Raw genomic sequence first — 89,018 nt, forward strand, 5'->3', positions numbered from 1 at the left:
AAATCTGCCGGCACTGCCTTCGATGGTTCGAATCCGTCTCCCTCCACCATATTCTCCTTAATTGGAAGATCGAAAAGCCAGCTCATTGAGTTGGCTTTTTTTGTTTCTGAACGCGTTATTGAAAAGCCCTGTCTTATCAAGACAGAAGTTGAAACCGCTTCTGTCTAAGTTCAACACTTCAAACTTCTATCCGTAGATCTCATAACAAGATTGAATCTCTTAAAGATCATTGAGCACTCAGTCTCTCCAGGCTTCCATGTGGCGTCCACATACCAAGTAAGCAGCGCAACCTAAGCAGTTTGTAGATACATGCTCCTCACACTCATCCGCTATTTGTTGTTTCTGCTGTAGTGATGTTTCAGGTTCTAGTATCGGCTCGAAAAATTCAGTCGTCACGATTAATACCTCTATATTGGTTAGATAGCCTCGATTGAATATCTAAATAAAATGAGTAACTTGCGTTCAGCCTAACTCACTGTTAGCACAAAGTATCACTCTAAATAATTGTCGTGATGGTACTATTTTCTAGCAACGCGAATATCTAAAGAGCCGCATCTTCTGTAAGCCGAAGGCAAACGCCCTTCTTAAAATTTACAGTTCCAAACAACCGGACACAAAAAAGCCCCTACAGATTTCTCCGTAAGGGCTTTCAATAATCAAAGTAATGTCTAGTTAACTCATTTTTAGTTAACTATCGAGATTAACCTTGAATACCAACAATTAACCACGGTGCATTTTGAGTCGTTAAATCACGCTCTAAGTGCCAGATATCAGTGATATCTTCTTCAATGCCGTCCGCTGTATCACGGTAGCGACCGCTAAACTGAAGGCTTAGCTGCGCTTTGCTACCATCATGATCTGCGCGAACGATTTCAGCATCAACGTACATTACGTCTGTGTGCTGATCACCGTCCAGCTTATTACGCTCAACTTTTAGATCTTCAAATAGGCTTGGAGACACGTACTCTTCAATCGTGTTTAGCTCGTTGTGGTTCCATGCACCTTGCAGTGTACGGTAGTGCTCACGAGAGCCATTGATGAATGCCGCTTGATCAAAGCCTGGTGGGTAGTTATGTGGAACATCGCTTTGTGCACCAAAACCGAAACCACCAGCAGCGCCTTGTGATTGAGGCTGTGCTTGTTCGAAGTTATGAACGTTTGGTTGCTGCTTAGGTTGTTCAAACTTGTTCTGACCCATTCCGCCGAATGCTGGCTGCTGGCCACGTGCATTCTGCTGATTCATTGAGCCCTGCTTCGCACCCAACATTCCACGTAGGAATTTAAACGCTAGGAACGCAATCAGACCCATGATAAGAATATCCATAAACTGGATACCTTCAAATGCGCCACCAAAGAATGCTGCTAAAAGACCACCAGCAAGTAAACCACCTAGTAGACCGCCCATAAGGACTTTCTTGCTAGAGTTAGCTGCTGTGTTCTTACCCGTTTGATCTTGTCGGATCGAATTCGTGTTTTGTTGTTTTGGTGCTGGAGCCGTTTTAAAGCTTTTGCCAAATGACTTACCACCACCAAACTTTTTCGCTTCCGCGATTGGCGTCACCGCGACTGTTACCAACAGGATCGCGACTAGTGAGAAAAATCGTTTCATTATTATCCTTTATAGGGTTCTTTATCTTTCGACACCTTAATCATACTCGTTAACAAAGAACAATGAAATATTCACGGCCTTTACACATGTATCATAATATTGCGGCTATTAATTGATTACTAAACTAGCGAAGGGATTGACGGCACTCTGGGGCAGCATTAAAATATTGAACGATGTTCATTTAATAGAAAGTACCCATGGCAAGACGAAACGATCATACTCGCGAACAATTAGTGCAATTAACCTTAAAAACGGTGACCGACTTCTTAGAAGAGCACTCTTATCACGAGTTAAGTCTACGTAAAATCGCCAATATGATTGGTTACGTTCCAAGTACCTTGGTGAATGTATTTGGTAACTACAACCTATTGCTATTACATGTGGTCGCTCAAACATTAGATGAACTGGCGTCAGAATCTGCTGCAGCGGTTGAACAATCGAGCAACCCTCAACAAGCTCTATTCAACCTTGCATACTGTTACCACGATTTTGCACAAAAACACCCTCACCGTTGGCAGCTTATCTTTGAGCACAACATGAACGGTGAAAACCTTCCTGAATGGCAATCAAACCGCATCGATAGAATGACAGGTATGCTAGAGCAACTATTAATAGCTATTGCCCCTGAACATACTAAAAGCGAAGTCGTTAAAGCTAGCCGTGTATTATGGTCTGGAGTACATGGAATTACTCTACTCAGCGTTGATGATAAATTTTTCGCCGCTGAGCCAATCGATGGTAAAGAGTTGATCAATAACCTAGTCTCAAACTACTTAACCAACTGGTAATCATCCAAGGAAAGACAATGAACAACAGCAGCCAATCTTCGCTGTTAACGCAAAAAAGGTTCCTACCCTACTTTATTACCCAATTTCTAGGAGCCTTTAACGACAACATATTCAAAAATGTCCTGTTACTGTTTGTTGCTTTCGCAAGCGTAGACACGCTGCCTATTTCTAGCAATCTATTCATTAATTTGGCCGCTGGCCTGTTTATTCTGCCCTTCTTCCTATTCTCAGCTTTAGCCGGTGTACTGGCTGATAAATACGAAAAATCGTGGTTTATCCGTAAAGTTAAGCTCCTTGAAGTGGTGATTATGTCACTGGGTGCGATCGGATTTATCTATGAAAGCTACGGAATATTACTTCTGCTTCTGTTCCTTATGGGAACACAAAGTGCTTTCTTTGGCCCTGTGAAATACGCCCTGCTTCCACAACAGTTAGAAACAAAAGAACTGGTATCTGGTAATGCTCTCGTCGAAACAGGTACATTCTTAGCGATCCTGATCGGTACTCTAGGCGCAGGCATCATTGCATCTGAAGAAGGCGCAAAGCTCATTGCCGCAGTGTGTATTGTTTCGTTCGCCGTGCTTGGCTATGCATCAAGCTGCTTTATTCCACAAGCGCCAAGTAATGCACCAGACCTGAAAGTAAAGTGGCAACCTGTAAAGCTCACCCGTGCAACACTGGCGATTGCCAAAAAAGACCGCCCAACCTTTCAAGCTCTGATGTCTATAAGCTGGTTCTGGTTCCTTGGTGCAGCTTACCTAACTCAGTTTCCCAACTTCACCAAACTGCATCTAAACGGTACTGAAAGCTCAGTCGCCTTTTTACTGGCACTGTTCTCAGTAGGCATCGCGATCGGCTCTTTAGCTTGCGATAAGTTATCTAACCACCGCATTGAAATCGGCATCGTGCCAATGGGCAGCTTAGGTATCTCGATCTTCGGTCTTTTGATGGCAATATCTATCCCGGAGTCTTTACCCAACTTTAGCTCTTTCCACCAATTCGTAACCTATTCAGAGCTGTGGCCGCTATTTGCTTACCTTCTGCTATTGGGGATCTCTGGCGGTATCTTTATTGTTCCTCTGTATTCACTGATGCAGCTACGTGCCAAGCCAGATGAGCGTGCCCAAGTGATTGCCGGGCTCAATATTTATAACTCACTGTTCATGGTGGGAAGTGCGGTTTTAGGTATTGTTTGCCTCAGTGTTCTAGAGCTTTCAATTCCACAGCTGTTTGTGTTGCTCGCGTTGGGCAACACTTTGGTGATGCTGTACCTGTTTTATCAGGTTCCTATCTACGCTTTCCGCTTCTTTACGTGGGTGGTCACTCACACCATGTACCGAGTCAGGCATAAAAACTTACATCACCTGCCAGAAAAAGGCGGTGCGTTAATTGTCTGCAATCATGTAAGTTATATGGATGCACTGCTGCTGAGTGCGGTTTGCCCTCGTCTTATCCGTTTCGTGATGGAAGAGGAATACACCAAGTTGCCGCCGATTCGACGTTTCTTGAAAAGAGCTGGGGTGATTCCAATCTCAGCAACCAACCGCAGTTCGATACGAAACGCTTTTAAAGAAGTAGAGCGAGCCCTGCATGAAGGCCACATCGTGTGTATTTTCCCAGAAGGAAAGCTAACCTCTGATGGCGAAGTGGCTGAGTTCATGCGTGGTATGGAGCTAATTATCAAACGCTCCCCTGTCCCTGTGATCCCTATGGCTCTAAAAGGATTATGGGGAAGCTACTTTAGTCGTTACAAAGGCCGTGCCTGCAAAGGGCTACCCACTCGCTTCTGGACCAAATTAGAGATAGAAGCTGGCGAACCTATTGCACCTAAAGAAGCCTCTTGTGAAACTCTTCGACAGTCGGTGTCCAATCTTCGCGGATCTCTACGCTAGCTAACCAGCCCTTTATTCATATCAGCTGAACAAGCGTTAAGTTTTCCTTAACGTTTGTTCAATTCATTTAGACTTACTTATCATTTTATTGAACGTATAGTGGTCTCATTACAATAACATCACTACAAAACAAGACTCTAAATACAATGAACCTAAAAAAGTCCGTTCCGTTTTATCTTGCTGCGCTGTTTTGCTTAACGCCTTGGGTCAGCTCACCGACAGCCCTGGTTATCGGTTTCCTACTTGCTAGTTTAGGTTTAGTCCCTGAACACTTGGAAGTCGGCAAACTCACCAAAAAGCTACTAGCTTACTCGATTGTTGGCTTGGGTTTTGGCATTCAGTTTGAAAAAGCATTAGCGGTAACAGGCGATGGTATTGGTCTCATTGTAACGACGATTATCGGTACATTAGTCATTGGTTGGTTCTTGGCTAAGAGAATGGGGCTAGACCGCACAACGGGTTACCTTATCTCTTCTGGTACCGCGATTTGTGGTGGTAGCGCGATAGCAGCAGTGGCACCCGCGATCAAAGCAGACGATGAACAGATTGGTTTGGCGTTAGCCACTGTATTCGTGTTGAACTCGGTCGCTCTATTCTTATTCCCTATGATTGGTCACGCGCTTGAACTCAGCCAACAAACATTTGGTACTTGGGCAGCTATTGCGATTCACGATACGTCTTCAGTTGTCGGCGCAGCTTCAGCGTATGGCGAAGAAGCACTGACGACAGCGACCACATTGAAGCTCGCTCGGGCACTTTGGATCATCCCAATCGCTTTAATCAGTGCGATGCTCTTCAAGAACGATCAAAAGAAGATTACGGTTCCCTACTTCATTTTCTTCTATTGCGCTGCTATCGCAGTGAGTGACTTACTGCCACAATTTGAGATGGTTTATCAAGGAATCTTTGATGTGTCTAAGCGAGCACTGGTGGTGTGTTTGTTCTTAATTGGCTGTGGTATTTCAGTTGAGAAGTTAAAAGCAGCAGGACCGAAACCATTGATGTTTGGTATTACAATGTGGGTCATGATCTCGACAGGTTCATTGGCGTGGTTAACTCTCACCTAGACCGCAAGCGAACGCTCTAGATAGTTGCTCGATTACCTAGACACTCAGATTAGCGAATGACACAACAAAAAGGCAAAGCTCAAATGGGCTTTGCCTTTATCGTTTGTGGTAAAAATATTCTTTGTTGCAACAATCACGAATCAAACAGGGGCTTATCACTCTTCTTGCTCTCTCTTTTCATTAAAACGAGTACCACAACCAACACAAATGCGGTGAGTTCAGCCAACGAGCGAGTCAACCCTGACGAAGTAACCGCTTGGCCTATCTGCAGCAAAACCGCAATGATGAGGGCAATTTTCATAATAAGACCTTATTCTATAATCCGTTATTTATATGGCTTATTATGATTGATGGTTATAAAGATAATAAATTCTGTTTTGAACTATCTAATTGCTAAATTAACTAACTGCAGGCCAAGTGAACAAAAAACCTCCGACTCAATTAGTTAGAGCGCCGGTGTTGCAACAACCACTGCGCTAATCCCGCTCTCGACACCTTAATGCCCAGTTGTTCTTGCTCTGGCATGCGGTGGTATTCGATTGGGAACTTAAATCGCTCTAGGCTTCCTTGTAACTGTTCTGCAAACCAATCTTTGGTTGGCACTTGATCACAGTCCACAATGGCAACTGGCCTAAAACCAAATTCACGGTCTTCAACGGGTACGATAAAGGCTTGCTTAACTTCCGGCAGCTGATTGAGTGCACGCTCAATTTCTTCACAATGAATATTCTCACCGCCAGAAATAAATTGATTGTCGGCTCTGCCAATAATCGACACTTGCTCGCCATCCCACAAGCCAAGATCTTTACTGTCAAACCAACCGTGCTCGTCCACCAATGGTGTTAATTTACCTTGATGGTAATAACCAGAAGCGAGGGTATTGCCTCCAATATAGATACGTTGGTTTTCAATTTTCAATTGACGATGATTAAGCAAAAAACCAGCAGTGCTGCTCGCATCTACAGGCTTTGCCGTCACCGTTGAGGCTGCTTCCGTCATCCCATAACCAAGCCAAGTCTCAATCCCCATTTGCCGAGCTTCAAGGCCAAGCGCCTCTGGAATATGGCTACCACCCAAAAGTACATGAGTTAAAGTAAGTGCTTGCTTACTCTTTAACAATCGATGTAACTGAGTAGCCACCAATGAGGCATGACTGCAACCTTCTATATCGGTTTCAAGCTGGCCAGAACCTATTTTGATGCAGCCACCCGCAGCCAGCCAACGATGAACAATTGCCAACCCTGACACATGGTACATAGGTAAACTCAGTAACCAAGTGTTACCTTGTTGATAACGAAACACCTCAAGTAGCCCAGACGCAGAACATAAGTGCTGCTCAAGTGTATGGGCGACCGCTTTGGGGTTTCCAGTAGAACCTGAAGTGAATACGATGCTCGCTAGATTTTTCGGATTGAAGTTAGAGTCTTGAGATGTCGAGAGCCGATTGTCATCACCATCGACCTTAACTTCATTTAAGCAAGGCAAGGTCACCAACTGAGCATTCAAGTCCGTAGTATCAGATTGTTCTATGCCGCTACTGCCCAAAAACCAAAGGTAGCTCTGTTGATCTGCTTGATATAAGGCATCGAGCTTTTGCTTCAGGCGTAAACGAGGCTGAGGCATCGTTAATGCACAAACCACACCCAAATTGAGTGCGGCAAGGTAAACAGGGAGCACTTCAGCTTGGTTCTTACCAACAATCGTCAGTACATCACCTTCAGATAGGCCTTGATGAGATAGCTGTTGTTGGTACTCACTAACCAACACAAACACTTGTTGCCAAGTATAAGTACGGTGAGTAGTCACTAGCGCTGGTTGAAGTGGTTTTTGCTGCGCCCACTGTACCCAGAGCGGGTGATGATTAGATTGTGGGCGCATCATAAGATAACCAAGTTATAGATTGAAACTGACTAAGCCAACCGAACAGTCGGCCTATGAAGACCAAATCAGTTGCTGCTGCTCAAGAGTCGAAACAGGAAGTTGGCAACCCGGCCATGAAACTTCCAACTGTTGCTGATACAAGCCAATCGTATCCAGCCCCGGCACTTCATTTGGCAGATATTGCTGCGACAGACGAGCAATCTGAGTCAGACCTAGGCTCGACTCAATGCTTGAACTCAATACAGGTTTAATTCCAAGTTGCTGTGCACGCTCAATGATTGCCACACAACGCTCTACAGAGCCAATGAGAGTTGGCTTGATAACTACAGCTTTAACACCAGTAAGGTCGCTAAGATCAAACTCTGGATTACGCACAGCTTCTTGCAGTGTTTCATCCCAAGCAATCGCTACGCCGTGGTCAATAGCAAATGCCAAGCTGTCTTCCGGCTTTTGGCAAGGCTCTTCAATAAAGCTGATACGCTGACGTAATGAAGGCGAAATGTACTTAATGAACTGCTTCGCTTTTTCTGGCTTCCACGCACGGTTGGCATCAAGCCTTAGAGTCAAATCCGGAATCGATTCAAGGAATAAGCTAACCAGCATGCCATCGCGAATCGCTTCGTAGAGGCCGACTTTCACTTTTGCAACCTTCTCGCCTTCCATTTCATTTAGTACAGGGATCAGTTCATCTGGATCACCTGTACACAAAGGCGCAGCCTGGTAGTTACCTTCCGTGTTGAGTTCGCCTCGTAATTCCATCATCGCCATCGAAAAACCGAAGGCAACAGAAGGATATAGATCATTAAAAGGTGTTTGAGGGTTGTTGTGACTCCAAAGCTCTAATTCATGTTGCAGTTGAATACCGGCTTGTTCAGCATCTTCTTGGCTGAAGCCTGGCAGAGGCGCAACTTCACCAAAACCTGTTTTACCGTCACACTCTAGTTGGATGACATAGCCAACGCGTTCGTTCAACTTATTGTCACGAAGAACCACTCCACTATCCATAGGTAATTGATAACGGTAGAGTTTAGCGTGACGCTGAGAATTCACTGAGTTCATAAAGTTTCCTAAAAAACGGGGAACATCAAAACAAAACGAGCCGCTATTAGCGACTCATTTTTAAGAGGAGAAAGACTATGGATTACGCGGGAACTTGTCGAAGTCCGGTCGACGTTTTTCGTTAAATGCGTTGCGGCCTTCTTGGCCTTCCTCTGTCATGTAGAACATCATTGTTGCATTACCAGCCAACTCTTGTAGACCAGCTTGGCCGTCACAGTCTGCGTTCAGTGCAGCTTTCAGGCAACGCAGTGCCATTGGGCTATGTTGAAGAACTTCACGACACCAACGAACGGTTTCTTTTTCTAGGTCAGCGACAGGAACAACGGTGTTCACTAGGCCCATATCCAATGCTTCTTGAGCATCGTAGAAACGACATAGGAACCAGATTTCGCGCGCTTTCTTCTGGCCAACAATGCGAGCCATGTAAGAAGCACCCCAACCGCCATCGAATGAACCCACTTTAGGACCCGTCTGACCGAACTGGGCGTTTTCAGCTGCAATAGTAAGGTCTGCCATCATGTGAAGTACATGACCGCCGCCTACTGCCCAACCCGAGACCGCTGCGATAACTGGTTTTGGACAAGTACGAATTTGACGTTGGAAATCAAGTACGTTCAGGTGGTGTGTACCTGAGTCATCTTGATAGCCGCCGTAGTCACCACGAATACTTTGGTCACCACCAGAACAGAATGCCTTCTCACCAAGACCCGTCAAAATGATCACGCCTACTTTCTCGTCGTAACGAGCGTCAGCCAGTGCATTAATCATCTCTTTTACGGTTTGTGGACGAAACGCATTGTGGACTTGAGGACGCGCAATCGTGATTTTCGCAATACCATCGTCAGACTTGTGGTACTGAATATCTTCATATTGACTGCTTTCATCGCTCCAGTTAACTGCCGCGTAAAGTTCTTCTTCTGTGATGCCTACTGTTTTAGCCATGGTGATTCCCATTGTTCTATTAGAGACCACGACTAACGAGTAGTCGTGACGGTGTTGCTCTGCTTTTGATAGTGCTTGATACGAGAGAACCGCTCAGTCAGATTAACGACGACTGGCGATACATTGGATTATCAGGTTAGAAAACAGCTCGGGTTGCTCAAAATGAACATTATGACCCGCGTAATCCACCTGACTATATTCAAAGCCACTATTCTCAGCTAGCTCCATGAATTTACGATCTTTTTCTCCACATACATAATGCAATAAATGCTCATGAGATTTCAATGTGGCACGTAAATCCGGTTGCTTAGCTAACGAAGTAGATAACAACATATTTGCTACGGATACACCAAGGTTACCACTACGCTTTATGACCAAAGTTTGTCTTTGCTCATGATTTAGTGAAGAAAAGACGCTTTGTTGATACCAATCGTCTAAAACATCTTCAATCGACTGCTGTGCAAAGCGAACAGCCCACTGCGTATCATGTACTAACCTTTGTGCTCTTTCTTCATCACATTCCAAGCCAAAGTTGCCACCTTCAATGATGACTTTCTCTAGATTGAGCGTCTCAAAGCAAGGGCTTGTCACCCCATACATTGCAAGCCTTCCGCCCATAGAGTACCCAATCACTACGATAGGGTAATCGGCAGGAAGATCGTTGAGCGCCAGTTGAGATGTGATGCACTGGACAATTTTCTTGCAGCAATGATCAAACCCTACTGGATCGATAAAGCGACTTTGTCCATGTCCGGGTAAATCTATGCAAAGGAGAGGAAAGTCCTCGAGGAATGGATGACATGCACTCCAATCATCCCCGCTTCCGAGTAAACCATGTAAAAAAACAAGCAAAGGTTTGTCAGAAGAATCTTGTACAGCTGGGTAATAATTGGAGTAAAGCATGTAAAGTCCTTAGGCTAATGCCTCGGTGAGCATTGAGCTGAATTGTTTCAGCAAAGTAGACGCTTGTTCGGGAGGTGTCTTAACTTCCACGATCAAGGTACCCTGACCCTGTTCGAAATGTTGTTCGATAATGGTTTGGTAGCCATTCAAGGTTTCTGGCGCAGCGTATCCAAGCTGGAATTGCGCAGCAGCGTATTCAAAACTGAAACCATGAGGCATTTGATAAAGTGACTGTTTCTGTTGCTCAGGTACCGGCAACAAATCAAAGATCGCACCACCATCATTGTTAGTCACAACAATAACCATCGGCGTTAAATTATGAGTCAGCAAAGCCAGTGAGTTGAGGTCGTAAAGCAGAGAAGTATCACCAATCAACATCAACAGAGGGTTCTGGTTAACTTTCACTACACCCGCAGCCGTTGCCACCAAGCCATCAATGCCCGATGCACCACGATTACTATAAACTTGATTCGCAGATATTGACGACAGCATATCCACCAGCCTTACCATCAAGCTGTTTCCCACAAACAACTCTCTGTCTTTAAGTCTAGACGACAAGTCAACTGCAACACTCAACTCTGTCAGTTGGTCATTATTGGATATTTGTGCGAGTGCGAGTTGCTGAACGGTATTTGCAACCTTGATTAATGGCGTCGCCCAACCCGAATATTTGCCTAACAAAGTTGGCAGGTGTTGATCGGTGATCCATAACTCGATATTAGCAACAATATGAGTTTGCGGCAGATGGTCTTGGTTTATACGGTGCGCATCAGGTGAAACGACAACATATTGAGTGCTATCGAACAAAGCCGCTTGTGACTTAACCCATTGGTTTAATCGCTTAGAAACAATACGCTCACCAAACTGAAGAATGAAATCACACTGGTTGAGTTGCTGTTTAACGGAGTCACTCTGTAACCACAGATCATAATGCTTCCAATCACTGCTCACGCCCGATTGAGGGTCACAGAAAATCGGCCAACCCAAAGCAGAAGCAAACTGCTGCGCTTTTGTCGCCGCTTTTTTATCAATCGAACCAATAATCACCGCACCTTTACGCGCTAGATAATCGCCCGGCGCTAATGGCTGTACAGTCAAATGATTGGGTAAACAAGTATTAGAATACGGGCTTGTTGACGAGATCCACCTTGCGACACTGTTAGTGTAATCAGCATACATGTCAGCACTGTTCTTTGAATAGAGCGGCTCTGGAAACGGGCAATTAATATGAATCGCACCGCCAACATTGCGTTGTTTCGCAAGCGCGCTATCAACCGATGTTAGGAGCCAATTCAAAGAAACCTGTGTGGTTGGGCTTGGTAGATTTAAAGCACTTGCAACGTGGGAAGAAAAGATACCCTGTTGTTGAATCGCTTGATTAGCGCCGCAATCCACTAAATCGATTGGTCGATCAGAAGTCAGTAGGATCAGTTTCTCTCGTGTCAAACCAGATTCAGCCGTCGCAGGAAGCAAATTCGCAACAGCGGTTCCTGATGTCACAATCACCGCAACTGGTTTATCACTTGCTTTTGCTAAGCCTAAAGCTAAAAATCCAAGACCACGCTCATCAAAGTGCGTGTGTAAGGTTAACTTGGGGTTGGCTTCAGCTTCGAGAGTTAACGGTGTTGAGCGAGATCCCGGTGCAACACAAACATGTTCAACACCACTGCGGGCTAACTCTTCTAGTAACGTGTGACACCAAACTCTATTTAATACGGCTTGGTCGTGAATCATGACGCCACACCCAGTGGTGGGTGATCAGAAATTAGGCTGAGTAAAGTAGACATCTTCTTGTTCAATTCTTGCCACTCATGTTCGGCAACCGATCCCGGCACGATCCCCGCGCCAGCAAACAGCTGTACTTGATCATTTACAATCAAGGCGCTTCGAATCGCTACGCAGAATTCAGCTCGCTGATGGCTGATATAGCCCACAGAACCTGCATACCAACCTCGGGCAAACGGTTCGTGTTCAAGAATAAAATCCATCGCTTCTTTACGCGGCAAACCCGCTACAGCAGCAGTTGGCTGTAATGCAGCAAGTAACTGCACACCATTAACACCATTATTAAGCTGAGCATGGATATTGCGCTTCAAATGCTGCACCTTACGCAAGCGCACTAAGCGGGCATCCTTTTCAACATGGACCGTTTGAGAATGAGGAGTGAGACGCTCAATGATGTCGTCAACCACATACTGGTTCTCATTGAGGTTTTTGCTGTCTTGAGAAAGCCAGTTGGCCAGTTCCATATCCTCAGTAGCGTTCTCTCCACGACCAATGGTTCCAGCAAGCGCTTCGGTATCGAGCTCAGTACCATGTCGGCTATATAAGCGCTCTGGCGTCGAGCCAATAAAGCTGTGTTTAGAGTCCAGCACCAACATAAAGTGGAAACTGTGATGATTTTGCAGATAGCTGGCTTTAAGTAATTGAGCCGCACAAATAGGCGCATCGAGTTGTAGCGTGGTTTTACGCGCTAAAACGACTTTTTTATACTCTTCGTCGCTAATGCCTTGCAGCACTTTATCGACAAGGTTGCCCCACTGCTCTCTTTCTGGAACGTGATTGATCTGTTCAATATGGGCAGACAAAGGCACCAATATCGCCGCTTCAACGGATAACTTATTTAAGGCATTGATAGAAGCAACGCGATCAGGAGACAAGTTGACGGCCAGCGACCAAGTATTGTCAAAGCGAATTAATTCAACCTGAGGAAGGAAGAAAAACGATTCCATGCAGCGACGGTTCTTTGCGGTGTGCCCGTCAAATGAGCGCCCACCCCAGATTCGTTGGTCTTCACCAAGAATCGCGTAGGCGGGTGCAGGATCTGAAAACGTATGTAACTGTCCGAGCGCAACAACCTCTTCACGAGTGTCGCGTGACTGCCAATAGAACTTAGGAAAGAGCGGTTGAGCATGAAGCCATTCAATAAATGCAAACGATGGTTTTTGCGTTAGAACTTCAACACAACGAACTTCGCTTGCTTGGGCATTTTGTACTCGCTCAATCAAAGCGGAGATAGTTTGCTGGAAATGTGACAAATCAACCTCGTTCACATCTAAATTATTATTATATTAGTTTGATACTTTAAGGAGAGCACCCACTTAGATCAAGAATGTACTGTATCTTTTCAACATTCCTGTGATTTTAAACGATCCTACCCCTTTATTCATCTTAGCCAATAACCAAGAAAGCGATTAACTAAAAGTTAGAAAACAGTGACAACAAAAAGACCAAACGTGACACTGAAATGCGACATTCATCAGATTTTTATTCTATCAAACGCTATTTTGCGGTACTTTAATAAAGTATTTAAATTAATTTCAGGAAATCGGCAATGCAAAATATCGGGATGTCGTCAAAACTCAACAGCGTATGCTACGAAATCAGGGGGCCTGTACTCAAACATGCTAAGCGCATGGAAGAAGAAGGGCATAAAATACTAAAGCTTAATATTGGTAACCCCGCCCCATTTGGTTTTGACGCCCCTGATGAAATCCTTGTTGACGTAATCCGTAATCTACCGACATCTCAAGGTTACTGCGACTCAAAAGGCATCTATTCAGCCCGCAAAGCGGTTGTTCAGCACTACCAGAAAAAAGGCCTACGCAATCTTGACGTAGAAGACGTTTACATTGGTAACGGCGCATCAGAGCTTATCGTTATGTCTATGCAGGCGCTACTGGATAATGGTGATGAAATCTTAGTTCCCGCTCCGGACTACCCACTATGGACAGCGTCTGTTGCGCTTTCTGGTGGTACACCGGTTCACTACATGTGTGATGAAGATGCTGATTGGTATCCAGATTTAGACGACATGCGCGCGAAGATCTCTCCAAAGACTCGCGGCATCGTTCTTATCAACCCGAACAACCCAACAGGTGCGGTTTACAGCCGTGATTTCCTACTACAAGTTGTCGAAATTGCCCGTGAGCACGGCCTAATCATCTTCGCTGATGAGATTTACGATAAAGTACTTTACGATGGTGCAGTGCATACCTCTGTTGCAACACTTGCTGAAGACGTATTAATGGTCACGTTCAACGGTCTATCTAAGGCTTACCGTGTATGTGGTTTCCGTGGTGGCTGGATGTTCTTAACAGGTCCTAAACACCTAGCAAAAGGTTATGTAGAAGGGCTAGAGATGCTTGCCTCGATGCGTTTGTGTGCCAACGTACCAATGCAGCACGCTATCCAAACGGCATTAGGCGGCTATCAGAGTATCAATGAGTTGATTCTTCCTGGTGGTCGACTGCTTGAGCAACGTGACCGAGCATGGGAACTGATTAACAAGATCCCTGGCGTTTCTTGTGTGAAGCCGAAAGGCGCAATGTACTTGTTCCCTAAGATCGACACCAAGATGTACAACATCAAAGACGATCAGAAATTCGTACTAGACTTCCTTAAGCAAGAGAAGGTGCTATTGGTTCAAGGTACGGGCTTCAACTGGCCGAAACCGGATCACTTCCGCATCGTGACTCTGCCGCACATTGAGGATCTAGAAATCGCGATTGGTCGCCTAGAGCGCTTCTTGCAAACTTACAGCCAAGACGATCTCGTCGACGTTAAATAAACACAATGAAAGGTGGCTACAATTTGCTGTTTTAAAAGACTTTAACTTGTATTCAATCACTTCTATGCTTAAAAGGCTCCTGTTTAGGAGCCTTTTTTGTATCCGCTGTCTCGTACAGTTTGTGGCAAACACAAGGTACGAGTGGAGCACTCTCTAGATAGGACACTTATGAAACAGAGCCATTTCTTCGCCCATCTCGCACGCATGAAGCTGATTCAACGTTGGCCCCTGATGCGATCTGTTTCAAGCGAGAACATTTCAGAACACAGCCTACAGGTCGCTTTCGTTGCCCACGCTTTGGCGCTGATCAAAAACAAGAAGTTTGATGGTCAACTTAATCCTGAGCATATTGCTCTGCTTGGCATGTACCACGACACCAGTGAGGTACTGACTGGTGATTTGCCAACGCCAGTTAAATACTACAACCCGGATATCGCACAAGAATATAAGAAGATAGAAGCCGCAGCAGAACAAAGACTGCTTTCTATGTTGCCAGAAGAGTTCCGAGACGACTTCGCCCCATTTTTAATATCTGGAACAGCGAGTAAAGAAGAGCAAAGCATCGTCAAGCAGGCCGACACCATCTGTGCTTACCTGAAATGCTTGGAAGAGCTCAGTGCGGGCAATCATGAATACGAGCAAGCCAAGCGCCGACTGGAAGAGACACTCGAACAACGCAAAAGCCCAGAAATGGACTACTTTCTCACCACATTTGCGCCAAGCTTTGAATTATCACTAGACGAGATAAGCTAGCTGGGTATAAGTTGTTTTTAATTAGCTAAATAAAATCAATTTGATAGGTGCTATTTTGAATTCTCTACTCGAACCACCCTTTGTACTCGAACAAGAATGGCAGCATCGAAATGACGATGAACATAAAATAAGACGAGATGATCACCGTAGCCCATATCAACGTGACCGAGCGCGCGTGCTTCACTCTGCTGCTTTTCGTCGCTTACAAGCGAAAACCCAGATTCATGGCACCATGGTGAATGACTTTCATCGAACACGCCTTACTCACTCTCTTGAGGCCGCTCAGCTTGGCACAGGTATCGTTGCTCAACTGAAGAAAAAGCAACCCGAGTTTCGAGATCTATTACCCTCAGACAGTTTGATTGATTCACTGTGTTTGGCTCACGACATAGGTCATCCGCCATACGGACATGGCGGCGAAGTCGCACTCAACTACATGATGCGCGGCCACGGTGGCTTTGAAGGCAACGCTCAAACGTTTCGTATTGTCACACAGCTAGAGCCTTACACTGAACATCACGGAATGAACCTATCTCGACGCACTTTGTTAGGTCTGATTAAGTACCCTTCTCTGCTTAGTGAGGTTCAAGCTAAATTGCAGTCTGAGCCCGTTAAGCATCAGCGACAACTCCGAGCCAAAGATTGGATGCCAGCAAAAGGCATCTACGATCATGATGAAGAACTGTTTAACTGGGTACTGGAGCCGCTTTCAAGCAGCGACCAACAGCTTCTAAAACAGAAAAGAAAAACGCATACCGAGCCACTTGAACACAATAAGACCAAATATAAGTCGCTTGATTGTTCGATCATGGAGCTTGCTGATGACATCGCGTATGGCGTGCACGATTTAGAAGATGCGATTGTGCTTGGGTCTGTGACCAAAGCTCAGTGGGTCGAATCGGCTTACCCTCAATTGAAAGAGATGGCCGACCCTTGGATTTGTGAACATCTAGATTCAATTACAGAGATGCTGTTCTCTGGTGAACAGTATCGTCGAAAAGATGCGATTGGTGGAATCGTCAACGCACTGTTGACCAGTATCTCTATCAAGCGAGTAGATGCTAGCTTTGAGAGTGTGCTGTTGGCTTACAATGCGGTGCTTGAACCTAGCATGGACGGCACGCTCGATAAATTGAAACACTTTGTCAGCGAGTTCGTGATTCAAGTGCCTCAGGTTCAAGTCATCGAATACAAAGGCCAGCAGATCATCATGGATATGTTTGAAGCATTCAGTGCGGATCCTGAACGCTTGTTGCCACTGCCAATCAAGAAGCAATGGCTACAGCATCAAGATGAATCAAGAAAGATGCGCGTGATAGCGGATTACATTTCATCAATGACTGATGATCTTGCGCAGAAAATGCATCAGCAACTGTTCTCGGCTCATACCGAGTTTTAACTTCTGGCTCACTCTACTCAAACGCTTTAATCTAAGTAGTTTTTCTCAAACACGCCCGCCGGCATTTGATTGATTTGAAACTGAATCATTTGGTCAAATGCCGTAAGCAACGGGCTAAAGTCGCCATCACGCTCTAACAAGCTAAGCAAATGATAGCCAGCTTCAACTGTTGAAAGGCTGTTTTCACTGGGTGCTTTGCGAATTCGATAATTACCCTTGAGATCTTTTGGTAAGTGGACCGTGTTCAACGCATGCAAGTTACTCGACACTTGCCACATCTTGAATGCTTTCTTCCACGTCCCATCCAATAAAATCACACGTAACTTCTTGCTTGGGTATGTTGCCGACTCAACAGACACAGAGTTTTCACTTGGGTATAAAATCACATGTTGGTACTGTTCATCGGCCAGCAATGCGTTGAGTTGTTCATTGTCTGAAAAGTCTTCACCGACAAACGTCACGCTGTTACTTAAAGATAACGAGAGAATACGTGCTGTTCCCATCGGACGATGCTCTTCTGATGGGTGCTGAAGAATGATAAGCTCAACATTCGATTCGAGTGGTGTAATCCACTGACAAATACAAGCTTTCAAAGCCTTGCTGCATTGGGGGCAATAACGAGACATGGATTTAATGTGTACCCTGTTTTAATTTTCACTTCACTTTTATGCGTCTTATTCCAACTTGAGCCAATACAAGCTTGGGTCGTTTGGGATAGCAATGCGATTGCCGAGGGGCAATGGTGGCGAATCCTAACAGGAAACTTTTCACATACCAACTACTCACACCTTCTGATGAATCTAGCAGGCTTGTGGATCATCAGCTATCTGTTTCAACCGAGTAAAAAACAGCTTGTTGCTGCTTTGCTTGTGATTAGTTTAGCGACTGGCGTCGCTCTGTTATTTTCGAGTATTCAGATCTATGTTGGCCTATCTGGCACTTTGCATGGGTTGTTTGGCTTATTCGCGCTCAAAGAGGCTTTAAACGGCAGGAAATCTAGTTGGCTATTAGTATTGGGATTAGTCACTAAAGTCGCTTGGGAGCAGCTGATTGGCCCTTCTAGTACGACTGGTGAACTGATTAACGCTCGTGTCGCGATTGAAGCCCACCTAGCAGGTGCACTGGCCGGGGGCTTCATAGCTATCGTTTTATACCTAACCAATAAAGAAACGGATCAAAGTTGAATTCTTTCGCGGTTCTTTTTAACTGTCGCTTCACCTATCCCTTTCACACTCGCCAAGTCATCAGCAGTTGTAAACGTACCGTTCTGCTCTCTATAGTCGACAATCTCTTGGGCTTTTTTGTCACCCACACCAACCAGTAGTGCTGATAGCTCCTCTGCTGTCGCTGTGTTGATGTTAACCGTAATCTCAATGCCATCGTAAAGCTCAGCCTTGGTTGGGCTGTCTGCAAACACGGCAGGGCTTAAAAGCATCAGAAATGAAAGAAGTAATGTTGAGTATATCGTGCGCATAAATCGGTTCCTTTGTTCAAAAAAGGTAACTTATGCATTTGCCGCGCTAGATAACACAATCACCAGACAAAAATAAAGCGGGCCACCTAAGTGACCCGCTTTGTTATACATCTTGTTTTCATCAGTTCGTTTGTTAGCTCACAAATCTGATTTATCGAATAAACCTAATTTGCAAAAACAACAACCATCGCATGTTGACTCTCGGTAGTCAGTCACCAAACAGGCTTAACTACCGAGCTAAGCTAACTCAAGCTAACCTGAGCTTACTGACCTTGACCCACTACGTAATATTCAACGTCTGCGTTTTTACGAAGTACGTTTAGTACGTTCGTCAGATCTTGTTGGTTGCCAACTCGCTCCAATTGTGCACCAATTTGAGTGCTGTAAGCTGGGTTAATTTCAGCCGTTACTTTAGAAAGCTCAACAACAACGATGTTACCGTCTTGGTCTTTAGATTGACCGAACACAGCTTGGCCTGCTTCTGGTTTCGCTAGAGCGAATACAGATGCTGCTAATGGAGAGTTACGGTCAATCGTTTCAAGCTCTGTGAACTCAAGGTTGTTGTCCGCTAGCACTGCTTCGTTACCAGCTTTAAGGTCGTTAACTAGAGAAACACCTAGCTCAACAGCTTGCTCTTCTGCTTTTACAGCAGACAATGCAGCGACAACTTGATCTTTCACTTCAGCTAGAGGAAGAACTGTCTCGTCGCGAGTCTCTTCTACACGAACAACGATCACGTGTTCAGGAGCCACTTCGATAACTTCAGAGTTTAGACCGTCTTCTTTCACTTCAGGGCTCAAGATAGCTTGCATAACTGCAGGCGTCATCAGAACTTCTGGAGCGTCAATTTGAGAGATGAAATCTGTTGTTGTGATCTTCGCATTGATAGCTTCTGCAGAATCATCAAGAGAATCTGGGAATTCAAACGCTACTTTTTCTAGCTCAGTTTGTTGCTCGTAGAACTGGTCTACAGCGTGCTGGTCTAGAAGCTCTTGCTTAATCTCTGCCGCTACTTCAGTGTAAGGCTGAGCTTGAGACGCTTTTAGTTCGTCGAGCTTGATGATGTGGTAGCCGAAATCAGATTTAACTAGACCAGTCGTGTCACCAATATTCTCAAGAGCGAAAGCCGCGTCTTCGAATGCTGGGTCCATCACATCACGTTCGATCCAACCTAGGTCACCGCCAACGTCAGCACTGCCGAAGTCGTCAGATTTCTCTTCCGCTAGCGTAGCAAAATCAGCGCCTGCATTTAGTTCGTCTAGGATAGACTGAGCTTTCGCTTCGTCATCGCCTTGAACTAAGATGTGGCTAACTTTACGTTGCTCTTCAGTTGAGTACTTGTCTAGGTGCTCTTGGTAGTACTTCTGCGCTTCTTCATCGCTTACTTCAAGCTGAGACTTAAGTGCTTCAGCAGAAAGCTCAATGTAAGATACCTTCGCTTGCTCTGGACGAGTGTAAGCTGCAGGGTTCTCTTGGTAGTACTGTTCGATCTGTTCGTCAGTTAGCTCGATGCCTTTCGCAAGGTCAGCAACAGACAGTGTCACTGTGCGAATGTCACGAGTTTGTGCGATAAGCTTGCTCTGAGTATCGATTTCACCTTGAAGAACGAATTCACTGCCTTGAAGTGCAGTCACAAGCTGGTTGCGCATTAGGTCACGACGCATGTATTCAGCGAAGCTCTCTGCGCTGAAACCTGCACGACGTAATGCCGATTGGTAAACTTCTTGGTCGAATTGACCAGCTGTTTGGAACTGAGGCATTTCTAGAATCATGGTACGGATTTGAGAATCACTGATTCGTAGGCCTAAAGACTCAGCTTGCTGCTCAAGCAGTACATCGTTGATCATGCGATCAAGTACTGATTTACGGAAAGACTCTACGTATGCAGGGTCTGCAAGCATTTGAGCGAAGTAATCGCCAAGTTGAGACTGCATGCGATTACGTTCGTTTTGGTAAGCCTGTTCGAACTCACCACGAGCAATTTCTGTGTTGCCAACTTTAGCTGCTGCGTTGTTACCGCCACCGGTGATGTAGCTGCCTACACCTGCGAATACGAATGACAGGATAATCAACCCAAGGATAATTTTTACCGCGATGCTATTCACGCCTTCGCGTAATCGATCCATCATAATTTAAGTGCTCTCCGGATATGAAGCATTGGCTTCAAAATAAAAATCTATTCACGCGATATTATCAGAAAAAGAAATGCGCATCAGTAGGATGCGCATAATTTAAATAAGTTCAATGTGCTTTGTACACATACTGTTTAAAAATGAAACATCATTTTTCAAACAGTAAACGCATTTTACAGCCTTCCCCTCGCAAAACCGAGGTTTCAGCCGTAGAAATTAGTTACATGCGTCTTTAAGTGCTTTACCCGCTTTGAAGCCAGGTACTTTAGCTTCTGCGATTTGGATCTCTTCACCAGTTTTTGGGTTACGACCTGTACGAGCAGCACGAGTACGAACACTGAAAGTACCAAAGCCAACAAGTGCAACTTGGTCGCCTGATTGTAGCGTTGTGCCAACTGCTTCGATGAATGCGTCTAGAGCGCGGCCAGCTGAAGCTTTAGAGATGTCTGCGTTTTCTGCGATTGATTCTACTAGTTGTGTTTTATTCACTGTTTTTCCCCTATGTGTCATCTGTGACTACTTCTTGATGACTGTACGTTCCATTTTGGTTTTAATTTAGCCGCAAGCCTTATTGCAAAAGGGCTGCCGCTTTGATCAATAACTTAGCGTCCAAAAAAAACGCTGACAAGCCTTTTCGGGCCTATCAGCGTAATTCTTTACTTATTTTTGCTATGCATCACTATTTTTTCACGTCAAACTCGACCCCAGACGGATCTCGTTCTAGCGCTACTTTGAGTACTTCATCAATCCACTGAACCGGGATCACCTTCAAGTCAGCGATTACGTTGTCTGGAATCTCTTCCAAATCACGCTCATTGTCTTTAGGAATCAGTACAGTTTTGATGCCGCCACGGTGTGCTGCAAGCAGTTTTTCTTTCAAGCCACCGATAGGTAAAACTTCACCACGAAGGGTAATTTCACCTGTCATACCGACCTCAGCTTTAACAGGGTTACCCGTCAAGCTAGACACTAATGCAGTACACATTGCGATACCCGCACTCGGGCCATCTTTCGGTGTAGCACCTTCTGGTACGTGAACGTGAATATCGCGTTTCTCATAGAAATCTGAGTTAATACCCAGTTTTTCTGCACGAGAACGAACCACGGTCATTGCCGCTTGAATCGATTCTTTCATCACATCACCAAGTGAACCGGTTTGCGTTAGCTTACCTTTACCCGGCATTGCTTCAGTTTCGATAGTCAGTAGATCACCACCAACTTGAGTCCAAGCTAAACCAGTCACTTGACCAATACGGTTACTTTCATCCGCTTTACCGAAGTCATGACGTTGAACGCCTAAGTACTCTTTCAGGTTATCAATATTAACCGTTACAGACTTAAGGTCGCTGTCTAGCAAGATGTTCTTCACTGCTTTACGACAGATCTTAGAGATTTCACGCTCTAGGCTACGTACACCCGCTTCACGCGTGTAGTAACGGATAATGCCGATGATTGCAGAGTCTTCAATCTCAATTTCATGAGGCTTAAGACCGTTGCGTTGAACTTGCTTGTCCAATAGGTGGCTCTTAGCGATGTTCAGCTTTTCATCTTCTGTGTAACCAGACAGGCGAATCACTTCCATACGGTCCAATAGTGGGCCAGGGATGTCCATCGAGTTAGACGTTGCAACAAACATCACATCAGATAGATCGTAATCGACTTCTAGGTAGTGATCGTTAAATGCGTTGTTTTGTTCTGGATCTAGTACTTCTAGAAGCGCTGAAGATGGGTCGCCACGCATATCAGAAGACATCTTATCGATTTCATCTAATAGGAACAGTGGGTTCTTAACGCCAACTTTAGACATCTTCTGGATTAATTTACCCGGAAGTGAACCGATGTACGTACGACGGTGACCACGAATCTCAGCTTCATCACGAACGCCACCTAGTGCCATACGTGTGTACTTACGACCCGTTGCCGCAGCAATCGAACGACCTAGCGAGGTTTTACCTACACCAGGAGGACCTACAAGACAAAGGATCGGGCCTTTTAACTTGTTGATACGGTTTTGTACTGCCAAGTATTCAAGAATACGTTCTTTAACACGCTCTAAGCCGTAGTGATCTTCGTTTAAGATCTCTTCCGCTTTCGCTAGATTCTTTTTAACTTTTGAACGCTTAGCCCAAGGAACGCCCACCATCCAATCAATGTAGCTACGTACTACTGTTGCTTCAGCAGACATTGGCGACATCATTTTCAGTTTTTGCAGTTCTTGCTCGGTTTTTTCACGAGCTTCTTGAGGCATTTTTGACTCTTCGATCTTCTTCTTCAGAGTCTCGAATTCATCAGGTGCATCGTCCATCTCGCCAAGTTCTTTCTGAATCGCTTTCATTTGCTCATTCAGGTAGTACTCGCGCTGAGATTTTTCCATCTGCTTCTTAACGCGGCCACGGATGCGTTTTTCAACTTGCAGGATGTCAATTTCTGACTCCATTTGGCCCATCAAGAACTCCAGACGTTCAGTCACATCTAAGATTTCTAGAACGTGCTGCTTGTCTACCAGCTTAAGTGGCATGTGCGCAGCAATAGTATCAGCTAGGCGAGCCGCCTCATCAATACCGTTAAGAGATGTTAGAACCTCTGGTGGAATTTTTTTGTTTAGCTTAATAAAGCCTTCGAATTGATTAATCGCACTGCGAACAACCACTTCTTGTTCTTTTTCGTCAAGTTCTGAGGTAACAACGTATTCGGCATCCGCTAAGAAGAACTCACTTTCTTTGAATTGGTGAATTTTTGCACGCTGCTGACCTTCAACAAGTACTTTGACAGTACCATCAGGGAGCTTTAGTAACTGAAGAATGGTAGCGACTGTACCTACGTTAAATAGATCGTCGATTGAAGGCTCATCAGTGTCCGCTTCTTTCTGCGCTACAAGTAGTACTTGTTTGTTAGCTTCCATTGCCGATTCAAGGCATGTAATCGATTTTTCACGACCAACAAACAATGGAATAACCATGTGTGGGTAAACCACTACATCACGTAGAGGTAGCACGGGGATTTCGATACGCTCGGAACGTTCCAAGTTCATATATTTCTCTCTTCCGCTTTAACTTATAAAGCAGTATATGGGGCTTAAACGACTGGATTCAATGGAAGAATAAAAAAAAGGAGGTAATTGCTTACCTCCTTTTTCAATTTGAGTGACTTGTCTAAAAAAGACCTACTCTGCAACAGCTGCTTGGTTATCTGAGTTGCTGTAAATCAATAGTGGTTCTGACTCACCATTAATTACCGACTCATCAATCACAACCTTGCTTACATCAGTTGAAGATGGCAGTTCGTACATAGTTTCTAGTAGAACACCCTCCAAGATAGAACGTAGACCACGAGCGCCTGTTTTACGGTTCATTGCTTTCTTAGCAATTGCACGTAGGGCGTCTTCACGGAATTCTAATTCTGTATCCTCAAGCTCAAATAATGCTGCGTACTGTTTTGTCAGTGCATTCTTTGGCTCACATAGGATTTGGATTAGCGCTTCTTCATCAAGCTCTGTCAGTGTTGTTGTCACAGGTAGACGACCAATGAATTCTGGAATCAGACCATACTTCACTAGATCTTCAGGTTCTACTTGAGTGAACAATTCACCGATAGTTTTGGTTTCGTCTTTTGAACGCACTTCTGCGCCAAAGCCGATACCTGAACCTGTTTCTACACGTTGTTCAATCACTTTATCTAGGCCTGCAAACGCACCACCACAGATAAATAGGATCTTAGACGTGTCCACTTGCAAGAACTCTTGCTGTGGATGCTTACGACCACCTTGAGGTGGAACTGAAGCAACTGTACCTTCAACAAGTTTTAGTAGAGCTTGCTGTACACCTTCACCAGACACGTCACGCGTGATTGATGGGTTTTCAGCTTTACGAGAAATCTTGTCGATTTCATCGATGTAAACAATGCCGCGTTCCGCTTTCGCTACGTCGTAATCACATTTCTGAAGCAACTTCTGGATGATGTTTTCAACATCTTCGCCCACGTAACCCGCTTCGGTTAGTGTTGTTGCATCAGCCATAGTGAAAGGAACGTCTAGGAAACGAGCCAATGTTTCAGCAAGTAGTGTTTTACCACTACCAGTAGGACCGATAAGAAGAATGTTACTCTTACCTAGCTCTACGCCTTCAGCTGTCGTGTCACCATTACGTAAACGCTTGTAGTGGTTATAAACTGCAACTGCTAGCACTTTCTTCGCGTATTCTTGACCGATTACATAGTCGTCAAGATGCTCACGAATCTCACGCGGCGTTGGCAGCGATTCCGATTCTTTCTTAGGAAGAACATCTTTAATTTCTTCACGAATAATGTCGTTACAAAGATCGACACATTCATCACAAATGTAAACAGAAGGACCTGCGATTAACTTGCGAACTTCGTGTTGGCTTTTGCCACAGAAAGAGCAGTAAAGCAGTTTACCGCTACCACCCTCTTTGCTTTTATCTGTCATTCGCTAACCTCTTAGCCTTAACTCTCTATGCTTGAGTGTATATCAATTTGAATCACTTTGCGTTAAACAATTGCCCTGCAATTATTGACCGCGGTGATTAAGAACTGAATCCACTAAGCCGTATTCTACTGCTTGATCAGCAGACATGAAGTTATCACGATCTGTATCGCGCTCAACAACTTCTAGAGGCTGACCCGTGTGCTCTGCCAATAGTTTGTTTAGCTTTTGTTTGATCGTTAGGATCTCTTGCGCGTGAATTTGAATATCAGACGCTTGGCCTTGGAAGCCGCCAAGTGGCTGGTGAATCATTACACGTGAGTTTGGAAGCACGTGACGCTTACCAGGAGTACCACCCGCTAGTAAGAATGCACCCATAGAGCAAGCTTGACCCATACATACTGTGCTCACGTTTGGCTTGATGAACTGCATTGTGTCGTAGATAGACATGCCTGCTGTTACGCTACCGCCAGGTGAGTTGATGTAAAGATAGATATCTTTGTCTGGGTTTTCTGATTCCAAGAAAAGCAGTTGAGCCACGACAAGATTTGCCATGTGGTCTTCCACTTGACCTGTTAAGAAAATGATACGTTCTTTTAATAGACGAGAATAAATATCGTAAGAACGTTCACCACGGGAAGTCTGTTCAACCACCATAGGAACTAGTGCGTCCATAATCGATGGCATTGTATTTTTTTCTTGGTAGCTCATATTCTTATGTCCCTAAAATAAATGGCCCGAATGATTAAATCATACGGACCATTGTTAGCAGAATTGTTGACCGTACGTCAACCTTCTACGTCAGATATTACTATATTAAGCAGGTTGCTGATTCATTAGCTCGTTGAAGCTAACTTCTTTATCAGAAACTTGAGCTTTAGCGATGATTGCATCAATAGCTTGCTCTTCTAGAGCAACATTGCGCATGTTGTTCATCATTTGCTCGTTTTGCTCGTAGTAAGCAATAACTTCTGTTGGATCTTCGTATGCTGTAGCCATCTCTTCGATGATAGCTTTAACTTTCTCGTCGTCAGCTTTTAGCTCTTCAGTCTTGATTACTTCACCAAGAAGAAGACCTACAACTACGCGACGTTTAGCTTGCTCTTCGAACAGCTCACGTGGAAGTTGGTCAGCAGCTTCAGTGTTGCCACCGAAACGTTGAGCAGCTTGTTGACGTAGAACACCGATTTCTTGATCGATAAGAGCAGAAGGTACGTCGATGTTGTTTTCGTTAACTAGACCGTCGATAGCTTGCTCTTTGATGCGGTTCTTAACAGCTTGCTTAAGCTCACGCTCCATGTTCTTACGAACTTCAGCTTTAAGACCTTCAACGCCGTCAGCAGCACCGAACTTAGAAACGAATTCTTCGTTTAGTTCTGGAAGTTCACGAGCTTCAACTTTGTTCAGCTTGATAGAGAACTTAGCTGCTTTACCTTTTAGGTTTTCAGCGTGGTAATCTTCTGGGAAGTTTACGTCGATTTCGAATTCCATACCTGCTGTTTTACCAACGATACCGTCTTCGAAGCCAGGGATCATGCGACCAGCGCCCATCTCTAGTGGGAAGTTCTCAGCTTTGCCGCCTTCAAACTCTTCACCGTCGATAGAACCAACGAAGTCGATAGTTGCACGAGAACCAGCGTCAGCAGCAGCTTCAACTTCAGTCCAAGTCGCTTGTTGCTTACGTAGAGTTTCGATCATCTCTTCAACGTCAGCTTCTTTAACTTCTACTGCTGGTTTCTCAACAGTGATGTTTTCTAGACCTTTCAGCTCAACTTCTGGGTAAACTTCAAAAGTTGCGTTGAATACTAGGTCAGCGCCTTCGTTGTTTTCAACTGGTGCGAAAGTTGGAGCGCCAGCTGGGTTGATTTTCTCTTTAACGATCGCTTCGATGAAGTGACGTTGCATTACTTCGCCCATCACGTCTTGACGTACTGCTTTGCCGTACATTTTAGCAACCATCTTCATCGGCACTTTGCCTTTACGGAAACCATCGAAACGACGGTTTTTCGCGATGTTGCGTAGTTCAGCTGTAACTGCATCTTCGATGTTAGCAGCAGGAACAGTAATATTAAGACGGCGCTCTAGGCCTTCTAGCGTTTCAACAGTAACTTGCATTATATAAACCTCAAAACTGGCTCAGTAATCTGAGCATATGAGCCGTAACTTAGCTTTAATTCAAAAGCCGACGTTGTTGGCTGCATCCTTGTGTAGTGCTCTATCCGAACACCTAATTTAAAATCGAGCATTGATGTCTGAATTGATTATTCAACCAAACACCAGACTAATCAGCGATATCTTCGTTCTTCACACGTCGATTAAAACGCAATAAAGCTTGTTTTCAGAAACAAGAAAGGTATCTCCGATTAGCCTCAGGACAGAAATTTTAGACGCGACATTCTAGCGATCTGTTTAATCTCTGTCGAGCCGTTCACCTCTGCATGATGATGAATGCTCTAAATTCGTCCAACTAAGTGATACAAAAACGATCAAATCATCACTTAGCACAACAGAAATGGGGACAATAGCGACTTTTTCAAGGGAATCGAGGGCTTTTTTTGCTAAAAACCTTAAAAAGAGATCTTGCTCTTGTTTTACCCCTCAGAGTCGATAACTTTTTCAACAATCCCCGTTACAAACCCTTAACCTACACCCATCTGTTCACTCTCTGCTTTCAGCAAAAACTACCGCTATTTGCTACCATAAACGAGAGAAGACAGGCTTGATTGTTTACCAAAGAAATTAGCGGAGAGCCTTCATGTTTCAAGCTTTTAGAATCCCAATACTATTAATGGTCACATACAGTTTACTGATGGTGTTTGGCGGTCATTGGGTGTGGAGCACAAGCCATGAAAGTTTGTTAAATGATCATCAATCTAAGCTAGACCGTTTTTCAGTTCATATTTCAAGTCAATTGGACAAGTTCGCGCACATTCCAGAACTGCTTTCAAAAGACAAAGAGCTGGTCGATGCCCTGCACTCTCCAAGTAACTCTGCGCAAATCGAACTCACTAATCGTTATCTAGAGCACGTAAACTCGGTGATTCAAGCATCCGACACCTACCTACTAGACAGTATCGGTACCACCATCGCAGCCAGTAATTGGAACCTAAAGCACTCGTTTGTCGGGCGTAACTTTGCCTTCCGTCCTTATTACCAACAAGCTATTCAAGGACATGAAAAGCAGTACTTCGCTTTAGGTTCAACTTCAGGAAAGAGAGGCTACTATTACTCTTACCCGGTCTCTTATGCTGCTGAAATCATTGGCGTAATTGTGGTAAAAATGGATTTATCTTCGATTGAAGCAAGCTGGCAAGGTAAACAGAGTTTTTTTGTCGCGGATGATAAAGACCAGATTATTTTTATGTCTAGCAATCCTGAATGGCTATTCAAAAGTCTTGAGCCTATCGATGATACACAACAAGCTCGCATTCGCGAAAATCAGCAATACCTCGATACCCACATTGAAAGCCTCCACTTCTCTGGAGATCTAGAGGGCGCAACTAGCAGCATTCGTTCATCTCACCCGTTAGTTAAAGAGAAGTTTTTCACCTCTTCACGCTTTCTACCAGATCCTGGATTAACGGTCAGGGTATTCTCTCCCACCCACTTGGTTTGGTGGGACTTGGTCGCCTATATGGTGGTACTGAGCTTGGTCTTTGCAATCATTTATCTGGTCATTCAACTTAATCTGCACCGTCAACACCGACGCGCCCAGATCGATAGGTTGCAGTCAGAAGCTAACCAGAAGCTAGAATTTCAAGTACTCGAAAGAACCTCTGAGCTACACGTAGAGATCAAGCAACGTATCGAAACCGAGCGGGTACTCAGACACACCCAAGACGAGCTCATCCAAGCGGCAAAACTGGCGGTATTAGGCCAGATGTCAGCAAGTATTAGTCATGAATTGAATAATCCACTCGCTGCGATTCGTAGTTATGCTGACAATGGCCGACTGTTTCTAGCCAAAGAGAAAACAGATCGTGTCGATGACAACTTATCGCGTATTTCATCGCTCACCGACCGCATGGCGAAAATTAGTCAACAGCTTCGCTCCTTTGCTAAAAAGTCGACAGCGGAAGAACTACACATATTACAGATCCTCCCCGTATTGCATTCATCTAGGGAGTTGATGAAGCCACAACTCAAGAGTGAACGAGTTAAGGTCAACGAACTCCCTGAGACCTTTGATGCTTGCGTGCTCGCCAACGCCATTCAACTGGAACAGGTGATCATTAACCTGCTGACCAACGCAATTCAGGCGATGGAACAACAAGACGACAAACTATTAGCTATTCTGTTAGAGATTAGGGAGTCCGACCATCAACAAGCCAAGACCTTGCTGATTCATGTCGATGATAACGGTCCCGGTTTCACCTCTCCTTCGAACGGAAACTTTTTTGAACCCTTCCATACCACCAAGAAAAACGGACTTGGATTAGGGCTATCGATTTCTCAGCAAATAATCAGCGGAATAAACGGCAAACTCGTTACCGGTAGAAGCCCTCAAGGTGGTGCTCGATTCAGCATAGAGTTGCCCCTTGTTGAACAAGAATAGCAAGCAAAAACTCAGCAATAACCAGAATACAAAGAAGTAAAGGAATCACTATGTGTCACGTCTATTTCATTGATGATGAATCCGATCTAAGAATGGCGATTGAACAGAGCTTCGAGCTCGCCGACATTGATGCCGAATTCTTTCCCGATGCGGAGTCTGCTCTGCTCGCGATTCAAGAAAACGGCTTACCTCACGTGATCATCACTGATATCTGTTTACCGGGTCTTTCCGGGCATGATTTGCTCAACACCGTGATGCACAAGGACAAAGAGATCCCCGTTATTATGATTACTGGTCACGGCGATATTTCAATGGCCGTTCAAGCAATCCAATACGGCGCTTACGACTTCATCGAAAAACCTTTCGCCAATGAGCGCCTAATCGAAACCACCAAACGAGCGATAGAAAAACGTCAACTCACCCTTGAGAACCTTGAATTAAAACGTTCACTTAAGGCCAGCCAAGCGCTCGGCCCAAGAATCATTGGTGACACGCAATCAATGACGGAGCTGCGGTCTATCATCACTCACGTTGCCGACACCAACGCAGATATTTTGTTATTTGGCGAAACAGGTACAGGCAAAGAGTTGGTCGCACGCTCTTTACATGAACAAAGCAGCAGACGAGAACAAAACTTCGTCGCAGTCAATTGCGGTGCGGTCCCCGAAAACCTGATTGAGAGTGAGCTGTATGGTCATGAGAAAGGTGCATTCACTGGCGCAGAAAGCAAACGAGTGGGTAAATTTGAATTTGCTCAAGGCGGAACTCTATTCTTAGATGAAATTGAGTCCATGCCGATGCAGGCACAAATTCGTTTGCTGCGTGTATTGCAGGAACGCGTCATCGAAAGGGTTGGGTCTAATGGTTTAGTCCCGCTAGACATTCGAGTAATTGCGGCAACTAAAATTGACCTAAAGAAAGCCGCTGAAGAAGGTACTTTCCGCCAAGATCTCTATTATCGACTCAATGTAGTGACCCTAGATTTACCGCCGTTAAGAAGCCGACAAGAAGATATCCCAGCCCTGTTCCATCACTTCTTGTTGGTCGCTGCCGCTCGCTATGGCAAAACTGCCCCAGCTCTTCCACAAGCCGAACTACACACCCTTTTAGCGCATGATTGGCCAGGAAATGTGCGTGAATTACGTAACACTGCAGAACGTTTTGTCCTTTTAGGTAAGCTTTCTCACCTATCAGATAACGCTAATACAACCGCCCAAGAAATGTCTTTGGCCGAGTTAGTATCAGAATTTGAAAAAAACACTTTAAAGCAAGTACTTATCGAATGTAACGGTAGTATCAAAGAGACAATGGAAAGGCTGCAGCTACCAAGAAAAACACTCTACGATAAGATGCAAAAACATCAGCTATCTAAAGAGTCATTTAAGGTGGAACCAAACTAAATTAGATTTGCGAGCAAGATCACCTATACTTATTTCAATAACAGGATGCTATGCAATAAGTATAATAAGGATATGGCTATGGGTGAGAAAACTAGAGTTCCTTCGATTAGCGACACTTTCGAGATAGATGGCATTTACTATACCGATGAACATCTCGACTTAAACACGCCGGAATTGGAAGCGAAAAGAGCACTATACGAACAGATCAATCCTCATGTTAAGCGAGGAAGACACATAAATGAGGAGGTCTAAAGACCTCCTCATTTTTTATGGATTGAATGCCATGTCAATGAAACGTTCAAGCAACTACTTGGTTATGATCTCCGGTCCCATCAAGGTGGTTGGTAACCATGTCGATACCCAAGGCACGTAAGTGACGATTATCAAGAACAGGAACATTACGCCAACCCAAGGCAGCGCCGCTTTGACCACATTCATCATCGACATCTTGGCAACCCCTGCAGTTACAAACAAGTTGAGTCCCACTGGCGGTGTTATCATCCCTATTTCCATGTTCACCACCATCATGATACCAAGGTGAATTGGGTCAATACCGAGTGCTATAGCAATTGGGAATACTAGCGGAGCAACGATGATCAGAAGGCCTGATGGCTCCATGAACTGACCACCAATCAAGAGCAGTACGTTCACCACAATCAAGAAGGTGATCGGCCCTAAGCCCGCCGATAGCATAGATTCGGTAATCATCTGAGGAATACGTTCTTCTGTCAGCACGTGCTTCAAAATCAGAGCATTAGCAATGATAAACAACAGCATGATCGTCAGCTTACCCGCATCATAGAGTGTGTCTTTAGTATCTTTATGGAAGAAGGTTTGGAACACTTTAACCAGCGCTGGCTTGGTGTTGCTCTTATCCGCAAACGGCCCCATGTCTTTATAGATAAAGTTGGCAATAAAGAAGGCATACACCGCCGCTACTGCTGCTGCTTCTGTAGGGGTAAAGATACCACCGTAGATACCACCAAGAATGATGACGATCAGTAGCAAACCCCAGCTTGCGTCTTTAGCGGCTGCGAACATCTCACCCCAACCCACAAATGGTTGCGCTGGAATCTTCTTAATGCGTGCTGCAATGTAGATAGCGATCATCAACATCACACCCGCCAACAAACCCGGGATCACGCCACCAAGGAACATACGACCTACCGATACATCGGTTGCCGCCGCGTATACCACCATTACGATCGATGGCGGGATCAAAATACCCAAAGTACCTGCATTACAGATAACCCCTGCAGCAAACTCTTTCGAATAGCCGTTTTTGATCATACCTGCGATAACGATACTACCGATCGCCACTACCGTCGCAGGTGAAGAGCCAGACAACGCTGCGAACATCATACATGCCACAACCGATGCCATCGCCAAGCCACCGCGGAACCAGCCTACCATCGCGATAGCAAAGCGGATAATTCGTTTCGCCACGCCACCAGTAGACATAAAGCTCGAGGCCAAGATAAAGAAAGGAATCGCTAACAATGTGTAGTGGCCAGCAAAGGCGTTGAACAGCGTTTGTGCGACCGATGCCAATGACGCATCTGAATGCATCAACAAAAACAAGATGCTTGATAAACCTAAGGAAATCGCAATTGGCACACCGACCAACATAAAAGCAATTACCATCAAAAATAGAAATAACATTGCCATGATTAGTCTTCCTTACCGTTAGGCTTTGTACCCGACACGTTGGTCTTGTTGTTCGTAGTCGAATCCAATACTGCTGTCGCGTCTTCGTCAGAACCCGCAAGCACATCCGCTTTCAACGCATCCAACTCTTCTTCGGCTTCATGACCTGCAATCATGCGGTCGAGTTTGCCCGTCACAACTTGGTAAGCAACTTGAATGAATCGGAACGTTAGTAATGCCATACCAATCGGCAATGCCATGTAAGGGATAAAGCGTGGTAGTTTCTCGTATCGCTCACCTTCATTCAGCCACTCAGCTAAGAACTGCAGCATCTCTGGCATTGGGATATCATCGGTTTCATACCATGCGCGATCAGTCGCGAATGGGTACCAATAATTCCATGAACCGATGAGAAGTAAGATTGAAAAGGCAAGACAGCTAGTGACGGCAATTAACGCGTACACTTTGCGTAGCTTTTCAGGGGCAAGGTTGATGATGACATCAACGCCAATGTGAAAGTGCTTTTTAACGCCGTAAGAAGCGCCAACCAGTACCATCCATGCAAACATGAATACGGTGAGTTCCAATGCCCATAAAATGTTGTCGTTGAACGCGTATCGAAAGACCACGTTCGCAAAAGTTAGTAGGGTCATTGCACCCAGAAAGAAGGCTATTAAAGACTCTTCAATTAAATCGGTGACTCTTCCGACTTTGGAAAATAAAGACTGTTCCATTTGAGACTGTTCCATAAAATGCTCCGCTTATAATTGTTTTAATAAAGGGCAGCGGTAGGGAGCCGCCACCCTATAGCGGTGTTATTGGTTTGAAGCTAATGCTGCATCGATAAGATCTGAACCGATGTCTTTTTCAAACTTCTTCCATACTGGTTGAAGTGCTGTTACCCATGCTTGACGCTGTTCAGGCGTCAACGTACGAACCTCACCACCAGCTTCGATGATGTTGTTTTTGTTCGCTAGGTTAACTTTTGAAGATTCAGCGTTACGAGTTTCAGAGACTTCTTGGACGATGGTGCCAAGCTGTGTACGTACATCTTCAGGTAGGTCTTTCCAGAAGTCGTTTGACGTTACCACTAGGTAATCCAAAATGCCGTGATTGGTTTCAGTCACGCCGTCTTGTACTTCGAAGAACTTCTTACCGTAGATGTTTGACCAAGTGTTCTCTTGACCATCGATAACCTTAGTTTGCAGGCCGCCGTATACTTCTTTGAACGACATTTTCTGAGGGTTAGCACCTAACTGCTCAAACTGAGCTACCAATACGTCTGACGCTTGAACACGGAACTTCAAACCTTCTGCATCTGCAGGGGTTAGTAGTGGCTTGTTCGCAGACATCTGCTTCATCCCATTGTGCCAGAATGCCAAACCTTGAAGACCACGACGCTTCATTGCGTTCTTCAGCTTTTCACCAGATTCTGAATTTTGGAAACGGTCAACGGCTTCTACATCTTCAAACAGGAACGGAAGGTCAAAAATGCGGTATTTCTTAGTGAACTTCTCAAATTTAGACAACGAAGGTGCCGCCATTTGAACATCACCATTTAACAGGGCTTCCAGTACCTTGTTATCATCGTAAAGCGTCGAGTTAGGGAAAACTTGCATACAAGCTTTACCATTCATTTCCGTGTTTACTCGCTCTTCAAGTAGAGAAGCAGCGATGCCTTTCGGGTGCTTATCCGTATTGGTTACATGACTGAATTTAATCACGATTTCACCTGGGTCACAGTTTGCAGCAGCATTAAAACTGGTGAGTGCCAGAGCAGATACAGACAGCAGGGTAAGAGGCTTAAACATTATTATTCTCCTTAGTAAACAAAGCAGCCCTTCAATGGGAACTGCGTGCTTTCACTAAGGCAATTAGCGTGCCATATTGACACAAACCATTAACAACCCTTTAACCATAAGGCTTCATCAGTTCTATCTGCAGTAGTCGCGAACTCGCGGTAAGAGTTAATGGGTGGAAAATGACACATAGAATATTTGCAAATGGGTGGAAGCTGACCAACGTATTAGTAATGAATAAGGCCGAATGAGGTCTGACCAAAAGCTCGATAGTCGATGATGTCTTGAAGTAATTTCGACCTATCCTGTAGAGTGCTGCACAACTTAGTCAGATTTACACTTAATAAGAGTTGATACCAATGAGTCAGATCTACCATCACCCAGTACAAATTTACTATGAAGATACCGATCACTCTGGTGTGGTTTATCACCCTAACTTTCTTAAATACTTCGAGCGCGCGCGCGAGCATGTCTTGGGTAGCGATAAGCTGGCGGAGTTGTGGAATGAGCATGGACTGGGTTTTGCGGTGTATAAAGCCAACATGACTTTCCAAGATGGGGTCGAGTTCGCTGAGATCTGCGACATCCGAACCTCTTTTGAACTCGATGGAAAATACAAAACCTTATGGCGACAAGAGGTTTGGCGTAAAAATGCCACTAAGCCTGCCGTGATTGGTGATATTGAAATGGTCTGTCTTGATAAAGATAAGCAACTGCAGCCAGTGCCTGCTGAAGTATTAAAAGCGATGCTTGGAGAGTCGAGCTAACTTCGTCTCACCAAACTAGATTAGAAGAGATGAGACGACGAAAAGGTTCTCATCTCTATCTGCATAGGTAGCAAATTTCCACCAAGAGTCACCGCAAAACGGTATTGGTCATCTAATCGGCCCAAGCAACATTGCCAATCTGTAGAAAGGGGGTCTTCAGAAGCGTCCAAATTCAACCCAACTCCGTTATATACGATGATTTCACCGTGTAATCTAATTTCATCCTGCAACTTTGGTTGAAAATTCGAAGGGTGAATTGGCAATGTTTGCTCCGTCAGATTGGAGAAATCAAACGAAAAGCTTCGCAACGATGTGGCTAGCCCCCTGCCCGTCGCTTTGATGTACGACTCCTTCAGCGCCCATAGATCGAAAAAGCGCTCTCTCTGCAGCTCTTTACTAAGTTTAAGTAAATCCGCCAATTCCTTATCTGAAAAATAGTGCTTCATGATCGAATCGATATTGGTCGAGCTTCTTGTATGTTCGATATCGACACCCAGTTGAACTCGCTTCCCTTCTCTCTGGCAAACCGCGACTAACAAATGTTCTTTGCTATGACTGATATTGAAATTTAACCCCGTCTTGAGTTGCTGTTCGGCGACTAAACTTGGCTTTCCTTTCTCACCATATTCAAACCGCCACGCTTCAGGCATTAAATCAGAATAGCTCGACAACACCTTTCTTAGGTAGTTACGAACATACAGAGCTTGAACTTGAGATGAGGGCACTCGATAACGCTCGACTTTCGCTATTTCATCGGCCGTAAGTGTCTGTTTGAGGTGTGACTTACTGCCGATATCATCACGCAAATCACTCAAAGAACATAGCCACAAATCAACCACTGGGTTTTCCAATTTACTCACGCTCACTTCTTCAAACCACTTATCAAAAAAACATCAAAACGAACAAATTTAACTCACCTATGATTTGAGATAAACATAGAGAATCTGCGCAGGAAACACCCTTCATATAGGGACTTAAAACTAACTTTTAAAATAATAACAAATTAAAACACAGATCACACTCCACCTTATGGAACAGGCATCTATTAAATGTTACTTACAAAAATCTGACATAGATCTCACTAAGTCAAAATATAGAGTATAAACACTAAAAAACCACCCATACTCATTAATTATCAATAAGTTAATTCCATTAAAAATACAAAAAACAAAAGTTCAGAAAAATCATCTGGTCTGAACAGATCATAGTGGTCTCTGGGAGCATTGTATCGACCACTCACCTCGGGTAGCCTGCTCAACCATTAAACAAAATCACACGTTTTTATTGCGGATACCTGCTTTGCATAAAGCAGTACTTTGGACAGGATTTAAATGGACATCAACCTCACATTCGAATGCCCTCTTATAGCATGAAAAACGTATTCAACCCCTGCAAGTCACTGTACTTCGCACCCCCTATTTCAGTCAGGTGGCCGATTTTCGGTAGCCTTACTCTTCAGCTGCGTTTGTCCAAATCTGTTTCAGATTTATTTTCGATTCAATTAAAAGCGCAGCCTCAAAACACGACATCGCCCTCAGTGATTTCAAGTGGAGACTCATAATGAGCCAACCCGAAAAAAATACCCCGGAATCAGTCGACGACACTCGACTTAATAAACGTCTTAAAGACATGCCTATTGCTATCGTTGGAATGGCAAGCATGTTTGCGAACTCTCGTTACTTAAACAAGTTCTGGGATTTGATCAGCGAAAAGATCGATGCAATTACCGAAGTGCCTGATACGCACTGGCGTCCAGAAGATTACTACGATTCAGATCGTACAACGCCAGACAAATCTTACTGTAAGCGCGGTGGTTTCATCCCAGAAGTTGACTTCAACCCTATGGAGTTCGGTCTTCCGCCAAATATCCTTGAACTGACTGATACGTCACAGCTGCTTTCTCTGATCGTGGCAAAAGAAGTACTTGAAGATGCGAAACTTCCTGAAGGTTACGATCGCGATAAGATCGGTATTACGCTCGGTGTGGGTGGTGGTCAGAAGATCGCTCAAAGCCTAAATGCTCGTCTTCAATACCCTGTTTTGAAAAAAGTCTTCAAGAGCAGTGGCATCAACGACGAAGACAGCGAAATGCTGATCAAAAAGTTCCAAGACCAATACATCCACTGGGAAGAGAACTCGTTCCCTGGTTCATTGGGTAACGTTATTTCAGGTCGTATTGCTAACCGCTTTGACCTTGGTGGCATTAACTGTGTAGTAGATGCTGCGTGTGCAGGTTCTCTAGCCGCAATGCGCATGGCTCTGAGTGAGCTGGTTGAAGGTCGCAGTGAAATGATGATCACAGGTGGTGTGTGTACTGATAACTCACCAACCATGTACATGAGTTTCTCGAAAACACCTGCATTTACCACTAATGAAACCATTCAACCTTTCGATATCGACTCCAAAGGCATGATGATTGGTGAAGGCATTGGCATGGTTGCTCTGAAACGTCTTGAAGATGCTGAGCGCGACGGCGACAGAATCTACTCGGTAATTAAAGGTGTCGGTTCTTCTTCGGATGGTAAGTTCAAGAGTATTTACGCGCCTCGCCCTGAAGGACAAGCAAAAGCACTAAAACGTGCTTACGATGATGCTGGTTTCGCACCGCACACGCTTGGCCTTTTAGAAGCGCACGGCACAGGTACCGCAGCAGGTGATGTGGCTGAATTTGGTGGCTTAAACTCGGTATTCAGTGAGAACAACGAAGAGAAGCAACACATTGCGTTAGGCTCTGTGAAATCTCAAATTGGTCACACCAAATCAACCGCCGGTACTGCAGGTTTAATCAAAGCTGCACTGGCACTACACCACAAAGTACTTCCGCCAACGATCAACGTGTCGAGCCCGAATCCTAAACTGGACATCGAGAACTCACCATTCTACCTAAACACACAAACGCGCCCTTGGATGCAACGTGTCGACGGCACACCGCGCCGTGCAGGTATCAGCTCATTCGGTTTTGGTGGCACTAACTTCCACGTTGTATTAGAAGAGTACACGCCAGAGCACGCTCGCGGTGACAAATACCGTCAGCGCCAAGTACCGCAAACTCTGTTGTTCAGCGCAGAATCTCGCCAAGCACTGATCGACGAGCTAAAACAGGTTTCAACTCAAGCTGCCGATGCTGCGTTCAAACTGGAAGCACTTGCTGAGCAACACTCTCTACGTGAAGTAAACGATCAGCATGCTCGTCTTGGTTTAGTCGTGACTGACCAAGCAGACCTTCAAGCGCAACTGACTCAAGCGATTTCTATGCTTGAGAGCCAAACCAAAACACATTGGCAGATGCCGAACGGTACTAGCTACCGTGAGTCAGCACTGATTGCTGAAAACGGTGCAGGTAAAGTCGCGGCACTATTTGCAGGTCAAGGTTCGCAATACCTCAACATGGGTCGCGAGCTTGCTTGTCATTACCCAGAAATGCGCCAACAGCTTGCTCAAGCGGATCAAGTATTTGGTCAGCACAAGAAGACGGCCTTATCGCAAATTCTGTTCCCAATTCCAACTTTCACACCAGAAGCAACCAAAGCTCAAGAAGCTGTGTTAACCAACACGGCCAATGCGCAAAGTGCAATTGGTACTGTGTCTATGGGTCAGTTCGACATCATGACTCAAGCTGGCTTCAAAGCAGATATGGTCGCAGGCCACAGCTTTGGTGAGCTAAGCGCGTTATGTGCATCGGGTGTTATCTCGCAAGAAGATTACTACCAGCTAGCTTTCGCTCGTGGCGATGCGATGGCAGCGACACCTGAACAAGGCGACAGCGGTACTATGTTTGCAGTCATCATAGATGCAGACAAACTTCCAGCCGTTGAAAGCTGCATCAGCCAATTTGAAGGCGTGAGTATTGCTAACTACAACGCTCCGACTCAACTGGTTATTGCAGGTCCAACTGCGACGGTTCAACAAGCAGCACAAGCGCTAACTGAACAAGGCTTCAAAGCGATTGCTCTGCCAGTTTCTGGCGCTTTCCACACACCGCTTGTTGCTCACGCTCAAAAACCATTTGCTTCTGCAATTGATAAAGCTTCATTCAGCGCTCCAACACTGCCGCTTTACTCAAATGCAACGGGCAAGCTGTACAGCAAAGACGCTAAAGCGATTAAGAAAGCATTCAAACAGCACATGCTGCAATCGGTTCGTTTCAGCGAGCAAATTGAAGCGATGTATGAAGCAGGCGCGCGTGTATTCGTTGAGTTCGGTCCGAAAAACATTCTTCAAAAGCTGGTTGAGAAAACATTGGCTGATAAGAACGAAGAGCTTTACGCAATCAGTATCAACCCAAGCCCTAAAGGCGACAGTGACCAACAGCTTCGTTTAGCTGCAGTTCAACTATGCGTGGCAGGTATTTCATTAGACAACATTGACCCTTACCAAGCTGACATTGCTGAACCTGCGAAGGCATCACCAATGAACATCAAGCTGAATGCAACCAACTACATCAGCCCTGCTACTCGTAAGAAAATGGATCAATCATTGGCTTCAGGCAACGTCACCGAAAAGACTGAGATTATTGAAGTGAAAGTTGAAGTCGAAAAAATCGTGGAAAAAGAAGTGATTAAAACAGAAATCGTTGAAGTACCTGTGGCTGCTCCTCAAACTTCAAATGTACAACAGTCAGTTGCTCCAGCACCAAGTGCACAAGTAGCAACAGGTGCTCCACAATCACAAGTGGTTCAAACTGCCCCAGCGACTAGTCAGCCAACAGCTCAAGTAACGGTAGATGAGTCTTCATTGCAGTCGTTCTTCAATGCTCAACAACAAGCAGCAGAAGTGCATCAGCAGTTCCTTGCGATTCCTCAGCAATACGGTGACACATTCAACACCCTAATGTCTGAGCAAGCGAAAATGGCAACAGCAGGCGTAGCAATTCCTGAGAACCTACAGCGTTCTATGGAAATGTTCCACCAGCACCAAGCAGAGACGCTAAAAGCTCACGCTCATTACCTAGAGATGCAAGCGCACAGCAACAACTCAGCACTTAATATGCTGACGCAAGGTTCAGTACAAACGGCACAACCAACCTTCGTTGCGTCAGTAAATGCTCAACCAGTGATTCAAGCGGCTCCAACAGCTATCGTTCAAGAACCTGTAGCTCAAGTACAAGCTGCTCCTGTACAAGCTGCGCCAGTTCAAGCTGCACCGCTTCAAAAGACAGCAGCTCAGCAAGCTCCAGTCCAGAAAGCCGTTCCTGCACCACAAGTAGCGGCTCAAGCGGCAGCGCCTGTTGCAGCTCAGCCTGTGCCAGTAAAAGCACAACCAGCTCCTGTGGCTGCACCAGTAGCAGTACAATCAGCAGATGCTGATAAAGTGATGCTAGAAGTGGTCGCTGAGAAAACGGGTTACCCAACGGAAATGCTTGATCTAGAAATGGACATGGAAGCAGACCTTGGTATCGACTCAATCAAGCGCGTAGAGATCCTTGGTACCGTTCAAGACGAAATGCCGAACCTACCTGAGCTGAACCCTGAAGATTTAGCTGAGTGTCGTACTCTTGGTGAAATCGTTACCTACATGAACAGCAAGATGCCAGCATCAGCGCCTGTGGCAGCACAGCCAAGCGCAACCGCTCCTGTTCAAGCCGCTAACGGTCTTGATGCGAAAGTCGTTCAACAAACCATGCTAGAAGTGGTTGCTGAGAAAACCGGTTACCCAACGGAAATGCTTGATCTAGAAATGGATATGGAAGCAGACCTTGGTATCGACTCAATCAAGCGTGTTGAGATTCTTGGTACGGTTCAAGATGAACTGCCTACTCTTCCGGAGCTAAACCCTGAAGACTTAGCTGAGTGTCGTACTCTTGGCGAAATCGTTGCCTACATGAACAGCAAGCTTCCAGCTTCAGCTCCTGTGTCTTCACAGGCACCAATGGTTGCTCCGGCAACATCTAGCAATGGACTAGATGCGGCTGTCGTTCAGAAAACCATGTTAGAAGTAGTCGCAGAGAAGACGGGCTACCCGACTGAAATGCTAGATCTAGCAATGGACATGGAAGCTGACCTTGGTATCGACTCAATCAAGCGTGTTGAGATTCTAGGTACGGTTCAAGACGAATTACCGACTCTTCCAGAGCTAAACCCTGAAGACTTAGCTGAATGTCGCACTCTCGGCGAAATTGTTGACTACATGAACAGCAAGCTTCCGGCTTCTGCTCCAGCATCTGCACCAGTACAAGCAGTATCAAACGGTTTAAACGCAGAACAAGTTCAAGGCACAATGCTGAGCGTAGTTGCTGATAAAACGGGCTACCCAACAGAAATGCTCGACCTAGCAATGGACATGGAAGCAGACCTTGGCATCGACTCAATCAAACGTGTTGAGATCCTTGGAACAGTTCAAGACCAGCTACCAACATTGCCAGAGCTGAACCCTGAAGACCTAGCTGAGTGTCGTACTCTGGGCGAAATCGTTGACTACATGAACAGCAAGCTAGGCGCTACTGCTACTACGAGTACAGAAGTCGCTGCAGCAACTGTAGAAAGCGCGAGCAACGACCTAAATCCTGCTCATGTTCAATCAACAATGATGGAAGTGGTTGCCGATAAAACTGGCTACCCAGCAGAAATGCTCGACCTAGCGATGGATATGGAAGCAGACCTTGGTATCGACTCAATCAAACGTGTTGAGATTTTAGGTACAGTTCAAGACCAGCTACCAACGCTGCCAGAACTAAACCCTGAAGACCTAGCTGAGTGTCGTACGCTTGGTGAAATCGTTACTTACATGCAAAGCAAGCTATCCGCTGCTGCACCCGTAGCGACTCCAAAAGCTGAATCAGTAACGCCTATCGCAGAAACAGCGACAGCGGAACTTCCTCCACACAATGAGGTGGCGCTAAAAAAGCTACCAGCGGCAGATAAACTCGTCGATTGTTTCTCAAAAGACGCTTGTGTCGTGATCACAGATGATGGTCACAACGCCGGTGTTCTAGCAGAAAAGTTGACCGCTAACGGCATTCAAGTTGCTGTAGTGCGTAGTGCTCTTTCTGCCGCGTCACCTTTAAACAGTGAAATCGCAAGCTACACACTCAACAGCGTCGATGATGCTGGTGTGACTGCAGTTATTAACGACATCGAAGCAGACCTTAAAACGTCGAACAAAGTGATTGCTGGCTTCATTCATTTACAAGCTATCGTTGATGCGAAACAAAGCAACGAGCAAGCGGTTAACTTGAATGCAGACTCCAGAGCTTCACTAACCACAGCGTTCTTATTCGCGAAGCACCTAAATGGCCAATTAAATGCCGTTTCTGGTCGTAGTGTATTCTTCACACTAAGCCGTATCGATGGTGGCTTTGGTTACCTAGATACTAAGCAATTGATGAATGCGGAACTTAACCAAGCCGCGCTGTCTGGTCTAACTAAGACACTAAGCCATGAATGGTCAAACGTGTTCTGCCGCGCATTGGATGCTGACGCTTCTATTGATGCTCGTCACCTAGCTGAAGCTATCACAGGCGAACTGTTCGATATCGATACCAACACGGTTGAAATCGGTCTTAGCCATGCTGAAAACGGTGAATCTGGTCGTGCAACATTGATTGCGGCAACACCAGGCGCTGCACAAACCAAAAACACAGGCGCTCAACTCACCAAGAGCGACAAAGTTCTCGTAACTGGTGGCGCTAAAGGCGTGACGTTTGAATGTGCACTGACGCTTGCTAAGCAATGTAAGTCTCACTTCATTCTTGCAGGTCGTAGTAAGCATATTACTTCAGCTGAGCTACCTCAGTGGGCACAAGGCAAGCAAGAGAAAGAGCTTAAACCAGCGGCTATTGCTCACCTACAAGCAACAGGTGACAAACCAACGCCAAAGAAAGTTGATACCTTGCTAAAACCGGTATTGAGCAGCCTTGAAATCAACGCAGCACTTGCCGCTTTCAACGAGATTGGCGCGAGCGCTGAATACCTAAGTCTAGATGTGTCGAACCATGAGTCTGTAGCGAAAACACTGGCGAATTTCGACGGCATCACGGGTCTTATCCACGGTGCAGGCGTACTGGCTGACAAGCACATTCAAGATAAAACACTTGATGAACTGAACATGGTTTACGGCACCAAAGTAGGCGGACTAGAAGCGGTTCTTGGTGGTCTTGATAGCAGCAAGCTAAAACTGATTGCGATGTTCTCTTCGGCGGCGGGCTTCTACGGAAACACAGGCCAAAGCGATTACTCGATGTCTAACGAGATCCTAAACAAAGCGGCTCTACAATTGTCTGCTCGCAACCCTAAAGCGAAAGTGATGAGCTTCAACTGGGGACCGTGGGACGGTGGCATGGTCAACGCAGCACTGAAACGTATGTTCACAGAGCGTGGTGTTTACGTAATTCCTCTTCAGGCTGGTGCAGAACTGTTTAGTTCTCAGCTACTGAACGAAACTGGCATTCAGCTGTTGGTTGGTACGAGCATGCAAGGTTCTGACAACAAGGAAGCTGCTGTAAAAAAGCTTAATGCGGAGTCTGTGCACCTTGCAGAGAGTCCGCTGAGTACAAGCATTACTGTGACACGTCATCTTGATCCAAAGGCATTGCCTTTCATTCAAGATCACTGCATTGCCGGTAACCCAGTGTTACCGACAGTGTGTGCCATCCAATGGATGCGTGAAGTGGCAGAGCAACTGTTAGGGCTGAACGTTAGCGTTCACAACTACAAACTGCTTAAGGGTGTGATTTTTGATACTGATGAAGTGCAAGAGCTAAAACTGGTTCTTTCTTCTGATGCTAAATCAAAAGAGCAGCTAAAAGCGGTGATCAGTTGCCAAGGGCGACCACAGTATCAAGCTCAGTTGCAAGTTGCCTCTGTGCAAGTGTCTGAAGATGCTCAACAAGCGTCAGAAAAGCGCTTTGAAGCCAACACTTCAGCACCTGTAACAACGGCACAAGCTCTATACAGTGACGGCACTCTGTTTCACGGACCAAGACTGCAAGGTATCACCTCAGTCGAACGCTTTGACGACTTAGGCTTAATGGCTCAGTGCCAATTGCCTCAGATTGAAAACAGCGACTGCGGATCATTTATTCCTAAGCAAGGTTTTGGCGATAGTCAGCCATTTGCTGAAGATTATCTGTTGCAAGCAATGCTGGTATGGGCTCGATTAAAATACGGCGCGGCAAGCCTACCGTCTGCAATCGGTGAGTTTGTTTGTTACGCACCGATGCACAATGGTGACCAAGGTTGGCTAGAGCTGAGCGTGATAAAAAGCACGGCTCGTTCACTGCAAGCTGATATCTCGCTTTACCATCAAGATGGTCGTTTAAGCGCAGTAATGAAAGGTGCCAAAGTCACCATCAGCAAGAGTTTAAATGACGCATTTTTGCCGAAGTCTAGCTCAACAGTATCGAAGAAAGAGTCTAATAAGAACGCAGAAAAGGAGCAATTGTCATAGTGACTGTTCCTACTAATAAAGCGATGCCATTGCGCATCGCTCTTTTAGCTCAGCCAGCAAACGCGGCTGAGCTTTCTGCCGACTTATCATCTTCGCTTCCAGAAATGATGACTGTTGTGGTTGATGGCAATTTTAATCAAGCACTTACTCAAGCGATTGAGGCAGTCAATCAAGGCAGTGCTGTTAAGCTTTGTTTGGATTCTCACTCACCATCATTGTTGATGTTGAGTGCGTTGACGGCTGCTCAAAACAAGATTCATCCACACGCTTATCTAGCGGGTTTTGTAGATACAACTACCGGAGATAGCGTTCAGCTTGCTCTGGATATTGCTCGCCGCCCCGCTACAGATCTAAGCCATCAACAGCAGTACTCAGCGCTCTCTGCTTCGCAGCAGTTTGATGAATTGTTGAATATGGTTAATGCGATATCGAGCCGTTCATTACCTAATCATTACTGGTTTACTGAGCCGAACAAAGCACGTGTTGCTGCATTAACTTTCAGTGACGATAGCCAAAAAGCCACCAGCCTGATATTGACTCAAGCGACCGGTTTGCAACAACCAAAGCCATTGCTATCTAGCGAGCGTTTGATGCTTGTGGTTTCTGGCAATGACCAAGCTGAATTAGTTTCTCAGTTGGCCTCACTAAGAGCTGAGCTCAAATGCGTTAGTGATTCGGCAGACCGCGAACTTGCTATCGCCACCTTAATGCATTCAAACCTAAGTCACTTCCAAAGTGTTCAGCACAATGTTGGCCGTGGTGCGAACATCGTGATTCAAGCTGCTTCAATTGATGCTGCAATACAAGAGTTCACTGCGCTAGAAAATACGTTACCAAAAGTAATGGCTGAAAATAGCCAATACAAGACTCCAGCAGGCAGTTGTTTCTCACCAAAGCCTCAAAGCAAAGGTGGCGTTGCATTTGTTTACCCTGGTGTTGGCACGGTTTATCCCGGCATGTTGCGCGAGTTTCACCACCATTTCCCACAGTTATTTTCCCGCTTAGAGCGAGAAGGTAACTTGAAAGAGATGCTGCAGGCAGAAAAAACCTACGCTGAAGACTCGCAAGAAATGTCACTCAGTGAATTGGCAATTGCCGGTGTGGGCAGTAGTTATCTGTTAACACAACTGCTATGTGATGAATTCAAAGTGCAGCCAGATTTCGCCTTGGGATACTCCAAGGGTGAAGCTTCGATGTGGGCCAGCTTAAATGTTTGGAAAAACCCACACGCGCTGATTGAGATGACTCAAACCAGTCCGATCTTCACCACTGCTATTTCGGGCGAGCTCACCGCAGTGCGTCAAGATTGGCAGCTGAGCAGCGACGAAAGCATCCAATGGAATAGCTTTGTGGTTCGCAGTGATGCACAAGCGATTGAGGCTCTATTACCTGAGTTTCCACGAGCCTATCTTGCCATTATCCAAGGTGACACCGGCGTACTGGCCGGTTGTGAAAACACTTGTCGTGCTCTACTCAAGAAACTGGGTAAACGTGGCATTGCCGCGAACCGTGTTACTGCAATGCACACCACACCAGCGTTAAGCCAGCATAACCAAGTGCGAGAGTTTTACACGCAACCACTGTTCGACGAGTTGCCAAAGCATATCCGCTTTATCAGCGCAGCAGGTCTACCGACTGGTGCACCAATCAATATCGACAGCGACAGCATCGCCCTTTCGATTGCCGACACCTTCTGTTCAACGTTAGATTTCACCGCGTTGATCCAAAGTGCGCGTCAGCAAGGTGCTCGCCTGTTTATTGAAGTGGGTGCCGATCGTCAAACCAGCACATTGATCGACAAGATCAACCGCAGCGACAACGTAGCAGACCAGTACTGCACAATCGCTTCCAATGCCAAAGGCGGTGACGATGTTGTCACGCTCATCAAGTGCATTGGTCAGCTCATTACTCATCAAATCCCACTGTCTGTCGAGCCACTTCTTCAAGGGCTAGAACAACATATCACCACCGCTAAGCAATTAAGTGGTGTGTCTCATGGCAGCGCAGTGAATCATCAAGGAGAGCTAGTATGAGTTCTCAATATCAGGCTCAGAATAAGCAGCAAGTGAAGTGCAATAAGATCGCGATTGTCGGTATTGCCAACCAATACCCGGAAGCTGATACGCCAAAAGATTTTTGGCAAAACTTGCTGAACAAAAAAGATTCTCGAACCACATTAAGCGCTGACAAGTTAGGTGCTAAGCCTGAAAGCTATCAGGGTGTGCAAGGTGAGTCAGACCGCTTTTACTGTGATAAAGGTGGCTACATCGAAAACTTCAATTTCGATGGCAATGGCTACCGCTTAACAGCCGAATCATTCAAAGGTGTTGACCAGAGTTTCCTATGGGCTTTGGATACCAGTCGTAAGGCTTTAGTCGACGCTGGCATTGATTTGAATACCGATGTTTTAGAGCGCACAGGCGTGATCATGGGTGCCCTTTCGTTCCCAACCACACGCTCAAACGACCTGTTTCTGCCGATGTATCACTCAGTGGTCGAGAAAGCACTTAAAGATAAATTGAATAATGACCAGTTTTCACTGCTACCAACCAATGAAACTGTTCAAGACCTCAACCCGATCAACGGTGCTGCAGCACACAACGCCTCTAAGTTAGTAGCTGATGCGCTAGGTTTAGGCAACGTACAACTTAGCCTAGATGCGGCATGTGCAAGCTCAGTGTATTCATTGAAGTTAGCGTGTGATTACTTGAACACGGGCAAAGCCGACATGATGTTGGCAGGCGCGGTATCCGGTGCTGACCCATTCTTTATCAACATGGGTTTTTCCATTTTCCACGCTTACCCTGACCACGGTGTGTCGGTTCCGTTTGATAGCAACAGTAAAGGCCTGTTTGCTGGCGAAGGTGCCGGTGTTTTAGTGCTAAAACGCTTAGCTGATGCAGAGCGTGATGGCGACAACATCTACGCAGTCGTCAGCGGTATTGGCTTGTCGAACGATGGCCGTGGCCAGTTCGTATTAAGTCCAAATAGCAAGGGACAAGTCCAAGCCTTTGAACGCGCTTACGAGGCTTCAAACCTATCACCAGACAGCATTGAAGTGATTGAGTGCCACGCAACCGGCACACCGTTAGGTGACAAGGTTGAGTTAACCTCAATGGAACGTTTCTTTGCTGACAAGTTGAATGGTTCTAACCCGCCATTGATTGGCTCTGCCAAGTCAAATCTCGGTCACTTACTGACGGCAGCAGGTATGCCTGGGATCATGAAGATGATCTTCGCGATGAAAGAAGGTGTGCTTCCTCCAAGTATTAATTTGGACAAGCCACTATCGTCGCCAGAAGGTTTATTTGGTTCACAGACGCTACCAACACAAGTGCAACCTTGGCCAAGTAAAGCGGGCAACCAAGAGCGCTGTGCGGGTGTTTCTGTATTTGGTTTCGGTGGTTGTAATGCTCACTTACTGCTTGAAGCGTATTCAGGTACGGGTCATGCAAACCAGACTCTAGAGTCAGCATCTCCAAGCCTACAATCGCCTAATTTAAGCATTACTGGTCTCGCGTCTCACTTCGGTTCTCTGCAAAGCATCAATGCACTAAGCACTGCGATTGAGACTAACAGCGATGCTTTCATTGCCTTGCCGAAGAAACGCTGGAAAGGCTTAGACCAACATCCAGAACTGCTGAATCAGTTTGGTTTACACGGCATTCCAAATGGCGCGTACATCGATCAATTCGACCTCGATTTCCTACGCTTCAAAGTGCCGCCTAATGAAGATGACCGTTTGATCTCTCAGCAGTTGCTACTGATGAAAGTTGCAGACGAAGCCATCAAAGATGCCAAGCTTGTAGCTGGCCAAAAGGTAGCAGTACTCGTCGCTATGGAAACAGAGCTTGAGATGCACCAATTCCGTGGACGCGTAAACCTGCATAGCCAATTGGCTGACAGCTTTACCAACATGGGGATTGAGCTGACACAAGACGAATACCAAGCGCTAGAAACCATTGCGATGGACAGTGTGATGGACGCAGCCAAGCTGAACCAGTACACCAGTTTCATCGGTAATATCATGGCTTCGCGCATCTCTTCATTGTGGGACTTTAACGGCCCTGCCTTTACGATTTCAGCCGCTGAACAGTCGGTTGCTCGTTGTATCGATGTCGCACAAAACCTAATGTCGCAAGAATCCATGGATGCAGTCGTGATTGCAGCCGTTGACCTTAGCGGCAGCGCAGAACATGTGATTCTGAAGAACAGCGTGAGCCCAGTGTCACTTGATCCTAAATTCGGACAACCGCAAGACGGCAGTTGGAATGTCGGTGAAGGCGCTGGTGCAATCGTTCTTGTTGAAGAGAGTCGAGCCACCGGAAACCAAGATACGGCTTACGGCAGCATCAATGCATTGGCCTTTGGTTCAAGCGAGCGTAGCAACGCCGTTGCTGATGAGTTACTGACTCAAGTCGGTATGAGCTCAAACGATGTTTCTCTGCTTGAGCTTAACCATGCACCTGAGTCTTTGTCACACGAGCTTGTATCTCTCAACTTAGAAGTTACCAAGACCACTCAAGCGAGCCAACGTGTTGGTCACTGCTCTGCAGCTTCTGGCATGGCAAGCCTGCTACACGGTCTCCTCAACCTGAACCTTGAGTCTCTGAATCCAAATATCAGCTCTAAGAGCGCGATTGTTGCCAACATCAGCGAAGGACAATGTTCACAGCTGCTACTAAGCCAGTCGAGTGTTGAATCTCAGTCACTTTCCGTTCGTTTAAGCAATGAACTGGCGAGCGATGCTAAACGTCAATTGGTTAAGCAAGTGACTCTTGGTGGTCGCGATATCTATCAACATATTGCCCAAACCCCAGTGACTAACTTGGCAACGATTCAGCAGAAAGCTTCTGGCAAACAAGCAGCAAAAGTGGCGTCGATTCCAACGACAGCAAACATCAAAGCAGCCCTTGCGCAAAAAGAGTTAGAGAAGAAGGCATTAGCGCAGAACGCGGTAGAGCCAGTCATCGAAACTCCTACATCAGTATCCCCTACTCTGGCGCCAACTCGCCACAGTCAGCTAACAGGTAACCACAGCAATATGACTCATGTCCTATCCGCTAAAAATGGCGCGTCTCAAATCGACGCTAAGACGGATGCAGCATTACAACCGTCTGTAACACCACATAACCAAGCTTTTGCTCAAAACCAGCAAGCGGCCCAGCAAGTACACAAAGCATTCCTGCACACTCGTGCCCAAGGCATGCAGATGGCTGATGCACTATTAAAGGCACAGTTAAACGCAATTACGTCTGGTTTAGATAGCTCAGCTGAAACATCAGCTCAACCAGCTCAAGTTCAGTCAGTGCCAGTAAACGCACTTACGACGCCAGCACCAGTAAAACCTATCCGTAAGCCATGTATCTGGGATTACGATGATCTGGTTGAATACGCTGAAGGTGATATCGCCAATGTATTTGGTCCTGACTACGCGATCATCGATAGCTACTCGCGCCGCGTTCGCTTACCAACCACTGACTACCTATTGGTATCTCGTGTAACCAAGCTCAACGCGACAGTGAACGAATACAAGCCAAGCACCATGACCACAGAATACGACATCCCAGTTGATGCGCCGTATCTTGTCGATGGTCAGATCCCTTGGGCTGTCGCGGTAGAATCTGGTCAGTGTGACCTAATGCTGATTAGCTACTTAGGCATTGATTTTGAAAACAAAGGCGAACGTGTTTACCGCCTGCTTGATTGCACATTAACTTTCCTTGGCGACTTGCCTCGTGGTGGCGATACGCTGCGTTACGATATCTCAATCAATAGCTTTGCTCGCAATGGCGATACGTTGCTGTTCTTCTTCTCGTACGAATGTTTCGTTGGCGACAAGATGATCCTGAAAATGGACAACGGTTGTGCAGGCTTCTTCACTGATGAAGAGCTAGCCGACGGCAAAGGTGTGATTCACACTGAAGACGAAATCAAAGCTCGTAAGCTTGCAACTAAGCAACGCTTCGACCCAATGTTGCACTGCCCTAAAACCCAGTTTAACCACCAAGAACTGCGTCACCTACTGACTGCAAACATCGCAGAGTGTTTTGGCCCAACTCACCAATCTGATCGCCACCAACCTTCTTTATGTTTCAGCTCAGAGAAATTCATGATGATCGAAAAGGTCAGCCGTGTTGAACCGCAAGGCGGCACATGGGGACTTGGTCTGATTGAAGGTCACAAACAGCTAGAGCCTGAGCATTGGTACTTCCCTTGTCATTTCAAAGATGACTCAGTAATGGCCGGCTCTTTGATGGCAGAAGGTTGTGGTCAACTGCTGCAATTCTTCATGATGCACCTTGGCATGCACACGCTTGTTCAAAATGGTCGTTTCCAGCCGCTTGAAAATGCGCCTCAACAAGTACGCTGTCGTGGTCAAGTTCTACCACAATCGGCAGAACTGACTTACCGCATGGAAGTGACCGAGATTGGTCTAAGCCCTCGCCCATACGCGAAAGCTAACATCGATATTTTGCTGAACGGCAAAGTGATTGTTGATTTCCAAAACTTAGGTGTAATGATCAAAGAAGACGACGAATGTACTCGTTACCTGCCTTCTTTAGAAACAGCTGTCGCAACCCCTGTTATCGAAAACTTGGGCCATACACCAGCAGTGAATCAACAAGCTTCAGCAAATGCGCCACTTATGGCTCAAATTGAAGACCTAGAAACAGCGCCAAATAAAGGCGTGATTCCTCTTCAACACGTTGAAGCGCCGGTGACTCCAGACTACCCAAATCGCACTCCAGATACGGTTCCGTTCACGCCTTACCACATGTTCGAATTCGCAACAGGCGATATCGAGAAATGTTTCGGCCCTGACTTCTCTATCTACCGTGGCATGATTCCACCACGTACTCCGTGTGGCGATCTGCAGCTAACCACTCGTGTCGTAGAGATTGATGGCAAGCGTGGCGACTTCAAGAAGCCTTCATCGTGTATCGCAGAATACGAAGTGCCAGAAAATGCATGGTACTTTGATGAAAACAGCCACCACACCTTGATGCCTTATTCGGTATTGATGGAGATTTCACTGCAGCCAAACGGCTTTATCTCTGGCTACATGGGCACCACGCTTGGCTTCCCAGGTGAAGAACTGTTTTTCCGTAACCTAGATGGCAGCGGCAAAATGCTGCGTAACGTCGACTTGCGTGGCAAAACGATCACCAACGATTCTCGTCTGCTTTCAACGGTAATGATGGGTACTAACATCGTACAGAGCTTCAGCTTCGAACTGAGTACTGACGGCGTGCCTTTCTACCAAGGTACGGCGGTATTTGGTTACTTCAAGGGCGCAGCACTGAAAGATCAACTTGGTTTGGACAACGGTAAAGTGACTCACCCTTGGCACGTTGATAACAACCGCACTCCGGATGTAAACATCAACCTACTAGATAAAACGACGCGTTACTTCAATGCACCTGTTTCTGCTACTGGTGAAGTGCAAGAGCATTACCAATTGGCTGGCGGTCGTTTGAACTTCATCGATACCGTGCAGCTCACCAGTGATGGTGGTAAAGATGGTCTTGGTTACCTATACGCTGAGCGTACGATCGACCCTAGTGATTGGTTCTTCCAGTTCCACTTCCATCAAGATCCGGTAATGCCTGGTTCTCTAGGTGTCGAAGCGATCATCGAACTGATGCAAACCTACGCGCTAAACAAAGATCTTGGCGCAGGCTTCCGCAATCCGAAATTTGGTCAAATCCAATCTGAAGTGAAATGGAAATACCGTGGTCAGATTAACCCTCTGAACAAGCAAATGTCTCTGGATGTACACATCACTGCGATTAAAGACGAAGACGGCAAACGTATCATCGTTGGCGACGCAAACCTGAGCAAAGATGGTCTGCGTATTTACGAAGTGAAAGACATCGCGATTTGTATCGAAGAAGCCCCTGCTACCGATAAAGCTCCTGGTATCAAGAAAGCATAAGCCGCCATTAGAGACAGAGAATTAGGAAAGAATTTAGTATGACAACTCAAACTACAATCAATAACGAAAAGCTATCTCCGTGGCCTTGGCAGATCGAAGAGAACACAACGCGTTTCGATAGCGCGGCAATGTCGACAATCTTGAAAGATCTAAGCCTTGCTTGTTACGTAGTGAACCACCCAGAAAAAGGTTTAGGCGTTAGCCAACAAGCAGAGATTGCATCGGGTGATTCAGCAAGCTCAGCAAACAGCCAACCTGTTAGCGCCTTTGCTCCAGCTCTTGGTACGCAAAGCCTAGGCGACGAAGATTTTCGTCGCTGTCATGGCGTTAAATACGCTTACTATGCAGGCGCAATGGCAAACGGCATTTCATCTGAAGAGTTGGTGATTGCGCTTGGTCAAGCTGGCATTCTTTGTTCATTTGGCGCGGCGGGCTTAATCCCGTCTCGTGTTGAGCAAGCGATCAACCGCATTCAAGCTGCACTACCAAACGGTCCTTACGCGTTTAACCTGATTCACAGCCCAAGCGAACCTGCGCTAGAACGCGGCAGTGTTGAGCTGTTTTTGAAGCACAAGGTAAAAACCGTTGAGGCTTCTGCCTTCTTAGGTTTAACACCGCAAATCGTTCATTACCGTGCTGCAGGTCTTAGCCGCGATGCACAAGGCAAGATACAGATTGGCAACAAGGTTATTGCTAAGGTGAGCCGTACTGAAGTCGCAAGTAAATTCATGCAGCCTGCTCCTGTAAAAATGCTGCAAGCTCTGGTTGATGAAGGCCGAATCACAGCAGAACAGATGGAACTGGCACAACTGGTTCCTATGGCTGATGACATTACTGCAGAGGCCGATTCTGGTGGTCACACCGATAATCGTCCGCTAGTAACCCTGTTACCAACGATTCTGGCACTGAAAGAGCAAATCCAAGCTCAGTACCAATTCAAAACACCGCTACGTGTCGGTTGTGGTGGTGGCGTAGGTACGCCTGACGCTGCTCTAGCAACGTTTAACATGGGTGCGGCATACATTGTTACTGGTTCAATCAACCAAGCGTGTGTTGAGGCCGGCGCGAGCGAACACACACGTAAGCTGCTTTCGACAACCGAAATGGCTGACGTGACTATGGCTCCGGCGGCAGACATGTTCGAAATGGGCGTGAAGCTGCAAGTGGTTAAGCGCGGTACCTTATTCCCAATGCGTGCGAACAAGCTGTACGAGATCTACACACGTTACGACTCGATTGAAGCGATTCCAGTTGAAGAGCGTCAAAAGCTAGAGAAGCAAGTATTCCGTTCAACACTGGATGATATTTGGGCTGGTACTGTGGCGCACTTTAACGAGCGCGACCCTAAACAGATCGAACGTGCTGAAGGCAACCCGAAACGTAAAATGGCGTTGATTTTCCGCTGGTACTTGGGTCTTTCTAGCCGTTGGTCAAACACAGGCGAACAAGGCCGTGAAATGGATTATCAAGTATGGGCAGGCCCTGCACTTGGCGCATTCAACGCATGGGCAAAAGACAGCTACCTAGATGATTACCAACAACGTAATGCAGTAGACCTAGCCAAGCACCTGATGCACGGTGCGGCTTACTTAGCACGTGTTAACCTACTGACTTCGCAAGGTATCAAGCTTGAACCAGAACTGGCACGCTGGAAGCCAACTCAAAGAATGGCGTAAGTGACTCATTAGTCAGCTAAACTAAAATTAGCTAGGCTCCAAAAACGAAAAAAGCGACCACTTAGGTCGCTTTTCTTTTGGTCATTCTTCTTAAGCTAGCTAAAAGATTAAGATTTCTGCATACGCTTTTTCAAGCGTGCCAAATCAATCGCGCTTGAGCGAACGGTCAATTTAATACACTCGTAGTCGTACTCTTCTTTTACCACACTCATGTTTGAGCGAATCTCACCAATTATGCCTTGGCCAGAATAAGGGATAGTGATCTCTTCTTCGATCATGCCTTCTTCAGCAACACCAACGATGTACTTGTGCAGTTTAGTGATATCTAACGGATCACGAGTCGACGTTAGCATCGCATCTGGGAATTCTTCGATCAGCTCTAACTGCTGTTCTTCCGTCAATCTATCGCACTTATTCAGCACCAATAGTTTTTCGCTACCTTCAACGCCCACTTGTGCCAATACGTCGTGTACCACATCAAGTTGTGCGCGGAATGAAACGTCAGAAGCATCAACGACATAAAGCAGCAATGAAGCATCATGCGCTTCTGCTAGCGTAGAGTGGAACGAAGCAACCAAATCGTGTGGCAGTTTCTTGATGAAACCTACTGTATCTGAAACCAGAATACGCGGCTGAGTAATTGGTTGAAGCGCACGAACCGTGGTGTCTAGCGTTGCGAACAGTTTATCTTCACCCACCACTTCGGTTGCGGTCATTGCACGCATCATCGAAGACTTACCGGCATTGGTGTAGCCAACTAAAGCAACAGTGAAAAGCTCCGCGCGCCTTGTGCGTCGGGTCTTCATTTCATCTTGTACGCTTACTAGCTCACGCTTAAGCGCAGCAATTTGGTCACGTACGTTACGACGGTCTAGCTCTAGTGAAGTTTCACCAGCGCCCTGACCCATCTGGCGCTCTTTGTCACCCTCAGCCGTTTCACGAAGTCGTGGCACTAAATAGTTTAGACGAGCGATATCAACTTGCAGACGAGCAGTACGAGTACGAGCGTGGCGACTGAAGATCTCAATGATGATGCCTGTACGGTCAAAAACTTCGACACCTAGGTGAGATTCGACATTACGCAGTTGAGACGGGCTCAAATCACAGTCGAATACCACAACATCAGCAGCGCCGTATTGAAAGTCGCCCGTTGGAAGATCATCAAAATCTAGCTCGTCGATTTCTGAATCAAACAGACCAGATTCATCAAGGAAGTCTTCATCTTCTGCTTCTTCAATCGAACCTTGGTAGCCGGTTAGGTGTGCAATTTCCGCAAGCTTACCAGCACCCAACACGTTTTGTCGTTGAGTTGAACTGTGGTGCTGCGATTGAGTACCGACCACTTTAAACCCTAGGGTTGTTACTAAGCGAGCAAGTTCGGCAAGAGACTCTTTTGCTTCGTCACCTTTGAAGTCCGGTGTCGTAATAGAAATAAGTAAAGCGTTACTAGCTGAGGGTTTTGCTGTTAGTTTCATGTATTCTTCTGTTTATGCACCAAAGTGCAACCTAGTATTTGATCTAAAGTTGAGTTGATCCTACGCGTTTCTACGTCAGCTTTATATAGCCACATCACACTAAATATCAGCTTTGATGATAATTAACTGTCTACTCGATGATTATTCACAATAAAAAACGACCCATCAGGTCGCTTTTTATTGCCTACAACGGCATTTGTTACACCTACTTAAACTATCAACACTGTCAAACGAATTAATTACTCACTGCAATAGGGTCAGGAGATCCATCGGGATCATTATTCACGGCTCCATCCAAAGAGAATGAGCCTCCGGTGGCTAATAGTACTCCACAAAAGTGAGGAGCCGCCATTGAGGTACCATTGTAAGAAACTGTTCCTCCTCCGGCTTTGGTCGATAACACATCAACTCCCGGTTGAGCGTAATCTACATCAGAACCATAATTGGAAAAGTAAGCGAAGTTATCACTAGTTTCACCAAATGCGGAGATAGTAAATATATTCGTGCCGTTGGTGCTAGCAGGCGTAAAACCACTGGCATCCTGGCCTGAATTACCCGCTGCAATTGAGAAAAATATCCCTTTTGCTGCCGCTGTTTTAATTGCACTATCCAAGGCTGCCGAATATCCCGAGCCTCCCAAGCTCATATTGGCACAGTCACCAGAGGCGCCATAGCGTGCAACATGATCAACACCTGCAATCACACCAGACATTGAACCACTACCACTGTTATCTAACACTCGTACGGGAATGACCTGTACACCGGGGGCAACGCCAACGACATCAAAACCGTCATCATAAGCCCCAATGGTACCTGCTACATGCGTACCGTGCCCATTACCATCATTAGTATTATTTTTCTTACCGCGAGTAAAATTTGCCCCTCGGGATTTATTTACATTTAAATCTGGGTGGTCGCTGTCAATACCCGAGTCTATCACCCAAGCAACGACGGAGGCACCACTCATATCACCAGTACCACCGTTAACTCTGGTGATCCCCCAAGGGATCTGTTGTGGGTCTCGCTCAACACTATCTCCGCCTCGATTAGGTTTGCCCCCTCGAGGTAAAGCGTGCATGACGATATCAGGCTCAATATAATCAATCTCGGGGAACTTATTTTTAAGACCTTTGAGAGCTTGCTCTGGGACCTTAAGAGAAAATCCTTTCAAGGCGTGGCTATATTGATGCCCCACCACACCGTGTCCTTTGGCAACTTCACGCGCGATATCATTCGCCCGAGATTCCGATACACTCTCTTTTAAAACAACAATATAACTGTCTCTCAAATCATGATTAACAACAGCAGATACAGGAAAGGAAAGAAGAGCAAGTAACATTGCTCCTGCAAACATTTGGACTCTCATTACAGATATCCTTCTTCCAAAAATTAATACCTCATAAAGCATAGTCGTTACTGAGCTTTTTATCATCAACATAACAATTAGTCTGTCCTGATACAAAAACACCCCATCCAACGATGAGGTGTTTGGTAAAACTAACTTGCTAGCAACACTTAGAAATCAATTCTCGCTTCTGTCTGAGCATCAAAGAATACCGCCTTTGATAAGTCAAAATGCAGTGGTGCCATTTGACCAACCGATACCTCAAATTCCGGTGACAAACGACACGCGACTTCTTGGTCATTCACTTTGACCATTGCAATAGTATCTGGCCCTGTCGGTTCCAATACCTCCAGTTGTAAGTCTAGCTTCGTGGTTGCCGACACATCATCACCTTCTTGCTCAGTAATGTGTTCAGGACGCAACCCAATCACCAACTCTTTGCCATCTTGGTCGCGCATACTCTGTGGCAAACGAATGTGGTGTTCTTGATCTGCCGTGCCAACCACCTTGATAATCGGATTCTGTTCCTCATCCAAATCCACCATGGTTTTAATGAAGTTCATTGACGGTGACCCCATAAAGCCAGCCACAAACATGTTATTTGGCTTAGTGTAGATCTCTTGTGGTGTGCCAAGTTGCTGCAGTTCACCATCTTTCATTACTGCGATGCGATCCGCTAGTGTCATTGCTTCGATCTGATCATGGGTTACATAAACAATCGTGGTGTTGAGCTTCTGGTGCAGACGTTTAATCTGATGACGCATCTCAACACGTAGCTTGGCATCCAAGTTAGAAAGCGGCTCATCAAACAGATACAGCTTCGGACGACGAGCCAGAGCGCGGCCCATCGCGACACGTTGACGCTGGCCACCAGAAAGCTGCGATGGTTTACGATCAAGTAACTGTTCGATTTGCAGCATTTCAGCAACTCGATTGACTTCAGCATCGATCTCTTCCTGAGGCATCTTACGAATCTTCAAACCGAAAGCGATATTGCCGCGTACCGTCATGTTTGGATAAAGTGCGTATGATTGGAATACCATCGCGATGTCGCGGTCTTTAGGTTCAACCTGCGCCACGTCAACACCATCAATCACAATCTCACCTGAGCTAATATTCTCTAGCCCAGCGATGGTGTTCATTAGGGTGGATTTTCCACACCCCGAAGGGCCGACAAGTATCAAAAATTCCCCCGAATCGATACTGATGTCGATGCCCTTTAACGTTTCGTTGTCCGCGTTGCGATAGGTTTTACGGATCTGTTTTAAATCTAATGTTGCCATGAGTAATTATCCTTTTACTGATCCTGCCGTTAGGCCACGAACAAAATATTTTCCTGCGAAGACGTACACCAACAGTGTTGGTAGTGCGGCGATAATCGCGGCAGCCATGTCGACGTTATATTCTTTAACGCCAGTGCTGGTGTTGACTAGGTTGTTTAATGCCACGGTGATCGGCTGAGTTTCTGAACCTGAGTAAACCACCCCGAACAAGAAATCATTCCAGATTGCGGTGAACTGCCAGATCACCGTCACCATGATGATTGGCGTTGAGATCGGTAATAAGATCTTGAAGAAGATGGTAAAGAAACCTGCACCATCAAGTTTTGCCGCTTTGATCAATTCATCAGGAATCGAAATATAGAAGTTACGGAAAAACAGAGTGGTAAACGCCATGCCATAGATAACGTGCACAATCACCAAGCCAATCGTGGTGTTCGCTAACCCCATCTTGCCAAGCATGGTTGCCATTGGCAGCAGCACTACTTGGAATGGAATGAAGCAGCCAAAGAGCAACAAGCTAAAGAACAGGTTTGAGCCTCTAAATTGCCATTTCGTTACCACATAGCCATTGAATGCACCCAACAATGTTGAAATCGCTACCGCAGGAATCACCATTTGGAACGAGTTCCAGAAGTAGCCTTTAATGCCTTCGCACTTCACACCAGTACAAGCGGTGTCCCACGCTTTATACCAAGCATCAAACACCCACTCTTTTGGCAAGCTCATCAAGTTACCCGCCTTGATATCAGGCAGAGTTTTGAATGAAGTGAGCGCCATTACGAACAATGGCATTAGATACACTAAACAGAAGAAAAGCAGTGCTGAATAGATAAACATTCGAGCAAAATTGATGTTATTCATCATGACTTTTTCTCCCTAAGTTCAGAGTAAAGGTAAGGCACTAGAATCGCTAAAATACCGGCAAGCATCATCATGGCACTGGCAGCACCAAGACCAATTTGCCCACGTGTAAATGAGTGTGCGTACATGAATAGCGCAGGAAGATCCGATGAATAACCCGGGCCACCCGCTGTCATTGCGGTCACAAGGTCAAAGCTCTTAATCGCAATGTGTGACGTGATGATCACCGCGCTGAAAACCACAGGGCGCAAGCAAGGTAGAATGATTTTGAGATAGATGGTAGGTAAGCTTGCACCGTCAATTTGAGCTGCTTTGATGATTGATGAATCGATACCACGCAGACCCGCTAAGAACATCGCCATCACGAAGCCTGAAGACTGCCACAGTGCCGCGATAACTAAGGTATACACCGACATTTCCGAGTCGACTAACCAATCAAATTTGAAGTCAGTAAATCCCCAATCTTGCATCAACTTTTCAATGCCAAGACCCGGATTAAGAATCCATTTCCACGCCGTACCTGTCACGATGAATGACAACGCCATTGGGTACAGATAGATAGTACGAATTGCCCCTTCTTGGCGGATATTCTGGTCAAGCAATACCGCTAAACCAACACCAAGCAAGATGGCAATAGCCATGAATAGAAAGCCAAACACACCGAGGTTGGTGATTGAGGTGATCCAGCGATCGTTATCCATCAGCTTTTCATATTGGGTTAACCCAACGAAGTTAAAGCTCGGCAGAAATCGAGAGTTAGTGAACGACAACGCTGCCGTCCAAAAAATGTAGCCGTAGATACACACCACGGTCACTAACGCGGTCGGCGCCAGTACAATTTTAGGTAACCAATGTTGCAACCTGTCAGCAAAACTCGGTTTCGGTGCAGGCTGGCTCCTTGTCGGTTTTGGAGTCGACTCAGTCAAAACATGCTCCATAACTTATCCTTGTTGCACAATCGAGCCAATGGCTTACCTCTCGGCACCACATCAGCATCACGCATATCAGAATTGGGAGTGAAGAGCAGATAGGCTCCCTACGAGCCTACCCACCCTGGGGGTTTGGTGTTAAACCAATTGAGATTAGATAGCCGCTTTCACTGCTTTTGCTAACTTAGCTGCCGCTTGTTTCGGATCGGCATCTTTCTCATTGAAGAAGTTGGTCACTACGTCATAGATCGCGCCTTGAGCGTAGCTTGTTGTCGCTAGGCCGTGAGCCATACTCGGAACAAGATCGCCAGATTCAGCACTCGCTTTGAAGGTTGACATTGAGTCCAACGCACATTGGTCAAACTTAGACATGTCCATATCTAGACGTACAGGGATAGAACCTTTGTTAAGGTTGAAGACTTCTTGGAAATCTTTAGTAAGAATGGTTTTCGCTAGATCTTGCTGCGCTTTTTGGTTCTCTTTATCGCTTAACTCAAAGAACGCAAAGCTATCGATGTTGAAGGTAAATTGGCCGTCAGTACCCGGAGCTGGGGCACAGATGTAATCTTTACCCGGCACTTTACCTGCCGCAGTAAACTCACCTTTCGCCCAGTCACCCATGATTTGCATCGCGGCTTCGCCATTGATAACCATTGAAGTTGCGACGTTCCAATCACGACCTGGCGAGTTGCTGTCGATGTAGTCACGCATCTTTTTGAACTTGGTGAACACTTCCACCATCTTGTCGCCCGATAATACGTCCATATCAAGATCAACGAACGCTTTGTTGTAATCTTCACTGCCTAGTACATCGAGAGCCACCGCTTCGAATACGGTTGCGTCTTGCCAAGGTTGACCACCGTGAGCCAGTGGAATGAAGCCAGCCGCTTTAATCTTGTCTGCAGCAACGAAGAACTCATCTAACGTAGTTGGAACCGTCACGCCTGATTTTTCTAAAACAACAGGGTTCGCCCATAGCCAGTTAACACGGTGAACGTTGACAGGAACCGCCACATATTCGCCGTCCCACTTCATGACTTTGGTTACCACCTCTGGCAGTAACTCATCCCATTGTTCTTGTTTAGCAGTCACATCGAGAGACGTTAGAAAACCTAAACCACCCCACTCTTGAATATCATGACCTTTAATCTGTGCCGCAGATGGAGGATTGCCCGATACTGCTCGAGTTTTCAAAACAGTCATCGCACTTTCACCGCCGCCACCAGCAACAGCAAAATCTTTCCAAGTATGGCCTTGTTCTTCAATCATCTCTTTCAGTACCGCTGCGGATTTCGCTTCGCCACCGGCAGTCCACCAGTGAAGCACTTCCACTTCACCAGCTTGAGAAAATGTTGAGGCAGCAAGAAGAGATAGAGTAAGTAGGGTTTTATTGATTTTCATTATTATCTTCCATGTTTTAGCGGACTCGACGTCCGGTTCAATAAAGAGTCTACTTATTCTGATTGATAAGATTGAAACAAAAGGTAAGCCGCATGTAACACAATTGTTACATTACACTTCTAGGCCTGTGGGGATATAGACTTTGGCTTCTAAGCCGCCTTGAGAGGAGTTGCGAATAATGAGATCTCCGCCGTGTCCGTGCAGGATATTTCGGCAGATCCCGAGGCCAAGTCCGTGTCCTTGGTCGTCGGTTGCAAGCCTAAAGTAAGGTTCAAAGACCATCTCTAGTTTGTCTTCTGGAATGCCATTACCACGGTCTTGAATAGTCACGACCACCCAAAGTTCATCACCACTAACTTCCACTACGGCAGATGAACCATATTTCACTGCGTTGTCGATTAAGTTGGTCAGTACACGCTTAATCGCCAGTGGTTTCGCGACCAATGGCTCAATGACGACCGGCTCGAACTCTACCTTTGTCTGATATTGATTATGAGATTCAATCACAGAGAGCACCATTTCATTGAGGTCAATAATGGCATTATTCTCGTGTAGGTCGGTGTCTCTTACGGCTTGTAACGCACCTTTGACCATCATTTCTAGCTCGTCCAAGTCTTTATTGAACTTATCTTTCTTTACTTCACTCTCCAACAATTCAGCCCGCAATCTAAGACGTGTTATTGGTGTCTTTAAGTCATGAGAAATAGCTGAGAAGAGGTGTTCTCTATCGGCCACATAGCGACGGATGCGCTGCTGCATGCGATTAAAAGCCCGAGTCGCTGTGACCAGTTCAGTTGCCCCTTCTTCGTTAAGCGGAGGCTGCTGAATATCCATGCTCATCTCATTAGCAGCTCTTGCTAACTTTTTAAGCGGGCGTACTTGGCGGCGAATCATTAAGTAGGTCAACACCAATAGAATGAGTGTTGAAGAGAGCAAGAAGATCACCTGTTCACGGCCAAGAATAGTGTCATCCAGTTTTACGTAAGGTGCAGGCAACAGTGCGGCAATGTACACCCATTCATGACTGGCTAATTCAATCTGCACAACCATAATAGGCGGATTAAGAGGTTCTAAGGTTAATGTGTGATGGGCCCACGATCGAGGGAGATCACTTAAGTAGATGTCGTTTTTAAGTAATCGAAGGTGCTCTGGACGAGAAAAATCGACGCGTACCGATTCCACTTTATTGAGCTTGCTACTCAACACACTTTCTATGGCTTCTATCGAGGCCGTTTTCAAGCGGGTATCGGGGATCGGTTCAACAATCAAAGCCTCTTTATTAAAAGAGACGAAGAAACGCGTCCCGCCCATATTTCGAATTTGGTCTAATACGATATGACGATATTTAACGGGCAGAGACTGGAAGAAAGTCACCGTTGAAGCAAACATGTTCGCCATACTCGATGAAGCAGAACGAATCCCTTCCAGTTCTTTGTGTTTGGATTCGCTGTACCAAATAGAGGTTGCGATACCTTGAGCAATGACCACCGCCAACAAGGTTAATAACAAGGTTCGAGCAACCAAGGAATTTGGCTTTAAACTTCTCAACCACTTCATACGGACTTCTTACTCAGTGCTCATAATGCACAGGCACAGCCAGAATGTAGCCGTTGCCGCGCATGGTTTTGATGTAGTGAGGATATTTACCACTGTCACCCAATCGACTTCTCAGGCGACTAAGCTGCACATCAATACCACGTTCAAAAGGCAGCGCTTCACGGCCTCTGGTGGCGAAAGAGATGGTATCTCGGTCTAACACTTCATTAGGGCGAGTTAGGAATAGCATTAACAGTGAGAAATCACTGCCCGACAAGTCCATCTCTTCTGAGCTTTCATTGTGGGAAATTCGATGCGCTAACGTATCGAGCGTCCAGTCACCAAAAATGATCTGCTTTGGCAGTGCATCATTGGGTTTGTCCTCCACCACTTGAACACGGCGTAACAAGGCTTTGATACGCGCCATTAACTGGCGAGGGCTAAACGGCTTAGCGATGTAGTCATCAGCACCAATTTCTAAGCCGATGATCTGGTCGGTTTCATCCGATACCGCAGTCAGCATGATGATAGGCACATTCGATTGTTTGCGGACTCGCTGACACAAGGTAAAACCGTCGTCACCGGGTAGCATCACATCGAGCAGAATCAGGTCGGGATAACCTTGCCTTTGCAGGTGGGTTTCTAATTCAACACCGTCTCCAACCGAAGAGACATCGAAACCCGATTTAGTGAGGTACTCTTCCAGCAGCTCACGGATTTCTTGATCATCATCCACCACGAGAATTCGAGTATTTGTTGGCATCGCCCAAACCTATTAAATTTACAACTTATTCACATAGTGTATAGGCTGGCCGATTATTTGATTATTGACATGTTTGTAAAGTTAGACGAACAAACAGATAAAGATCACATCTTAGTGACCTCTACCTGTACTTAGCGACTCAAAGAATCATGAGGGGGTTAAGAAGAACAGCTGATCTCCATCGCTTTGCCCCACTCAGGCGGCAAGGCAGCAAGATGTTCGTAGTCAGGATGTTCCGCATAAGGGTCTGCCAGCACCACCATAAGTGCATCAATATCGCTGCTATCACCGCGCTCAGCTTTATCTATCGCAAGCTGGGCTAGGTAGTTTCTGAGGATGTATTTCGGGTTTACTTGTCTCATCTTTTCACAGCGCTCGGCCACTGAACTCTCTTCCAATTCACAGCGTTGCAAGTAGTTATCCAACCATAGCTTTGCTGCATCTCGGTCGATAATCAAATCAATCACTTCCTGCGCAGGCAAGGTATCTAGGTTCGACAGTGTTCTAAAGAACCTTGGATAATCGACTTTGTTTTGCGACATTAACTCGAACATTGATTCAAACAAGCGGCTGTCACCTTCTTGTTTGGAAAGTAGTCCAAGCTTTCTGCGCATCAGCTGACTAAAGTAACCATTCATTTGCGGTTCGTACTGCTCAAGTGCCGCTTCTAAATCAACCCTCTCCACCAGCGGTGACAACGAGTGTGCCAATGCAGATAAGTTCCACATACCAATTCTAGGTTGTTGATTGAACGCGTAACGACCTTGGTAATCCGAATGGTTACAGATCAAACGAGGGTCATATTCATCAAGGAAAGCGAACGGGCCGTAATCGAAAGTTTGTCCGATGATCGACATGTTATCCGTATTCATCACCCCGTGAGCAAAACCATTCGCTTGCCACAACGCAATCATCTCTGCGGTACGATCAACGATTTGATTAAACATGGCTGCGTATGGCTTTTCTTCTTCAAGACACTCAGGGAAGTGCCATTCGATGACTTTATCAGCCAGTAACTTATGCTCAGCTAATTGATTGGTATAAAAAAGATGTTCAAAGTGGCCAAATCGAATGTGAGATTCTGCAGCACGCACCAGTAATGCGCCCCACTCTTGTTTCTCTCGGTAAACAGGCGTGTCGCTGGTCATCATGGCTAATGCACGTGTGGTTGGGATATTAAGCCCTGCCATTGCTTCGCTACACAGATACTCACGCACAGTTGAACGAATAACCGCACGGCCATCGCCCATGCGAGAATAGGGGGTTTTACCTGCACCTTTAAGGTGTAAGTCGAACGTTTCACCGCTTTTCGCGACAACTTGAGCTAATAACAGCCCTCTTCCATCACCTAAATCAGGGTTATAAGAGCCAAACTGATGGCCTGCGTATTTCATTGCTACTGGCGAGAATTGCTCAGGTTCAACATTGCCGGATAACGTCTCAAGCAATTCCTCTGAGGCATCCTCAAATAACGGAAAGCCGAGTTCATTCGCAAGGTTATGGTTCCATGCGAGCCATTGAACATTGTTTAGCGGTGTAGGTTGAATTGGGGTATAGAACAGTCGAGGTAATGCAGTAAATCGATTGTTAAATGAAATAGAATCCCAGACAGACATGAGAGGCACACTGTAGATAAAAGATGATTAAAGATTATCACAGTTTGATAACAACTTCAGATGAGGTTACGTGATGAACTTATGAGAGAAAATTGCTTAGCTGTTTACGAAGATAAAAAGCTAAGTGGCTAGCCTGATGAGAAAAGCCACATTTATAAGATAAAGAGTTCTGACTTTGAAAACTTTTTGAAAAGTGTATTCATAATAAAAACTGAAAATATAGAGCCAAAAAATAGGCTACATTAGAGCAAGAATACCCAGAAGAGAAAGGGTAGAGAAAATCCAAGTACGACTGATTACGCCAAAATTACTGTGTTGAATCATTTCTTGATGCTGCATATGTCTCTCCTCGAGAACGTGATGGTGTAACACCAATATATCGACTTTGTACCGATATCAGCAAGCACATTAATATTAACCTTTTATGACAACATCAAGAATATTCTGTAATCATTCATCTCTCTGACAAAACAGAAAGTTATGCTCGACTGGTCGTCGAAAGCAGTGCGCCAGCTCCAATAAAAACGCCTCCAGTGATACGATTAAAAGTCTTAGCTCGGCCTTTTGCAAACAACCAGTTTGACGACTTCGCGCCCAAGTAGGCATACACCAGTAACCAAGACAATTCCATCACCGCGAAGGTCAAAGCAAACACGGAAAACTGTGGAAGTAGAGCGATCGATGGGTCAATAAACTGAGGGAAAAGTGCGGTAAAAAACAGGATAGCTTTGGGATTACTCGCGCCAACAATAAAGCCACTTAGATAATGCTGCGCAGCACTTTCTTTAACAGATTTAGAATCGGCTTGTTGACTGGATAGATTGTCGTAATCTTGCTGGTTAGAGCGTAAAGACTTCCAGCCAAGGTAGATAAGATACGCAGCGCCTGTCCATTTAATGACATTAAACACCACTTCCGATGAGGCAATGATCACCCCTAAGCCGGTGAACGATAACGTTAAGATTCCGGTGATCGCCGTTAAGCTGCCCAGTGCAGTAAATATTGATAATTTAAAGCCCGATTGCACACCTTTGGTCATACACAATAAAGAACTTGGGCCCGGCGATGCCGTTAAAATCAGTACTGCCAACAAATAATAAATCCATGTATCAAAGCTCATCGCGAATTCTCCTTAACTCACTAAATCGGCTAAACATTAGTCACCAATATGTAATAGCTATGCATATTAGGCAACTAAATATTGAACATTATTTATTCTGCGTTGATTACTTAATCCCAAAATGGCGGCAATAAAAAACGCCATGCATTGCTGCATGGCGTTTAAATTAAAACGTTTCAAATAGAACGTCTTACCAAGTACGAAGCTAAAAACTAGCCGTTATTAACTAGTCTTTGTAGATAGAGAACTCATCAGCACAAGCAACGAGCTGTTCGCGAGTGATCATGAATACGCCGTGACCACCGTTAGAGAATTCAATCCAAGTGAATGGAATCTCAGGGTACTGATCCATCATGTGAACCATTGAGTTACCTACTTCACAGATAAGAATACCGTCGTCAGTTAGGTAGTCTGGTGCGTTAGCTAGGATACGGCGAACCAATTTCAGACCATCTGTACCCGCAGCTAAGCCAAGTTCTGGTTCATGAGTAAACTCATCCGGCAGGCTATTCATATCTTCTTCGTCCACATAAGGCGGGTTAGATACGATCAGGTTGTATTTCTCTTTTGGCAGGTCACGGAAAAGATCTGAACGGATTGGGAACACTTGTTGCTCCATGCCGTGATCTTGAACGTTCTGTTCTGCAACTTGCAGTGCGTCTGTAGAGATATCAATCGCATCTACTTCAGCATCTGGGAATGCGTGAGCACAAGCAATAGCAATACAACCACTACCCGTACACATATCCATGATGCGAGCTGGTTCTTCAGTTAACCAAGGTTGGAATTGAGCTTCGATCAGCTCACCAATTGGAGAACGAGGTACGAGAACACGCTCATCAACGAAGAACTCAAGACCACAGAACCAAGCTTTGTTGGTTAGGTAAGCCGTTGGTGTACGATCATTAATACGCTTAATTACGCGCTCAACAATACGCAGACGCTCGCTGCTCGTTAGACGAGAGTTCATCACATGCGAAGGAACATCAATCGGCAGATAAAGAGTAGGTAAGATAAGTTGTACTGCCTCATCCCACGCGTTATCAGTGCCGTGACCATAAAATAGGCCCGCTGCGTTAAAGCGGCTAACAGTCCAACGAATCACATCTTGAAGCGTGTGTAGTTCTGATACCGCTTCTTCTACAAAAATCTTATCCAAAATTGTCTCCGAAAAGCGCTACAATACTGCTAATTACGTTTCTAATTAGAATTCATAACCTGATGAGCAAAAAAGACACCGACTTCGATGACGATTTCGCCCTGTTCAACGATGCAGTAAAGGGCGTTAAAAAGTTGCAACAGGATACCATAGTCCAGCAGCCAAAAAGAAATGCCAAGCAAAAAGAAATTACTCGAACGGCAAGACAAGCCAGTGATAGCGAGTTTTATTTCTCGGATGAGTTCATTCCACACCTTAGCGAAGAGGGTCCGACACGCTATGCGCGTGATGATGTCTCGAAATATGAGGTAAAGCGCCTACGTCGCGGTGTCTACGTTCCTGATGTGTATCTCGATATGCATGGTATGACTCAACAAGAAGCCAAACGTGAACTTGGCGCTATGATTGCGCACTGCGTAAAAGAGAGCGTGGCGTGTGCCTGTGTTCAGCATGGTATCGGTAAACACATCCTTAAACAGAAAGTGCCGTTGTGGTTAGCACAACACCCTGATGTGATGGCTTTTCACCAAGCGCCATTAGAATTTGGCGGTAACGGTGCGTTGTTGGTACTGCTTTCGATTCCTGAGAAGTAATGCTGGCTTGCGAATCGCTCCATCACCAAAAACAAAAAAGGGCATCTCAAATCATTGAGATGCCCTTTTCACTTTAGTATTCCAATTGAAAGGTTGTCTTCACTTTCACTATGGATTGATGTTCCAAAGTAACTCACCTTTTTGTGTCTCAAGATTGAAGTCGATACACGCTAAGCCCGAAGTGGGAAACATAGGCGGTGCCATGCCCGTTGCAAACTCTGCTGTTAGGTAGCCCACTAGAGGTAAATGAGAAACAAATAAAATGGTCTCTAGTTTTTCTACTTCAGCCATTGCTAAGGTCAAATCAAACACATCGTCGGACATACCATAAGGCGTAATATCATCACAGGTTTCGACTTTCTTTCCAGAAAATGCCTGAGATATCTCTAACCACGTTTCTTGTGCCCTTAAATATGGACTCACCAGCACTTTATCGAATTGACTAATCCCCTGCTCATTTGCAGCTTGTGCCACTGCAAGAGAAGCCATTTTCCCGCGCTTGGTCAACGCTCGTTCTGCATCCGAATCCGCAAAATGTTCTGCTTCACCGTGGCGCATAATGAATATTTTCATGTTCAATCCTGTCTTCGTAACATGTCGAAAGTCGATATATCCCATATATCAGCGAAACGCTACTTAGGTTTGGCTCTCAATCCAGAGAAACCGCAGTCAATATAAATAATTATATCAAGTCACTTGCCAAAGAGTTCGACTTTCTTAACAATCTTGTTAAAAGAAAATAAATTACTGATAAAAATCGATAAAAGTGATTTAGAAATCGCCAAAAAGCACTTCATATCCCAAAATATGATTACAAGGTTTGCACGCCGAATCATCGGGTACATAATTTAAAAACCACCTTCTCTGGAGATGCTCCTGTGCACTTAAGCCCAAATGATGAACATCAATACCGCTACATAACCTTAAATAACGGGTTACGTGTACTGTTAGTTCAGGACCAAAATGCTCAAAAAGCAGCAGCCGCATTAGCCGTCAATGTGGGGCATTTTGATGACCCTACAGACCGAGAGGGTTTAGCTCACTACTTAGAGCATATGCTATTTTTAGGAACTGAAAAGTATCCAAAGGTCGGAGAGTTCCAAAGTTTTATCAGCCAGCATGGCGGCAGCAACAATGCTTGGACAGGAACAGAGCACACCTGCTTCTTTTTTGATGTTGAATTGAATGCGTTTGAAACCGCACTCGATCGCTTCAGCCAATTTTTTACCGCTCCGCTGTTCAACGAAGAGGCATTAGATAAAGAACGTCAAGCCGTTGATTCCGAATATAAGATGAAACTCAACGACGATTCGCGACGCTTGTACCAAGTTACCAAAGAACTGGTGAATCACAATCACCCATTCTCGAAGTTTTCTGTCGGTAATATCGATACGTTGGGCGACAGAAACGGCGAGACGATTCGACAAGAGATTTTAACTTTCCACCAGCAACAATATTCTGCAGACCTGATGACGCTGACTCTGTCTGGCAATCAATCCTTAGATGAGATGCAAGGCTGGGTTGAGGATCGCTTTAGCTCGATTACCAATCACAACCTGCAAGGCAAGAAGGTTGAAGTACCGATTATCGGCGAGTTAAGCACGGGCGTTCAAGTCCGTATTGAGCCGATTAAAGAAGTGCGAAAACTTATCTTAACCTTCCCGATGCCAAGCATGGACGAACACTACGGTGTTAAACCACTGTCATTCTTCGCACACCTATTGGGTTACGAAGGAGAAGGTAGCTTGATGATGCAACTCAAAGAGAAAGGTTGGATAACATCCCTCTCTGCGGGTGGTGGGGCGAGCGGCAGTAACTACCGTGATTTCACGGTCAGCTGCTCATTGACCATCGAAGGTTTAACCAAAACCGATAACATCATCCAAGCGATATTTCAGTACATCAAATTAGTAGAACAACAAGGCATAGAAGAGTGGCGTTACCTAGAAAAACGTGCCGTTTTAGAGTCAGCTTTCCGCTTTCAAGAGCCAGCAAAGCCGCTTGATGTCGTCAGCCACCTTGTTATCAACATGCAACACTACCAAGAACAAGATGTAGTGTATGGCGATTACAAAATGTCGCATTTCGATGACGAATTACAACGTTCTTTGCTTCCTTATTTAAACGTCGACAATATGCGTGCAACCATTGTTGCTCAAGGTTTCGAGTATGACAGAGAAGCAAAATGGTATTTTACGCCCTACTCAGTCACGCCTTTTAGCGCAGAACAAGTTCAATGCTTTACGTGCATTAACCCCGGTTGGCAGTTTGAGCTCCCAAGTAAGAACCCATTTATTTGCTACGATCTAGACCCAACTGAGCTCGAAGGTGATGCTAAATACCCACAACTTTTAGAAGAGCTCGACGGCTTTAAGCTATGGCACCTGCAAGACCAGCAATTTCGAGTACCTAAAGGTGTGGTATATGTCGCTATCGACAGCCCGCACTCAGTCGCCAGCCCGAGAAATATCGTAAAAACACGCTTGTGTGTAGAGATGTTCCTAGACTCTCTGGAAAAAGACACCTATCAGGCTGAAATCGCCGGTATGGGTTACAACATGTATACCCATCAAGGCGGGGTAACTCTCACTCTGTCTGGATTTAGCGAGAAACAGCCACAACTACTCAATATGATTCTTGAACGCTTCCAAGCACGCGACTTTAGTCCAGCACGCTTCGAAACGATTAAGCATCAATTACTCAGAAACTGGAATAACGCGTCGCAAGATCGCCCTATTTCACAGCTGTTTAATGCGATGACTGGGATACTTCAGCCAAATAATCCGCCCTATTCGGTGTTAATTGAAGCTCTGGAAACGATAGAAGTCGATGAGCTCTCTTCTTTCGTTCAAGCAATCTTAGCGGAACTGCATGTTGAGATGTTTGTGTATGGCGACTGGAAGAAAGCCGATGCACACAAAATGGCAGAAACGCTAAAAGATGCACTGCGCGTTCAAGATCAGGCTTACGAAGAGTCGCTGCGTCCGCTAATTATGCTGGGTGAAAACGGCAGCTTCCAACGTGAGGTGGTGTGCAACCAAGATGATTCGGCAATCGTTGTTTATTACCAGTGCCCGGATATCTCGCCTAAAAACATTGCGCTGTATTCACTGGCAAACCACTTAATGTCAGCCACTTTCTTCCATGAGATACGAACCAAGCAGCAGCTAGGTTACATGGTCGGCACAGGCAACATGCCGCTCAACCGACACCCAGGTATTGTGTTGTATGTACAATCACCTAATGCTGCTCCAGCAGACTTATTAACCTCGATAGACGAGTTTCTCAACGCCTTTTATATGGTGTTGTTAGAGCTTAACGACTACCAATGGCACAGCAGTAAACGCGGCCTCTGGAATCAGATTTCGACACCAGATACGACTTTGCGAGGGCGAGCTCAGCGCTTATGGGTTGCGATAGGCAATAAGGATGTTGAGTTCAACCAGAGAGAGCGCGTATTGGAAGACCTTAAGGGGTTAACTCGCTCAGACATGATGCGTTTTGTGGTTAGCCAGCTAAAACCACGCACCGCAAATCGCCTGATTATGCATGCTCACGGTAATGCTCATAATGAGGAAGAGAAGCTGTCAGCAGGTGTTGAAATTGGCTCTATTGATGAGTTTCAGTTACGCCCGAAAGATACTGAGCTAGGCTGATAAAGCTGGAATGAAAATCATAAGGTTGATGTGAAAGCATCAACCTTTTTTATTGGATGCAGCCCAAAAGCAGATCTCCTATTACGCTCCTTCGTCGCTTTAGGAGATGACGGTAGTTTTGATTGACGTGTGTTTGACCACCTTTCTAATCAACGCAATAACTTACTTTTTATCTCTCAATCATCATTCCCGAGAAGGAGGAACGACTGAGTCGGGAATCTCATTCCTTTCACACTCGTTCATAAAACAGAAAAGCCCGCATCAATTGCTTGATACGGGCTTCTTAATCAATGAGTTAGAGAGTTACTTGTAGAAAGACTCACCCAATCCAGCACGTGTCAGTAGGCCATCACATGGCGCGAAACGATCACCGTACTTCTTAGCGAAATCGTTCATCATCTCAACCAGTGACTTAATGCCGATTTGATCCATATAACGGAACGGACCACCTAGGAATGGCGGGAAACCGATACCGAAAATCGCACCGATATCACCATCACGAGGGCTGCGGATAATGCCGTCGTCTAGACAACGAACCGCTTCGTTTAGCATAGGTAACACACAGCGCATCGCGATATCGTTATCGCTCAACTTAGGATCTGGTTGCAGCTTAAGCAGCTTGTAAACTGACTTATCCACTTCCTTCTTCTTGCCTTTGTAAGTGTAGAAACCTTTACCACTCTTGCGGCCTTTACGATTGTCATTCAAAAGAATATCGAACACATCAGGACCTTGGAAACGATCGCCAAGCTCATTCACTAAAATCGGAATGATCTTCGCACCGATATCAACACCCACCTCATCTAATAAAGTGATAGGACCAACCGGGAAACCGAAGTCCAATAACGTGCTGTCGAGCTTTTCAATCGGCTCGTTCGCTAGCAGTAAATGCGCTGCTTCGTTCATGTACGGAGCAAGAATACGGTTCACATAAAAACCAGCCGTGTCTTTCACAACAATCGGCGTTTTACCTTGCTTCTTCGCTAATGCAACAACCGTAGAAATCGTCTCTTCTGACGTAGTTTCATGAGGGATAACTTCTACTAGCGGCATTTTTTCGGCTGGGCTGAAGTAGTGAAGACCGACCACGTTTTCTGGTCGCTGCGCCTTCTCCGCAATCTTATGGATCGGCAATGAAGACGTATTCGTCGCGAAAATAGTCTCTGGCTTGGCATTGGCTTCGATGTCCTCAACCATTGACTGCTTAAGGTCGAGGTCTTCAAATACCGCTTCAATCACCACATCGGTGTGATTAAAGCTCGTAAAGTCGATACCACCAGACAGTTGAAGCATCTTACTTTCAAGGCCCGCTCGGCTCAGAATGCGACGCTTACGCTGCTTATCGAACAACTTGAAGTTGTAGTTAAGCGCGTTCAGTACACCTTCATTTGATACGTCTTTAATGCGTACAGGCACTTTCGCCTTAGCAACACTGACATGGCTGATGCCTGCGCCCATAAGGCCGCCACCCAGTACACCAACACGCTTAACTGCCTTTGGATCTGCGTCTGCGCCATGTTCTTTTTTCATTTCGGTGGTTGCAAAGAAAATCGAACGAAGGGCTTTTGACTCAGAGGTCATCACTAGTTCAGAGAAACGCTTCGCTTCGTACTGAAGACCTTTTTCAAAGCCGTTCTCTAGGCCATAACGAATCACATCAAGAATCGCATCAGCTGCAGGGTAATTACCACGCGTTTTCTGATTGGTCTTCTTGGAAGCTTGCTCAAAAATCACCTTGCGACCAAGACCCGTGCGTGAAATAAGTTTCTCTTTGGTAGAAGCTTGGCTTTTAGACGCCAGACGCTTACCTTTTTTGCTACCCGTATTCTTTTCAACAAAACTTTTCGCTACTTCAAGTAAGATAGTTTCAGGCACACAAGCATCCACGACACCGAGCGATTTTGCTTTCTTAGCGCGCAGTTGTTTCCCCGTAAGAATAAGGTCGAGAGATGACAACAAACCGATAAGGCGAGGCAGACGCTGTGTACCACCAGAGCCCGGCAATAAGCCTAACTGTACTTCTGGCAGACCAAGACGAGTCTTATCTGAATCGGTACATACACGGTAATCACACGCCAGTGCAAGCTCTAAACCACCACCTAAACATGGGCCGTGAATCGCTGCGACTACTGGGTACGGTAGTTCAGAAAGCGTTTGGAACATCTCCTGCCCTTGGCGAGCCAGAGACTGTGCTTCGTCAGCCGTTTTACACGCATCAAGCATTCTTACATCAGCACCAGCGATAAAGTTATCTGGCTTAAGAGAATGAACGATTAGGCCCTTAACTCGGCTTTGCTTTTCTTTGAGTTGCTCGAAGATGGCTTTCATTTCTTCAGCAAAAGCCGCTTGCAGCGTGTTCATTTTCTCGTTTGGTACATCAATCGCTAACCAAGCAATATCTTGCTCATCGATATTGAGAGTAAATGCTGTCGCTTTCTTTTTGGTTGATTCAGTCGCAGAGGTTGAATCTGGTTGAGCGACTGTTTCTTTTTCTGTTGTTGCATCAAGAGTCGTAGACATTATTCTACCTCCAAGATCATTGCTGCACCTAAACCACCAGCCGCACAAGCTGTGTTCAATGCCAAGCCGCCACCGCGACGTTTCAGTTCACGTAATGTTTGAGTCATCATGCGCGCGCCAGTCGCTGCAAACGGATGTCCGTAAGCAATCGAGCTACCCAGCACGTTGAACTTCTCCATATCAATCTCACCGATCGCTTTGTCGCGGCCAAGATTCTTCTGTGCAAACTCATCGCTCGCGAACATTTTAACGTTAGCCAAAACTTGGGCAGCGAATGCTTCATGCATCTCGATCAGTGTAAGGTCTGACAACTCTAAACCGGTGTTCTTTAATACTTGTGAGGTCGCGTAAGTCGGGCCCATCAACATATCTGTTTCAACACCAATCGCTGAGAACGCATAACCACGAATATAACCAAGCACTTCTAAGCCTAGTTCTTTCGCTTTACCTTCGCGCATCAACATCACTGCTGCACCGCCATCAGTCAGTGGCGTAGCATTGGCTGCCGTTACACTGCCGTACTTTCTATCAAAAGCAGGACGTAGCTTGGCGTATCCTTCAACCGTTGAGTCGTGGCGAATGTTGTTGTCTTCCGCTAGATACTTTTTGTAAGGTGCCGGGAATGCCGTCATCACTTCGTCTTTAATCTTGCCTTCTTTCCATGCCTGAGAAGCCAAAGAGTGAGAACGGTGAGCAAGTGCATCTTGAGCTTCGCGAGTAATACCATGCGTCTTAGCCATTTGCTCAGCCGTTTGTCCCATGGATAAACCGGTCGAGTATTCAGCAACTGCAGGTGGTACTGGCATCAAATCTTTTACGGAAAGTGTTTTAAGAATTTTCAGCTTTTGACCCATAGTTTTCGTTTTACTCAGCGCTAATAGATTTGCCGCTAACTTTTTCGAAACACCGATAGGCAATACAGAAGAAGAGTCCGCACCGCCCGCAATACCGATATCAATCGTGCCAGCCATAATGCTTTCGGTCACGTTAACTGCCGCTTGGAAGCTGGTCGCACATGCTCGTGTGACACTGTAGGCATCGGTATTGATGTTCATGCCTGTGCCCAACACGATTTCACGCGCAATGTTCGGCGCTTCTGGCATTTGCACTACTTGGCCGAACACAACTTGTTCGATAAGCGCAGGATCGACATCCGTTCTTGCAAGCATTTCGCTCACAACCATTTTGCCTAGGTCAACCGCAGGCACTTGGCTAAATTCTGTGCTCTGACGAGCAAATGGGGTTCGTAATCCAGCGACAACGGCAACACGTTCTCCAGAACGCGTTTTGACTTCCTGTTTGCCCATGGTTTCTCCTTAAAGTTAAGAGGTCTGACCTGAAGCATTGTAAAGAAGTTGTTAATTAAATCAAACGAGCGTTTAAATAAACGTGATACGAGTATCTCACTGTTTGAAAATATAACTGCGCATTCAGGCGAACCTTTTTGGGGGAAAGGTTGTCGTAAGAGACTAAACTATTGTAAGCAAAGACTGTTATCGCTGTGTAGGGAATGGTTTTCTTGAGGCAAAAAAAAACCACACAAAGCTGTGTGGTCGGAATGTATATAAAGCAATTAACTTAGCGCCAATTGAAATAATCAGTTTCCTGATTAGGAGAAAGTAAAGTCAGCCTTCAAAAGGAAGTGTCGTCTTGCTCAACATGCTAGCCACGAATGACTAACTAGACGACAAGGTGTACTATAACGGGTTCGAGGCCTTAGATTTTGAAGTAGATCAATTTTAATGTGATTTTACGATTTCCTGCCGATCGTTAGCTCTAAAAATATAAAAACGAAGCACAACGTATAGAGGACAGCTATACGCAGAGCAATTATGGAGGCTCGTGTGTCAATAATAAAAATGTTTGGAAAGAAAACAGCCAAGCGTCCGGTCAACTCTGATATGGACAAACAAAGAAAATACGAAGCACTTGTGCGCGCCTATCATCGTGACCTCTTTCGCTACGCCTATTGGTTATGCAAAGACAAAAGCATTGCCGAAGACTTAGTTCAAGAAACTTGCCTTCGTGCATGGAAGTCACTCGATAGCCTTCAAGATGAAAAAGCCGCCAAATCTTGGCTGATTACCATCTTGAGACGCGAGAACGCTCGACGTTTTGAACGCAAACAGTTTGATCTGGTTGATATCGACGATCACGGTAACGATGCTAGTGTCAGTGATGACCCGCACCATCAGCATCAGTGGTTGCAAGCCCAGATCATGAAACTTGAAATTGATTACCGTGAACCTCTCTTCTTGCAAGTGATTGGTGGTTTTAGTGGTGATGAGATTGCCGATATTCTCGATCTCAACAAAAACACGGTGATGACACGTTTATTCAGAGCTCGAAATCAGTTGAAAGAGCTGTTGGATACAGAAGAGGCAGAGAGGGGGCAACATAATGGATGATTTGGAATTTCGTCGTCGTGTATTGTCGGAACCTAAACAACGTACACAAGATATTGTTGATGCGACCGCGAATAGCGAAGCCAATAGTAACTTCTTAGACGATGTACTAGCGCTTGATAAACAGATCCACTCTGCGATGAATGTGGATGTGCCAGACGATCTTGCTGATCGTATTCTGTTCAATCAGACCTCAAGCGAAGAAAGCAAAGTAGTAAGGCCAACGTTTGCGAGACGAGCAATGGCAATGGCCGCCTCAGTAGCATTCGTTGCAGGTTTATTAGTTGGCCAAGTGAATTGGGGAAATGCATTCGTTTCACCTGCGCAAGCTAGTTTAGTTGATACAGCGATGAAGCATGTTGTTGATGAGAAGAGCTTTGTTAGTAGCATCGATGAACAGGTTACATCGCAGCAGATCAACGCAAAAATGAACCCATTTGCTTTTCAGTTTGATGACGCTTTCCCTTACCATGTTTATTACCTAAACCACTGTGGCTTTGGTAAATCCAACGCAGTACATATGGTCTTCCAAGGCGCAAAAGGCAAAGTAACACTGTTTTTAACCGGTATTCCAACAGACAAACCTATCGATTTTGATGAAAAAGGCATGTCCGGCTCGGTAACACCCGTAGATGGCAGCAGCTTAATCCTTGTGGGTGAAAATGGTGAGGATGTTTCCAAAATCGCCGAAAAGCTGACAAAAATGATCAAACCAATGAGCTGATTCGCTCTTAAAGCCCCGTCACAAAAGGCCCAGCAATTATATTACTGATATTGCTGGGCTTTATTTATAAATAAACCACAAAACCATTCACACCACCAATACCTCTAGAGTTAAAACTCTAAAAAACAGCATTTCACACCATTTTCGTGCCAGATAGGCGTCATTTCCATAATTTTCCACTCAAAATTCCCAATGGTCGGATTTGTATATCGTATACTTGCGAATAGGATCAGCCACCATTGAGCAATTGCTCAAATTAATCGCCCTGTAGAGGCGGATATATAAAGGAATAAATGAATGACTACCAACAACACGCGTCTGTTTAAAAAGTCTCTTTTAGCAGTAACAATTACACTGGCGTCTTCGCAAGCGATGGCAGCAGGTTTCCAACTTAACGCACAATCAGCTACCGGTATCGGCCGTGCTTTCGCTGGTGATGCAGTAATCGCAGATAACGCGTCAGTAATGGCACGTAACCCTGCGGCAATGGCACTGTTTGACAAAACTGAGCTTTCTCTTGGTTTTGAAACAATCACTTCAATGATTGAAGTGAAAGATACTAGCTACAATACGCTTGGTGGCGCAATGCCAGTCGATAACGTTGATGATGTTGGTGATACTTCTGTAGCTCCAAACATTCACCTCATTGTTCCTGTTAATGAAAAGTTTGCTTGGGGTGTGAACGCTTACTCTAACTTCGGTACTAAAACTGAGTTTTCAGATGATTACCTAGCTAGTGAATATGGCGGTTTAACAGATGTAATGAGCATCAACTTCGGTCTTGCAGGCTCTTACCGTCTAAACGATCAATGGAGCTTTGGTGCTGGTCTTGACCTGATCTACGGTGAAGGCACAATGAAGCGTACTGCTGGTGTCGGCTTTGGCCCAGCCGCAGGACAAAAACTACTTGACGTAGATGGTGCAACTGGTTGGGCTGTTGGCTTTAACGTAGGTACAGTTTACGAGCTAGATGAAAACAACCGTTTTGGTCTATCTTACCGTTACAGCCCTGAGTTCACCGCGGAAGATGACAACGGTCAAGAAATCACACTGCCTCTACCAGATATGGCAGAGTTCTCTGGTTTCCACAAAATTGAAGACACTAAATTCGCTGTTCACTACTCTGTTCAATGGATTGGTTGGAGTGCATTCGACTCAATTGATTTTGAGAAGCTAGATCCTACTCAATCGACACTGGCTTACGCATTGAGCGGCGGCACAGGTGCGTACCAGAAAGATTACAAATGGCAAGATGGTTGGCACTACGCTATTGGTGGTACATACTACTTGAACACTGATTGGACGCTTCGTGCTGGTTACATGTACGACACAAGTGCACAAGATTCACTAACTTCTATCTCTGTACCAGATTCAGATCGTCAGTGGTTCTCTGCTGGTTTCACATACCACATTAATACCGATTCTAACGTAGACTTTGGTTTCACTTACCTACTAGGTGATGATACTAAAGTTGAAGAAAGCTTAGGCGCAACTTCTGTTAGCGCAACAACGCATGCTGATGCAATCCTACTAGGCCTGCAATACAGCCGCAGCTTCTAGCTTCTAGCTTCTAGCTTCTAGCTTCTAGCTTCTAGCTTCTAGCTTCTAATATAAGCTAAGTTATTAATCCCAAAGGGTCGCATTACGCGACCCTTTTTTATTGCCTAAACCACTGACCTACATCAATTTAAGCGTACAACTGTAGCCTGCAAGGTCAATATATGACTACAAGTGTACGCTCAAACTTCGCAACACAGCAGAAACATTTAGATTATTTCTCTAATAATTAAACACATTTACTCATTAAATCCCTAAAACACTGTTTTATTCGAATTTCATTTTTAAAGTAATGACTCTAAACGTAGAATCACGCCACTAAATACTTATGATTCAGCGAACATAATAATGAAAATGAATAAGACTCTTCTATCTGCTGCAGTGGCAGTTGGACTACTTTCGACTTCTACCGTCACTCACGCGGCAGGTTTTCAACTAGCAGAATACTCAGCAACAGGCCTTGGCCGCGCATACGCTGGTGAAGCTGCAATGGCTGACGGCGCAGACGCACAATGGCGTAACCCTGCCATGCTGACTTACCTAGAAGGTACTCAGGTTTCTGTTGGTGCTATCTATGTTGACCCTAACATCGATATCGACGGTACTTCTACGTCCATGATGGGACAATCTACTTCGTCAAATTCTAGCGATTTTGCGCACAGTGCAGTAATCCCAAACTTTTATGTTTCTCATAAGTACAACGACAAGTTCGCATTAGGCTTTGCTGCTGGCACTAACTACGGTATGGAAACAGACCTAGGTAAAGACTTTGGTGGCGCAAACCACGGTAACGAAGCAAGTGTTACTACGATGGAGCTAAACCTAAACGCGGCTTACCAAGTACTTGAAAGCGTATCTATTGGTGGTGGTATTCGTTACATCATGGCTGAAGGTAGCTTTGGAGCGGTATCTACAGTTAACTCTCTAGTTCCTATGCCTCAAGGTACAGCTTTAAAATACATGGAAGGTGATGACACAGCGTGGGGCTGGCAAGTTGGTACCGCTTGGCAGATCAATGAAAACAACCGCCTTGGTTTTACCTACAAGTCAGAAGTAGACCTAACGCTTGAGGGCCACGCAAATGGTGTCGCTTTTGATGCTGTTGCTGGCGCTTTAGGTACTCCTGTGAAGTCAAAATATAACGGCTCAATGCAACTTGCATTGCCAGCAACCGCCGAGCTTGCAAGCTTCCATCAACTATCAGATAAAGTCGCTGTACATGCGAGCGTTAACTGGACTAATTGGAGTAGCTTTGAAGAACTAGTAGCTGACATCCCTGAATTCGGTCCTGCTCGAACTCAAGATATCAAGCAAGAGAACTGGGAAGACAACTACCGCTTTGCGATCGGTACAACTTACCAAATGACACCTAAGTTAGCTCTGCGCTCTGGTATTGCGTACGACACTTCAGCGGTAAGCGATGAACACCGTACTGCGACGATTCCGGAAACAGACCGCACTTGGTTGAGTATTGGTGCTGGCTACCAATGGTCTGAGCAACTAACACTAGACGCTGGTTTCACTTACATCCTAGCGAAAGACGCAAAAATGGTTGAAGATGACGCAAGTTCTGCGCCATTTGGTGGTGACTTCGAAGGTGAAGTGACTGGTAGCATCTGGTTAGTGGGCATCCAAGCGAACTACCGCTTCTAATCTACCGCCCTAAAAGTAGAAAATATTAAAAAGGCTCGATGTTGCATCAACATCGAGCCTGTCTTTTATCGGTTTTCTAAATCGTGTTTCTAGTAATCTTCTAGATAACCATCGATGAAATCTTCTTCTTCAAGGTCGACCTCTTCAGGTTCAATCTCGGCTTTGAAATCACGACGTTGAATGTAAACATCACGCGTTAATGCATATGGATCAGGAGAGCTATCCAACAGCGCTTCTTGTGATACTAACTGAGCACGTGTTTCCATGCCTTCAAATGCCCACTTGCCTAAGCTAGCCCAGAAATTCAAGAACGACAGAGGCACATACATACCATCGACGGTTTCAGTCACTTCTCGAGTTGTTAGTGGACCATAACCCGGCACCATGAAGTACGGACCATTTCCTACCCCGTAATGACCAATCGCATCAGAGAACGACTTATCATCGTACTTGGTGATCCCTGCTTCGCTAGCAATATCGATTAAGCCTAACAAACCAATCGTTGAGTTAATCCAAAAACGATTGAAATGGTCGAGTGCTTTTTCACCATTGCCCATAATAAGGTTATTCACCATGCTTGATGGTTCGTCTAAGTTGGCTAGGAAATTGGAGATACCAGAACGCACTGGCACAGGGGTGTAGTCAACATAAGCGAGGGAAACAGGGCGAACTAAGTAAGGATCTAGATATTCGTAGTTGATATCCCACATCGCTCGGTTGAAACCTTCAAAAGGATCATTGGAGTGGGACTCTTCGACGTATTCAGAGGTTTCGAGGTTATCATCGTCAACACTTTCGTCCGGCGCGCTTGAACACCCAACCGTTAAGCTTGCGATAAAAAGTAAACTCGAGAGTCTTAAAACACTGACAGACATATCACCTTTTCCATAAGGAATTCAAATAATAAAAAAGGCCAGCAATCGCTGGCCTCAATTGTTTGGCTAAGTCTATACCGTTTATCTGCAAATCGGAATAGATAACACCTATGCAAAGTGATGATTAATATTGCTTATTGATATCAATGGTAACTGGAGCGCCCAATTCAACCACTTCACTTTCACCGTACCAATCACCTTCGCGAGTTGAAACGTTGCCGTCTGTATCAAGCCTAGCTCTAACCATCAGTGTTTCAAGGCTAGACAGCTCTTGCCCTTCCAGCATGCTGTTGCCGTCATCTAGCACAACCGTACGAGGGAAAGTCCCTAGTGGGTAGCGTGCCGCTGCGATAGGCATTGGAGAACCATCAGCTCTGTGTACTGACACAATTAACACTGAGTTAGGGTCAGCATTCACGTCTGCAGATAGATCGAGCGTTACAGCAACAGTCTTACCTTGGTCGACACCCATAGTGTCGCCCATTTTCTTCTGAGCACTTTCAATACTGCGCGAAAGCATTTCATAGCGACTGTCTTGTGGACCAATCATCTGTTGCATGATGCTCCAGTACTTCACAGCACCCGGGTAGTCTTGACGCTCAAATGCATCGAACGCTAGCAGTGAGAACACACGAAGGTCGACGTAATCGTTTTGAATCAAACGGCTCAAAATCAAACGAGCTTGGTTTTGATCCGCTTCATCAGGTGAAAGCATCAGTGCTTGTGCGAAACCTAACTGAACATCTTCATTCTTAGGTTCAAGCTTGTAAGCTCGTTCCATAGAATCTTTTGCTGTTTCAGCGTCGCGGTTAGCCAGTGCAATACGACCGAGTAGCAACCAACCTGTTGAATCTTTTGGTTGGTAATGCAGACGAGTACGAAGCGCTAGAGTCAAATCTTCCAACTCATCATCCGTTAGTGCACCACCTTCCGATGACATTAGCTTTTTAGACAATTCAGGAAGGTTCGAGCTCACTTCTTGCCAGTGTTGAACTTTGTCCAACGCACCGAACTTAAAGTACATACCATAAGTCACAACGACGACAAGGATAATCGACGGTACAACCACACCAACCGTTGAGATTTGAGTCTTCTTCATCTCTTCTTGTGCAGGAACATCATCAAGCAGAGACTGTTTCAAATCATCGATCAGTTCTTGTTGGTTATCAACAAGACCTTCCTCTGCTTCTACTTCTAACTCGACAAGACGGTCTTTATAGAATGCTTTGTTCAACTCGTCGCGAAGCATTTCGTCATTGTTTGCCTTCTTGTTGATGAAAGGCAGAACAATTAAGAAAATTGCCGCTAGCGAAAGGATAATGGTAGAAATCCAAAATAGAGTCATTACTTCTTATCTCCGTCGTTCTCTTCATCGAGTAACGCTTTTAAGCGAGCTTCTTTGTCTGCATCCCAGTCTTTATCTGACTCTACTGCCGCTTTCGATTTTGACTTTCTGCTTCGCAAAATGATCAAACCAAATCCAAACACAACCACCGCAAACGGACCAATCCAAAGGATCGATGTTGCTAGTGTCAGTGGTGGATTGTAAGTCACAAAGTTACCGTAGCGAGCAATCATGTAATCAATGATATCTTGCTTCGACTTACCGTCTTTTGTCATCTCGTACACTTTTTGACGTAAGTCGACCGCTAACTCAGCGTTCGAATCACCAATCGTGTTGTTCTGACATTTAGGGCAACGTAATGTATTGCTTAGCTCTTTGAACTGCTGCTCTTGATCTACGGTATCAAATTCATGAAATTCGATAGGTGCAGCAGAGACCGTCGCTGAGATTGCGAACGTAGTAAATAGAGTAATCAATGCCTTTCTAATCATTTCGATTCCTCCAACAACTCTTGATACATCGGCTCAAGCGTCGATGCCCAGTTGGTCGGGTTCACATCACCAACATGGCGGTAACGAACCACACCGTTAGCATCAATTAGGAAAGTTTCAGGAGCGCCATACACGCCAAGGTCAAGACCTAGCATGCCATTACCATCAAACAGGCTGATTAGGTACGGGTTACCCAGTTCTTTTAACCAACCAACCGCTTTATTGCGATCATCTTTGTAATTAAGACCAATGATCTTAACCCCTTGACCAGCAAGTTTGTTCAGGTAAGAGTGCTCTGCATAACAAGTAGGACACCAAGTCGCCCATACGTTAAGAAGCAGCGGCTCACCTTTAAAGATAGCTTGATCATGCAGCTTACCTGGTTGCTCTAGATCTTCTAAGTCAAACTCAGGCACAGGCTTACCAATCAATACGGATTCAAGCTTAGTTGGGTCATCGCCCGACTGGTTGCGCATTAATTGCGTTGCAAAGATTCCAGCTAGAACCATGAACGCAATCAATGGAATGAATAAAATCTTCTTGTTCATTCGAATTAAGCCTCCTGCTCTTCAGCCGACTTTTTGATTGGCTTACGGAAACGGTAACGACGGTCACTGATAGCAATAGCGCCACCAATCGACATAATCAAAGAACCTGCCCAGATCCAACGTACAAATGGTTTGTAGTAGATACGTACAGCCCAAGATTTGTTGTCGTCTAAACGTTCCCCCATTGCAATGTAAAGGTCGCGCGTTACGCCACGGTCAATCGCTGCTTCTGTCATCATAGACTTAGCTGTGGTGTAGAAACGTTTTTCAGCGTGAAGCGTGTTGATGTATTTGCCTTCTTTAGTAATTTCAAAGTCAGCAATGTAACCATCGTAGTTAGGACCATCTTTGTCACGAACCCCTGTAAACAGGAAGCTGTATTCTTCAAGCTGGTAGCTTTCACCTGGTGCCAGACGCACATCACGTTCGATGCTGTAGTTTTGCACCATCGCGATACCAATCACTGTCACGGCTAAACCTATGTGACCACACATCATTGCCCAGTGGCTACGAGGTAGCTTAGTTAGACCTTTCAAGAATGTATGACGGTGAGTCGCACGCTCATGCAGCTCAAAGCCGTGCATGAAGATGATCCAGAACGCCATTACCCAACCAGCAAACGCAGTACCACTGAAGCGGTCAGCCAGTAGAGCAACCATTAGCGCACTCAAGCCAAGTGAGAGTGCACCTGAAATCAGCATTGGTTTAACAAGCTTAGACAGGTTGTCACGTTTCCATCGGATCAGAGGACCGATACCAAGCAGGAACGAGAACGGGATCATTAACCAGAAGAACAACATATCAAAGAATGGTGCACCGATAGATACCGAGCCCAAGCCTAACTGTTTGTGAACTAATGGCAGTAGCGTACCTACTAACACAACGACAAGCGCTGCAATCAGTAAGATGTTGTTACCAAGCAGTGCGTTTTCACGAGAAACCAGATCGAAGTTACCGCGAACACGAACCGATGCGCCTTTAATAGCAAACAACAGCAGTGAACCACCGATAACAAAGACTAGGAAACCTAGAATAAACATACCACGAGCAGGATCCGACGCGAATGCGTGAACCGATACCAAGATGCCCGAACGAACTAAGAATGTCCCTAGTAAGCTTAGCGAGAATGCAGAGATAGCCAGCAGTACTGTCCAAGCTTTAAATGTGCCACGCTTCTCAGTTACCGCTAGTGAGTGCATTAGAGCAGTACCAGCCAACCAAGGCATGAATGAAGCGTTTTCTACTGGATCCCAGAACCACCAGCCACCCCAGCCAAGTTCGTAGTAAGCCCACCATGAACCTAGTGCGATACCTACCGTTAGGAATAACCAAGCTGCGATTGTCCAAGGACGCGACCAACGAGCCCATGCCGTATCAAGACGACCACTCATTAGAGAAGCGATTGCGAAAGAGAACGCAACAGAGAAACCTACATAACCCATGTAAAGCATTGGCGGGTGAATAATCAAACCCGGATCTTGCAGTAGTGGGTTCAGGTCACGGCCATCAACAGGGAAGAAAGGCAATGTACGTAAGAACGGGTTAGACGTCACGATAATGAACAGCAAGAAGCCGACAGTAATCAGACCCATGATAGCCAAAACGCGAGCCACAGACTCTTGAGGCATACCACGACTGAATGTCGCTACTGCTACAGTCCAACCCGCTTGGATGAGAACCCAAAGCAGTAATGAACCTTCGTGCGCACCCCAAACCGCCGTAATTCGGTAGTACCAAGGTAGTTGGCTGTTTGAGTTACTTGCTACGTATTGAATCGTAAAATCATTTGTGTAAAACGCGTAACACAAGATAAAGAACGAAATCGCTAAGAATCCGAACATACCCCACGACAACGGTCGTGCGCTGTTCATCAATAATGTGTTATTTCGAGCGGCTCCATACAATGGGAGCACGCTTAGCAGCAATGCAAGTCCCAAGGACAGGATCATCGCAAAATGGCCGATCTCGGCTATCATTGAGCATTTCCTTCTTTTTGTTCAGTCGTGTATTGCAAAGGCTCATGGGTTTTCTTCATTGCTTCCGCAACTTCAGAAGGCATGTACTCTTCATCGTGCTTTGCCAACACCTCGAACGCTTCAATTGTCGTCGCATCTTTAAGGACACCCTGAGCAACAATACCTTGGCCTTCACGGAAAAGATCAGGAAGGATGCCATCATATAAAATCGTTACTTTAGGGCCTACATCCGCCAAATCGAAGCTTACTCGCAATGATTCGCTGTCACGGCTTACAGAGCCGACTACAACCATGCCACCAATGCGTAGGCGTTGACCAACTTCAGGTTTTTTACCATCTTTGCCGTTGACCAGTTCAGTTGGTGTGTAGAACAGATCCATGTTCTGGTTAAGTGCATAAACCATCAATCCAATAGTCGCACTGATACCAAAAAAGATTGCTAAGACAATGCCCAGCCTCTTTTTACGTCTTGGGTTCATAGAGTGTTCTCCATATTTTTTGCTGCATCGATACGAGCTTGACGATCAACCTTAGCTTGTACTTCATTTAGTAATTGCTTACCACGACGAACACTTACCACCAGTAAAATGATCATCGCGAGGAATGTGATTCCAAATGCACTCCATACATAAGAGGCGTAGCCTCCCATGGCAAAGAAATCACTCAAAGATTCAAAATACATAATTACCTACCCTACTACGCTTTTTCAGCCGCAAGCTTGCGAACCCATGGACGGTGACTCTCTTTACTGATGATTTCGTTTCTAAAACGAACCATAGTCACAGCACCAAAGAAAAAGGCGAAGCCGAAAATATTAAGAAGAAGCGGCCATAACATATCACTTGAAATAGAAGGCTTATCGAACTTAGTGATCGTCGCGCCCTGGTGAAGTGTGTTCCACCACTCTACTGAAAAGTGAATAATAGGTAGGTTGATAACACCAACAATAGCCAAAATGCCTGCTGCTTTGGCTGCAGTTTTTTGGTCGTCAAACGCGTGGTGTAGTGCAATCACACCTAAATATAGGAATAGAAGAATCAGCTCTGAAGTCAAACGCGCATCCCAAACCCACCAAGCGCCCCACATTGGTTTACCCCAAACAGCACCAGTTAGCAGCGCGATGAAGGTAAATACCGCACCGATAGGCGCCATAGCCAACGCGGCCATGTCTGATAGTCTTACCTGCCATACTAAGCCGATAAACGCTGCAATCGCCATCGACATGTACACACCCATAGACCAAATCGCAGAAGGTACGTGGATGTAAATGATTCGGAAGCTATCGCCTTGTTGGTAATCAGAAGGTGCAAATGCTAGTCCCCACACAGTACCTGCAGATAGACACAATAGCGCTAGGATAGAGAACCATGGCAGAAGTTTACCAGCAAGCTGATAGGAAGTTTCTGCTTTGGCATAGGGATGGAGCCATTTCCACATGTTGTAATCTCACTCTTACTTCATATTGCTTACAGCTATCACAGCTATAATTATTATAATTTATTTGGCTTACTGCCTCTTCCAGTGACTCTATGAGTTTGAAAGTTCCAATTAGTTCACTCTGAACAATCAAAGTGATGGTGAGTGCTTAGTTAATACTCTAATAGCTAGTTAACACTCACTCTTAGTGCTGCACTGATAGCAAATGGGGTGAGCGTCATTGTGCCCATTAGCATTGCCCCTAACACGGCTAGTTGTCCGTTATACGCAACACCTAGTGCTGCCGCATCAATCGCTGATGTAGCAAATATAAGAATTGGGATATACAGCGGCAAAATAAGCAGACTCAACAGCACGCCGCCTTTTTGTAATCCAACCGTCAAAGCCACACCAATAGCACCAATAAAACTTAATGCAGGCGTACCAACCAACAAGGTCAAGACCACCGATAACCAAGTATCGAAATTCAAGGACAGCAGCACCGCTAACAACGGACTGATCAATATTAATGGTAACCCTGTCAATAACCAGTGCGCTATGACCTTGGACAATACTACCAACTGCAACGGGATGGGCATCAGCATCATCTGCTCAAGGGCACCGTCTTGAAAATCATCTCGGAATAGTCGTTCCAAAGAGAGCAATGCAGAAAGTAAAGCAGCAACCCAAACAATACCCGCAGCGATGCGCGCAAGCAGGTTCGGCTCAGGCCCAATACTCAGTGGAAAAAGGGTGATGACAATAATAAAAAACCACAGAGGGTTAAAGATATCGGCTTGGCGACGAAATGCGATCAGCAGCTCACGTCGAATGATCGTTGTCATTGAAGAGATCATATTACTCACCCAACTTTATTTTTCTTAGTTTCGGGCTATCAGCAAACATATCTTGGTGTGTGGTTAGTAACACAATGCCACCGTTATCTGCATGCTCAGAAAAAAGAGACTCTAAAACTTTAACGCCCTGCTTATCGATTGCAGTCAACGGTTCATCTAGAATCCACAACATTTGTTTACTCAACCAAAGACGAGCCAACGCCACACGGCGCTGTTGACCAGCTGAAAGTTGCCCCGCGGGCACGTCTTCCCTACCAGCAAGACCAACCTGGGCCAACGCATGGTAAAGCTCTTCCTTGCTCGTTCCACCACTGTGAATCGATTGATAGAAACTCAAGTTCTCATAGGCACTGAGCTCGCGCTTCACGCCAGTTTGATGACCAAGAAAAAGTAAATTTTGATGATACACATCTCGACTCGTTTCAATGGACTCACCATCCCAACAAATAGTGCCTTCATCACGATCGCCTAGCCCGGTGATAATCCTAAGGAGTGTCGTTTTCCCAGTACCGTTACGACCTTCAACTTGAACCAACTCGCCAGGTTTCAATTGAAAAGACAACGATTCAAACAGAACCCTGTCGTCACGAATAGCAGTTAAATTTGAGACTTCTAGCATAGGTAAATTTAGTCGAGTAATGAGAGGGCTATAGTAGCACACCAACATGGTGACAAAACAGGACTAGGCGTTTTCGATAAGACAAAGTCCGTAAGAAACTGTTACCACCGCATCACAATTTACACATTTTCACCAACAAACTAGATATTGCCGTAGATACAAGGTAAGCGCGTCATAAACCCCGCATTCTAATCACCTAGCACGAATAATAAGATCAA

General features: G+C 45.5%; 64 protein-coding genes and 1 pseudogene. 20 read left to right on the forward strand and 45 right to left on the reverse strand.

Annotated features, from left to right (window positions below; translation table 11 throughout):
- Window positions 1-700 precede the first annotated feature (700 nt).
- Complete coding sequence (locus ACED45_RS07075) at window positions 701-1,609, reverse strand: Tim44 domain-containing protein (RefSeq protein WP_371713621.1); 909 nt, start codon at window positions 1,607-1,609, stop codon at window positions 701-703.
- A gap of 197 nt (window positions 1,610-1,806) precedes the next feature.
- Here ACED45_RS07075 and ACED45_RS07080 point away from each other — a divergent pair, with 197 nt between their 5' ends.
- The 3 genes from ACED45_RS07080 (at window position 1,807) to ACED45_RS07090 (ending at window position 5,356) form a co-directional block, all read left to right on the forward strand.
- A complete protein-coding gene (locus ACED45_RS07080) occupies window positions 1,807-2,397 on the forward strand; it encodes a TetR/AcrR family transcriptional regulator (protein WP_017071712.1) in 591 nt (196 codons plus the stop codon).
- Between the two features lie 17 nt (window positions 2,398-2,414).
- Entirely contained in the window at window positions 2,415-4,289 is a 1,875-nt protein-coding gene (locus ACED45_RS07085; RefSeq protein ID WP_108083411.1) for an MFS transporter, read from the forward strand.
- A gap of 146 nt (window positions 4,290-4,435) precedes the next feature.
- Complete coding sequence (locus tag ACED45_RS07090; protein WP_102432826.1) at window positions 4,436-5,356, forward strand: YeiH family protein; 921 nt, start codon at window positions 4,436-4,438, stop codon at window positions 5,354-5,356.
- A 133-nt stretch (window positions 5,357-5,489) separates the two neighbouring features.
- On the opposite strand, the gene ACED45_RS07095 is transcribed toward ACED45_RS07090, so the two are convergent.
- From ACED45_RS07095 to ACED45_RS07125, 7 genes are all read right to left on the reverse strand, one after another.
- Window positions 5,490-5,657, reverse strand: coding sequence for a hypothetical protein (locus ACED45_RS07095; RefSeq protein WP_048664248.1), 168 nt, complete (start codon window positions 5,655-5,657; stop codon window positions 5,490-5,492).
- 140 nt (window positions 5,658-5,797) lie between these two features.
- Complete coding sequence (menE, locus tag ACED45_RS07100; protein WP_371713622.1) at window positions 5,798-7,237, reverse strand: o-succinylbenzoate--CoA ligase; 1,440 nt, start codon at window positions 7,235-7,237, stop codon at window positions 5,798-5,800.
- 51 nt (window positions 7,238-7,288) lie between these two features.
- Window positions 7,289-8,296 carry an o-succinylbenzoate synthase gene (gene menC / locus ACED45_RS07105; protein ID WP_371713623.1) on the reverse strand — a complete coding sequence of 336 codons (1,008 nt, stop codon included), beginning with the start codon at window positions 8,294-8,296 and terminating at the stop codon, window positions 7,289-7,291.
- A 75-nt stretch (window positions 8,297-8,371) separates the two neighbouring features.
- Window positions 8,372-9,238, reverse strand: coding sequence for a 1,4-dihydroxy-2-naphthoyl-CoA synthase (menB, locus tag ACED45_RS07110; protein WP_017060170.1), 867 nt, complete (start codon window positions 9,236-9,238; stop codon window positions 8,372-8,374).
- Between the two features lie 102 nt (window positions 9,239-9,340).
- Window positions 9,341-10,141: a 2-succinyl-6-hydroxy-2,4-cyclohexadiene-1-carboxylate synthase gene (gene menH, locus ACED45_RS07115; protein ID WP_371713624.1), complete on the reverse strand. Its 801-nt coding sequence runs from the start codon at window positions 10,139-10,141 to the stop codon at window positions 9,341-9,343.
- Between the two features lie 9 nt (window positions 10,142-10,150).
- On the reverse strand, window positions 10,151-11,875 hold the full coding sequence (gene menD, locus ACED45_RS07120) for a 2-succinyl-5-enolpyruvyl-6-hydroxy-3-cyclohexene-1-carboxylic-acid synthase (protein WP_371713625.1): 1,725 nt from the start codon (window positions 11,873-11,875) through the stop codon (window positions 10,151-10,153).
- Entirely contained in the window at window positions 11,872-13,179 is a 1,308-nt protein-coding gene (locus ACED45_RS07125) for an isochorismate synthase (protein ID WP_371713626.1), read from the reverse strand. The genes menD and ACED45_RS07125 overlap by 4 nt, the downstream gene beginning before the upstream one ends.
- 296 nt (window positions 13,180-13,475) lie before the next feature.
- Here ACED45_RS07125 and ACED45_RS07130 point away from each other — a divergent pair, with 296 nt between their 5' ends.
- The 3 genes from ACED45_RS07130 (at window position 13,476) to ACED45_RS07140 (ending at window position 16,863) form a co-directional block, all read left to right on the forward strand.
- Window positions 13,476-14,711, forward strand: a complete 1,236-nt coding sequence (locus ACED45_RS07130; RefSeq protein WP_048661469.1) for a pyridoxal phosphate-dependent aminotransferase — start codon at window positions 13,476-13,478, stop codon at window positions 14,709-14,711.
- A 168-nt stretch (window positions 14,712-14,879) separates the two neighbouring features.
- Window positions 14,880-15,464: a 5'-deoxynucleotidase gene (gene yfbR, locus ACED45_RS07135; RefSeq protein WP_017060613.1), complete on the forward strand. Its 585-nt coding sequence runs from the start codon at window positions 14,880-14,882 to the stop codon at window positions 15,462-15,464.
- Window positions 15,465-15,519: 55 nt separating this feature from the next.
- Window positions 15,520-16,863 (forward strand): anti-phage deoxyguanosine triphosphatase, encoded by a 1,344-nt coding sequence (locus tag ACED45_RS07140; RefSeq protein ID WP_285953330.1) that lies wholly within the window; start codon window positions 15,520-15,522, stop codon window positions 16,861-16,863.
- A 26-nt stretch (window positions 16,864-16,889) separates the two neighbouring features.
- Here the strand turns inward: ACED45_RS07140 and ACED45_RS07145 are convergent, their stop codons facing one another.
- A complete protein-coding gene (locus ACED45_RS07145; RefSeq protein WP_146491718.1) occupies window positions 16,890-17,489 on the reverse strand; it encodes a tRNA-uridine aminocarboxypropyltransferase in 600 nt (199 codons plus the stop codon).
- Between the two features lie 9 nt (window positions 17,490-17,498).
- Between ACED45_RS07145 and rrtA the strand changes: the two genes are divergently transcribed.
- On the forward strand, window positions 17,499-18,047 hold the full coding sequence (gene rrtA / locus ACED45_RS07150; protein WP_146491717.1) for a rhombosortase: 549 nt from the start codon (window positions 17,499-17,501) through the stop codon (window positions 18,045-18,047).
- Here the strand turns inward: rrtA and ACED45_RS07155 are convergent.
- The 8 genes and pseudogenes from ACED45_RS07155 to ACED45_RS07190 all read right to left on the reverse strand — a co-directional run.
- The gene (locus tag ACED45_RS07155; protein ID WP_327784087.1) at window positions 18,038-18,337 is read right to left on the reverse strand and encodes a ComEA family DNA-binding protein; all 300 of its coding nucleotides are present in this window, start codon (window positions 18,335-18,337) and stop codon (window positions 18,038-18,040) included. The two genes, rrtA and ACED45_RS07155, sit on opposite strands and share 10 nt — an antisense overlap.
- Before the next feature lie 263 nt (window positions 18,338-18,600).
- On the reverse strand, window positions 18,601-20,466 hold the full coding sequence (ppiD, locus tag ACED45_RS07160) for a peptidylprolyl isomerase (RefSeq protein ID WP_371713627.1): 1,866 nt from the start codon (window positions 20,464-20,466) through the stop codon (window positions 18,601-18,603).
- A 219-nt stretch (window positions 20,467-20,685) separates the two neighbouring features.
- Window positions 20,686-20,979, reverse strand: a complete 294-nt coding sequence (locus ACED45_RS07165; protein ID WP_012604504.1) for an HU family DNA-binding protein — start codon at window positions 20,977-20,979, stop codon at window positions 20,686-20,688.
- Window positions 20,980-21,148: 169 nt separating this feature from the next.
- The gene (lon, locus tag ACED45_RS07170; protein WP_146491714.1) at window positions 21,149-23,500 is read right to left on the reverse strand and encodes an endopeptidase La; all 2,352 of its coding nucleotides are present in this window, start codon (window positions 23,498-23,500) and stop codon (window positions 21,149-21,151) included.
- 132 nt (window positions 23,501-23,632) lie between these two features.
- On the reverse strand, window positions 23,633-24,913 hold the full coding sequence (clpX, locus tag ACED45_RS07175; protein ID WP_009847283.1) for an ATP-dependent protease ATP-binding subunit ClpX: 1,281 nt from the start codon (window positions 24,911-24,913) through the stop codon (window positions 23,633-23,635).
- An 81-nt stretch (window positions 24,914-24,994) separates the two neighbouring features.
- Window positions 24,995-25,621 carry an ATP-dependent Clp endopeptidase proteolytic subunit ClpP gene (gene clpP / locus ACED45_RS07180; RefSeq protein ID WP_004736080.1) on the reverse strand — a complete coding sequence of 209 codons (627 nt, stop codon included), beginning with the start codon at window positions 25,619-25,621 and terminating at the stop codon, window positions 24,995-24,997.
- 105 nt (window positions 25,622-25,726) lie between these two features.
- Window positions 25,727-27,025, reverse strand: coding sequence for a trigger factor (gene tig, locus ACED45_RS07185; RefSeq protein WP_017106221.1), 1,299 nt, complete (start codon window positions 27,023-27,025; stop codon window positions 25,727-25,729).
- A 294-nt stretch (window positions 27,026-27,319) separates the two neighbouring features.
- A pseudogene (locus tag ACED45_RS07190) lies at window positions 27,320-27,502 on the reverse strand (hypothetical protein); the annotation flags it as partial.
- Window positions 27,503-27,665: 163 nt separating this feature from the next.
- Here ACED45_RS07190 and ACED45_RS07195 point away from each other — a divergent pair.
- The gene (locus tag ACED45_RS07195) at window positions 27,666-29,465 is read left to right on the forward strand and encodes a sensor histidine kinase (RefSeq protein WP_371713628.1); all 1,800 of its coding nucleotides are present in this window, start codon (window positions 27,666-27,668) and stop codon (window positions 29,463-29,465) included.
- A gap of 50 nt (window positions 29,466-29,515) precedes the next feature.
- Entirely contained in the window at window positions 29,516-30,865 is a 1,350-nt protein-coding gene (locus ACED45_RS07200) for a sigma-54-dependent transcriptional regulator (RefSeq protein ID WP_371713629.1), read from the forward strand.
- Window positions 30,866-31,171: 306 nt separating this feature from the next.
- On the opposite strand, the gene ACED45_RS07205 is transcribed toward ACED45_RS07200, so the two are convergent.
- The 3 genes from ACED45_RS07205 to ACED45_RS07215 form a co-directional block, all read right to left on the reverse strand.
- Complete coding sequence (locus tag ACED45_RS07205; RefSeq protein WP_008218377.1) at window positions 31,172-32,533, reverse strand: TRAP transporter large permease; 1,362 nt, start codon at window positions 32,531-32,533, stop codon at window positions 31,172-31,174.
- A 2-nt stretch (window positions 32,534-32,535) separates the two neighbouring features.
- Entirely contained in the window at window positions 32,536-33,261 is a 726-nt protein-coding gene (locus tag ACED45_RS07210) for a TRAP transporter small permease (protein WP_171732953.1), read from the reverse strand.
- Between the two features lie 66 nt (window positions 33,262-33,327).
- Entirely contained in the window at window positions 33,328-34,323 is a 996-nt protein-coding gene (locus ACED45_RS07215; protein ID WP_061033666.1) for a TRAP transporter substrate-binding protein, read from the reverse strand.
- 347 nt (window positions 34,324-34,670) lie between these two features.
- On the opposite strand from ACED45_RS07215, the gene ACED45_RS07220 reads away from it, so the two are divergent.
- Window positions 34,671-35,078 carry a thioesterase family protein gene (locus ACED45_RS07220; RefSeq protein ID WP_016795211.1) on the forward strand — a complete coding sequence of 136 codons (408 nt, stop codon included), beginning with the start codon at window positions 34,671-34,673 and terminating at the stop codon, window positions 35,076-35,078.
- A 20-nt stretch (window positions 35,079-35,098) separates the two neighbouring features.
- On the opposite strand, the gene ACED45_RS07225 is transcribed toward ACED45_RS07220, so the two are convergent.
- Window positions 35,099-35,929, reverse strand: a complete 831-nt coding sequence (locus tag ACED45_RS07225; RefSeq protein WP_371713646.1) for a 4'-phosphopantetheinyl transferase family protein — start codon at window positions 35,927-35,929, stop codon at window positions 35,099-35,101.
- Between the two features lie 709 nt (window positions 35,930-36,638).
- Between ACED45_RS07225 and ACED45_RS07230 the strand changes: the two genes are divergently transcribed.
- Genes ACED45_RS07230 through pfaD form a run of 4 tightly spaced genes read left to right on the forward strand, consistent with a single transcriptional unit; the run spans window position 36,639 to window position 54,077 of the window.
- Window positions 36,639-44,462, forward strand: a complete 7,824-nt coding sequence (locus ACED45_RS07230) for a phosphopantetheine-binding protein (RefSeq protein ID WP_371713630.1) — start codon at window positions 36,639-36,641, stop codon at window positions 44,460-44,462.
- Window positions 44,462-46,495, forward strand: coding sequence for a PfaB family protein (locus ACED45_RS07235; RefSeq protein ID WP_371713631.1), 2,034 nt, complete (start codon window positions 44,462-44,464; stop codon window positions 46,493-46,495). The genes ACED45_RS07230 and ACED45_RS07235 overlap by 1 nt, the downstream gene beginning before the upstream one ends.
- Window positions 46,492-52,401, forward strand: a complete 5,910-nt coding sequence (locus tag ACED45_RS07240; RefSeq protein ID WP_371713632.1) for a hotdog fold thioesterase — start codon at window positions 46,492-46,494, stop codon at window positions 52,399-52,401. Before ACED45_RS07235 ends, ACED45_RS07240 begins: the two co-directional genes overlap by 4 nt.
- 38 nt (window positions 52,402-52,439) lie before the next feature.
- On the forward strand, window positions 52,440-54,077 hold the full coding sequence (pfaD, locus tag ACED45_RS07245) for an eicosapentaenoate synthase subunit PfaD (protein ID WP_371713633.1): 1,638 nt from the start codon (window positions 52,440-52,442) through the stop codon (window positions 54,075-54,077).
- A gap of 107 nt (window positions 54,078-54,184) precedes the next feature.
- Here the strand turns inward: pfaD and hflX are convergent, their stop codons facing one another.
- The 11 genes from hflX to prmB form a co-directional block, all read right to left on the reverse strand.
- Window positions 54,185-55,552 (reverse strand): GTPase HflX, encoded by a 1,368-nt coding sequence (gene hflX / locus ACED45_RS07250; RefSeq protein WP_371713634.1) that lies wholly within the window; start codon window positions 55,550-55,552, stop codon window positions 54,185-54,187.
- Window positions 55,553-55,787: 235 nt separating this feature from the next.
- Window positions 55,788-56,927 carry a S8 family serine peptidase gene (locus ACED45_RS07255; RefSeq protein WP_371713647.1) on the reverse strand — a complete coding sequence of 380 codons (1,140 nt, stop codon included), beginning with the start codon at window positions 56,925-56,927 and terminating at the stop codon, window positions 55,788-55,790.
- Between the two features lie 140 nt (window positions 56,928-57,067).
- Complete coding sequence (locus ACED45_RS07260) at window positions 57,068-58,180, reverse strand: ABC transporter ATP-binding protein (protein ID WP_060983551.1); 1,113 nt, start codon at window positions 58,178-58,180, stop codon at window positions 57,068-57,070.
- A gap of 6 nt (window positions 58,181-58,186) precedes the next feature.
- Entirely contained in the window at window positions 58,187-59,044 is an 858-nt protein-coding gene (locus ACED45_RS07265) for a carbohydrate ABC transporter permease (RefSeq protein ID WP_239717622.1), read from the reverse strand.
- Window positions 59,041-59,979 (reverse strand): carbohydrate ABC transporter permease, encoded by a 939-nt coding sequence (locus ACED45_RS07270; RefSeq protein WP_009848503.1) that lies wholly within the window; start codon window positions 59,977-59,979, stop codon window positions 59,041-59,043. The genes ACED45_RS07265 and ACED45_RS07270 overlap by 4 nt, the downstream gene beginning before the upstream one ends.
- Window positions 59,980-60,123: 144 nt before the next feature.
- The gene (locus ACED45_RS07275; protein ID WP_371713635.1) at window positions 60,124-61,371 is read right to left on the reverse strand and encodes an ABC transporter substrate-binding protein; all 1,248 of its coding nucleotides are present in this window, start codon (window positions 61,369-61,371) and stop codon (window positions 60,124-60,126) included.
- Between the two features lie 111 nt (window positions 61,372-61,482).
- Window positions 61,483-62,928 (reverse strand): ATP-binding protein, encoded by a 1,446-nt coding sequence (locus ACED45_RS07280; RefSeq protein WP_371713636.1) that lies wholly within the window; start codon window positions 62,926-62,928, stop codon window positions 61,483-61,485.
- A 13-nt stretch (window positions 62,929-62,941) separates the two neighbouring features.
- Window positions 62,942-63,670, reverse strand: coding sequence for a response regulator (locus ACED45_RS07285; protein ID WP_371713637.1), 729 nt, complete (start codon window positions 63,668-63,670; stop codon window positions 62,942-62,944).
- A gap of 158 nt (window positions 63,671-63,828) precedes the next feature.
- Window positions 63,829-65,286 carry a protein adenylyltransferase SelO gene (locus ACED45_RS07290; protein WP_371713638.1) on the reverse strand — a complete coding sequence of 486 codons (1,458 nt, stop codon included), beginning with the start codon at window positions 65,284-65,286 and terminating at the stop codon, window positions 63,829-63,831.
- 478 nt (window positions 65,287-65,764) lie between these two features.
- Window positions 65,765-66,406, reverse strand: coding sequence for a LysE family translocator (locus ACED45_RS07295; protein WP_371713639.1), 642 nt, complete (start codon window positions 66,404-66,406; stop codon window positions 65,765-65,767).
- A 226-nt stretch (window positions 66,407-66,632) separates the two neighbouring features.
- Window positions 66,633-67,565, reverse strand: coding sequence for a 50S ribosomal protein L3 N(5)-glutamine methyltransferase (gene prmB / locus ACED45_RS07300; protein WP_371713640.1), 933 nt, complete (start codon window positions 67,563-67,565; stop codon window positions 66,633-66,635).
- A 62-nt stretch (window positions 67,566-67,627) separates the two neighbouring features.
- On the opposite strand from prmB, the gene smrB reads away from it, so the two are divergent.
- Window positions 67,628-68,158 (forward strand): endonuclease SmrB, encoded by a 531-nt coding sequence (gene smrB, locus ACED45_RS07305; RefSeq protein WP_048661493.1) that lies wholly within the window; start codon window positions 67,628-67,630, stop codon window positions 68,156-68,158.
- A 108-nt stretch (window positions 68,159-68,266) separates the two neighbouring features.
- Here the strand turns inward: smrB and sixA are convergent, their stop codons facing one another.
- Entirely contained in the window at window positions 68,267-68,731 is a 465-nt protein-coding gene (gene sixA / locus ACED45_RS07310; RefSeq protein WP_019824826.1) for a phosphohistidine phosphatase SixA, read from the reverse strand.
- Between the two features lie 305 nt (window positions 68,732-69,036).
- On the opposite strand from sixA, the gene ACED45_RS07315 reads away from it, so the two are divergent.
- The gene (locus ACED45_RS07315) at window positions 69,037-71,814 is read left to right on the forward strand and encodes an insulinase family protein (protein ID WP_371713641.1); all 2,778 of its coding nucleotides are present in this window, start codon (window positions 69,037-69,039) and stop codon (window positions 71,812-71,814) included.
- Window positions 71,815-72,117: 303 nt separating this feature from the next.
- On the opposite strand, the gene fadJ is transcribed toward ACED45_RS07315, so the two are convergent.
- Together fadJ and fadI are read right to left on the reverse strand one after the other, a co-directional pair.
- A complete protein-coding gene (gene fadJ / locus ACED45_RS07320) occupies window positions 72,118-74,334 on the reverse strand; it encodes a fatty acid oxidation complex subunit alpha FadJ (RefSeq protein ID WP_371713642.1) in 2,217 nt (738 codons plus the stop codon).
- On the reverse strand, window positions 74,334-75,641 hold the full coding sequence (gene fadI, locus ACED45_RS07325; protein WP_017060645.1) for an acetyl-CoA C-acyltransferase FadI: 1,308 nt from the start codon (window positions 75,639-75,641) through the stop codon (window positions 74,334-74,336). The genes fadJ and fadI overlap by 1 nt, the downstream gene beginning before the upstream one ends.
- Window positions 75,642-76,193: 552 nt before the next feature.
- Between fadI and ACED45_RS07330 the strand changes: the two genes are divergently transcribed.
- The 4 genes from ACED45_RS07330 to ACED45_RS07345 all read left to right on the forward strand — a co-directional run bounded on the left by ACED45_RS07330 (window position 76,194) and on the right by ACED45_RS07345 (window position 80,673).
- Window positions 76,194-76,742: a sigma-70 family RNA polymerase sigma factor gene (locus tag ACED45_RS07330; RefSeq protein ID WP_017060646.1), complete on the forward strand. Its 549-nt coding sequence runs from the start codon at window positions 76,194-76,196 to the stop codon at window positions 76,740-76,742.
- Window positions 76,735-77,463, forward strand: coding sequence for a DUF3379 domain-containing protein (locus ACED45_RS07335; protein WP_017060647.1), 729 nt, complete (start codon window positions 76,735-76,737; stop codon window positions 77,461-77,463). The genes ACED45_RS07330 and ACED45_RS07335 overlap by 8 nt, the downstream gene beginning before the upstream one ends.
- A gap of 297 nt (window positions 77,464-77,760) precedes the next feature.
- The gene (locus tag ACED45_RS07340; protein ID WP_019824837.1) at window positions 77,761-79,023 is read left to right on the forward strand and encodes an outer membrane protein transport protein; all 1,263 of its coding nucleotides are present in this window, start codon (window positions 77,761-77,763) and stop codon (window positions 79,021-79,023) included.
- 345 nt (window positions 79,024-79,368) lie between these two features.
- The gene (locus tag ACED45_RS07345; protein ID WP_017068971.1) at window positions 79,369-80,673 is read left to right on the forward strand and encodes an outer membrane protein transport protein; all 1,305 of its coding nucleotides are present in this window, start codon (window positions 79,369-79,371) and stop codon (window positions 80,671-80,673) included.
- Window positions 80,674-80,762: 89 nt separating this feature from the next.
- Here the strand turns inward: ACED45_RS07345 and ACED45_RS07350 are convergent, their stop codons facing one another.
- The 10 genes from ACED45_RS07350 to ccmA all read right to left on the reverse strand — a co-directional run bounded on the left by ACED45_RS07350 (window position 80,763) and on the right by ccmA (window position 88,800).
- Complete coding sequence (locus tag ACED45_RS07350; RefSeq protein WP_017071951.1) at window positions 80,763-81,548, reverse strand: MlaA family lipoprotein; 786 nt, start codon at window positions 81,546-81,548, stop codon at window positions 80,763-80,765.
- A gap of 124 nt (window positions 81,549-81,672) precedes the next feature.
- Complete coding sequence (gene ccmI / locus ACED45_RS07355) at window positions 81,673-82,893, reverse strand: c-type cytochrome biogenesis protein CcmI (RefSeq protein ID WP_371713643.1); 1,221 nt, start codon at window positions 82,891-82,893, stop codon at window positions 81,673-81,675.
- The gene (locus ACED45_RS07360) at window positions 82,893-83,384 is read right to left on the reverse strand and encodes a cytochrome c-type biogenesis protein (RefSeq protein ID WP_057622892.1); all 492 of its coding nucleotides are present in this window, start codon (window positions 83,382-83,384) and stop codon (window positions 82,893-82,895) included. The genes ccmI and ACED45_RS07360 overlap by 1 nt, the downstream gene beginning before the upstream one ends.
- A complete protein-coding gene (locus ACED45_RS07365) occupies window positions 83,381-83,932 on the reverse strand; it encodes a DsbE family thiol:disulfide interchange protein (RefSeq protein WP_017066365.1) in 552 nt (183 codons plus the stop codon). The genes ACED45_RS07360 and ACED45_RS07365 overlap by 4 nt, the downstream gene beginning before the upstream one ends.
- 5 nt (window positions 83,933-83,937) lie before the next feature.
- Window positions 83,938-85,908 carry a heme lyase CcmF/NrfE family subunit gene (locus ACED45_RS07370; RefSeq protein WP_136979573.1) on the reverse strand — a complete coding sequence of 657 codons (1,971 nt, stop codon included), beginning with the start codon at window positions 85,906-85,908 and terminating at the stop codon, window positions 83,938-83,940.
- On the reverse strand, window positions 85,905-86,387 hold the full coding sequence (ccmE, locus tag ACED45_RS07375) for a cytochrome c maturation protein CcmE (RefSeq protein ID WP_061019578.1): 483 nt from the start codon (window positions 86,385-86,387) through the stop codon (window positions 85,905-85,907). The genes ACED45_RS07370 and ccmE overlap by 4 nt, the downstream gene beginning before the upstream one ends.
- Complete coding sequence (gene ccmD / locus ACED45_RS07380) at window positions 86,384-86,590, reverse strand: heme exporter protein CcmD (RefSeq protein ID WP_060983676.1); 207 nt, start codon at window positions 86,588-86,590, stop codon at window positions 86,384-86,386. The genes ccmE and ccmD overlap by 4 nt, the downstream gene beginning before the upstream one ends.
- A gap of 14 nt (window positions 86,591-86,604) precedes the next feature.
- A complete protein-coding gene (locus ACED45_RS07385) occupies window positions 86,605-87,345 on the reverse strand; it encodes a heme ABC transporter permease (RefSeq protein ID WP_060983677.1) in 741 nt (246 codons plus the stop codon).
- 167 nt (window positions 87,346-87,512) lie between these two features.
- Complete coding sequence (gene ccmB, locus ACED45_RS07390; protein WP_371713644.1) at window positions 87,513-88,181, reverse strand: heme exporter protein CcmB; 669 nt, start codon at window positions 88,179-88,181, stop codon at window positions 87,513-87,515.
- A 1-nt stretch (window position 88,182) separates the two neighbouring features.
- On the reverse strand, window positions 88,183-88,800 hold the full coding sequence (gene ccmA / locus ACED45_RS07395; protein ID WP_060983699.1) for a cytochrome c biogenesis heme-transporting ATPase CcmA: 618 nt from the start codon (window positions 88,798-88,800) through the stop codon (window positions 88,183-88,185).
- Between the last annotated feature and the right edge of the window lie 218 nt (window positions 88,801-89,018).

The sequence above is a fragment of the Vibrio crassostreae genome (assembly GCF_041439375.1).
Classification (GTDB): Bacteria; Pseudomonadota; Gammaproteobacteria; order Enterobacterales; family Vibrionaceae; genus Vibrio; species Vibrio crassostreae_D.

Bases quoted from the DNA above. Each gene is read 5' to 3' on its own strand.
- ACED45_RS07075 (WP_371713621.1), bottom strand. From the start codon at position 1,609: ATGAAACGATTTTTCTCACTAGTCGCGATCCTGTTGGTAACAGTCGCG.
- ACED45_RS07080 (WP_017071712.1), top strand. From the start codon at position 1,807: ATGGCAAGACGAAACGATCATACTCGCGAACAATTAGTGCAATTAACC.
- ACED45_RS07085 (WP_108083411.1), top strand. From the start codon at position 2,415: ATGAACAACAGCAGCCAATCTTCGCTGTTAACGCAAAAAAGGTTCCTA.
- ACED45_RS07090 (WP_102432826.1), top strand. From the start codon at position 4,436: ATGAACCTAAAAAAGTCCGTTCCGTTTTATCTTGCTGCGCTGTTTTGC.
- ACED45_RS07095 (WP_048664248.1), bottom strand. From the start codon at position 5,657: ATGAAAATTGCCCTCATCATTGCGGTTTTGCTGCAGATAGGCCAAGCG.
- menE (WP_371713622.1), bottom strand. From the start codon at position 7,237: ATGATGCGCCCACAATCTAATCATCACCCGCTCTGGGTACAGTGGGCG.
- menC (WP_371713623.1), bottom strand. From the start codon at position 8,296: ATGAACTCAGTGAATTCTCAGCGTCACGCTAAACTCTACCGTTATCAA.
- menB (WP_017060170.1), bottom strand. From the start codon at position 9,238: ATGGCTAAAACAGTAGGCATCACAGAAGAAGAACTTTACGCGGCAGTT.
- menH (WP_371713624.1), bottom strand. From the start codon at position 10,141: ATGCTTTACTCCAATTATTACCCAGCTGTACAAGATTCTTCTGACAAA.
- menD (WP_371713625.1), bottom strand. From the start codon at position 11,875: ATGATTCACGACCAAGCCGTATTAAATAGAGTTTGGTGTCACACGTTA.
- ACED45_RS07130 (WP_048661469.1), top strand. From the start codon at position 13,476: ATGCAAAATATCGGGATGTCGTCAAAACTCAACAGCGTATGCTACGAA.
- yfbR (WP_017060613.1), top strand. From the start codon at position 14,880: ATGAAACAGAGCCATTTCTTCGCCCATCTCGCACGCATGAAGCTGATT.
- ACED45_RS07145 (WP_146491718.1), bottom strand. From the start codon at position 17,489: ATGTCTCGTTATTGCCCCCAATGCAGCAAGGCTTTGAAAGCTTGTATT.
- ACED45_RS07155 (WP_327784087.1), bottom strand. From the start codon at position 18,337: ATGCGCACGATATACTCAACATTACTTCTTTCATTTCTGATGCTTTTA.
- ppiD (WP_371713627.1), bottom strand. From the start codon at position 20,466: ATGATGGATCGATTACGCGAAGGCGTGAATAGCATCGCGGTAAAAATT.
- ACED45_RS07165 (WP_012604504.1), bottom strand. From the start codon at position 20,979: ATGACACATAGGGGAAAAACAGTGAATAAAACACAACTAGTAGAATCA.
- lon (WP_146491714.1), bottom strand. From the start codon at position 23,500: ATGAACTTGGAACGTTCCGAGCGTATCGAAATCCCCGTGCTACCTCTA.
- clpX (WP_009847283.1), bottom strand. From the start codon at position 24,913: ATGACAGATAAAAGCAAAGAGGGTGGTAGCGGTAAACTGCTTTACTGC.
- clpP (WP_004736080.1), bottom strand. From the start codon at position 25,621: ATGAGCTACCAAGAAAAAAATACAATGCCATCGATTATGGACGCACTA.
- tig (WP_017106221.1), bottom strand. From the start codon at position 27,025: ATGCAAGTTACTGTTGAAACGCTAGAAGGCCTAGAGCGCCGTCTTAAT.
- ACED45_RS07195 (WP_371713628.1), top strand. From the start codon at position 27,666: ATGTTTCAAGCTTTTAGAATCCCAATACTATTAATGGTCACATACAGT.
- ACED45_RS07200 (WP_371713629.1), top strand. From the start codon at position 29,516: ATGTGTCACGTCTATTTCATTGATGATGAATCCGATCTAAGAATGGCG.
- ACED45_RS07205 (WP_008218377.1), bottom strand. From the start codon at position 32,533: ATGGCAATGTTATTTCTATTTTTGATGGTAATTGCTTTTATGTTGGTC.
- ACED45_RS07210 (WP_171732953.1), bottom strand. From the start codon at position 33,261: ATGGAACAGTCTCAAATGGAACAGTCTTTATTTTCCAAAGTCGGAAGA.
- ACED45_RS07215 (WP_061033666.1), bottom strand. From the start codon at position 34,323: ATGTTTAAGCCTCTTACCCTGCTGTCTGTATCTGCTCTGGCACTCACC.
- ACED45_RS07220 (WP_016795211.1), top strand. From the start codon at position 34,671: ATGAGTCAGATCTACCATCACCCAGTACAAATTTACTATGAAGATACC.
- ACED45_RS07230 (WP_371713630.1), top strand. From the start codon at position 36,639: ATGAGCCAACCCGAAAAAAATACCCCGGAATCAGTCGACGACACTCGA.
- ACED45_RS07240 (WP_371713632.1), top strand. From the start codon at position 46,492: ATGAGTTCTCAATATCAGGCTCAGAATAAGCAGCAAGTGAAGTGCAAT.
- pfaD (WP_371713633.1), top strand. From the start codon at position 52,440: ATGACAACTCAAACTACAATCAATAACGAAAAGCTATCTCCGTGGCCT.
- hflX (WP_371713634.1), bottom strand. From the start codon at position 55,552: ATGAAACTAACAGCAAAACCCTCAGCTAGTAACGCTTTACTTATTTCT.
- ACED45_RS07260 (WP_060983551.1), bottom strand. From the start codon at position 58,180: ATGGCAACATTAGATTTAAAACAGATCCGTAAAACCTATCGCAACGCG.
- ACED45_RS07265 (WP_239717622.1), bottom strand. From the start codon at position 59,044: ATGATGAATAACATCAATTTTGCTCGAATGTTTATCTATTCAGCACTG.
- ACED45_RS07270 (WP_009848503.1), bottom strand. From the start codon at position 59,979: ATGGAGCATGTTTTGACTGAGTCGACTCCAAAACCGACAAGGAGCCAG.
- ACED45_RS07275 (WP_371713635.1), bottom strand. From the start codon at position 61,371: ATGAAAATCAATAAAACCCTACTTACTCTATCTCTTCTTGCTGCCTCA.
- ACED45_RS07280 (WP_371713636.1), bottom strand. From the start codon at position 62,928: ATGAAGTGGTTGAGAAGTTTAAAGCCAAATTCCTTGGTTGCTCGAACC.
- ACED45_RS07285 (WP_371713637.1), bottom strand. From the start codon at position 63,670: ATGCCAACAAATACTCGAATTCTCGTGGTGGATGATGATCAAGAAATC.
- ACED45_RS07290 (WP_371713638.1), bottom strand. From the start codon at position 65,286: ATGTCTGTCTGGGATTCTATTTCATTTAACAATCGATTTACTGCATTA.
- ACED45_RS07295 (WP_371713639.1), bottom strand. From the start codon at position 66,406: ATGAGCTTTGATACATGGATTTATTATTTGTTGGCAGTACTGATTTTA.
- smrB (WP_048661493.1), top strand. From the start codon at position 67,628: ATGAGCAAAAAAGACACCGACTTCGATGACGATTTCGCCCTGTTCAAC.
- sixA (WP_019824826.1), bottom strand. From the start codon at position 68,731: ATGAAAATATTCATTATGCGCCACGGTGAAGCAGAACATTTTGCGGAT.
- fadJ (WP_371713642.1), bottom strand. From the start codon at position 74,334: ATGTCTACGACTCTTGATGCAACAACAGAAAAAGAAACAGTCGCTCAA.
- fadI (WP_017060645.1), bottom strand. From the start codon at position 75,641: ATGGGCAAACAGGAAGTCAAAACGCGTTCTGGAGAACGTGTTGCCGTT.
- ACED45_RS07330 (WP_017060646.1), top strand. From the start codon at position 76,194: ATGTTTGGAAAGAAAACAGCCAAGCGTCCGGTCAACTCTGATATGGAC.
- ACED45_RS07335 (WP_017060647.1), top strand. From the start codon at position 76,735: ATGGATGATTTGGAATTTCGTCGTCGTGTATTGTCGGAACCTAAACAA.
- ACED45_RS07340 (WP_019824837.1), top strand. From the start codon at position 77,761: ATGACTACCAACAACACGCGTCTGTTTAAAAAGTCTCTTTTAGCAGTA.
- ACED45_RS07345 (WP_017068971.1), top strand. From the start codon at position 79,369: ATGAAAATGAATAAGACTCTTCTATCTGCTGCAGTGGCAGTTGGACTA.
- ACED45_RS07350 (WP_017071951.1), bottom strand. From the start codon at position 81,548: ATGTCTGTCAGTGTTTTAAGACTCTCGAGTTTACTTTTTATCGCAAGC.
- ccmI (WP_371713643.1), bottom strand. From the start codon at position 82,893: ATGACTCTATTTTGGATTTCTACCATTATCCTTTCGCTAGCGGCAATT.
- ACED45_RS07360 (WP_057622892.1), bottom strand. From the start codon at position 83,384: ATGATTAGAAAGGCATTGATTACTCTATTTACTACGTTCGCAATCTCA.
- ACED45_RS07365 (WP_017066365.1), bottom strand. From the start codon at position 83,932: ATGAACAAGAAGATTTTATTCATTCCATTGATTGCGTTCATGGTTCTA.
- ACED45_RS07370 (WP_136979573.1), bottom strand. From the start codon at position 85,908: ATGATAGCCGAGATCGGCCATTTTGCGATGATCCTGTCCTTGGGACTT.
- ccmE (WP_061019578.1), bottom strand. From the start codon at position 86,387: ATGAACCCAAGACGTAAAAAGAGGCTGGGCATTGTCTTAGCAATCTTT.
- ccmD (WP_060983676.1), bottom strand. From the start codon at position 86,590: ATGTATTTTGAATCTTTGAGTGATTTCTTTGCCATGGGAGGCTACGCC.
- ACED45_RS07385 (WP_060983677.1), bottom strand. From the start codon at position 87,345: ATGTGGAAATGGCTCCATCCCTATGCCAAAGCAGAAACTTCCTATCAG.
- ccmB (WP_371713644.1), bottom strand. From the start codon at position 88,181: ATGATCTCTTCAATGACAACGATCATTCGACGTGAGCTGCTGATCGCA.
- ccmA (WP_060983699.1), bottom strand. From the start codon at position 88,800: ATGCTAGAAGTCTCAAATTTAACTGCTATTCGTGACGACAGGGTTCTG.